Consider the following 115,343-nt stretch of genomic DNA (forward strand, 5'->3'; position numbering starts at 1 on the left):
GACGACTCAGGAGCCCTGGCGGTGATCGCGCCGACGGCGCTCATGGACTCCGTGGCGGATGCCGTCGCATCCCGTTTCGGCGCCGATGCGGGTCGCGGAGCATCCGGCCTGGTGAAACCGATCGTGGTGCTCACCGCACACGACGCGAAGGGCCTGGAGTTCGACGCGGTGGTGATCGCGGATCCGGACGCCGTCGTCGCGGAGTCGCCGCGCGGGGCATCCGCTCTCTACGTGGCCATGACCAGGCCGACGCAGCGGCTCACCCTGGTGCGCCCGGCCTCTCGTTGAGACCGTTCGCTCTGCCGCTGGCTTGCGGCGGTGTTCCCGACAACCAGGTCCGCGTCGCGTTCCGTCTTCAGGTGTACGGGTGTCTGGAGTGCGATATGCGCTCTGCCCGGCTCATCACCTGATGACGGAACACACGACAGAGAACGCGGCACAGGCCCCGATACGATTTCCGAGTGAAGACACCCCTGCATCCCGATGACCCCACCCAGCAGCCGTACGAAGTGCGATTCGACTGGGGTCGCGAGGGACTGCGCGGCATCGCGCACGGTGCGGGCGTCATCGTCGTCATCGACGCCATCTCGTTCACGACGACCGTCGAGATGGGTGTGGCTCTGGGTCTCGAGGTGCAGCCGTACGCCGGCCTCCGGCACGAGGCGGAGCAGGCGGATGTCGCGGGCGCGTTCGGCGACGCCCGCCTCGCCGGCCGACGTGGAGACCCTGGCGTATCGCTGTCGCCGTCCAGCATGACGGCGGACAACGTTGCGGCCTTCGGTGCAGCCCGTGCGGTCGTTCCATCGCTGAACGGATCCCGCCTCACGGCGCTCGCCGCGACCTACGGGGTGCCGGTCGTGGCCGCGACGCTGCGCAACCGCACCGCCGTCGCGCAGTGGATCTTCGACTACCAGCAGCGCATCGGCCGCCGCGCGATGGTGTCCGTCGTGGCGGCGGGTGAGACGCGCACCGATGAGACGGTCCGCTTCGCCGTTGAGGACATGCTCGCCGCCGGTGCCGTCATCGACGCGCTCGGCAAGCTCGGCATCGACGCCTGCTCGCCGGAGGCTGCTGCTGCGTGCGCTGCCTACACGGGGCTCGCGCGTGGCATCCGGCACATGTTCACCGCCTCGGTGAGCGGCGGCGAGCTGCTCAAGGACGACCAGCGCGAGGACATCGAGGTGGCCTTCCAGACGGATGTCTCGACCACCGTTCCCGTGCTCGTCGACGGCGTCTACGTGGATGCCGCCGCGGAGCGGATCGCCTCGATGCAGTGATCCGCCCCGCAGGGACCCCCTTCGTCACGTCTGGGGCGTGGATCCGCTCCCCGTGAGGTCGAGCTCCTGGTAGGTCGCCCCTTTGGCGTCGATCTGCGTGATATAGCCGGCCAGCACCACGGCGCCGTCCGAGATGGAGCCGTACGTCCCGCTTCGTCCATCGGGGAGCGTGATCGTGGACCGGAAGGCGACGGCGCCGGGAGACGTCGTCACGACCGGGAATCCGGTGCCGTCCCAGGGGCCGACCTCGAACGTTGGCGCCTTGTCGAGGGTCCAGGTCTGATTCGTGAGGGTGCCGCCGCTGGGGTGCAGATCCTGCTGCCCGTACACGCATCCGGTCGGCTTCGAGGATCCGGAGGCCAGGCAGGATGCCAGCCACGAGTTCACCGCGGACAGAGCCGTCGCGTTGGCCTGGTCCGTGAGCCACACGGTGAGCTTCGGCGTCTTCGCCGCCTTCATCCCCGGATAGTACTGACCGGTGAGCAGATCGGCCGCGTAGACCGGATCCGTCCCCGAGAGCCCGATCATGTACGTGCCGGGCAATGCCCTGAGATGCACCAGGCCGCGCGCGGTGATGTCCCGCGATCCGTCTGCATAGATGCTGGCATCCCTCGGACCGTTCAGCTGCACGGTCACCTCGCCGGGCGAGAAGGGCACGAGCCGCCATCGCGGGAAGAACAGGAAGTCGTTGCCGCTCGTGCGCAGCTGGAAGGTCTGGGTCGTCCTCTTCGACCCGAACGTCAGGTGCGCGACGACCGTGGCTGTGGATCCCTTGCGCTGCGGCGGCGAGATGGCGTAGTGCGTGAGCGTGTTCTTCGCGTCGTCGTAGGCGTTGAAGTCGAGGAGCACGTCGGTGCGCTTCGCGGTGTATCCGGATGCCTGCAGCGCGTCGTCGACGTTGCCCACCCGGAGCGCCTCGAGGTAGCTGCGCACGGGGATGCGCGCGTCGTGCTCGAAGGTCTGGCCGACGGTCCAGCTGACGCCGAGCGCGAAGGCGCCGATGATGGCGAGGGATCCGAGCGGGATCAGGGTCCAGCCGAGTATCCGCCAGCGGCGTCGTCGGCGTGCTGGGGCGGGCGAGGCGGATCCTGCGGCGGCGGACGTCGCGACGGCCGGTTCGGCGGAGTTGGTCTCGGTGGGGCCGGTTTCGGTGGGGCCGGTTTCGGTGGGCTCGGGTTCGGAGGGGGTCGTTCCAGCTGGGGCTGCCGTCGGGTCGGGTTCGCTGATGGTGCTGTCGGTGTCGGTGCTTTCGGTGGGGGCTGGTTCGGGTTCGAGCGATGCCGACGAGTCGGCGGGAGCGATGGTCAGGGGATCCTCCTCGTTGAGTTGCTGACCATGACTATGGCACCGGCGATCACCGCCGACAACGGGCCGTTCGGCCCTCCTTCAGGGGCCATTCTCCTGTGCGAAACACCACCCGTCCACTGCTCGGAGACGGACGCGACATCAGCTCACGCCGTGGGCAGAGTTTCCTTGCCCGACCAGTCGATCGAGACGAAGGTCGCGGTGCCGTTCGCGTCGAATCCGGTGATGTGGCCCGCCACCTGCACGGCGACGGGATCCTGCGACGTCAACGTGCCGTAGCGTCCGTCGGACGTCGAGGCGTCGGCGCTGAACGTCGCGGATCCGGCCGCTGTCGTCGTGACCGTCCAGCCGGTGCCATCCCAGTCGCCGATGTCGAAGGCGGGGGAGTCGACCAGGGTCCAGTGCTGGTTGGTGAGAGTGACGTCCGGATAGTCGTCGATGAGGCCGAAGCTGCATCCGTCCGGCTGGATGGACTGCTGCGCGATGCACGCGGCGACCCACGCCTTCACTGCGGCCGACGCGGACGCGACGCCGGCATCCGTGAGCGTCGCCGCGATGTTCGCCGTGCCGGCCGGCGTGCTGCTCGACTCATCGCCCAGCGTCGTCACCGGCAGCTGCTTCGACATCGCCTGGTACGCCGGGTTGTCGGCGAGCGTCACGGCATAGGTGCCCGGAAGCACGTCCAGATTTGTGGACCGTCCGCCGACCCCGGAGATCGCCGTGCCGTTCACGCGGAGGGCGGCCCCATCAGGTGCAGCCAGAGAGACGGCGATGTGCGGAAGCGTGATGGGCTTCAGCGTCCAGTGCGGGAAGAAGAGCAGGTCGGTGCCGCTCTTGGTGAGCAGCAGGGTATCCGTGTGCCGGTTGCCGTCCTGCGTGTAGGTCACCTCGACGCTCGCAGCCGAGTCCCCGGTGCTGCCCTTGGCGATCGTGTATCCGGTGATGCGGTCCTGCGTCTTCGCGTAGACGGCGTCGGTGACGAGCGGACTGTGCGTGTCGATGCTTCCCAGCGCGACCGCCTTCTTCACGTCGCCCTTGACGAGGGCGTCGAGGTAGGGGCGAGCCGCCGCCTGCGGGGTGTGCGATGCGGTCTCGGACGCGAACCACACGGCCCCGAGCACGATCACGGCGAGCAGCGCCACTCCACCGCCGATGAGTCCGACGAGGAGGCCGACGCGCCTGCGCCGCAGCTTCGATCCACCGGGAGACGCTGTGGGACCCGGATACGGCTGCAGCTGCGGATCCTGCCGGGTCCCGGGCTGCCGAGCCCCCGGATACGGTTGCGGCATCGGTTGCTGCGCGTCAACGTGCTGCGGGTCACCGGGCCGGTCATCGTCGATCATGTGTCCCCAGAGGATGAGAGCTTCAGGGAGCGTCATCCGCTCCACCCGACGTGCGCTGTGGAAGTGCGGGCGTGGACAGCCTAGGACACTGCGTGTCGGTCGCGAGACGCACCGCGGCCGGAGGGAATGGCATCCCCGCCCAGCGGGTTGGCGTCCTCAGTGGCAGCCTGAGCATGGAAGGGATGGCCCACTGTGAAAGCTGTAGTGAACGACACCGTGATCGCCGAGGCTCCGGTCGAGGACCTCATCAAGATCGAGGGCAACTGGTACTTTCCGCCGTCGAGCGTGAAGACCGAGCTGCTCGAGAAGAGCCCCACGCCGTACACGTGTCCGTGGAAGGGCGAATGCCAGTACTTCACCGTGAACGCCGGCGGACAGCGTCTTCAGGATCGGGCGTGGAGCTATCCGACGCCGTATCCGACCGCGTTCGACCGGGTGGGCAAGGACTTCAGCAACTACGTCGCCTTCTGGAAAGAGGTCGAGGTCGTCTGAGCTGCGCCGGGACTGGCGGCCGAGACAGCCGCCAGCGCTGGCGTCGCGGCGGAGGCCAGAAATGGCCTCCGCTTTCAGCTCCAGCGCGCCCCGCCCGGCGCACCGCTGTTGGCGCGATGCGTGGTGGCGTTGGTCGCGGCGTACACGCCGCCGCGACGTGGAGCGTCTTGCGTCCTTGAGGCGGTGCCGGTCACCGGTGAAGGCGCAACGGAGGCCCCGGCCGCAGGATGTGCATCCGCGCGGTGCACGCATCAGCCTGGCACGACGACGGCGCGGGTTCCCGCATCCGAAGCGGCGGTCCATGCCTCCTCGATCCGGCTGAGCGGATAGGCCGACGTCGGCACGCGAACGGTCCCGTTCGCGATCAGGTCGAGATAGACGGGCAGCTGCCGCATGAGCTCCGCCATCGATCCGCTGCCAGCACCGGATCCGCTCAGCCGGATGCGTGTGCTCCGCAGCAGGGCGGCGGGAACGGATGCCTCCGCCCCGGCCAGCGAGCCGATCTCGACGTAGGCGATGTCGCCATCGTCCTCGTCCAGGGTGTGCCGCAGCAGCGCGTCGAAGGTCGCCTCCGCCGGCTCGCCCCACACGAAGTCCAGCACGATGGACGGGCTGCCCTCGCCGAGAGCGGAACGGATGGCAGCGGCATCCGCCGCCCGGTCACCGCTGAGCCGCAGGGTCTCCGCACCGTGCCCGGCGGCAACGGCGAGGCGCTCCGGGTCGCGGCCCGCGCCGATGACCCTGGTCGCGCCGAGCGCGAACGCGTTCTGCACGGCGAGGATCCCTGCGGTGCCCGTCGCTCCGAGCACCAGCACGGTGCCGAGGGATCCGGTCTCGTCACGGCGGGCGTTCAGCGGCATCCAGGAGGACAGCCCCGGGTTCATGCCGGCGGCGACCTGCACAGGGTCGGCTTCGGCGGGCAGCGGCAGTCGGAGTGCGGCCGGGACCGCCATCTGCTCGGCGAGCGTGCCGTACGGCGCGGCGACGAAGCCCGTGTAGATGAGCGTGTCGTCCTTCGTGCGTGCCACCGCGTCGACGCCGGGGATGGCGGGCCAGAGACCGTGCGAGCCGTAGTGGCTCCCGGTGGCGAGCGCCCGCACGACGGGGTGGATGCCCGCCGCGACCAGAGAGACCAGCTCGCGTCCGTCGCTCGTCTCCGGCTCGGCGAAGTCGCCGTAGACCGGTGCGCTGCCCGCGGATTCGATGATTGCTGCCTTCACGATGTGCTCCTTAACGTTGTTAAAGACGATCGTGCCTTAACATTGTTAAAGTGTCAACGGCTCGTTCGTGGATGTCGTATCGATCCACGGGCCGTGACGTGACGTGCGAGGAGGGGCGGTTCCATGCCGAAGGGTCTGTCGAGGGATGCCATCGTGTCAGCGACGCTCGAGCTTCTCGACGAGGTCGGTCTGGAGGGTCTCACCGTTCGCGCGCTGGCCGCGAAGCTCGACGTGAAGGCTCCCGCGCTGTACTGGCACGTGCGCGACAAGGCCGCGCTGTTCGACGAGGTGGCGACCGAGGTGTGGCGAGGCGTCGGCGAGGAGCTCGCCGATGTCGCGGACGGAACCCCCTGGGACGCCGAGCTGCGACGCTTCTGCGACGTGCTGCGCTCCGCGCTGCTGCGGCACCGCGACGGCGCCAAGGCGTTCAGCGGCACCTACCTCACGGACCCGGGCATCCTCGGTGCGCAGGAATCCGGCCTGCAGCGGTGGCTGGCGCAGGGGTTCTCGGTGCGGGACACGGCGCGCGCCTTCGCCCTCGCGAACAGCTTCGTCGTCGGCTTCTGCATCGAGGAGCAGGCAGTGGCCCAGGCGGATGATCGCCAGCAGTACGACCTGCAGGCGCGAGCGGAGCGCGTTGGCGCTGAGGAGCATCCGCTCACGGTCGAAGTGGGCGCGGAGATCTTCGGCGACCGGGACGCGCAGTTCGCCGCGCTCGTCGACCTGGTGGTCGTTGCGGTCGGCGGCACGCGGGGAACGACCCCGGCGGACTGACGGGGTGCGGACCGACACGGGCCCCAGCCTGTCGAGGCGGATCATCCGACGCGTCGCCGCACCTCCCCGACCGCCGAGAAGTAGGCGGCCAGATCGGGCTCGTCGCCCGGCGGGAGCAGCACGACGTGGTCGACGCCGGCCTCCGCGAACCGGCGGACGCCCGCCGCGACCTCCTCGACGCTGCCGCCCAGGATGCGCTCGTCGGCGTCGCCGGGCACCTCCCCGGTCCATACCGACCGGGCGCGCTCGAGACCGTCGGATCCGAATGCGGCCACCACATAGGCGACGACGTCGTGCTCGCCCGCCCGACCGGCCTCCGCGCGTCCCGCGCTCACGGCAGCGACGCCGCGTCCCGCCTCCTCGACCGTGAGCAGGCTGTTCAACACCACGCCGTCGGCGACGGCGCCGCACGCCAGCAGCGTTTTGGGACCCTCCGCGGCCGCGTACACGAGCGGAACGTCGGCCGGCGGCCAGTCGAGACGCACCGCGTCCAGGGTCACGTAGCGTCCCGTGGTCGTCACGCTCTCGCCAGCGAGCAGAGCCCGCAGCGCGGGTGCGTACTCGCGCATCAGGGTGAGCGGCGACGCGGGGCGCGCATCCACCTGCGCCATCCACGACTGCACCCCGTGCCCGACGCCGGGGAGGAGGCGGCCGGGGAACATCCGCGCGATCGTCGCGATCTCCATCGCGGTGGCTGCCACGTTGCGCAGCGGCATCGGCGCGATGCCGATTCCGACCTTCAGCGTCGACGTGACGGCGAGAGCAGCGGATGCCGCAGCGAACGCCGCATGCCGGAAGCAGTCCTCCCACAGCCACAGCTCGTCCAGCCCGGCGCGTTCCGCGGCGATCGCGGCATCGCGCAGGGCCTCTGGCGGATGGGGATACGGACTGAAGATCGCGCCGACGCTCGTCATACCGGCAAGGATGCCATCGGCAGGTGACGCGGACGGCGACGCGTCGCTGGCGATTCGAGCCGTGAGGTCGCTATGCCTCGGCTGCGGCGCGCCGCGCGCGGTGCGCCCGCACCTTCGCGCGGTTGCCGCAGCGCTGCATCGAGCACCAGCGGCGGTTGCGGCTGCGTGAGACGTCGAGGTAGACGAGGGAGCAGTCGTCAGCGCCGCACTCGCGGAGGCGGTCGCGGGCATCCGACCCGAACACGGCGACCGCGTCGCGTGCGATGGCCGACAGTGCCTGCGTGGCCCGCGAGCGGGTGCGGCCGGCCTGACGGCTGCCTCCGGCGAGCGTTGGCGGGAGGTCGGGCGTCGAGGCGTAGAGGTTGACGATGTCCACGTCGCGTGCGATCGACGGATGCCCGTTCAACGCCGCGTAGGCCAGATTCGCGATCGCGTCGCGCAGCGTGAGCGCATCACGCAGCTCGTGCTCGGCGCAGCGGGAGTCGATCGCGGGGAAACGATCGTGCAGCCACGCCGAGAGGTCCGCCGGGGTGCGCAGCCGCTCCCACGGCTCGTTCGGGATGCGGTCGCCGTCGCCGGCGGGCGACATGCCGCCGGTGTAGGCGAAGTCGAGGCACAGGCATCCGGAATCGAACCACCAGCGCTGTCCCTCGGCCGAGTGGAACCACTGGCCGGTCTCTCCGAGGCGTTCGGGAGCGACCTCCTCGTGTGCCGTGCCGACGTGAAGAGCGTCGACGAGAACTGTCTCGACGTGAACCCTGTCCACGGGAACGGCGCCGTGCGGAGCGGTGCTCTCGGTGGTGTGCGTCGCGTGCGTGTCCATGCCCTGATCCCGCCTCGTGGTTCTGCCCGGGATCCGGGCGTGTGTGCGTGCCGCACGCTACTGTAACCGAGCGCGGCGGTTACCGTTCCACCTCGAGCGGTGCCGGCGAGATGCCGAACCTCCGTGCCGGCCCGTAGCGCTGAGGCGGCTGAGTTGAGGCGGCTGAGTTGAGGCGGCTGAGTTCAGGCGGCTGAGTTCAGGCAGCTGAGTTCGGTCGGTCGAGCTCAGTGGACGAGCCCGTTGCGGAGCGCATCGAAGGCGTGCCTGCGTATCCGGATGCGATTCCTCCTGATCTGAGGAACGTCGAGCCCGCGGTCGACGGCCTCGAACGGCCACCAGTCGACGAGGTGCACGGTCTCGGCGAGCAGCCACGCCGCCGTCGTCGCGTCGGCGGGGGAGACAGAAGCGGGCAGTGCCGACGCGATGGCATCCCGCAGCTCGACGTAGTGGGCGTGGAACCGCTGGGTGAGGGCGCGGCTGGACAGCACGATCCGTGCGAACCCGAGCCAGGCATCCGGGTGATCCTCCAGTGCCAGGGCTCTGGCGGTGCCGCCCTCCCGTTCGCGCCGCTCGCAGTAGCGCTCGACGGCATCCACGACGGCGGCGATGCTCTCGGCACCGGCACCGGCACCGGCACCGGCACCGGTACCGGCGATGGCGTCGCGGATCCGCTGCACCTCATCGTCGAACTCGTCGAAGATCAGGTCTTCCTTCAGCGCGAAGTGGTTCGTGACAGTCATCTTCGACACGCCGGAGGCCTCGGCGATGTCCGCGATCGAGACCGCGTCGAACCCGCGCTGCCGGAAGAGCAACGTTGCGGCGTCCGAGATGCGCGTGCGACGGCGCTGCTTCGCCGACGTCCCTGGCGTCGAGTCCGTCCCGGCGAGCGCTTCCGCTTCGGCGGTGGAGGGCGAGACGGCGGTCGGGATTGCGGATGTCTGTGCTGCGGATTCCCCGGAACTGGCACTTGACGGCATGCCCGGCAGTCTATCAAGATTGGGTCGAACCTAAAAATAGGGTGAACATAAATCAAGATCATCTCGAAACGAAGGCGGAACATCATGAACGACGTGATCATCGTGGGCGGCGGACCGGTCGGCCTCATGCTCGCCCTGGAACTCTCGCTCGCCGGTGTGCAGCCTCTCGTGCTGGAGCGCGCCACGGCAATCGACCCGACCATCAAGGCGGGCTCGCTCAACGGTCCGGCCGCCGACACGCTGCGGCGTCGCGGCTCCGACTTCGGCCCCGGCATGTTCGGCCCCGGCGGTGCGAAGGTCGCGGACCGCGTTGCGGGGGCGGCGCCCGCCGGTGCCCCTGCTGCACCACAGGGCAAGCCGTTCTTCATCGGACACGTCGCAGGCATGGTCATCCCGACCGATGCCGTGCACTTCGACCAGCTGACCCGGTCGACGGCACCCGCCATGATCAGCCAGCAGCAGGTGCAGGAGCGCATCGGAGCGCGGCTGGCCGAGCGCGGAGTCGAGGTGCGACGGGGTGTCGAGGTGCTCGGCGTCGTGCAGAGCGCCGACCGCGTGCGCGTCGTGACCGACGCGGGCGACGTCGACGCCGCATGGGTCGTCGGCACGGACGGCGGGCGCAGCATCGTACGCAAGAGCGCCGGCTTCGGCTTCGACGGACTGGACGGCATCATGACGGGTCACCAGATGCTTGTCACGGGTGAAGGGCTGGACGCCATCCCGGTCGGATGGCACATGACGCCCATCGGCGTCTTCCGCCGCATGCCGAACAACCTCATCCTGACCGCCGAGTTCGACGGTGCACCCGCCGATCGCTCGGCAGAGATCACTGCCGAGGACCTCACCGGCGCCATCCGCCGTGTGACCGGGGTGGAGGCGACGGTGACCGGTGTGATCAGCGCCACCCGGTTCACCGACAACACGCGCGTCGCAGACCACTACCGCAAGGGCCGCGTGCTGCTGGCGGGCGATGCCGCACACGTGCACCCGCCGTTCGGTGGCCAGGGTCTCTCCCTCGGAATGCTGGATGCCACAGCGCTCGGTTGGCGTCTGGCCGGCGTCGTCGCCGGCAGGCTTCCCGTCAGCGTGTTCGACGACTACGAGAGCGAGCGCCGGCCGGAGGCGGAGCGCATCATCGAGTGGAGCCGCGCCCAACTCGGGCTCATGCGCACGGATGAGCGCTCGCGGGCAGCCGCGCGCCTCGTGGAGCGGCTCATGGGCACGCCGGACGGCGCGACGGAGATGGCCCGCATCGTCGCGGGCGAGGTCGTCAGCTACGCGAAGGACGGCGGCCCGGTCGGAACGTACTCGAACGACTGGACGGGAGCGGATGCCGACGGCGGCACGCTCTTCGACGTCGAGTCGGACGGCGCCGTCGTTCTGGCTCATCGCCAGGGCGCGGCAGTGCCGGCGGGTCTCGCCGACCGCGGCATCCGCACCTTCGCGACGGATGCCACACCCGCCCCGTTCACGCTGGTGCGGCCGGACGGCGTGATCGCCTGGGCGGGCGACTCGGTGTCCGGAGAGGGATTCGCCTCCGCTCTCGCGGCGCTCGGGCTCGCCCCCGTCGCCGGTTGAGCTTAACCAGCGGTGACGGGCGTTACCGCACCGTGCGGCGCTCCCACACGATCAGGAACTCCCGCGAGAACCGGCGCGAACACTTGGCGCACGACAGTGTTCGCGTCGGTTTGCGGTATCGGTAGTGCAGGTGGCCGCGCGGGCAGGTGCCGACCCAGGGTGCGAGGTCCTCGGCGACGGGCTTGTCGAGCGTGCGGTTGCCGACGTATCCCAGGTCGCGGGCGATCGCCCGCCAGGTCGGCCCGTGCCCGGCAGCCGGGCCGGCCATCGCGTGCGCCACCTCGTGCAGCAGCACCTGATGGATCTCGTCGTCGTCGAAACGCACGGCCAGGTACTTCGACACGGTGATCCGTTTCGCCGAGTGATTGCACTGCCCGCCGCGGGTCTTGGCGTTGTCGAAGCCGAAGGTCCAGGCATCCGCGTCGAGATGCATCGCGATGAGCGCCTCCGCCCATCGGCGGACCCGTACCAGTTCGGCCACCCTTCGAGGTTAATCAACGCGGCTGACGGGCGCCTCGGCAACGCGGGATGACTGCGCATCGGCCGGCATGATCGCCCCCTGTGACCGCAGGGTGAGACCTCACGAAGCGGGACCGACGCGCACCTCGAGGATGCGGTCGTCACCGGAGGCGGGAGTGCCGCGGCCGTCCGTGTTGTTGGTCACCAGCCACAGCCGGTCACCGCCGGCGGCGAGCGCGAGTCGAAGGCGTCCGAACTTGCCGCTGTAGTAGGCCTTCGCCGTGACGGGCCGTCCGTCGCGTGCCGGATCGATGACCCACAGCCGTTCGCCCCGCAGCGACGCCATGAAGATCGTGTCGTCGATGATCGCGATCCCACTGGGACTCGCCTCGTCGGTGTGCCACTGGTACACGGGGTCGACGAAGCGCTTGTCGTGCGCGATGCCCTCGACGATGGGCCATCCGTAGTCGGATCCCGGCGTGATGATGTTCAGCTCGTCCCAAGTGTCCTGGCCGAACTCGCTGGCCCAGAGGCGGCCGGACGAGTCCCACGCGAGCCCCTGCGGGTTGCGGTGCCCGTACGAGTAGACGGGGGATCCGGGGAACGGGTTGTCCGCCGGGATGCCGCCGGTCGGCGTGATTCGCAGGATCTTGCCCCCCAGCGACCTCAGGTTCTGCGCATTGGACGTCTGCGTGCCGTCGCCCGTCGTGATGTACAGCATCCCGTCGGGTCCGAACGCGAGGCGTCCGCCGTTGTGGAACGTGCCCTTGGGGATGCCCGTCACGAGCGGCTGCGGGGCGCCCAGCGTGCGGTGACCCGCTCGGCCGGCCATCGGCATCCGCACCACGCGATTGTCGTTCGCCGTCGTGAGGTAGGCGTACAGGAACCGAGCGGATGCCCCCGCCTCCACAGCGAGGCCGAGCAGGCCGCCCTCGCCCGAGTGCACCACCCCGGGTACGGTGCCGACCGGATGGGTCGTGCCGTCGGTGGTGCGCTCGATGACCTTTCCCGAGTCTCGGTCGTCGATCAGCGCCGAGCCGTCGTGGAGCAGGACGACGGACCACGGGGCATGCAGGTCGTCGAGCAGCGTCCGCGGCGTCCCGATGGGCACGACGGGCTCCGCCGATCCCGACGGCGGCGCGGTGGCCGAGACGGGCGGCGAGGCCGGACCGGGCGCGTTGCGCGCTCCGGTGCATCCCGTCAACGCCCCGGAGAGCAGGACGCAGGCCAGTGTTCCGGAGACCAGCGCTCCAGATGTTCGCGCTCCCGAGAACCGTGCTCCGAAGTTCAGTGGGCCACGGGCCAGGACACTGCGCTCCGGGCGCTCGCGCGCCGAGCGGCTCTGCACCGGGCGCTCGCGCGCCGGTCCGCCGTGCGCGGACGGGTCGGATGTCGTCCCTCTCGGTTGTCGCCCGGTCTGCATGCTGCGCCTCCTCGGCGTCCTCGCCCGCTTGATCCACTGTGCGCGGAATCCTCGTGGCAGGGCAACCCGTCGCGCCGAATCCTCGCGGCATCACGTGACACCGCAACCCCCAGGCGTCCCTGCACACAACACGCCGGGCGACGCGCAGAATAAGAGGGATGCGCGCGATCGACCTCAACTGCGACCTCGGGGAATCATTCGGCGCCTGGTCCATGGGCGACGACACGGCCATGCTCGACGTGGTCTCCAGCGCGAACGTGGCGTGCGGATTCCACGCCGGTGATCCGGCCACCATGCTCGCGACGTGCCGTGCCGCCCGCGACCGCGGCGTCGTGATCGGCGCGCACGTGGCCTACCGTGACCTCGCCGGATTCGGCCGCCGTTTCATCGACGTGGCGCCCGCCGACCTGCACGCCGACGTGCTCTACCAGCTGAGTGCACTGGCCGGAGTGGCGTCATCCGTGGGCACCGAGGTGCGCTACGTCAAGCCGCACGGCGCTCTCTACAACCGCATCGTCGACGACGCGCAGCAGGCAGCCGCCGTTGCGGATGCCGTGGCATCCTTCCCCGCGAACCTCGCCGTGCTCGGCCTGCCGGGCAGCGCCATCGAGCAGGCCTGCTCGAACCGCGGCGTGCCGTTCGTACGCGAGGCATTCATCGACCGGGCGTACCTCGCTGACGGCACGCTCGTGCCGCGCGGACGTGCGGGCGCCGTCCTGTCCCTGGACGACGGGATCGCGGAGCGTGCGGTGCGGATGGCATCCGACGGCGTCGTGCAGACGATCGACGGGGAGGCCATCCCGATCGACGCCTCGTCGCTGTGCGTGCACGGGGACAGCCCGGATGCCGTCGCGATGGCCGTCGCGGTGCGGGAGGCGCTCGGCGAGGCGGGCATCCGGATCGGGGCGTTCGCGTGAGTCCCGGGCAGGATGCGGCTGCTAGAACGACCCGCGCGCTCGGAGACCGCGCGCTGATCGTCGACCTTCCGGATCTCGACTCCGTGCTCACCCTGCATGATGCGCTGCGGAAGACCCGTCCGCAGGGCGTGGACGACCTGGTGCCCGCCGCGCGCACCGTCGCTGTTCTCGTGGATACCTCGCGACTCTCGCTCGACGCAGCACGCACGTGGCTGGAGCACACGCGACGCGACCTCGTGCTCGGGGACGCGGATCCCGGTGATCGGGCGCAGGCAGCAGGCGGTTCCGACGAACAGCTCGTGCTCGACGTCGTCTACGACGGCGAGGACCTCGCCGACCTCGCAGCACTGCTGCACGTGAGCGTCGACGACCTGGTGCGCCGGCACACCGGCATCACGTGGCGGGTGGCCTTCGGCGGCTTCGCGCCCGGTTTCGGCTATCTCGTCGCGGACGACGACTGGTTCGAGGTGCCGCGCCGTGACAGCCCGCGCACGCGGGTTCCCGCCGGATCCGTCGCGCTCGCCGGAGAGTTCAGCGGCGCGTATCCGCGTGAAGGTCCGGGCGGATGGCAGCTCATCGGCCGCACGGACGCTCCGCTCTGGCGCCCCCGCGACTCCCGTCCCGCGCTCCTGGAGCACGGCACGCTGGTGCGGTTCCGCGCCGTGGACGCCTGCACGTCGGCCTCCGTGTCGACAGCGGATGACCCTGCCCCGGCTGACTCTGCCGTCGATGATCCTGGATCGGATGTCGCCGGGTCGGATGTCGCCGGGTCGGATGTCGCCGGGTCGGATGTCCCTGCAGCGGACGTCCCCGCGGCGGACGATTCAACAGAGAAGGCCTCCGCTGTGCTCGCGGGCGCCCCGAACCGCTCGGGAACACCCGCGTCAGTGACCGTCGTCGACCCCGGCATGCAGCTGCTCGTGCAGGATCTCGGACGGCCGGGATTCGCATCCGTCGGCGCCGGAAGGTCGGGCGCGCTCGATCGGGCCGCGCTGCGACTGGGCAACAGGCTCGTGGGCAACCTCGAGGGTGCTGCCGGACTCGAGGTGGTCGTCGGGGCCGGACTGCGGTTCGAGCAGCCGACGTGGTTCGCCGTGACGGGCGCGAGGGGTGCGCTTCGGTTGGGCGGACATCCGATCGAACCGGATGCCGCGGTGCACGCGGCCGCGGGCGACGAGCTGCGGCTCGGCCCGGCCGAGCACGGTCTGCGGTACTCGGTCGCCCTGCGCGGCGGGATCGCAGCCCTGCTGGAGCTCGGATCCGCGGCGACGGACATCGGAGCGGGCGTCGGCCCGGCTCCCTTGGCCGGGGGAGATGTGCTCACGCTCGGAGATGCTCTCGCCGGCGCGATCCCGGCCGTGGACGCGCTCACGGTGGCGTCGCCGCCCGACGACGAGGTGGACGTGCACGTGGTCGCCGGTCCGCGTGAGGACTGGTTCGCATCGGAATCCGTCGCGGACTTCTACGACGCCGAGTGGGAGGTGACACAGGCCTCGAACCGGGTCGGCATGCGACTGCGCTCGCCGGACGGCATCACGCTCGGGCGTTCGCCGGATCCGGCGCTGCCTGCCGAGCTTCCGAGCGAGGCGATGGTGCCCGGATGCATCCAGGTGCCACCGTCGGGCGAGCCGACCGTGCTGCTGGCCGACGGCCCGGTGACGGGTGGGTACCCGGTGATCGCGGTCGTGACGGATGCCGACCTCGACCTCTTCGCGCAGCTCCGCCCCGGCCAGCGAGTGCGGTTCCGCCACGCGCGCTGAGTGCGAAGAGTAAGGCCCCGCAACTGCGCCATGTGCGCACTCTTGCGCCGCTCTCGCTGGCGCAAGAGTGCGCACATGGCGCGATAGAGGTCACCCTCGAGCGAACTCACCCGCGCAGCTGGAACACGCTCCGCCCGGGGAGCGGCGACGCGACGGCCGTGTCGTCGGTGACGACGGCCGCTCCCGCTGCGAACTGCGACAGCTCCTCGCCCGCGACGGCCTTGGCCGGATGCGGGCCGCTCGCCAGCAGCCGAGGCAGCCAGTCGAGCGGGAGTGCGGCGTTCGATCCGACGAGCACGATGTTGCCGAACCGCTTGCCCTTCAGCACCTGGGTCTCCGCGAGGGCTGCGACGTGCTCGACAACGGAGGAGAGTGTCGCCGCCTGGCCGCGCGCGAAGGACAAAGGCGGGCCGTCGGCCACGTTCACGAGGACGACGCCGTCGGGCTTCAGCAGTGAGACGGCCTCTCGGTAGAACTCGACGCTCGTGACGTGCGCCGGGGTGCGGGCGCCGCTGAAGATGTCGACGATGAGCAGGTCGACCGTGCCGCGCAGCCCCGCCGGCAGCTTGCGGACCACCTCGCGGGCATCCCCGTGCCGCACCCGGATCTGCGCCGACTTCGGCAGCGGAAGCTCCGTCCGAACGAGGTCGACGAGCTCGCTCTCCAGCTCGATCACCTGCTGGCGGGATCCCGGACGCGTCGCCGCGATGTACCTGGGCAGCGTCATGGCCCCTGCGCCGAGATGAACGGCGGTGATCGGCTCGCCCGGATCCCCGAGCAGGTCGATCACGTTGCCCATGCGCTGCACGTACTCGAAGAACAGGCGGGTGGGATCGTCGACGTCCACGTGCGACTGCGGCGTGCCGTCCACCACGAGCTGGAACGAGCCGGGCACCCAGCGATCCGGCTCGATCACCGCGCGCAGGCCGCTGTGCTTCAGGATGACCGACGGATGTTCACGCACCCACCCAGCCTATGTGCGGGTCCCGGCTTCGCCCCTAACGGGGAGGGGGGTACCCTCCGCAATCCCCTCCACGGCGGCCGCAGAAACCCGGAGTCTTCCCCGATGCGCAGGCGATTCGCCGCTCGTACCGTGAAATCACAACGCAGGAACGTCGGGGCGTTCGCTCCGGGATTGGGTCATTCTCATGGTTCTCAACTTCGACGACTCGCTGAACTCGCGGGTTCGCGACTCGTACAACACCACGAACAACTCGACGGCGAACACCAACGCGATCGTCGGGATCACCGACTCGGGCAACCTCGACTCGGGCAACACCAGTGCCGATGCGTGGTTCTCCGGCAACACGGACAGCTCGACCGACAGCTCGCAGCATGACTCGAACAACTCGTCCGAATCCAACACGGCACTCGACTCGAACAACAACTACACCTTCAGCAGCACGGACAACCACGCGGTCGATGTCGGCGACCGCACGTACAACCTCGGCGGCGCCGGCGGTGAAGGCGGGTCCGGCGGCGGGTCGAGCACGGTGGTCGACCAGTCGATCAACGAGGACGTCCACTCGGGTGGCCTGTTCGGCGGCTCCTTCGTCTACTCGAGCCCGACGTCGGTGATCGGATCCGGCGCGAACTCGATCGCGGCGGGCGACGACGTGCACATCCACGAGGACGTCGACAACTCGGAGCACATCGGCTCGGTCTTCGGCGACGTGAACCTCGGCGACACGACAACGGTCGACACGAACGTCGGTTCGTTCAACCAGTACACCGATGACTCGCAGTACACGGATTCCTCGACTCACGTGCACCTCGACGACGTCGGCAACTCGTTGTCGAACACGGTCGACACCTCGGGGTCGTTCAACGAGGACCAGCACGACTCGACCACGACCGACGTCGACGCCAACGTCGATGTCGTGTCGGACAGCTTCCTCTCCGGAATCGCCGACATCCACTTCTGACCCGGTCGGTCCGCGCGCCACGACCTAGCGCGCGGGCCCTCTCCGCTTCGACAACGTCTCAGGAAAGGGATTGAGCATCATGGCTTTCGACTTCACGGACTCGCTCAACAACTCGACGAGGAACTCGCACAACACGACCAACAACACGACGGACACCACCAACCTGGCCCTGGGTCTCGACGACGACGGCAACATCGGATCGGGAAACACGAGCGCCACCACCGTCGGATCGAACAACGTCGACGATTCCACCGACAACTCGTCGCACGGGTCGGGCAACGAGTGGACCAGCAACCTGGCATGGGACTCGAACAACACCACCGACGTCAAACTGACCGACGACCACTCGGTCGACGTGGGCGACCGCACCTACAACCTCGGCGGTGGCGGATCGGGCTCCGGTGACGGCACGGTCGTCGACCAGTCGGTGAACGCGGACCTGCACTCGTTCGGTCCGTCGATGATCACCTCCGACGGGACCTCGGTCATCGCCTCGGGTGCAGGGGCGATCGCCGCCGGCGACGACGTCAGCATCGACGAGCACATCGACGGCTCGACGCACATCCTGGCCGGCGGTGACATCAACATCGACGACACCACCACGCTGAACTCGAACTGGAACTCGTTCAACACGACGACAGACGACTCGACGCACGACGACAGCTCGATCCACGTCGACGCGAGCGACTCGTTCAACTCGGCCGATTTCGCCACGACCACGGACGACTCGTTCAACTCCGAGGTGCACAACGTGGACACCAGCCACTGGGATGTCGACGCGAACGTGATCTGGGGCAGTGAGGGCGCCGGCATCATCGACGCGGGTTCCTGATCCGCAACCGGCGCACAGCCGCTGGCTTCCGACCCGATCCGGGTGCGGGAGCCAGCGGCCTGTTCGTCGTCATCGTCCCGCGTCGGGGGCGACATCCAGCGCTAGCCTGAGACACGGGGCACGGTCGTAGACCAAGGGGGAAGCGTGGGAGCGTCGGACGACATCCCGTCGGGGGCGACAGCGTCGGAAGAGACGCAGACCGCGCAGGCAGACGCTGCGCAGGATGACACCGCTCGGGCAGACACATCCGAGCCGCCGCGGGACGGGTCGACGCGCGCGCCCGATACCGAGCCGTCGGCGGTCGGCGGTGATGCAGGATCGGAGTTGGTGCTCAGCCACGACACCGGCGACGTCGTCGAGCTGCTCGCCAAGGCACGCAAGATCACCCAACTGCTGGGCCGCAACGACCTCGTGGAGTATCTCGACCAAGCTCGTTCACGCCTGCTCGATCCGCATGTGCGCGTGCTCGTGCTCGGCCAGTTCAAACAGGGCAAGAGCAAGCTGGTGAACGCGCTGGTGAACGCGCCGGTGTGTCCGATCGATGACGACGTCGCCACCAGCGTCCCTACCTCCGTCGGCTACGGCGAGACACCGTCGGCCGTGGTGATCAAGCGCCGAGAGGATGGCGAAGGCAACGGCGATCCCGACGAAGTCGAGCGCATCCCGATCTCGATCGACGAGCTCGCAGACTACGTCTCCGAGAAGGGCAACCCCAACAACGAGCGCAATCTCCTCGGCGCAGAGGTATTCCTTCCCCGCCAGATCCTTGCGGGTGGCCTCCGCATCGTCGACTCGCCAGGAGTGGGCGGCATCGAGTCCACACGCTCGCTCTCGACGCTCGCCGCGATTCCCTCGGCGCACGCGATCCTTCTCGTCTCGGATGCCTCGCAGGAATACACCGAGCCCGAGATGCAGTTCATCCGCAACGCGCTCCGCATCTCCCCGAACATGGCGGCCGTCATCTCGAAGACCGACATCTACCCGCAATGGCGGCGGATCGAAGACATCGACCGTGGACACCTGGCCGACGTCGGGAGCGTCCCGGTCTTCTCCGTCTCGAGCGATCTGCGCCTGCTGGCCGCAGCGCAGGATGACCTGACGCTGAACCGGGAGTCCGGCTTTCCCGGGCTCATCGGATACCTCAGGCGCGACGTGCTGAGCAAGGCGGAGGACCTCCACCGCGACGTGGCTATCCACGACCTCGAATCCTCGTTGGACCAGCTCGCCATGGCGGTGCGCACCGAGCTGACGACGCTCATGCATCCGGAACAGACACCGCGCATCATGGCGCAGCTCGAGGACGCCAGAGCCCGGCTCGACGAGTTCCGCGGTCGCTCCTCTCGGTGGCAGATCCTGCTCAGCGACGGGATCGGCGACCTCATGTCCGACACGGAGCACGACCTTCGCGACCGCCTGCGCAAGGTGCAGCGCGAAGCCGAGAATGCCATCGATGAGGGTGATCCCGGACCGATCTGGGAACAGATCGCGGAGTGGCTCAATGATCGTGTGTCCGAGGCGATCGCCGAGACGTTCGTCTGGACCAACGAGCGCTCGCAATGGCTCTCGCAGCAGGTCGCGGAGGAGTTCGTCGCCGAGAACCCCGCGCTCCCGATGTTCGACGTGTCGGACACTGCTGAGCTGCTCGACCCGGTCGACGAGATTCAAACCCTCGAGCCGGGGCAGATGGGCACCATCGAGAAGATCTACATCGGTCTGCGCGGCTCGTACGGCGGCGTGCTGATGACCGGCCTCGCGACGAGCCTGATCGGCTTGACGCTGATCAATCCGCTCTCGCTCATCGTCGGCGTGCTCGTCGGGCGCCGCGCATTCCGCGAGGACATGAACAACCGTCTCATGCGCAGACAGATGGAGGCGAAGAACATCGTCCGCCGGCACATCGACGAGGTCGTGTTCCAGGTGTCCAAGCCTCTGAAGGACCGTCTGCGGCTGGTTCAGCGAGTGGCCCGCGACCACTTCGGCGGTATCGCCGATCAGCTCAGCCGGTCGCTGAACGAATCGGTGATGGCTGCGCAGCGGGCCGCACAGACGTATTCCGGCAATCGCGAGGAGGGGATCCGCATCCTGCAGGCCCGCCAGCAGCAGATCGAGCTTCTGCGCCAGCAGGTGCGGGCACTGACGGAAACCGAAGAGCCCGTCGGGGCGTCCCGATGATGCGTGGCGGTCTCGAGTCGGTCGCCGACGTGATCGATCGCTCGAGGCGCGCATACGACGACGATCCAGCGGCACTCGAGGTTCTCGACACCTTCGACACGCGACTCAGGGAGCCGCTCCGCATCGCGGTGGCCGGCATCGTCAAAGCCGGCAAGTCCACTCTGCTCAACGCTTTGATCGGCGAGCGGATCGCGCCCACCGATGCTGGGGAGTGCACGCGCACGGTCATGTGGTATCGCTACGGACGCACCCCGCAGATCACGCTCCAGCTGATGAACGGCGAACGCGTTCCGATGCCGGTGAAGCGCGTGCAGGGCGATCTGCAGATCGAGCTCGGCGAGTACGCCGCCGAGGAGATCGACTGGATCGGCGTGGAATGGCCGTCGGAGCATCTGCGCCGGACCGTTCTCATCGACACTCCTGGCATCGCGTCTCTCTCCATCGACACGTCGGCGCAGGCGACCCGGCTCCTGACGCCGGCGTCGTCGCCGACCGAGGCGGATGCCATCATCTACATGCTCCGTCACCTGCACGCCGCAGACATCCACTTCCTGGAGGCGTTCAACGACACCGCTGCCGGACGCTCGCAGGCCGTCAACGCGCTCGCGATCCTCTCCCGTGCGGACGAACTCGGCTCCGGACGCATCGACTCGCTCATCTCGGCAGCCAAGATCGCCGACCGCTACCGCCGCGACGGGGAACTGCGGGCACTGACGCTGGACGTGGTCCCGGTCGCAGGCCTCCTCGCGGAGGCGGCGCGCACCATGAACGAGAGCGAGTTCACTGCACTTCGCGAGATCTCGCTCATGGATCGCGACGAGCGCGAACGACTGCTGCTGTCGGTCGATCGGTTCGTTCGACGCAGCGATTCCACCGCCCTCGGCGTAGCCGAGCGGCGTGGTCTGCTCGACCGATTCGGCATTTTCGGCATTCGGCTGGCGGCCGGTCAGTTGCGCGCCGGAGCGAAGAACTCCACCGATCTCTCCGAACGACTCGTGCAGCAGAGCGGGCTCGTCGAGCTGCAGCGATTCATCAATGACCAGTTCCGCAGCCGAGCTGTCGCCCTCAAGACCCGTGGGGTGCTGCAGGGGCTGGAGCTCTTGGTCCGGGAGAAGCCGATCCAGGATGCCGCCGGCATTCTCGGCGACATCGAGCAGATCATGCTCAACAACCACGAGCTGCGGGAACTGGGTCTGCTGGCGCGAGCACGCACATCCTCGCTTTCGCTGAATGAGGCAGATCGAGCGGATGCCGAGCGCATCGTCGGCGGATCGGGAACGTCGGCGGTTCAGCGGCTGGGGCTTCCCGAGACGGCCGGCGACGAGGAGATCCGAGCGCGTGCCGACGACATCCTGGCGCACTGGCACGGCATCGCGGAATCTCCGCTCGCAGACAGGGCGACGGCCGAACTCGGCCGAGTGGTCATCAGGAGTGTCGAAGGGGCGATGGCCGAACTGCTTCCGTCACGTGGACTGCCCGCGTCGGATGTCGTACTTACGGGCACTCCAGCGGAGGGCCTGCGGTAGCAGGCTCACACAGAGCGCGATGATCGCCAGCAGGTATTGCGCGCCCAGGATGACCTCCAGCGGTTTGCCCCTGTCGCCCATGGCGACGAGCTCGTGGGCGAAGATCAGGACGATCCCCTGCAGGAACAACGTGCCGAACTGCCACCATCGCACGTTGGAACGTCGGTTGCGGAATGACACGAAGAACACGATCTGGAGGAAGACCACCGCGATCATCCCGCCGAAGACGCACCAGAACACGATCTGGGCGGCCGACTCGTAGGTGGCAGCTGCACGGTGCGCTTCCACGCCCTTCACGAGCTTCTCGATCGCGGGCAGCTGGGCGATCCGGATGATGAATGCGTACACCACGCCGGCGGCGCCCGCGACGAGGCTCAGCATCCAGAAGACCTGTGTGATCCGCACCGAGACCGGTGGCTTCGCCTTCGTCAGCACCGGTGGAGGCGCCTTCTCTTTCAGCGGCGGCCGCGCTGGCGCGATATGCGGCTCGGGGGGAGGCGCCATCAGGGGCGGGACATACGATCCCGTCCGAGTCGAAGGCGGCCTCGCTGCACCGCCCACCGGCTGGCGCGCGAGATCAGAGGTCGTCGGCTGGGGCCGTGTCATCGATGATGGCCGCATCGTGCGAGTCGTAGAGCGTGTTGTCGTCGACGGTGGCGTGGGTGTCGTTGTAGTCGGCGGCAGACGAGTTGTGCGAGTCGTCGGTCGTCGTCGTGGCCGTTGTCGAGTTCAGCGTGTCGTCGGCATCGACGTTCGTGGAGTTGTCGGTCGTCGTCGAGTTGTCGGTGAGGTCGTTTCCGGAGTCCGTGTTGGTCGTCGCAGTCGTCGTGTTGCCGATGTTCACGTCGCCTCCGCCCGTGATGTGCGTCGAGTCGTCTTGCGTGCTCGTCAGGTCGATGTTTCCGCCGGCCACCGTCGATCCGTCACCGGAGCCGACCGTCGCGTGCTGGTCGAAGTTCTGCGTCACGTCGCCCGTCGCCCAGATGTTCTGGTTCGTGGATTGGTCGACGAGAGTGGACCGGTTGTCCACGTAGGTCAGGCTGTGGGTGATGGTCTGGATCTCCTGAACGGCTCTGCTCGGCGGATCGGCGCTCGGGTCGCCGATCGTGAAGTGCGGTGTCACTTGGAGAACCTGGACCCCTGGACGCTCCGCTATGACGGGTGCGACGGCGCAGACATCCGCTGCGGATATTCCGCTCAAACCGTTGGCCGCGAGCACCGTCTGGGGATCCGAGTTGAACTTCTCCGTCGCCGCCGGGTCTTGCAGGAGGCTCAGGATGAAATCGATCAACGAATCGGCGACCGTCGCGAGAGTGACGCTCATGCTTGCGCTCCTTGAATACGATGCTTTGCCTCGAACCTAGGTCGGATCGGGCGGGTTTCGCGTCGGGGAAGAACCCGTTCCCCGCGCGCATCCAGTAGGGGAATCGAGCCACCCGATGCGGGGTGATTAGGGGTCTGCTGGGTGGAAGGGTCGCCGCATCGGTCAGCCATGCGCGTTTTCCCCGACGTCGGCCGTCTCGAGAGCAAGACGGAGCTTGGTGAGCAGGTCGGAGCGCGATGTCGCTCCGAGCCGACTGCGAATGCGGGCGATGTGGTGTTCGGCGGTGCGCGGCGAGATGAAGATCGCTGCGCCGATCTCGGCATAGGTCTTGCCGTCCAGCACGAGCGCGGCCACCTCACGTTCCCTGGCGCTGAGGGTGGTCTCAACGGGAGCGATCGGAGAGACGAGCGTCTCGTCCTTGTCGGCGCTCGACGGGAGCGTCTCGTTCGAGTGCAGTCGGCGTGCGCAGGCGAGCAGCCGCGAGACGACGCGACGGTCTTCGGTCAGGCCTGCACCGTATCCGGCGAGGCGGGCACCATCCCAGGCGAGCCCGACATCCGCGAGGTCGGAGGCCGCGGCCTCCACGGCATCGGCGTCGACCTTGCCGGTCAGAACGGAGGTCCACACCCTGCCGGCGTGCGACATCGCGGCGGCGATCACACTCTCCGATGCCGCCGCCACCAACGCCTGGGCATGCGGGCGAAGGGCATCGGGACGGTTCAACAGGATGCCCTGCTGGATGCCGGCCCAGTGCAGGTGCGCAGCCCACAAGCTCGGGTTGCCGAGCCGCTCGACGCGGTCGATGGCCTGATCGAAATGGCGCCGCATCCGTGGCACATCGTCGAGTCGCGCAGCGGTCACCACGAACTCGGACAGCGGATGGATGCCGTACAGATCGAACTCCGCCCGGAGGATGGTCTCCCGAGCTCGGCGCCATGCCGTCATGGTCGCCGCCGTGTCGGAGTATCGACGTGCCAGCCCGATGCGCAGAGCATGCTCGAGGAGTTGATCGCGCGGAGTGAGCCGGTCGCCTGTGCCGCACGCGACGGCCAGCGCGGCCTCCACCTCGTGCGGTCGTTGTCGCTGCAGGGCGACCCAGCCGGTCCAGAGTGCGAGGCGAGCTTTGCCGCCCGTTCCACCTTGTCTCTCTCGCGCGGCGGACTCCAGGATCTCCGCCGCCACCTCCAGCTCGCCGAGGTGGAGAGCGACAACCGCCGCGAGGACGGCCGGAAGCTCTGGCACCGGATCCGGGACGCCGGCGATCGTGTATGCGTCACTGGCGCGCATGAGGTCGCTCAGTGACTCCTGCGCCGACGCACCGAGAGTGCCCCGCAGACCGTGGCTCAGGGAGTCCATCGCCACGACGACGGTCGAGGGGATGGAGGTTGCGGTTCCGGTCGGCGGCGCCTCCGCCTCTCGCGGATCTCCCACAGCGAGGGACGCGATCACGGCGCCGGCACGCACGAGCGGGGAGTCGACGTTCGCCGATCGATACACGGTGTCGGCGGTCTCCGGCATGCCTCGTCCGGCCCAGACGGCCGCGACCAGGTTCGTCGTGAAGGCGGCGTCGGGTTCGTCCGCATCGATGTCGAGTCCATCCACCGCGGCGGCAGCCTCGTCGTGCCGGCCGGAGGCCCAGAGCGCGCGTGCGCGTCGAACCGCGACGACAGCGGGGTCGGCGCCGCTGTTCGCCGCATGCTCGTACAGCTCCGCAGCGCGCTCTGGGGAGTTCTGAAGGGCATCGTCACCGAGCTGCAGCATCGTGCGCGCCACGTCGTGATCGCGCACGCCGTGCAGAAGCTCCGCGGACGGCTCGATGAGACCGGCGTCCGCGAGCGAGACGATCCTACCGATCGGTGTGACGGCACGCACAGCCGAGCGAACCACCGGGGCCGCCTGCCCGTTGCGGAGCAGCAGCCCCTGCGCGTGAGCCGCGACGACCATGTCGGTGCGATGATTCGCGGATCGGCTCGCCGGGTTCGGGGTGAGCGACTCGGTCTCCACTGCCGATCGCACGTCGGGTTCGAGCTGGTTCAACCGGTGGGCGACGACCTCGTGCAGCGAGGAGGCGATGGCATCGTGTGCGGATCCGGACGGGCATCCGCTCTCGTCGTGCAGCGAGAGCGCCTCCGACAGCAGCCAGGTCATGCCTCCGCACAATTCGACGAGGTCGTTGATGCATTCCTGCCGGATGGTGCCTTCGCCCACATACTCGACGACCTCGCCTGCGCTCACCTGGCCGAGCACGATGGCGGAGCCGGGCGTGTCCAGCGTTGTGAGGACGTCACTCAAGCCGTCGGGCGCCGGCCACGGCCGACACGCGACGACGGTCGCCGATGTCGAGTCGGCGACTCGGTCGGCGAGGGCGAGCAGAGTCTCCGGGTCGATGAGGTGCGCGTCATCCACCAGGAGAACGCCTTCCGGCGGTGTCGCTCGGATCCCATCGGCATCATGGGCGAAGAGGGCGGTCCTGCCGGCCTTGTCGAACTCGTCGCGCAGAAACCGCAGCGCGCTCGTCTTCCCGGAGCCTGCAGGGCCGACGACCAGCGACCGGGGTGGTTCCCTGCTGCTGAGCAGGTACTCGATGTGCAGACGCGCCAACCGCGGCCAGAGTCCGGGCGCGGCGTCGGCCCGAGCGGATGTCGGCCGCGAAGTCTTCGTGCGCGCGATCACCCGCTGACGCGGCGCAGGAGGCGTCGACATCGATTCGGTCACGGATGCGAGAGAGGTCACCATTGCCTTCGGGCTGCCGTTGTTCTCCGGCCTAGCTGCCGTCAGGGCCGGACGGGGCGGTCGGGGCCGGATCACTGGGGGTGTCCGTCGGCGAGTCGGTCGGTGTCGGGGTGTCGGTCGGTGTCGGGGAGTCGGTCGGTGTCGGGGTGTCGGTCGGAGTCGGATCACTGGGAGTGCCGGTAGGTGTCGGATCGCTGGGGGTGTCCGTCGACGTCGGGTCACTGGTCGGCGTGGACGTGTCCGTCGGAGTGGAGGTGTCGTTCGAGCCGGCCTCGCCCGAGGTGCCTGCCGAGCTGGAGGCGATGGAGTCCGCAGCAGTCGCCGACACGTTGGATGATGGGGAGGGCACGCTTGCCCTCGTGCTCGATGACGACCCACTCGAGCCCCCCGAACTCGCGTTGGACTTCGATGAGGACGTTCCTGAGTTCGTCGCCGCCTTCGAACCCGAACTCGAGTTCGAACTCGATCTCGGGCTGCCGCTCGCGGTGGTGACGGGTGGCGGCGCCGGCGCTGCCGTCTGCGGCACCGAAGGCAACGTGTCCGCGTGTGCCGGCGCGATCCCGAGCGCCTTCTCGAGCGCCGACGACGTGAGCGAGTCCTTGTCTCCGTCGCGGCTCGTCGCCGCGGGAATGGCGAGGCCGAGTGCCAGCACGACCGTTCCTGCGGCGGCGAACGCCAGGGTCTGCGCTCGGCGCTTCCTGCCGAAAATGCCGGCTCGCGGCTTGGCGCCGGCGACCGGGGTCGCCGGATCCGCAGCCGTGGGAACCGCGGCCGCAACGGGTTCTTCCTCCTCCGCCTCTCCCGCGACGGCAGGCGTCGGCGTCGCGATGACGAGTCCCGCCCGATCGGACAGGATGCGAACTGCACCGAGCGCGATGATCGCCTTCGGATCGGCGTCGATCGCGATTCGTCGATTGAACCGCTCGGACAGCAGCTGCGAGACCCGCGGAATGCGAGACGAGCCGCCGGTCAGAAGGATGGCGTCGACCGTCTTGAGCGCCACGCCGCTGGCGGAGATCGCTTCGGACAACACGTCGGCAGTGCGAGAGATCTGCTCTTCGATCATCTGCTCGAACTCGGCACGCGTGATGCGAACGGTGCTGTGGCTGCTGCCGACGAGCAGCGGAACGACCGTCTCGGAGTCGAACGACAGCGCCTCTTTGGCGTCGACGCACTCCCGGCGGAAGGCTGCGAGAGCGACCCGATCGTCACCGATATCGGTGAGGTCGTCGCCCGAGACGCCGCCGACTGCGACCACGTGCCGCAGTAGAGCGTCGTCGAAGTCTGCACCCCCGATGTCCTCGAGTCCGGTCGGGTTGCCGACGATGCGGATGTCGCCATTCGCCTCACGGCGGAGGACGATCGCGTCGAACGTTCCGCCTCCGAGGTCGTAGACGACGAGAGCGCGACCCGCAGGCAGTTCCGTCGTGGTGACGTAGTGGCGCGCTGCGGCCTCCGGCTCTGAGACCAGGGTGACGCTCGCCCAGCCCTGGTGGCCGAGAGCGTCCTGGATGAGCTGCCTCCGATATTCGCCCCACGCGGCGGGAACGGTGACGGCGATGGCGCTGGGCAGCCGAGCCTCGCGTGAACTCACCGAGTCGACCACCCAGCCGACCATCAGCGCGAAGACCTCTTCCGGCCGGAATCGCCGGTCTCCGGCGATCAGCGGCACGCCGTCCCCCACACGTCGCTTGAACTCGCGCACCAGTCGCTGCGGTTCCGTGATGCCTCTGCGCTCCGCCGCGTCGCCGAAGAGAAGGTCGCTGTCCGTCACGAACATCGACGTCGGCACATTGTCCGAGTTGCGCCCGAGCGGAACGGATGCTGTCACGAGACTTCCGTCCGGGGCCAGCCTCGAGGTCGCCGCAGCCGTGCGACTCGTGCCGATATCGATCGCAAGATAGTAGGACCCTGCCACCATCAAACCTCCCCCGAGGTGTTCTTGGTGTGCTTGAGCGAGTGCATCTCGACGTACGCGCTCAGATGCGGGCGACACGTCTGTGTGCTCCGGAATCCGGGGACCACGCTGTGACGGCGACCAGGTTACAAGCGGATGGCGCAGCCCGCGATGGTCCGTCGCGCGCGTTTGAGCAAATGTCATCTTTTGATCGCGCGTGGTCGTGGTCGGTGCTGCGGCTCTCGGTGAACGGGTGCAGTCGGCGAGTCGTCGAGCATCCGCGCAATAGCACGGAAACACGGCAAATCGGATGCAGCTCACCCCGCGTGTCGGCCGATCGAGCTGCGCTCGCAGGACGGGATGGCTGCCCCCTTTTCGGGGGTGATCGCCGACGGACCCCCAAAACGGGGGACCGCTGACGGCCGCGGTTTCGGACACCGCTTTCCGCCGGACTTCCACCCGTCATCCGCCCGATCTCCACCCCTGGGTGGTGGGCGCTGCAGACTCAGGACGCGAGAGTGGAGACACCGAACCAGCACAGACCAAGGAGCATCGTGTCCCTCTCCCTCCAGCTCGTCACCAACGCGGTCATCATCGTCGCGGTGCTCGTCTTCGTCGGATACCGCCAGCTGACCTGGCGCGCCGTCGACCCGGGTCGCATGTGGCGCATGCCGGTCATCCTCGGCATCGTCGGGCTCGCCACCCTCGGCGGCACGACCAAGCCGCAGGCCATCACGGGTGTCGACATCGCGGTGCTCCTCGTCGAACTGGTCGTCTCGCTCGGGCTCGGGGCCGTGATGGGCAAGATCGCGACGATCCGGCCGCTGACGGCCGACGGCATCCGTCTCTACCGGGATGCCCACGCGAACGACCGGCGTCCCAGCGCGTCGCTCGTCACCCTCGAAACGCGCACGGGTTGGCTGGGCATGGCCCTATGGGTGCTGCTGATCCTCGTGCGCATCGGCATGGACGTGCTCGCCGGCATGGCCGGGTCCACGCTCGCAGCGTCGACCGGGGTGATCCTCCTCATGGTCGCCGCCAACCGTCTGGCGCGGGTCGCGGTCATCCTGACCCGCGCGAGCCGCATCTCCGCGCCCGCACAGGTCTGACCTGCCGGCGACCTCCGGCTCGTCATCCTGCCTCGTGTCCGAGGCCATGGGGCAGGATGGAGCCCGCACGAGATTGAGCCGAACGGGGGTGGCGGGCGTGACGACGGATGCCACTGATCCGCGCACGACGGAGCACCCGATGCGGCGCACCGGCTTCGGCATCGCCCTCAACGCCACCGGCCTCGCGGTCGTGACGATCTACCTCATTCAGCAGTGGATCGTCGGCGTGATCCCGTTCTGGACCCTCCCTGTCTCCGCCGTCGCCGTGCTCGCCTGGCTCGTCGCCCTGGCGCTGCCGACGAAGTGGTGGGGCGCGATCCGCGTCTTCCTCTTCATCACCACGGCGTCCGCAGCGGTCGTGGCGTGGCCGACCAACGGCCTGCTCATCATCCCCGTGATCGTCGGCATCCTCGGGATCAGCAGTCCCACCACCGAAGCTCCGTGGCTCGGGTACGCGTTCGCGGCGGTCGCCGCGGTGCTCGTGGCGACAACGCCGATCGTGGCCGCGATCAACGGCGAGGCCGGAGTGACCATCCAGGGCGTGCTCTCCATCGAGTTCGCGGTGCTCATCGCGTTGCTCGGCGGTATCAACCGGCGACAGTCGCGGGCGCGTCAGGCCGCTGCGACAGCGCTGGCGGAGCGCACGGCGACGATGCGTGAGGAGCAGGCGAGGGCATCCGCTCTGGCGGCGCGGCAGTCGCTGGCGCGGGACATGCACGACGTGCTCGCGCACAGCCTGGGCGGGCTGGTGATCCAGCTCGACGCGGTGGAGGCGCAGCTCGAGGCGGGCGAGACCGCCGCCGCCCTCGTGCGGCTTCACGATGCCCGGTCGATGGCCGCCTCCGGTCTCGCCGAGGCGCGACGCGCCGTCGAGGCACTGCGTTCGGCGCCGGATGCTGCGCCCTCCGTCTCCTCCACCGACCTCGCTGCCTCGCTGATCGACCTCGTCGACGCCCACGAACGCCTCGGGGGACGCATCGACTTCGAGCAGCGCGGGACTCCGCACGACGTGCCAGACGTGCTCGCCACCGCACTGCGCCGTGCCCTGCAGGAGTCGCTGAGCAACGCGCGCAAGCACGCGCCGGACGAGCAGGTCACGGTGCGCATCGACTGGACCGCCACGCGGGTCGGACTCACGGTGTCCAACGCCGTGCCGGCGACGATCCCGACGAATCCTCTGGCCACCTCGGGCGGCGGCCGCGGGCTCGCCGGCATGGCGGAGCGGTTCGACGAGCTCCCCGACGGACGGGTGGAGGCGGCACGTGACGGTGACACGTTCGTGGTGAGGGCGACGGCGTCGCTGGGCGCGGAGCCGCGTGCGGGAGCCGCATCCGCGGTGGGTGCCGAGCCCGGGGCGGCAGCCGGATCCGCGGTGGGCGCCGAGAGGGGGGAGAGATGACCGAGTCCGCTCCCGAAGCATCGGAGACCATCCGCGTGCTCGTGGCCGACGATCAGGCCATCGTGCGCGACGGGCTCGTCACGGTGCTCGATCTGCTTCCCGACATCGACGTGGTGGGCGAGGCCGCGGATGGCGAGGAAGCGTGCCGGATGGTCGCCGAGACAGCGCCGGACGTCGTCCTCATGGACCTGCGGATGCCCGTGCTCGACGGATCCGCGGCGACCGCTCGCATCGTGGCGGAGCACCCGGACACCGCAGTGCTCGTCCTCACCACCTACGCCGACGACGCGTCGGTGATGGGTGCGCTGCGCGCCGGTGCCCGCGGATACCTCACGAAGGATGCGTCGCGCGCCGAAGTGGCGGCCGCCGTCCGTTCGGTCGCGCGCGGCCAGACGACGCTGGCCGGTGACGTGGGCGCGCGGCTCATCGGAGGGCTGACCGGAGGGGACCAGGCGGGCCCGCGCGGCGACGGGACGAGCGGAACGGATGCGGCGCAGCCCGCGACGGGGGCCGGCTTCGTGCCGCCGTCCGCTGCCGAGCTGCGCGCCAGACATCCGCAGCTCACCGCACGGGAGGCCGAGGTGCTGGCGCTCGTCGCGGACGGACGCAGCAACGCGGAGATCGCGGCATCCCTCTACGTGAGCGTGGCGACGGTGAAGACGCACATCAACGCGGTGTTCGCGAAGCTTCAGGTGCGCGATCGCGCGCAGGCGATCGCGCTGGCGAGGTCGTAGCCACGGTGAGGACGCGGCCAACACCGGCACCCTCAGCCACGGCGCCCTGATCGCCCTCTCGGTTGCGAACGCGGCCCGGCCCAGCCCGTTCCGTCTCCACCCGCTCGGCCGGTTCCGTCCTCACAGGCTCACCCCGGTGTCGTCTTCACCGGTTCAGCCCGGTTTCGTCTTCACTGGCTCGGCCCGTCTCATCTTCACCGGTTCACCCCGGTTCCGTCTTCACCGGCTCGGCCGGTTTCGTCTTCACCGGCTCGGCCGGTTTCGTCTTCACCGGTTCAGCCCGGTTTCGTCTTCACCGGCTCACCCCGGTCCGTCTTGTCTCCACCTGCTCGGCCCGTCTCGTCTTCACGGGTTCAGCCCGGTCTCGTCTTCACCGGTTCAGCCCGTTCCGTCTTCAGGAGGAGAGCGATGCGGGCCGCTATATGCACTCCGCGGTTCTCAGTGCCTGAACGCGCAACACAACAGGCGACCGGCGACCCTGCGTCCACAGGAGTGTCGTCGCCTGGATCATCCCCAGATCCACGCGTCCAGGGCGTCGCGCGGCGGCACCACTCCACCCTGGAGTGATGCCGCGCCCAGAATCGACGAGAGCATTCCAGTCGCAGACGACCGCCCAGCTGCGGAGAACAGGCCACACGATGAGGGAGATCAGTGGGCTCGTGAACTCGGGCGACCTGCAGAGAGTGCGGCGTGGCTGGTACATGTCAGCGGACGCACACCCCGATGCGGCGGAAGCGGTGTACATCGGCGGTCGGCTCACGGGACCATCGGCTGCTCCACACCATGGCTTCTGGACTCCCGACGACGACCGATTGCACGTGCTGGTCTCGCGGAACGCCTCACGCTTGCGTGTTGCTTTCGATTCCTCCGGATTGCGGGACAGAAGCGGTCGGCTTGTCTGCGTACATTGGGCTCTCGGAACGCCATCGCCGTCGGAGTCGCGTGCGTTCGTCGCGATCTCGGATGCCCGTTCCACTCTCGCGGAGACCGCTCGGTGTCGCCCGCGAGAGTTCGTTGTCACCATGGCGGACTCAGCGCTGCATGAGCGGATCTTGACGAGATCCCAGGTGGCTGCGGCGATCCCCGGCATCGCCGGATGGTGCGATGCGCGCAGCGAATCCGGAACGGAGTCGATGGTTCGGGTGAGGTTGCGATCCCGTGGAATCGCCGTTCGATCCCAAGTGCGGGTGACACGCGATGACCGGGTCGACCTCGTGATCGGGGATCGGCTGATCATCGAGTGCGACAGTGCCGGCTACCACGACGGCTACAACTCGGAGCGCGATTATGATCGCGACCTGCGACTGCTCGAGCGCGGGTTCCTCGTCGTGCGGCTGAAGTATCGACACATCATGTACGACTGGGCCCGAGTCGAACAGATCATCCTGGCGCTTGTGCGCAGCGGCCAGCACTTGTGGTCTCGAGGCGTACGCCGGGGTCGACTGGTCGCTCTTTGATCCACTGTTCGCAGGTGTGTTTCCGCACCGTTGAGCCCCGTCACGCCTGTGTTCCTGCTGTCTCACCCGAGGTGCGGCATCGTCATGTTCCGTCTGTATCGCCCGAGGTACGGCATCGTCATGTTCCGTCTTCAGGAGGAGCGGCCACCGGCACTCATATGGCGCTCGGACCTCCGTTCCTCCTGAAGACGGAACGGGTGACAGGGAACTCGCGCGACCAGGGGGAGAAGGCCACCGGAGAGTGGCGGAGGCTGGCCAGGGGAGAAAGCCACCGGAGAGTGACGGAGGCTGCCCGGGGGGAGAAAGCCACCGGGGAGGGGCGGACGCTGCCCAGGGGGAGAGGCCACCGGAGAGTGGCGGAGGCTGGCGAGGGATGGGCGAGCAGGGCTGACGGGCCGGAACGCTGGCGACGAGGGAATAGATCCCGTCGAACCTGCGCTTATACCCCTAGATGTGGCTCAGGTCAAGAATCCAGTAGACACGACAGCGGATTTGCGCATATACTCGTACTTTGCGCTCCCACACTCATGCCTTCATATTGCGGTCGGCTCTGCGTGTCTCCCGGTGTGTGCATGGGCTAGGTACTTCGGCGCTCTACCAGCTACAGCAGCGAGCTGTGGTGAGTAGGGCCGGGGACCGGTCAGATAGAGCACAACGGCAAGGCACCACTGTAGCGGGAGTCCTCGTCCACATCACAACCTGACCGACAGTCACCCGTGGTCCCCGCCCAGGGACCCCATGGAGGTTATTTCCTTGGCTGCTGCGCGCAACGCATCTTCCACTCCCACTCCCAAGAACGGACGAAACCACTCTCGTCTTTCGTTCGCCAAGATCACCGACACCCTCACAGTTCCAGACCTCCTCGCACTGCAGACGGAGAGTTTCGACTGGCTGGTCGGCAACGACGCGTGGAAGACACGCGTCGCCGAGGCCGAGGCCCAGGGTCGCCAGGATCTGCCGTCTCACAGCGGTCTGGAGGAGATCTTCGAAGAGATCTCTCCGATCGAGGACCTGAGCGAGACCATGCAGCTCTCCTTCACGAACCCCTTCCTGGAGGAGAAGAAGTACTCCATCGACGAGTGCAAGGAGAAGGGCAAGACCTACTCCGCTCCGCTCTACGTCGAAGCGGAGTTCATGAACCACATCACGGGTGAGATCAAGACCCAGACGGTGTTCATGGGCGACTTCCCGCTGATGACGGAGAAGGGCACGTTCATCATCAACGGCACCGAGCGTGTCGTGGTGTCGCAGCTCGTCCGCAGCCCCGGCGTGTACTTCGAGCGCACCCCGGAGAAGACGTCCGACAAGGACATCTACTCGGCTCGCGTCATTCCGAGCCGTGGTGCATGGCTCGAGTTCGAGATCGACAAGCGTGACCAGGTCGGCGTGCGCATCGACCGCAAGCGCAAGCAGTCCGTCACCGTCTTCCTCAAGGCGCTCGGCCTGACCACCGAGGAGATCCTCGAGGAGTTCAAGGGGTTCACGTCCATCGAGCTCACGCTCGAGAAGGACACCATCCTCACGAAGGAAGAGGCCCTCAAGGACATCTACCGCAAGCTGCGTCCGGGCGAGCAGGTCGCCGCGGAGGCCGCACGCGCGCTCCTCGACAACTTCTACTTCAACTCGAAGCGCTACGACCTCGCCAAGGTGGGTCGCTACAAGATCAACCGCAAGCTCGGTCTTGACGCTCCGCTGTCCGACTCGGTGCTCACGAACGCCGACATCATCAAGACGATCAAGTACCTGGTCGCTCTGCACGACCCGACAGCTCCCGGTGTGAAGCAGCTCGGCGAGAACACGTACGCGATCGACGGCACCCGTGGTGGCAAGGCCGCTGACATCCGCCTGGATGTCGACGACATCGACCACTTCGGCAACCGCCGCATCCGCGCGGTCGGCGAGCTCATCCAGAACCAGGTGCGCACCGGCCTCAGCCGCATGGAGCGCGTGGTGCGCGAGCGCATGACCACGCAGGACATCGAGGCGATCACGCCGCAGACCCTGATCAACGTGCGTCCCGTCGTCGCCGCGATCAAGGAGTTCTTCGGAACGAGCCAGCTGTCGCAGTTCATGGACCAGAACAACCCGCTCGCGGGTCTGACGCACAAGCGTCGTCTGTCCGCGCTCGGCCCCGGTGGTCTCTCCCGCGACCGCGCAGGCGTCGAGGTCCGCGACGTCCACCCGTCGCACTACGGCCGCATGTGCCCGATCGAGACGCCTGAAGGCCCGAACATCGGTCTGATCGGCTCGCTCGCATCCTTCGCGCGCATCAACTCGTTCGGCTTCATCGAGACGCCGTACCGTCGCGTGGTGAACGGCAAGGTGACCGAGCAGATCGACTACCTGACGGCATCCGAGGAGGACGACTTCATCGTCGCCCAGGCCAACGCGCCGCTCAAGGCAGACGGTCACTTCTCCGAGGACCGCGTGCTCGCCCGCCAGAAGGGCGGCGAGGTGGACCTCGTTCCCGCCGACCAGATCGGGTACATGGACGTCTCCCCGCGCCAGATGGTGTCGGTGGGTACCTCCCTCATCCCGTTCCTCGAGCACGACGATGCGAACCGCGCTCTCATGGGTGCGAACATGCAGCGTCAGGCGGTTCCGCTGGTGCGCAGCGAGTCCCCGAACGTCGGTACCGGCATGGAGGGCTACGCGGCCATCGACGCCGGCGACGTGCTCACCGCCGAGAAGGCCGGTGTGGTCGCCGAGGTGTCGGCTGATGCCGTCACCATCCAGCTCGACGAGGGCGGAACCCAGACCTACTACCTGCGCAAGTTCGACCGCTCCAACCAAGGCACGAGCTACAACCACCGCGTGGTCGTCAACGCCGGTGAGCGCATCGAGGCCGGCGAGGTCATCGCGGATGGCCCGGCCACCGAGAACGGTGAGCTCGCGCTCGGCAAGAACCTGCTCGTGGCGTTCATGCCGTGGGAGGGCTACAACTACGAGGACGCGATCATCCTCAGCCAGAACCTGGTGAAGGACGACACCCTCTCCTCGATCCACATCGAGGAGTACGAGGTGGACGCCCGCGACACCAAGCTCGGCAAGGAGGAGATCACCCGCGACCTGCCGAACGTCAGCCAGGACCTGCTGGCCGACCTCGACGAGCGCGGCATCATCCGCATCGGTGCCGAGGTTCGCCCCGGCGACATCCTGGTCGGCAAGGTCACGCCGAAGGGCGAGACCGAGCTGTCGGCCGAGGAGCGTCTGCTGCGCGCCATCTTCAACGAGAAGAGCCGCGAGGTGCGCGACACCTCGCTGAAGGTTCCGCACGGCGAGCAGGGCACGGTCATCGGCGTCAAGGTGTTCGACGCGGTCGACGGTGACGACGAGCTCGGCAGTGGCGTGAACCAGCGTGTCGTGGTGTTCATCGCGCAGAAGCGCAAGATCACCGCCGGTGACAAGCTCGCCGGCCGCCACGGCAACAAGGGCGTCATCTCGCGCATCCTGCCGGTGGAAGACATGCCGTTCCTCGCGGACGGCACGCCGGTCGACGTCATCCTGAACCCGCTCGGCGTTCCCGGCCGTATGAACTTCGGCCAGGTGCTGGAGATCCACCTCGGATGGGCGGCCAAGCAGGGCTGGAAGGTCGACGGCAACCCGGCGTGGGCGAAGCGCCTGCCGGATGTCGCACGTGAGGCCGCTCCCGACACCAAGGTGGCGACGCCGGTGTTCGACGGTGCTCTGGAAGAGGAGATCGCAGGTCTGCTCGACTCCACGCTGCCGACCCGCGACGGCGACCGTCTGATCGACCGCTCCGGCAAGACGCAGCTCTTCGACGGCCGCTCCGGCGAGCCGTTCCCGGAGCCCATCTCGGTCGGCTACATGTACATCCTCAAGCTGCACCACCTGGTCGACGACAAGATCCACGCGCGTTCGACCGGTCCGTACTCGATGATCACCCAGCAGCCGCTCGGTGGTAAGGCGCAGTTCGGTGGACAGCGTTTCGGTGAGATGGAGGTGTGGGCCCTCGAGGCGTACGGCGCTGCCTACGCGCTGCAGGAACTGCTCACCATCAAGTCGGACGACATCCTGGGCCGCGTGAAGGTGTACGAGGCCATCGTCAAGGGCGAGAACATCCAGGAGCCGGGCATCCCGGAGTCCTTCAAGGTTCTCATCAAGGAGATGCAGTCCCTCTGCCTGAACGTCGAGGTTCTCGGCGCAGACGGCCAGGCTGTGAGCCTGCGCGACACGGATGACGAGGCTTACCGTGCCGCAGAAGAGCTCGGCATCAACCTGTCCAGCCACTTCGAGTCGTCGTCGATCGACGAGATCTGAAGCCAGCCAGTCCTACTGACGAACTTTCTTACGAGGAGAGAAATTGCTCGACGCAACAACTTTTGACGAGCTGCGTATCGGCCTGGCCACGGCAGACGACATCCGTCGTTGGTCGCACGGTGAGGTCAAGAAGCCCGAGACCATCAACTACCGCACCCTGAAGCCCGAGAAGGACGGTCTGTTCGGTGAGCAGATCTTCGGCCCGTCCCGTGACTGGGAGTGTGCCTGCGGCAAGTACAAGCGCGTGCGCTTCAAGGGCATCGTGTGCGAGCGCTGTGGCGTGGAGGTCACCAAGTCCTCCGTGCGCCGTGAGCGCATGGGCCACATCGAGCTCGCCGCTCCTGTGACGCACATCTGGTACTTCAAGGGTGTGCCGTCGCGTCTCGGTTACCTGCTCGACATGGCGCCGAAGGACCTGGAGAAGGTCATCTACTTCGCCGCCTACATGGTGATCGACGTGGACGACGCCGGTCGTCACGACGACCTTCCTGGCCTGGAGAACGAGCTGCGCCTGGAGATCAAGGCTCTGAGCGACCAGCGCGACTCCCGTGTCGCCGACCGTCTCGCCAAGCTCGAGGGCGACCTCGCTGCTCTGGAAGAGGAGGGCGCGAAGGCGGACCAGAAGCGCCGCACGCGCGACGGTGCCGAGAAGGAGATGTCGCAGATCCGCAAGGGCTTCGACGAGGACATCGCTCGCCTCGAGCGCGTGTGGGAGTCGTTCCGCACCCTCAAGGTGGGCGACCTCAAGCCCGAGGATGCCGACTTCAACGAGCTCGTCGACCGTTACGGCCTCTACTTCACGGCCTTCATGGGTGCCGAGGCGATCAAGAAGCGCCTCGAGGCCTTCGACCTGGTCGCCGAGGCCGAGCTGCTTCGCGAGCAGATCGCAACGGGCAAGGGTCAGAAGAAGATCCGTGCCATCAAGCGACTGCGTGTCGTGAGCTCCTTCCTGGCCACCGGCAACTCGCCGGCCGCGATGGTGCTCGATGTCGTTCCGGTCATCCCGCCGGAGCTGCGCCCGATGGTGCAGCTCGACGGTGGCCGCTTCGCAACGAGCGACCTGAACGACCTGTACCGTCGCGTGATCAACCGCAACAACCGTCTTCGTCGTCTGCTCGACCTCGGTGCTCCCGAGATCATCGTGAACAACGAGAAGCGCATGCTGCAGGAGGCCGTCGACGCGCTGTTCGACAACGGCCGCCGCGGTCGCCCCGTCACGGGCACCGGCAACCGCGCCCTGAAGTCCCTGAGCGACATGCTCAAGGGAAAGCAGGGTCGCTTCCGCCAGAACCTGCTCGGCAAGCGCGTGGACTACTCGGGCCGTTCGGTCATCATCGTCGGACCGCAGCTCAAGCTGCACCAGTGTGGTCTGCCGAAGGACATGGCGCTCGAGCTGTTCAAGCCGTTCGTCATCAAGCGACTGATCGACCTGCAGCACGCGCAGAACATCAAGGCCGCCAAGCGCATGGTGGAGCGCGCGAACCCGCAGGTGTGGGATGTGCTCGAGGACATCATCCGCGAGCGCCCCGTTCTGCTGAACCGTGCGCCGACGCTGCACCGTCTGGGCATCCAGGCGTTCGAGCCGCAGCTCGTGGAGGGCAAGGCCATCCAGCTGCACCCGCTCGTGTGTGCCGCGTTCAACGCGGACTTCGACGGTGACCAGATGGCCGTGCACCTGCCGCTGTCGGTGGAGGCTCAGGCCGAGGCGCGCATCCTGATGCTCGCGTCGAACAACATCCTGAAGCCCTCAGACGGCCGCCCGGTCACCCTGCCCGCGCAGGACATGATCATCGGTCTGCACCACCTGACAACGGTCAAGGAGGGTGCGACGGGTGAGGGACGCGCGTTCTCGTCGGTCTCCGAGGCGATCCTCGCCAAGGACCAGGGCTCGCTCGACCTCAACGCCAAGGTGCGCATCCGTCTGACGGGTCTCTACCTCGCTGAGGAGGATGCCCCAGAGGGCTTCGTGCAGGGCGGCACCGCTCTGCGCGAGACCACGCTCGGTCGCGCCATCTTCAACGAGACCCTGCCGGAGGACTACCCCTTCGTGGAGGATGTCGCCGACAAGGGCAAGCTCTCCTCGATCGTGAACGACCTGGCGGAGCGGTACCCGAAGGTGGAGGTCGCAGCAACGCTCGACCGCATCAAGGACGCCGGTTTCTACTGGGCCGCACGTTCCGGTGTGACCGTCGCGCTCAGCGACATCGTGACCCCGCCCTCGAAGAAGGACATCATCGCCTCCTACGAGAAGAAGGCCGCGAAGGTCCAGAGCGAGTACGAGAAGGGTCTGACCACCGAGGCCGAGCGCCGTCAGGAGCTCATCAAGATCTGGACGGACGCCACCGACGAGGTCGCCAAGGCCATGCGCGAGAACTTCCCGGAGCACAACACCATCAACCGCATGGTGTCCTCCGGTGCTCGCGGTAACTGGCTGCAGGTGCGCAACATCGCAGGTATGCGCGGTCTGGTGAACAACCCGAAGGGTGAGATCATCCCGCGTCCGATCATCTCGAGCTACTCAGAGGGTCTCTCGGTGGCCGAGTACTTCATCGCGACGCACGGTGCACGCAAGGGTCTGGCCGACACCGCCCTGCGTACCGCCGACTCGGGTTACCTGACCCGTCGTCTGGTGGACGTCTCGCAGGATGTCATCATCCGCGAGGCCGACTGCGGCACGACAAAGGGCCTGGACCTCTCGATCGGCGACCGCAACTCCGAGGGCGTGCTGATCCGCGACGAGAACGTGGAGAACTCCGTGTTCGCCCGCACCCTCGCCGCGGACGCCGTTGACGAGAAGGGCACCGTCGTGGCGGAGGCCGGTGAGGACGTCGGCGACGTGCTCATCGACAGGCTGATCGCTGCCGGCATCGAGACGATCCGCGTGCGCTCCGTGCTCACGTGCGAGTCCGCCGTCGGCGTCTGTGCGCAGTGCTACGGCCGTTCGCTCGCCACGGGCAAGCTCGTGGACATCGGCGAGGCCGTCGGCATCATCGCCGCGCAGTCCATCGGCGAGCCGGGAACCCAGCTGACGATGCGCACGTTCCACACCGGTGGTTCGGCATCCGCCGACGACATCACGCAGGGTCTTCCCCGCGTGCAGGAGTTGTTCGAGGCGCGTACCCCGAAGGGCGCGTCCCCGATCGCCGAGGCCGCAGGCCGCGTGCACATCGAGGACACCGACAAGGCTCGCTACGTCGTGCTCACCCCCGATGACGGCGAGGAGGAGCACCGCTACCAGGTGCTCAAGCGCTCCACGCTGCTCGTGGAGGACGGCGACCACGTCGAGCTCGGCCAGCAGTTCATCGTCGGAACGGTGGACCCGAAGGAGGTGCTGCGCGTTCGCGGCATCCGTGCGGTGCAGGAGCACCTCGTGGGCGGCGTGCAGGGCGTGTACCGCTCGCAGGGTGTGCCGATCCACGACAAGCACATCGAGGTCATCGTCCGTCAGATGCTGCGCAAGGTCACCGTGGTCGACCACGGCGAGACCGACCTGTTGCCCGGTGAGTTCGTGGACCGTTCGAAGTACAACGAGATCAACCGAGCCGCGCTTGCGGACGGCAAGAAGACGGCATCCGCTCGCCAGGAGGTCATGGGTATCACCAAGGCCTCGCTCGCAACGGAGTCGTGGCTGTCCGCAGCGTCGTTCCAGGAGACCACGCGTGTTCTCACGCAGGCCGCCATGGAGGGCAAGCGCGATTCGCTGATCGGTCTCAAGGAGAACGTGATCATCGGAAAGCTGATCCCGGCCGGTACGGGTCTGACCCGCTACCGCAACGTGTCGGTGGAGGCCACGGAGGAGGCGAAGGCGGAGCGTTACCCGAACCGCATCTTCACCGACGACACCGTGTTCAACGAGAACGACCTGAGCTTCGTCGACTTCGACAGCTTCAGCTCGGACGACTACACCCCGGGTACCTACAACTGATTGAGGGAGGGGAGGACGAGCTTGCTCGCTCTCCCCTCCACGTGAAGTCTGTGGGCGGCTGAGCCGCGACAGTCGAAGCCCCGCGCCCAACCGGCGCGGGGCTTCGCTGCGTCTGGCCGCCACACAGCAGATCTCGAGCCGTGGCAGATCTCGTGCGGACCGCGACCGGCCTCTAGCCGATGCCTGCTGCGGCACCACTGTTCGGGCCGCGCGACCGCACCGAGCATCACCACTGTCGTGGATCCCATCGCCCGCGAACAGCGATCGGATCGAGATCCTCCCAGAGCAGCGCGGTCCGTCGACCCGCAATCCTTCTCGCGAATGCTCGCCAGACGTGGAGCCGTCGCCCGAACGTTCGTCGCCGGTGCGCCTCGTGCGGCCCCGCCGCGTCGCCTGTTAGCGTGACGAGAGCTGTCTGGGCACCGCCGATCGCAGGGAGCACCGTGAGCAACGAAACGCCGAATTCCCCGCTGGGGAACGAAGAGCCGCTGTCGTCCGACGTCGATCGAGGCGACGACGAGACCGCGGATGCCGCATCCCCCGATCTCGAGCACCTCGCGGACGAGCACGCCGATATCGCAGACGATGAGCACATCGACGGATCCGAACGGTCCGAATCCGTCGGGCATCCCGACGACTACGACGACCGCCAGGACCTCGGCGACGAGGATACGGCCGCTCACGAGCCCGTCAGCGCGAGCGATCACGTCAACGCGACGGCAGCGGAGCAGAGCCCCGCGTTCGACGAGGGCGAGGCATCCAGCGAAACTGCAGCGTCGCCGGAAGCGACCGCAGCGGCGCCCGTCGACAACGGGGCCGACGCCGCTGCGGCCACGGGATCCGACGGCGTGGATGCGCCCGATGCGGTCGTCGGCGACGAGCCGCATCGGATCGACGAGATCCCGACCGACATCGGGGAACCCGAGCCCGCGCTCGAGGCGCCGGAGTCATCATCGGATGCGATCACGGAGACCGAGGGAGATCGGGAGCAGATCCTGCCGCCAGAGCCGTCCGGCCCTGTTCCCGCCGAGGCGGAGGCAGCGACGGTCGCCGCCGGGGGAGCAGTCGCTGGTCAGGCGGTGGCACCCGGGCCGGTGTACGTCACGTCACCGACACCGCCCAAGGCCAAGGGCAACCGGCTGATGGGCATCCTCATCGCCGTGGTGGCCGCCATCGCCTACGCCGTTGTGTTCGCGGCGGTCTCGCTCGGCGTGTTCGCGCTGCGGGGTACGAACGTCGCGATGTCGCTCTGGGAGCGCTACCTGCAGACCGCGGGATTCTGGACGCCCGTCGTCGTCTTCTTCCTCGCCTTCGTGCTGCTCATCGTGATCGTGAACCGCGGCCGCTGGTGGGCGTACATTCTCGGATCGTTCTTCGTCGGGGTCATCGTGTACTTCGGCTACCTCGGCGGCGCGTTGCTCACGGTGCAGGCGTGGAAGCTGACGCCGGAAGGCGCGAGCCAGTTCATCGGCACCCTGTGGATCAACCCGCTGACATTCGCGTCTGCGGTGGTGGCCCGCGAGGCCGCGCTGTGGTTCGGCGGCTGGGTCTCGATCAGGGGGCGTCGCGTCCGCGAAGCTAATCTGGAGGCGCGGCGCCAGCACGAGGAACGGCTCGCGGCGGGCCCGACGGTCGGCTCGTCGGCCTGAGCCGAGGCACGCGAACGTCGAGGTTCGAGATCCCCGCGGCCGGCGCGTGACGCGCCGCAGCACCCATGGACTTCCGCCGCTACGCATCCGCTCTCGCCGCCTTCGCCACGATCTTGTACGTGGCCCTGCTGATCGGCGCGCTCGGCGTGCTCAGCCTGGTGCTGGAACGGGACGTGATCGCGGATCCGGATGCCGGCATCCTCGCCGGTCCGATCGCGTGCGCAGTCGCAGCCGCCGTCGTGCTCACCGGGCTGCTCGTGCGGGCGCTGCGCGTTCCGCAGCACGAGCACGACATCGCGCTCGGCGTCGCGTTGCTGCTCGGGGCCGGATCGTACGTGGGATATGGGCTCGGCGGCGCGGTCGTCGTGGGGCTCACGGACCCCTACCGCTTCCTGCCGTTCCTCCTCGAGGAGCTCATCGGTCCGTTCGCGGCCGCGGCGGGCATCCTGTCGCTGATCGTCGTGCTGCTCGACATGATCGTGCTGTCGTCCAGGATCGACGAGCGCGGGCGCCCGCGGTGGCCGTGGGAGAAGCGGGACTAGGAGCCTCGGGCGTCGGTCCACGTGCTCGAACCTGCGTTGCCCGTCTGGTGCGGGCTCTTTGGCTGATCAAGGGCCGACTCGTCGTGCGTTCGGACTCCGAGGGAATCGTCGATCACACATACTTGACAGCATGAGTACTTGATCTGATACAGTACTAGACATGACATCGAACACCGGACCCGCCGGCGCCCCAGGCGCGCCCGATTCCGGGTCGTCCGCATTCGCGGCGGACCTGCTGCGCGGTCACACCGACACGATCGTGCTCGGCGTGCTGCGCAGCGGCGACAGCTACGGCTACGAGATCCACAAGGCCATCCGGGATGCCGCGGGCGGCGAGTACGAGATCAAGGAGGCCACGCTGTACGCGGCCTACCGTCGGCTCACCAAGGACGGCCTCATCGAGCCGTACTGGGGAGACGAGACACAGGGCGGCCGCCGCAAGTACTACCGCATCACCGATGCGGGCCGCGCCGTGTACACCACCAACGTCGCGGCCTGGATCGCCACCCGCCGCATCATCGACTCCCTCCTCGACGCGAAGGAACGCTGACATGAACACCGACATCCACCGTCTGCTCGACGAGGCGTTCGCCGGCGTCGAGATGACCCCCGAAGCGCAAGACCTGAAAGAAGAGGTCCGCGCCAACCTGGTCGCCAGGGTCGATGACCTCGAGGCGTCCGGCGTCGCATCCGGGGAGGCCGCGCGCCGCGCCATCGCCGAGCTGGGCGACGTGCGCGACCTGCTCGACGAAGCGGAAGCCGCGCCACAGGGCGGCACATCCAGCACGCCGTCGGGACGGCCCGCTCTGTACGGCTACGCGGCGCTTGCCACGCGGAACCGGGTGCGTCCGAAACCCGGATTCGTGGTGCGCACCGTCGTGTGGTCCGTCATGATCGTCGTCGGCGTGACGCTCTGCACCCTCGGCGCGACGGGTGTGCTGCCCCTGTCTGCGGGTCCGGTCATCGCGCTGCTGGGTCTCGCGTCCACCGGGCTCGGGTTGCTCGTCGGCGACTCGCTGGCCCAGGAGACGACGACGAATCACCCGATGCCGCAGTATCGCGCCGGTGGTTACGGACTCGCCACCTTCCTCGCCCTGTACGGGCTCGGGTGGGTCGGACTCGTCGCTCTACAGGCGGTGCCCATCTGGTGCATCGTCTTCGCCGCGCTCGGCGTGATCGCCTCGATCATCCTCTACGCGTTCCTCGGCGCAACTCAGACCAACAGGCACAAGGCCTGGACCAGGGTCGCGCACGACACGATGCCGCCGAACCGGTTCGACGAGCATCCCGAGGTCGCGGCCCGCTTCGGCATCTACACCGCCGTCATCTGGATCCTCACCTTCGTCCTCATCGCCGTGCTGGTCTTCACGGTCGGCTGGTGGTGGGCTCCCGTCGCCTTCGTCGGCGGACTGGCGGTCATGCTGCTGCTGCTCGCGCGCATGCTCTTCGGCCACGGCGACGACACCCACAGCGACGACTCGGGGCGCTGACCCGGGGCGCCGACCAGGGTGCTCCCCGGGGCGGACCCACCGTCTGCACAACAAGAACCCGGGGCGGACGCACCGTCTGCACAACAAGAACCCTGAACGAAAGGGATGTTCGTCATGCCTGAAAACACCCTCGCGGTCGAGGTCGCCGACCTCGCCAAGACCTATCGCGGTCCGCACCGCACGCCGGTGCGCGCCCTGCGCGGCCTCACCTTCCAGGTGCCGGCCGGCATCGTGTTCGCGATGCTCGGACCCAACGGCGCCGGCAAGTCCACCACGACCAAGATCCTCACGACGCTGAGCCGTCCGAGCGGCGGATCCGCGCACATCGACGGCATCGACGTCGTTCGGCGTCCGGCCGAGGTGCGCCAGCACATCGGCTACGTGTCCCAGGGCGCGAGCACGGACCCGCTGCTCACCGGAACGGAGAACCTGATGCTCGCCGGTCGCCTGCGCGGCATGGCGGCGACGGATGCCAGGGCACGGGCATCCGCTCTGCTGAACGAGTTCGGGCTCGGCGACACCGCAGATCGCCCGGTCGGCAAATTCTCCGGCGGCATGCGGAGGCGGCTGGATGTCGCTGCCGCACTCGTGCACGCCCCTCGCGTGCTCTTCCTCGACGAGCCGACCACCGGTCTCGACCCCGAAGCGCGGGCGGCGATGTGGAGCGAGATCCGCAGGCTGTCGGCCGAGCGCGCGATCACCGTGATCCTCACAACCCACTACCTGGAGGAGGCGGACCGCCTCGCCGACGACGTGATGATCATCGACCACGGAACAAAGGTCGTCGGCGGAAGCCCCGACGAGCTCAAGTCGTCCCTCAACGGCGACACGTTGCGCGTCACGCTCGTGGAGCCCGACGTCGAGCGCGTGCGGCGTGCCGCGGCATCCGTGTTCGGGCTCCGCGACGTGGTCGTCGAGTCCGAAGGGACGAGCGGGCAGCTCGTCGCACGTACGGACGACGCCTCATCAGCTGTCGCCCCGACGATCGCCGCGCTCGAGTCCGCCGGTGTCGTGTTCGGGGCGGTGTCGGCATCCAGGCCGAGCCTCGACGACGTGTACCTGCACTACGCCGGCCGGTCGTTCGACCGCGCCGACTCCGGAACGGATGCGTCGGGTCGAGCAGGCGCAGCGGCATCCACTTCCGCAGAATCCGGCCCAGCAGCATCGACTGCCCAGCACGCCTCCTCGAAGGGAGAAGCAGCATGACCACCGCACTCGCACAGACCGTTCCCGCCCACCCGGTGCGCTCCGGATGGCTCACCCAGACCGCACAGATCACCGGACGCTGGCTCATCAACGTGCGCCGCCAGGTGTGGGGTGCCGCATTCTCACTCGTGCAGCCGATCGTCTGGATCCTGCTGTTCGGCCAGGTGTTCTCGTCGCTGGGCAAGCTGCCCGGCTTCGCCGGCACCGACTACGTCACGTTCCTCGTGCCCGGCGTGCTCATGATGACCGTGCTGTACAGCGGCGCGTGGGCCGGGACCGGATACATCGACGACATGAAGTCCGGCGTGATGGACCAACTGCTCACCGCTCCGGTCGCCCGCACGGCAATCATCACCGGACAGCTTGTGCAGCAGCTCATCATCTGCCTCGCGCAGTCGATCGTCGTGCTGCTCATCGGCTGGCTGGGCGGCGCGAGCTACCCGGGAGGCGTTGGCGGTATGGCACTCGCCCTGCTCGCGGCGCTGCTGCTGGCGACCATCTTCTGCTCGCTGTCCACGGCCGCCGCGCTCACCGCCCGCAACCAGGTGGCGCTCATCGGCATCTCGCAGATCGTGGTGCTGCCGGTGACCTTCCTCTCCACCACGATGATGCCGGCATCCCTCATGCCCGACTGGGTGCAGAACGTGTCGAAGTACAACCCCATGACGTGGTCGGTCGACCTGGCGCGCAACACGCTCGCCGGAACGACGGATACCGCGGCCTGGTGGCACGTCGGCGGCCTCGTGCTCCTCGCGGTGCTGGCCTACGTCTGGTCGGTGCGCGCCCTGCGCGGATACCAGCGGAGCCTGTAGGGGCGCTGCGGCGCCCTACGCCGCGGTGCCGCTTCGCTGCGGCGCCGACGGCGGAGCGTCCCGACATTAGAACGCCGCGGGCACGCGGCCCCTGGACCCCTGGACCCCTGGACCCCTGGACCCCTGGACCCCTGTGTGTTCGGCTGTCCCTTGATGCCGCGTGCGAACTTTGAACCCGACACGAAGGGACAGCGGAGCGGCGGGTCAGCGACTCGCACTGCGCTCGGACGTCCCTTGATGCCGCGTGCGAACCTTGGACCCGACACGAAGGGACAGCGGAGCGGGCGGCGACGGAGCGGGAGCGGTCTGCGCCACGGCTGAGGTGGATAACGGACGACACGACGACTCGAAGCACGCCATTCTGTCCGGCATGCGCCCAGGTCCACTGCCGCCCCACCTCGGATCCTCCTTCTCCGTCGTCGACGCGATCGCATCGGGCGCGACGGCGCGGCGGATGCGAGCATCCGACCTCGAGATCCCCTTCCGCGGGGTGCGACGTCGCCTCGTGATCAACGGCCTCGCGGATGCCGGCCCCGCCCGCTCCGTCGCTGGCCGTTCCGACGCAGGCCTCTCCGACACCGGCCGCTCCGACGCTGCGAGTCGGCCGGCAATAGGCGCCGCGCGCGCCGCGGAGGCCCGCATCCTGGCGAACGCTCGGGCTTATGCCCACTGCATGACGGAGCACGAGTTCTTCAGCCACGTCACCGCCGCAGTCATCTGGGGGATCCCGCTGGCGTACGCGGCGATCCGCGACTCACGGGTGCACGTGAGCGTCATGGCGCCGCACCGTGCCTCCAAACGACTCGACGTCGTCGGGCATCAGGCCCGAGCGGGACTCGTGACGGTGTGCACTCATCCCGTGACGGGACTGCGGGTCTCGAGCCCGGCATCGACGTGGGCGAGTCTCGCAACGGTGCTGACGCATCCGTACGACCTTGTGGCGGCAGCGGATGCCGTCGTGCACGTACCGCGGATGCCCGGCGGGTTCGCCTTTTCGGCAGGGGAGCGCACCGAGCCGCTCGCCACCATCGATGACCTCGGATCCTGCGTCACGGCTGGGCGCCGAGTCGGGATCCGCGCGCTGCGCGTAGCCCTGCCCAGGGTGCGGACGGGCGCAGCCTCGCGTCCCGAAACCTGGACCCGCCTCACCATTCTCGATGCCGGTCTGCCGGAGCCGGTCCTCGATCACGATGTCTTCGACGAGCACGGAACGTTCGTGGCGTGCGTCGACCTGGCATATCCCGAACTGCGGATCGCCATCGAATACGACGGAGGCCAGCACCGCACCGATGCCCAGCAGTGGGCGAGGGACATCGACCGGCTCGAAGCGCTCGCCGCGCTCGGCTGGCACGTCATCCGGGTGGACCGCCGTCTCCTCTTCGAGAGGCCCCGTGAGCTGGCGCGTCGTGTCGCTGCGGCTCGCGCCCGTCGAGGTGCGTAGCCCGCACCGTCTCGCGTTCCCGTCTCGCATTCCGCTCCCCTCGTTCCGCGCCGTCCCCTCCCGGCCCGGCCCGTCCTGTCCCGTCTTCGCGCGGCCTGAATGCGCGGCGTTCCGCTGTCCCTTCGTGTCGCATACCTGTGCCGCATCCGACACGAAGGGACAGCGGAAGACCGCGGGACGGATGGGGCGGCGTGCGGGGTTGCGACGCACGTCGCTACGATGCGCGATGCTCCGCTGTCCCTTGGTGCCGCTTCCAGACGTGGCACCCGACACGAAGGGACAGCGGAACGCGTGGGGTGCGGGGACTGGATGGGAGGGGACGGGATGGGACGGGACGGGATGCGATGGGAGGGGACGAGATGCGATCGGACGGGATACGAGGGGGTGGGGTCGTGGCGGAGCGGCGCGACGGCGCCACGTGAGCCGGCGGCGGTGAACCGCGCTGTCTGACCTCGTCCGCGTCACCGGTAGGGTGGACGGGTCGCGGCGGACGCTTCCCGCGACATCGGTCACGCGAATCTCGCGGCACCGCCCCGGTCCTCCTGGAGTCCCCGCCATGCGCCTCAAGCTGACGCTCAACCGGCCGTCCGGCCAGCCCGCAGACATCGTCGTGACCTCGGATGCCGCTGCCAGCATCTCCGAGATCGCCGCGGCGATCGCCCGCCTCGACCCCACCGCCGCGAACAGTGCAGGAATGGGACAGGCATCCGCTTCCGCTGCGCTCACGCTGCACGCCGCGCTCCCCGGTCAGACGGAGTGGGTGCTTCTGCCCCCGGATGCTCCCGTCGGCGAGGCCTGGATCGCGAGCGGCGCGGTGGTGCAGCTCGCCGACGCCGGCCTGCACTACACGCCCAAGAGCCTGGGCAGGGGCGCACAGGTGGCGACGCTGCGCGTCGTGCGCGGTCCGGATGCCGGCAGCGAGTTCCCCGTCACGCTCGGCACCACGGTGCTCGGCCGCGACCCCGGGTGCGACATCGTGCTGCACGACGACCTCGTCTCCAAGCGGCACGTGCGCTTCGAGGGATCGGACGCCGTCGAGGTGATCGACCTCGGCAGCGCGAACGGCATCGTGGTCGACGGCGGCATCGTGCCGCGTCTGCGCGTGACCCGTGAGGAGACGATGCTCATCGGCGACTCCGAGGTGGTGCTGACGATCACGGATCGGCAGGCGCTCGCCGGAGTCGCGCCGAAGGCGGGTCCGGTGTTCTTCAACAGGTCGCCGAAGGTCGAAGCGCGGTACGCGGGCGTTGACTTCGCGGCGCCCGAGGTTCCTGCGCCGTCCGAGCCGGGTCCGTTCCCGCTGCTCGCGATGATCGCGCCCCTGCTGATGGGCGGCGCGATGTTCATCTTCACGAAGAACCCGACCTCGCTGCTCTTCGTCTTCATGTCGCCGATCATGATGATCGGCAACTTCATGACCACGAAGACGCGCGACAAGCGACGGCTCAAGAAGTCGATCGCCCAGTTCGACGAGAGGCTCTCCAGTCTCACGGACGAGCTCGCCTCCGAGCACGAGAAGGAGCACAGCACCCGGCTGCTGGAGTCGCCGTCGACGCAGGACGCCTTCGATCAGGCCGTCCGCAGGGGACCGCTGCTGTGGACCAGGCGTCCCGAGCACTGGTCGTTCCTCAACGTCCGACTCGGCATCGGCTCGATGAAGAGCCGCAACACCGTCAAGACGGGTGGCAGGGGAGAGATCCTCCGCGAGTATCAGGAGCGCCTCGACGAGGTCGTCGACAACCACAAGACCATCGCCGATGTGCCGATCATCGACAACCTGTACGACTCGGGAGCGCTCGGCATCGCCGGTTCGCCGGAGCAGGCCATCGGCAGCCTGAACTCGATCCTGGTGCAGCTCACGTCACTGCATTCGCCGGCGGAGCTGGCCGTCGCCGCCATCGTGTCTCCGCGCTGGTCGCGGGAGCTGGAGTGGCTGAAGTGGATGCCGCACACCTCCAGCCCGCAGTCCCCGATCGAGACCGTGCACCTGGCGGACAGCGCGTCCAGCGGCGCGAACCTGCTGTCCGCACTCGAGGGTGTGATCGAGCAGCGTCTCGCCGCTGACCGGTCCGGCAGCCGACGTCGCGGTGCCATGGTGACGGATTCCGCGGCGCTCGAGCGCGGCGCGGAGGTCGGCAAGGACTCCGCATCGCAGGGCACCCAGTCGCCGATCCCCGCCGTCGTCGTGCTGATCTCCGACGACGCAGCGGTGGATCGCGCTCGGCTGGTGCAGCTGGCCGAGCGCGCGGCGGATGCGGGCGTGTATCCGGTCTGGATCGCGAACGACGTGCCGGCGCTGCCGGCCGTGTGCCGCACGTACCTGGAGCTCGGCGATCAGCAGGGGCGTGGCCGAGTCGGATTCGTGCGTCTGGGCGAGACCATCGACGATGTCGTCACCGAGGTGGTGGACGGAAGGCAGGCCATCGAGTTCGCCCGGCGCATGGCATCCGTCATCGATGCGGGCGCACTGGTGGCCGACTCGAGCGACCTGCCGCGCAGCGTCTCGCTCGTCACCCTGCTGGGACACGAGCTCGTGGAGAGCAGCGACGCCGTCGTCGACAGGTGGCGCCAGAACAACTCGATCCATGACCGCAGCGGTGAGGCGCCCACTCCGCGCCGCGCAGGAACCCTGCGGGCCACGATCGGATCAGGCGGTGTGGATGTCATGCACCTCGACCTGCGCACGCAGGGCCCGCACGCGCTGGTCGGCGGCACGACGGGTGCCGGCAAGTCGGAGTTCCTGCAGGCCTGGGTGCTCGGCATGGCCGCCGAGTACAGCCCCGATCGCGTCACGTTCCTCTTCGTCGACTACAAGGGCGGATCCGCGTTCGCGGACTGCGTCACGCTCCCGCACTGCGTCGGCCTTGTCACAGACCTGAGCCCGCACCTCGTGCGCCGCGCGCTGACGAGCCTTCGGGCCGAGCTGCACTACCGGGAGCACCTGCTCAACCGCAAGAAGGCCAAGGACCTGCTCGAGCTGGAGAAGCGCGGTGACCCCGACAGCCCGCCGGCGCTGGTGCTCGTCATCGACGAGTTCGCGGCGCTCGTGGGCGAGGTGCCCGAGTTCGTCGACGGCGTCGTCGACATCGCCCAGCGTGGACGCTCGCTCGGCATCCATCTGATCATGGCGACGCAGCGCCCTGCCGGCGTGATCAAGGACAACCTGCGCGCGAACACGAACCTCCGTGTGGCGTTGCGGATGGCCGACGAGTCCGACTCCGAAGACGTCGTGGGCATCAAGGAGGCTGCACATTTCGATCCCGGGATCCCCGGACGCGGTGTGGCGAAGACCGGACCAGGGCGACTCGCGCAGTTCCAGTCCGGATACGCGGGCGGATGGACCACCCGCGAGCCCGAGCGTGCAGGCATCGAGGTGGCGGAGCTCCGCTTCGGGTCCGAGCTCAAATGGGAAGAGGCGAAGACGGCGGATGTCGTCGAGCAGCGCGACCTCGGACCCACCGACCAGCAGCGTCTGGTGGCTTCCATGATCGGGGCGCAGCAGCTCGCGCGCATCCCTTCTCCGCGCCGACCCTGGCTCGATGAGCTCGCAGCCGTCTACGACCTCGGCCTGCTCCGTCAGCGCACGGACTCCGAGCTGCTGCTCGGCGTCTCCGACGTGCCGCAGCAGCAGGAGCAGATCCCGGTGTACTACCAGCCAGACGTCGACGGGCACCTGGCGATCGTCGGCACCGGCGGCTCCGGCAAGTCGGCCGTGCTGCGCACGCTCGCGGATGCCGCGGCCATCACCCCGCGCGGCGGCCCCGTGCACGTGTACGCGCTCGACTTCGGCGCCGGCAGTCTGCGGATGCTCGACCAGCTCCCGCACGTCGGATCCGTCATCACGGGCGACGACGTCGAGCGGATCATCCGCCTGTTCCGCATGCTGCAGGGCGAGCTGGAGCGGCGCGGTCCGGCGTACGCCGAGGCCAACGCGTCGAACATCACGGAGTACCGGCAGCTCGCGGCGCGACCGGATGAGCCGCGCATCCTGCTCCTCATCGACGGCTTCCCGAACTTCCGCGAGGACTTCGAGATCCCTGCGGGACGCTCGCAGTGGTACGACGTCTTCAAGGACATCCTGTCCGACGGCCGCCAGCTCGGCATGCACGTGGCGCTCACCGTGGATCGGCCGGGCGCGCTGCCGTCGTCGGTCGCAGCGGCCATTCAGCGCAAGGTGGTGCTGCGGCTCGCCGACGACAGCTACGGCATGCTCGAGGTGCCCAGCGACATCCTGTCGCCTGCGTCGGCTCCCGGGCGGGCGATCGTGGACGGTCTCGAGACGCAGATCGCGATCCTGGGCGGCAGCACGTCGGTCTCGGACCAGTCGAACGCGACCCGCAAACTGGCCGAGGCCATGCGGCGGGCGGGCATGGGCGACGCGCCGGCGATCGGCTCGCTGCCGAAGGAGTACGCGGCCGGCGCGCTGCCGTCCGCGATCGAGGGCATGCCGGTCATCGGACTCGGCGACGTGGACCTCGGACCGTACCCGTTCGAGCCCAGCGGCACCCTGCTGCTTGCCGGACCGCCGGCAAGCGGTCGCACGAACGCCCTCGCCTGGCTGGCGAGGAGTGTCAACGCCTTCGATCCCGAAACCCGGTGCTACTACCTCGGGAACCGGCGCTCGCCGGTCGGATCCCTGCCGTTCTTCGTGGATGTCGCGACGACGCCGGACGAGATCGCCGCCCTTGGCCGCAGCCTCGCCGCCGCCATGGCGGATGAGGACACGGAGGGCCGTATCGCCGTCTTCGTCGAAGCTCTCGGGGACTTCCTGCAGACGCCGGCGGACGGCGCGATCGTCGAGCTCGCCAAGGCGGCCAAGCGCAGTGACCACCTCGTCGTCGCTGAGGCGGAGGGATCCGCCTGGGGCTCGTCGTGGCCGTTGATGGGCGAGTTCAAGAACGGCAGGCGCGGACTCCTGCTGCAGCCGGATTCGATGGAGGGCGACCTTCTGCTGAAGACGGCGCTGCCGCGGATGGCGCGCGCGGAGTTCCCGCCCGGTCGAGGCGTCTACATCGCCAAGGGCAAGTTCGCCAGAGTGCAGTTGCCGCTCGTCGAGTCGTGATCGCGGATGGGGAGTGGTCCCCATCGTGTCGGCATCGCCCGATCCGTACCGTGGTCATCAGTGGGGGGCATCCGCTCGGGTGGACCGCTGCCCCGACCAGATGAAGGAGTGGGATGTCCGGGCCTGACCTGAAGATCGACCTGCAGCGCCTCGAACAGTTGCACGAAGACCTCGCCGCCGTCGTCAAGGAGTTCCAGGACGCGGACGACTTCAGCGACGCCGTCGCCGAGGCGACCGGCCACGATTCGCTCGCCGGCCACGTGCGCGACTTCGCGCACAAGTGGAACGAGAAGCGCAAGAGCATGACCACGAATGTCGACAACGTGGACAAGGCGGTCGGCGCCATCACCGACGGATTCACGCAGGTCGACGACGGCCTGGCCAAAGCGCTCGAGGATGCCGCGAACTCCGGCAAGGACGCCTATCCGCCCGCACACAAGAACGGCGCGAAGTAGCGCATGGGAGACACGGAATACCAGCCGCTCACCGGCGACCCGACCCTTCTCGAGACCAAGGCCGCGCACTACGCGGAGATCGCAGACGCCATCCGTCGTTCGGTGACCACTCTGCACAAGATCCACGATGTCGACGACATGAAGAGCGAGGCCGTCGATGCGCTGACGAAGTCGGGCGACAGCGTCGCCGATGACATCGACAAGGCTCACGACAGGTACAGCAAGACCGCAGCGGCACTGAAGACGTATGCGGTCGGCCTCCGCGAGGCGCAGTCCGATGCCGAGACGGCCATCACGCACATCAACGCCAAGCAGACAGCTGCCGACACGGCGCACAGGCACGCGACGAACACGCAGCAGACGGCGGACTCCGCCACCGACGACACGAAGAGCGACGCCCAGACGGCCGCGGGCAAGGCGAAGGATGCCGCCCAGCACGCCGACGCCGAGCTCCGGGCCGCGCACCAGGAGTGGCACAACGCCCTGGACAAGAAGAACGCGGCGGCGCAGGTGGCGATCAAGGCGATCGTCGACGTGGTGGACCACCACAACAACGGGCTGAAGAACCCCAGCTGGTGGGACAAGCTCGTCAAGGTCATCGAGAAGATCGGCGACATCGCCGGCGTTCTGGCCATCTTCCTGTCGTGGGTGCCCATCCTGGGGCAGGTGCTCATCGTCATCGCCGCGGTGGCGTCGATCGTGAAGCTCGTCGACAGCATCGTGAAGTTCGCGAACGGCGAGGGCACGTTCCTCGACATCCTTGGCGCCAGCGTGAGCTGCGTGCTCACGCTCTTCGGCGGCCGCATCTTCACGTTCCTCGGCAAGGCTGCGCGCATCCGCAGTCTGACCCGCGCCCCGCGCCTGCTCGCCGGCATGCGTACCGAGGCCGCAGCCGCGCAGCGCATGCGTCTGGGCAACACGATGATGAAGAACGCGGTGAAGGACCTCTTCAAGGTGCCCAGGTATGCGACGCGCGCCGATTTCGTGGACGCCGTCAAGCTGTCCTTCACGCACAGCGGCGAGGCGGAGCGTGCGGCCTACCAGGCACTGTTCACGGGAAGCTCCTCCCGGCTCAAGGCGTTGGGCGAGATCGCCGGTGTGAAGAACAGCGTGGTGCACGCGATCCGCGACGACATCACGCACGGCTACAAGGATCCGCTCGCTGCGGTCGCCGCGTTCCAGCAGGTGACCAGCCTGTACAACAAGGCGGCGGGAATCGTGAACGTGCCATCGAACGTGCGGAACATCTTCACCGACGGCACAGGCACGACAGCACCGTCGATCAGCCTGCACGATGGTGCCGTGAGCCTCGGCGACAAGGCGATCCCCACCTATAAGAGCTACAACTGATGTGACTGCCGCGACGCCGCAACATCGACGTCGCCTCCACCGTGAGGAACTCCATGAGCCACTCCGAGCTCGCCTCGAAGGACATCGTCGACTTCACCGTCGCGTACCCGGATGGCTGGCATCAGCTGCCGTTCGTCGGAACGACGGCGTTCGCCGGATGGCCGGAGCGCCTGGGCGCCGAGTTCGCGAACGCCCAAGCGGCGAGCACCGAATCCGCGCCCTCTGATTCAGAGGCGTCCGGCGCTGTGCCGGCCGTCTCCTCCGCGATCCTCGATGGTGAGGCGATCTCGGCACCGGTCCCTGCTGACGCCCTGCTGCGGCAGCTGAGGCGTGTGCAGAAGGAGGCCGCAGAGACGGATCCCGATGGCACGAGCCAGTGGTCCGCATACGTGCCGTTCCCGCTCACCGGCCTCGTCGCGGCGACCCTGCAGTGCTCGTTCCTCTGGCTGCAACCGGACGACTCTCCGGAGAGCTATCGTGCCGAGGTCGCCGCGCACGCAGGCGACCGTGCCGTCGGGTATGAGATCCGCGGGCTTCAGACCTGGCGTTCGGCACATCACGACGGCGACAGCGTCGGCTTCACCCACGTGACGGTCATCTCCGAGTACGAGGGCGGCGAGGCCTTCCTCGAACAGCGGGTCGTCTTCGTCGTGTTCCCGGTCGGCGCGGCCCAGGCCGTGCAGTTCGTGTTCCGGTCGGCATACGTCGGGGCGTTCGCCGACATGGTCACCGAGACGCAGGCGATCGTGGACTCGCTCAGGGTGAGGCTGGCGTCATGACGAGACGGCAGGTCCTCGGCGGCGGCGAGCTCGCCGTGATCCTCCCCGGCACCTGGGCCGTGATTCCGATGGACGACGACGAGGCGGCCGCCAAGGCGATCACCGCGCTGGTGAAGAGCAGGGTCGGACGCGCCGACCGACTCGCTCAGGCGCGTCGCGACGTGCGCAGCCAGCTCGAAGGCCTGGTGAAGCAGGCCAAACAGGCGGATGCCTTCACCTTCGCCCTCTCCATGGAGATCCTTCCTGGCGTGCCGTTCCCCGCCTCGCTCCTGATCACCCACGAGGCCTGGCCGGCCGGATCCGCGCCCGCAGCCGCGGTTCGGCCGACAGACGCAGCGGAGGCAGGGGCCTTGGAACCAGTTGGGCGGGCAACACCCGGCACCGAGCCGACGGAAGACGCCGCCGGGGCGACCGACGGTACGGATGGCGAACGGCTCACGTCTGCGTTCCCAGACGCGGAGCCCCTCGACCTCTCGTTCGGACGCGTGGTGCGCACGAGCGTGTTGAAGCAGACCAGCTACGACGAGGAGTCGGCGCCCGAGTTGGTGCTCGACTACAGGCTGACCGCTCCCGACGACGACCGTCTGCTTCGTGTGCACATCAACGCGCCGATGGCATACCAGCCGGATCTGTTCCTGGAGCTGTTCGACGCCATCGTCGATTCGATCACGTTCCGTCAGCCTGTGACGGTCGACGACGCAGGTGCCGCAGACGCCGACGTGTAGCGCCGCCGGCCCTCGCGCACGAGGAGCACGATCGTCCCTGCCGCGAACGCGAGGGTGATGATCCACCAGACGACGAGCAGCGCCGCCGAGTGCACGGGCCAGAGTGCCCAGCCGATCGTGAGGAAGTAGCCGATGCCGAAGACGGCGCCCACGCGCAGCATCCGCAGTCCGGGGCTCCAGCCGAGAAGCGCCGTGAGCGTCCAGAAGCGCGTCCAGTCGGTCTGACGCTGCGGGATGAGCGACATCGCGACGGGGAAGAGCGTGATCGGGCCCAGCGCCTCGCGCGACCATCCGGTGGCAGACAGGCGCTCACCGCGATAAGACGGCCGGATGCTCCGCACCACGTACGTCGCGGCGAGCACGGCGAGCGAGCCGGTCGCCAGCAGGAGTGCCAAAAAGACCGTTCCGAGCAGCGGTGCGAGCACGATCGCGGAGAAGACGAGGAAGAGCACCATCACGGCGACGTCGGAGTCGGCGAAGAATCCGGCGGTCGTCCAGTCGGCGTTCTCGGCGCGAAGTCCGATCGGAAGCAGTGCAGGCAGCAGGAGGCACGCGCAGAACAGGGCGAGCCAGATCGCCGTTGCCAGCAGGTATCCGAAGGGGCGGCCTGCGAGCGCTCGCTCGCTCGGCGGCGTGCTCTGACGGGGCGGAGCAGCGGATGCTCCGTGCGCGGTGGCCGACACGGGCTGCGCTGGTTGGTTCCGGCCGGCATCCGACGAGGGGTTCGGTCGCATCGGCTGATAGGACGGCACGGACTCTTGCCTCTTTCCTTCGCCGGAGAGCGCCGGCGATCGACATCGAGTATGTCAGGGGAGGGGAGTACTCCCCATTCTGCTGCAGGCAGCGTCGTGCTCGGAGTCACGCTCGCGGCGATCGCCTCCGCCGTGAAGCGCGTCGCGTACGATCACGCCCAACGCTCCGGTCGTGAGGCGAAGGAATCCGGCAGGGCGTTCTGGCGCTGGTTCGGATTCCGCTGGCGCTTCGATCTGTGGCTCGCCGGTGCAGGTGGATTCCTCATCGGAGCCTCCCCGCTCGGGTTCGTCTTCGACTTCGATCGGTATGCACCCTTCGACAACCCGGATGGCGTCGCGTGGGCGATCGGCACGATCTCGATCGGCGTCGTCCTCATCATCGCCGGCATCGTCACGGCCACGCAGTTCTGGCGGGCCGGCGAATCGCTGGGCGCCGGCGAATCCCTCGCCTGAGCCGGGCCACCTCGCCTGCTCGACGCGGTATCCGCATGGGGAGTGGTCCCCATTCCCTTGTGCGCACCGCCTTCGGTAACGTCTTTGGTGGTTGTCCGGCCCGGTGGGGCGGGCCGAGTTTTATTCGTGTGAGAGAGAGGGGTTCGTTATGGCGAACTTGAATGTCACGTATGGCGAGATGACGGATGCTGCGAACCGTTTGAACAGTGGCAAGGATGACATCATCGCGAAGCTGCACGAGTTGCAGTCTCTGGTGAACAATCTGGTTCAGGGTGGGTTTGTGACGGATTCTGCTTCGGGTGCTTTCCATTCGTCGTATGAGCAGTTCACGAAGGGCACGACGGATGCTGTGAACGGTCTTGATGGGATGTCGCAGTTCCTGACGAAGGCTGCTGACGCTCTGCAGAACGTGGACCAGCAGCTGGCCAAGGGCATCGGCGGCTGAGCCGACCGAACATCGCCAGCGGGTGCGTGCCGAGTACGGTGCGCACCCGCCTGGTGTTCGCGCGACCCGCCGGGGCCCGCGCGCAACACGTTTCATGTCATGAGAGCAAGCGAAAGGAACGGCGATGGCCGATCTGAAGATCAGCGACGATGTGCTCGACCAGCTCAAGTCCGGGCTGAAGTCCATCGCCGATCAGCTGCACAGCTCGTCATCCTTCGCGGATGAGATCGGCGAGCTCGTCGGCGACTCCGACCTGGCGGGCAAGGTGCACTCCTTCTCCAGCAAGTGGTCCACCCACCGCACCAAGATGATCGACGGCGTGACTCAGATCCACGACGAGACGGCGACCATCGATGACAAGTTCGGCGAACTCGACGGTCAGCTCACCCAGGCGCTGACCACGAAGCACGACGGGAAGAAGTAGAGCGCACCATGCAGGAGATGACACCGCTTCCCGGGGATCCGTCGGCGCTGCTCAGCCGGGCCAACGACCTCGCGAGCTCCGCCGAGCAGATCCAGCACGCGATCAACAACCTGAAGCGACTGGCCGATACGGACGAGACCATCAGCCAGGCCGTGGATGCTGTGCGCGGCAAGGCGAAAGACGTCGCCGACAACATCACGAAGGCGCACACCAGGTACAGCGGCACCGCGGCGGCGCTCCAGGACTACGCACCGAAGCTGGATGCTGCACAGCAGCGCGCGAACAAGGCCATCACCGCGTACGAGTCGGCCGGCAACGAGGTTCAGCACGCGCAGCACGGCCTGAACACGGCGCAACAGAACTTCCAGCCGTCGGATCCGACCGCCCCCACGAACGAGTGGGCGCTCCAGCAGCAGTTCGCGCAGTCGCCGGAGGGCGTGCGTGCGCAGCAAGCGGTGCACGACGCCCAGGCGGCGGTCTCCGCAGCGCAGAAGGAGTGGTGGGCGGCCTTCCACGAGATGACGGATGCCGCCAAGCACGCCGCATCCCTCATCAACGAGGCGATGGACGACAGCCATCTCAACGACGGCTTCTGGGACAAGGTCGGCGCTGCGTGGAGCAGCTTCGCCGACTGGGCCAAGAAACATCTCGGACCTGTGCTCGACATCCTGCAGAAGATCGCGGCCGAGGTCGGGAACATCGCCGGCGTCCTGGCCATGGTCTTCGGCGTGCTCGGCGTCTTCTTCCCCGCCTTCGAGGTCGTCGCGGCCTTCTTCGAGACGGTCGCCCTGGTGGCCTCCATCGTGTCGTTCGCGTTGACGGCTGTGCTGGCACTGATGGGAGACCGCACCTGGGGTGATGTGCTGGCGACGGGCGTCGTTGCCGCGCTGTCCGTTCTCGGGGCGAGCAAGCTGGGCGGCAAGCTCGGCGACCTGGTCGGAAGCAAGGTGGGCAGGGTGCTCGGCGAGGGCGCAGGCGTCAGAGCGGCCGGCCGCGCCGCGATCGAGGCGGAAGGCCAGGGCGCGACCTTCGCCCAGCAGGCCGTCGTCGCCGATCTGATCCACGGTGATGTCGTCCGTACCATCTCCACGAACATCGGACATGTCGGCGAGAAGATCTTCGCCGAGGGCACCGACGTGGTGATCGACAACGTGATGACCAACGCCGGTGGCGCGCTCGACCACGCCACGGGACAGAAGCGCCCGGAGGGGCTGTGGACGGCGCCGCCGTACCTCACGCCTGAGGTGAACTTCTTCCCGGCCGAAGGGGACGGCCCGGAGATCAAGCTGGGCATCCTCGATCCCGTCCAGTTCGCGCATGACTCGGCAGCATCCGCTGCGAGCATGCAGCAGATCGTGTCGGGAACGGTCGAGACGAGCGCAGGAGGCGAGAAGTGAAGGGCCCCCAGCCGATGCGCTATTCGCTGACCCGTCCGCAAGGGTGGGTGGCCTGTCTTCCCTCCAGCGATCTCGCCAGTCCCGCCGCGCTCGCGGAGTTCGTCGACCAGTTCGACTTCAGGGATGTCGCACGAGAGCGTTTCGAGCTCGACCTCGCCCGTCTGGCGGAGTTCGCCTCCCACGACACCACTCCGAACCGCCTCAGGTGGCTGTACGTCCCCGAACCTGCCACGGGAACGATCGTCGCGACGATGACGGTCGACCTGGTGCAGGACCGCGGAGCCAGCCCTGAGGAACTCGCCGAATCGCTCAGCCGGGCGGACTCGCCGGAGGGAACGGACGTCTGGAACCGGGGCTACGAGGTGAAGAGGCTGGCCGGTCGCAAAGCGGTCAGCGGGCACGAGCTCATCCAGGTGAGCCCGCCAGACGGCGAGGCCAGCCAGCTCAACGAGCGGTACCTCGCCGTGGTGTTCACGCCGGTGATCGGCGTCGTCCTCGAGCTCTCGATCAGCACGTACGATCTTGCGAGGTTCGATGACATCGTCGCGTATGGTGATCGGGTGACCGACAGCATCCAGTTCCTCGGTGCAGAGGCAGCCGCGTGACCGAACCTCGCAGCGAGGTCCCCGAGATGGATCTCGTGCTCCCCGGCTCGTGGTGGTCGATCGACCTCGCGAACGACGACGCATCCCGTCGTTCCGTGCGCGCGCTCGTCGAGAAGGTGCTGGGAACCGACGACAGACTCGCGCGGCAGCGTGCAGAGCTGCGGACGAGCACGGAGAACCTCGCAGCGAAGGCCCGCGAAGGCAAGGCCACCGATCTCTACATCGCGCTGGAGCTCGTCCCGGGTCTGAATCTGCCCATGTCGCTCACCGTGTTCTGGCCGGAGCAACCCGTGCTCGGGTCGAAGCCCTCGACTCCGCGATCGGTCATCGACCTGGTTCGCGAGGGGCTGTCCGCGCAGCCGGGCGCGAACGAGTACACCGACGAGATCGTCGAGGACCTCGGTGAGACGAGCACCTGGCGTCGTTGCACGCTCTTCGCCAACCCGGCGCACGACGATGTCCCAGCATTCGACAACCTCATCGTCGACTACTGGATCGCCGTGCCGGGCACGCAGCGCGTCGTGCTGTTGACCTTCTCCACGCCCTTCGTGCAAGAGAAGGAGAAGATGCTGGAGCTGTTCAGGGCCATGGTGGCCTTGACCAAGTGGCGGGATCGCACACCGTCGCCGGAACGTGCGGCGGTCGCGTCGCCCTCGTGACGTTCGACTACCGAGCCCGGCCGACCCGCACGACGAGCCGAGGTCTGATCGTGCTCGTCGTAGCGGGCATCGCGCTGCTCATCGCGTGCGGGATCTGGGTCTTCACCCCGATCATCGCGGACACCGGCAGGGCCACTGCGACGGGCACGATCGTCTCCTACCGGCTCGAGGTCGTCCCCACGCCAGGAACGGCGCCCCAGTTCCGGCCGACGATCAGGTATTCCGTGAACGGGCGCGAGTACACGCTGACGGCTTCGCAGACCGTCACGGCCCCCGACCGACGGCAGCTGCCCGTGGGATCGGAGACCTCGGTACGCTACGATCCATCCGACCCCGCATCCGCATCCTGGATGCCGGGCGGAAACGTCGTCGCCGTGAACGTGCTGGGAATCGCCGGCTTTGTCGCAGGCTTCGGCATGCTGGTCGGCGCCGTCGTGCTCCGACGATGGAACAGGCGCGGAGAACAGAATCCGGCCGAGAGCGGAGAAACCTGACGTGTTGAGTTCGATCATCACGCTGATCCTGGTCGTGGCCTTCGTGGCAGCCGTCATCATCGTCTTCGTCGTGCAGTCGCGGCGCATCCGCACGCAGCGCGTCGTGCTGGCCGATGGGACGCTGTCCACGGCGGACCCCGTCACGGGGCAGCTGAAAGGTCTTCCGCTCGACAGCATCGGCACGGTGGTCTACCTGCCGGAGCGCCACACGCGATTGGGCGAGGGCGCCAACGGCATCTGGACGTGGGGTGGGATCCTCATCCTCGACACCAACGGCAAGGTGGTCAGGCACATCGTGCACATCCCCGGCTCCGAACTGCCCCTGTCGACGATCTACGAGCAGATCCCGGCACCCCAGCACGTGGAGTTCGAAGCTGCGGGAACGATGCCCTACCGCCGAAGCGCCTTCCTCCGCAGGTTCCCGCACTCGCTCGGGGGCTTCCAGCTCAGGGGCGCGATGTGGACGTCGTCCGTCGTCGTGATCACGCTCCTGATCGGCGTGCCGATCATCGTCGTCATCGGTGCCCTCATCGGCGCGATCCTCACTGCCCTGACCGAGTAGAAGACGGTGTGCACTGACGGCTGCAACCGGCGTGCTTCCGGCGACCTTCGAGCGCGTTCGGGCACCCACCCCGGGTTCCGGTCGCCGCGGTATCCGCATGGGGAGTGGTCCCCATTCCCTTGTGCGCACCGCCTTCGGTAACGTCTTTGGTGGTTGTCCGGCCCGGTGGGGCGGGCCGAGTTTTATTCGTGTGAGAGAGAGGGGTTCGTTATGGCGAACTTGAATGTCACGTATGGCGAGATGACGGATGCCGCGAACCGGCTCAATAGTGGCAAGGATGACATCATCGCGAAGCTGCACGAGTTGCAGTCTCTGGTGAACAATCTGGTTCAGGGTGGGTTTGTGACGGATTCTGCTTCGGGTGCTTTCCATTCGTCGTATGAGCAGTTCACGAAGGGCACGACGGATGCTGTGAACGGTCTTGATGGGATGTCGCAGTTCCTGACGAAGGCTGCTGACGCTCTGCAGAACGTTGACCAGCAGCTGGCCAAGGGCATCGGCGGCTGAGCCGAGCCGTACAGTTCTCTGGGGCGCACCGGATCACCGGTGCGCCCCAGCTGTCGTCAGCGGGTGTCTTCCGCACCGCGCGACGAAGGAACGCCTCGAGGCACGAAGGGAGAGACATGTGTCGAATGCGCTGTCGGGTCTGATCGCCACCGTGATCGTGGTCGTGCCCCTCGTCGCCGTCTTCGTCGTACCGATCTGGATCGGGGTGGCGTCCTCCCGCCGCGCTCGTCGGCAATCCGTCTCCATCTCGAACGGCACGGTGTTCGTGACCGACAGTGCGTACGGCCGGCCGAAGGCGGTGCCATCCGGCACCATCGGCACCGTCGTGTACCTTCCGGAACGCGGAGACCGCTCGCCGAAGCGGCCTGCTCCGACGCGAGCACAGGCATCCGCAGCAGCACAAGTGTCCGCAGGAGCGCAGGCACCGGCGGGCGGATCGATCGGACGGGCATCGCACGGGGTGGAGGCGAAGGATCAGGAGCCGAGGGTCGGCAACGGCACCGACATGTTCCGCAACGGCGGACTCATCATCCTGGATACCGGGGGCCGCATGGTCGGCCATGTGGCGTACGAGATCGACTCCCACGCACCGCTCGGAACGGTGTGGCGTCAGATCCCGGCGCTCGACCATGTGCAGGCTCCGCTGAATGGCGCCGGTACCGGCTACTCGCGCTCCGCGTTCAAGCGGGCGTTCCCGAAAGCACTGCGTTTCGGTCAACTGTGGACATCGGCACAGCGAACCTGGACGGTGCTCGGGTTGATCTTCATCGGCATCCCCGTGCTGGCCTTCGTCGCCCTCTTCGCATCGGCGTTCGTGGCGACGTGGAACGAAATGCATGGCTGACAGGTCCGCGTCGGAGCTGGTTCCGGGAGCCGGGGCACGGTCGACGCGACACAGCGAGAGAGGCGCGGCATGACCGATCCGCAGAATGAGGGCGGACCGCAACTGAACCCGGTGAGTCCGGACGTGCAGCGGCAGCTCGGGCGGTCGGCGGACTCGTCCGCTCCCGGCCTGTCATCCGCCGACCGATCAACGGGCGGCCCCTTCCAGAACCCCGGCTACTCGCAGCAGGACTACGCCGATGGCGCGGCCGGCGAGCGGAAGCAGACGGAGGAGACTGCGGCGAAGCGGCGCAAAGCGGCCAAACCCGGGAAACCGGGCTATGGGTATCCCACCTCGATCTTCTGGTTCCTCGTGGGAGTCGCAGTCTTCGTCGTCGGCGCGGTCCTCACCGTGAATCAGGTCACCTTCGCGGTCGACTCCGCCGAGGCGACAGCGACCGTTGTCGGCTACCACGCATACCGCTCGACCGGCAAAGGCGGTTGCGGTGGGTACGCCTACGATCCCGAGGTCGCCTTCACGGTCGCGGGCGGCGGGCGGGCGACCGCCACGCTGACCAACGTCCAGATCTGCACGGCGCCGTCGAACGGCGCGACGTTCCACATCAGGTACCGCACGGCCGATCCGTCCGATGCACAGATCGTCACGGGCTCGAACTGGGGGACCCCGCTGGCGGTCCTCGGTGTCGGGCTCTTGTTGGGCCTGGCGGGCTTCGGGATGATCCGCGGCACCGCGAAAGCGCGGGCCAAGGCCGCGGCCGGTGGGGCGTCGGCGCCACCGGCGAGCGACCGCGTCGCGTCGGAACCGACGCAGGAGAGCAACAACCAGCGGAAGAAGCGGCTGCGTCGAGAGGCGGCGGAGCCGGCGGCGAACGATCCCCGAGCGAGGGAGCTGGTTCGTCGGCTGGCCGACGAGGACGAGCGCACGCGTCAGGAGCGGTCGTCCGACGGAGCGCAGCGGGCAGAGGAGGGCGGCCGGCGTACCGATCCGCGCTCGGATGGGCCCCACCGATGACAGGGGATCGGCAGGCTCGCGGTGCGGATGGGGCGCGGACTCGCGCTTTCGTCGGCGCGACCCCGCCGATGCCGGAAGGCGTCAACCTCCTGGGCACACCGATCACGCCCGGCAGGAGGCGCTCGCGCGAGCCCCGGCATCCCGAGGATGTCGTTCGCCGGCGCCGCCCGTTCGGCCTGTTCGGCCTCACCTTCGTGTGGTCGCTCAGCGCGTTGCTCCTGCTCACCGCCCTGTACACGCACATCGCGGCACCCATCATGACCGCCGCGCTGCCGACGGCCGAGGGCACGGTACAGAGCTGGATCACGAACCTCGGCCGGCACCTCACGTACTCGCCGCGGATCGCGTACACGGTCGGCGGTCACACGTACCGCTTCACGTCGACGGACAGCCTGGACACGCTCACCGGCGCACCGAAGACAGTCACGGTCAGCTACCTGCCCACGAGTCCGTCACAGGCTCTGTGGAACGCTGCGGACCGGTCGTCGACGTACGGAATCACCCCATATCTGGTGATCGTCGACCTGGTCGCGCTGATCCTGCTCGCCGTCGCGATCTACCAGCTGTGCATTATCCGGAACCGCGTGCCGCGTTCGTCCGTCGTGGTCCGCAGCTGGTCGCGGCAGCGTGTCGGCTGGGGTGTGCTGTTCCTGGCCGGCGGCGGCATCTGGCTGGCGACCGGATATCTGTCGCCCGTCTCCTGGTATCTGCCGCCGGCCCCGAACCTGGCAGCCGTGCTCCTGGTGGCGTTCGGCGTCGCCCTCATCGTCGCCGGCGTCCACGACCTGCTGCGGAAGGCGGCGGACGCCCCTAGGCCAACGCCGGAATGACCTCGCGCTCGAACAGCTCCCACCCTGAGGTGTCGTACGCGAGCTCCGGGAAGTAGTGGATGCTGTACCCCAGCCCGTGCTCAGCTCGCGTCCGCAGACGCTCCACGAGCTGCTCGGGCGTGCCGAAGCCATCCGAGCCGAGGTATTCCTGCTCGATGCGGTCGGCTCGTTCGTCTCCGACGTGCGGACGAAGGCGTGCGACGACGGCGTCCAGCCGGTCACGAGCCTCGGCCTCGGTCGGCGCGACGATCGTGTTGAAGTTCGAGGACTGAGTGATCTCCTGCGGATCCCGCCCGAGCCGTTCGCAGTGCGCGTGCAGCACAGAGACCTTGTGGTCGAACTCCTCGAGGGATCCGGTGAAGTTCGTGTAGTCCGCTGACCGCGCGGCGATCTTGAGCGTGACCTTCTCGCCGCCGCCCGCGACCCAGATCGGGATGCCGCCGTCCTGCAGCGGGAGCGGCCGCACAATGGCGCCGTCCACGTCGTAGTGGCGTCCGTGCAGGGTCGCGGTGCCTGTGGTCCACGCCTGGCGCATGATGTCGACACCCTCGCCCAGCATCCGCAGGCGGTCGGGCACCTCGGGGAATCCGTATCCGTACGCGCGCCATTCGTGCTCGTACCAGCCACCGCCGATGCCCATCTCGATGCGACCGCCGGAGACGTGGTCCACCGTGGCGGCGACCTTCGCGAGGTACGCCGGGTTGCGGTATCCCATGCACGTGCACATCTGACCGAGACGGATGCGCGACGTCGACGCGCCGAACGCCGACATCAGCGTCCACGCCTCGTGCGTCGCCTCTTCGCTCGGCACGGGGGTGGTGTGGAAGTGGTCGTAGACCCACAGGGATTCCCATGGGCCGGCATCCGCTTGCTGGGCGAGACGCCGCATGGTTGGCCACTGGTCGGCCGAGTCGATGCCGACGAGATCGAATCGCCAGCCTTGGGGGAGAAAGGTTCCGAAGCGCATGGTCATCACGCTACCGGCCGGCCGTGCCGGCCGTGTCTCACCAGCGCTGTCGCGACTTACCAGGTTTTTCGCGACTTACCGCCTCAACGTCAGTCCCGTCGCATTTGGTAAGTCGCCGTGGCGGGGCGCAGGGAGCGGGGGTTGTGCACCAGGGTGGCGAGGGCGACCGCGTTCGGCGCCGTCACGGGTCTGAGCCCGCCGGCTCTCAGCTTCCCCTCGAGCGCCGTCACCCGAAGCGCGTCGGACATGTCCCATCGGATGAACCCCTTCTCGTACCGCCGCAGCCTGTCCTCGCGCTTCTTCTCCTCGACGAACCGCGCCTTGGAGGACTCCGCGTCGGTGTCGTCGTACTTTCCGTAGCCGTCGGATTCGCCGATCACTCGTTCGTCACGCCAGTAGAAGTCGGGGCGATCCGTTGCCCCCTCATAGTGAAAGGTCTGCTGCAGTTCCGGACGTGGATAGCCGAGCCACGCGATGACCGCGCGGCTCACAGACTCGCCTGCCGACTCAGGCGCCGGGTCTGCTTCGCCGAGAACCCAGTCGACGCGTCGCATCCGATATCTCCATTTCTGCCCGTGCGCCGATCGGAGGAGGTCGGATGCCAGCGGTCCGCCGACCTTGTGCAGCGCGGCATCTGCGACGGCGAGCCCGAACGCTGGCGGAAGAAGGCGCGCAAGGTCGAGGACGGTATCCGATATTCCGACTGCCGATCCGAGTGCGGTGCCGATGATCTCTCGAACGTCGCTCAGCTGATGGACGGCCACGAGACCCCGTCTTGTGGAGTGGGTGCCTGCGGTGCCGCCGCCGAGCACGTGGACGTACTTCGGCTCGCCGAAGAGCGGCAGACCGTGAAGCGCGGCGGCCGATTCGAAACAGAAGACCGGTCTGCTCCACGTCGCGCGGACGGCGTGCACACGAACCACGTACCTCTCCCACGGCCGTAGAGCGGACCACGCGGAGCGGGGAGTGTAGACACCTGGGTGAACGCGATGCAGTGCAGGATCGCGGTGCAGGGGAATGTCCATGGAGTGCCGTGACAGGAACAGCGGTACGGGGCACGGGACGAACTGGGCCATCTGCCGAGTGTGGATGCCTTCGAGCGCCGCTCACAGGCATCCGCAGGCAACCGTGTGCAACCCGACTTCGTAATCCGTGGGGAGGACGACTGCGTTCCGGCCCGACCAAGCCCCGCGCGACTTATCGTTTTCGTCGCGGCTTACGTCCTGGTGGTAAGTCGCGTCTCGAACGGTAAGTCGCGTCCCGAACGGTAGGTCGTGCTACGGGCGGCGGGGGCGATTCAGAGCGGTGCGCGGATCACGCATACAGCACGGGGCCGCGGCTCGTTTGTTGCGACACGCTGCATCGGGTAAGCTAGGTCGGGTGTGCGCTCTGTGCGCGCTTGAACCGTGCCCGTCGGCGGCGTCAGCCGCGGCGGATCGGAACCGGCTCAAACCGAAACCACACTGTTTACGGGAACCCTGCTCATGCGGGTCACCCCCACGGCATACCCACCACATGTCAAGAGGCCGCCTCCGGGCGGCGTCACGAACTCGGCCGCTCGTCTGCGGCTTCCGGTGGGTCGTGATGTGAAAACACCATCAACGCTGTCACCGTGCAGCACAAAGAGGAGAAACAGTGCCAACCATTCAGCAGTTGGTCCGAAAGGGCCGCACGCCGAAGGTCTCGAAGACCAAGGCGCCGGCGCTCAAGGCCAACCCGCAGCAGCGCGGCGTGTGCACCCGCGTCTACACCACCACGCCCAAGAAGCCGAACTCGGCGCTCCGCAAGGTCGCCCGCGTGAAGCTCTCCAACGGCACCGAGGTCACCGCCTACATCCCCGGTGAGGGCCACAACCTGCAGGAGCACTCGATGGTGCTCGTCCGCGGCGGTCGTGTGAAGGACCTCCCGGGTGTTCGCTACAAGATCATCCGCGGTGCGCTCGACACCCAGGCCGTGAAGAACCGCAAGCAGGCTCGTAGCCGCTACGGCGCGAAGATGGAGAAGAAGTAATGCCTCGCAAGGGTCCCGCTCCCAAGCGTCCCGTCGTCGCCGATCCGGTCTACGGCGCGCCCGTCGTCAGCCAGCTGGTGAACAAGATCCTGAAGGACGGCAAGAAGTCCCTCGCCGAGAGCATCGTCTACGACGCGCTCGAGGGCGTCGCCGCCAAGAATGGCCAGGATGCCGTCGCCACCCTCAAGAAGGCGCTCGACAACGTGCGCCCCACCATCGAGGTCAAGAGCCGCCGCGTCGGTGGTTCGACCTACCAGGTCCCGGTCGAGGTCAAGCCGCACCGTGCGAACACGCTCGCGCTGCGCTGGCTCACGAGCTACGCGAAGGCCCGTCGTGAGCGCACGATGACCGAGCGCCTCATGAACGAGATCCTGGATGCCTCGAACGGCCTCGGCGCCGCTGTGAAGCGTCGCGAGGACACGCACAAGATGGCTGAGTCGAACCGTGCGTTCGCTCACTACCGCTGGTAACCGTCAGTTCACCTGACGGAACAAATACAGCCGGATTTCCGTTGTAGATGTCGACGCGTGGGGCGGCAGGAGCACTGACCCCCGCCCCCCGCGCCGGCCACAACGGTCGGCCGTTCCCCATCAACTTTCCTCCGGAGGATTCCCCGTGGCACAAGACGTGCTCACCGACCTGAAGAAGGTCCGCAACATCGGCATCATGGCGCACATCGATGCCGGTAAGACCACTACGACCGAGCGCATCCTGTTCTACACGGGCGTCAACCACAAGATCGGCGAGACGCACGACGGTGCCTCGACCACCGACTGGATGGAGCAGGAGAAGGAGCGCGGCATCACCATCACGTCCGCCGCGGTCACCTGTTTCTGGAACAAGAACCAGATCAACATCATCGACACGCCCGGTCACGTGGACTTCACCGTCGAGGTGGAGCGCAGCCTGCGCATCCTCGACGGCGCCGTCGCCGTGTTCGACGGCAAGGAGGGCGTCGAGCCCCAGTCCGAGACCGTGTGGCGTCAGGCCGACAAGTACAACGTGCCGCGCATCTGCTTCGTCAACAAGATGGACAAGCTCGGCGCCGACTTCTACTTCACGGTCGACACCATCGTCAACCGCCTGGGCGCCAAGCCGCTCGTGCTGCAGCTCCCGATCGGATCCGAGAACGACTTCGTCGGTGTCGTCGACCTGATCGAGATGCGTGCGCTGGTGTGGCCGGGCGACGCCAAGGGCGATGTCACCATGGGCGCCCACTACGAGATCGAGGAGATCCCGGCCGACCTCAAGGAGAAGGCCGAGGAATACCGCCACGCGCTTCTCGAGACTGTCGCCGAGACGAGCGACGAGCTGCTGGAGAAGTACTTCGGCGGCGAAGAGCTCACGATCGACGAGATCAAGGGCGCCATCCGCAAGCTCACGGTCAACAACGAGATCTACCCGGTCCTCTGCGGTTCGGCGTTCAAGAACCGCGGTGTGCAGCCGATGCTCGACGCCGTCGTGGACTTCCTGCCGAGCCCGCTCGACGTCCCCGCCGTTCAGGGCCACGACGTCCGCGACCCCGAGAAGGTCCTTGAGCGTCACGCGGATGCCACCGAGCCGTTCTCCGCGCTGGTCTCGAAGATCGCCGTGCACCCCTTCTTCGGTCGTCTGACCTACATTCGCGTCTACTCGGGTCACCTCGACTCCGGCGCCCAGGTCATCAACTCGACCAAGCAGAAGAAGGAGCGCATCGGGAAGATCTTCCAGATGCACGCCAACAAGGAGATCCCGGTCAGCTCCGTCACCGCCGGCCACATCTACGCGGTGATCGGGCTCAAGGACACCACCACCGGTGACACGCTGTGCGACCCGCACGACCAGATCGTGCTCGAGTCCATGACGTTCCCGGAGCCGGTGCTGAAGGTCGCGATCGAGCCGAAGACCAAGCAGGACCAGGAGAAGCTGGGTACTGCCATCCAGAAGCTCGCCGAAGAGGACCCGACGTTCCGCGTCGAGCTCGACCAGGAGACCGGCCAGACCGTCATCGGCGGAATGGGCGAACTTCACCTGGACATCCTCGTCGACCGCATGAAGCGCGAGTTCAAGGTCGAGGCCAACGTCGGCAAGCCGCAGGTGGCCTACCGCGAGACCCTCAAAAAGGTCGTCGAGAAGCACGACTACACCCACAAGAAGCAGACCGGTGGATCCGGTCAGTTCGCCAAGGTGCAGATCGCGCTGGCTCCGCTCGAGGTCACGGCCGAGACGACGTACGAGTTCGAGAACAAGGTCACCGGTGGCCGCGTTCCGCGCGAGTACATCCCTTCGGTCGATGCGGGCATCCAGGATGCCATGCAGGTCGGCGTGCTCGCCGGCTACCCGACCGTCGGTGTGAAGGCCACGCTGCTCGATGGCGCCTACCACGAGGTGGACTCCTCCGAGATGGCGTTCAAGATCGCCGGTTCGATGGCGTACAAGGAGGCCGCTCGCAAGGCCAACCCTGTGCTGCTCGAGCCGCTGATGGCCGTCGAGGTCCGTACTCCGGAGGAGTACATGGGCGACGTCATCGGCGACCTGAACTCCCGTCGTGGCCAGATCCAGGCCATGGAGGATGCGCAGGGCGTCAAGGTGATCCGCGCTCACGTCCCGCTGTCGGAGATGTTCGGCTACATCGGCGACCTTCGTTCGAAGACGTCCGGTCGCGCCGTGTACTCCATGTCGTTCGAGAGCTACGCGGAGGTCCCGAAGGCTGTGTCCGACGAGATCATCCAGAAGGCCAAGGGCGAGTAATCGCCTGGCAGCGGGATGTCCGCTCCGGCTGGCATCCCGCTCCGGCTTGACCCGCCGGAACGTACCGTAATATAGAGAAGATCCCCGTAGAATGTCCGGTCGGTCGACGCCGCCCGCAGCTTCTACACGAGAGTCCTGAGGAGGACCCACAGTGGCTAAGGCCAAGTTCGAGCGGACCAAGCCGCACGTCAACATCGGAACGATCGGTCACGTCGACCACGGCAAGACGACGCTCACCGCGGCGATCTCCAAGGTGCTCGCCGACAAGTACCCGTCGAACGTGAACGTCCCCCGTGACTTCGCTTCGATCGACTCCGCTCCCGAGGAGCGCCAGCGCGGTATCACGATCAACATCTCGCACGTCGAGTACGAGACTCCGAAGCGCCACTATGCGCACGTCGACGCCCCGGGTCACGCGGACTACATCAAGAACATGATCACCGGTGCCGCTCAGATGGACGGCGCGATCCTCGTGGTCGCGGCGACCGACGGCCCGATGGCTCAGACGCGTGAGCACGTGCTGCTCGCCAAGCAGGTCGGCGTTCCCTACCTGCTGGTTGCGCTGAACAAGTCCGACATGGTCGACGATGAGGAGATCCTGGAGCTCGTCGAGCTCGAGGTTCGCGACCTCCTGTCGAGCCAGGACTTCGACGGCGACAACGCCCCGGTCATCCGCGTCTCGGGCCTCAAGGCTCTCGAGGGCGACGAGCAGTGGACCCAGTCCATCCTCGACCTCATGGACGCCGTCGACGAGTCCATCCCGGACCCGGTGCGCGACAAGGACAAGCCGTTCCTGATGCCGATCGAGGACGTCTTCACGATCACCGGTCGTGGAACCGTCGTCACGGGCCGCGCCGAGCGTGGAACGCTGAAGATCAACTCCGAGGTCGAGATCGTCGGCATCCGCCCGACGCAGAAGACCACGGTCACGGGTATCGAGATGTTCCACAAGCAGCTCGACGAGGCGTGGGCCGGTGAGAACTGTGGTCTGCTCCTGCGCGGCACCAAGCGCGAGGACGTGGAGCGCGGCCAGGTCGTCGTGAAGCCGGGTTCGGTCACGCCGCACACCCAGTTCGAGGGCACCGCCTACATCCTGTCCAAGGACGAGGGTGGACGTCACAACCCGTTCTTCTCGAACTACCGTCCGCAGTTCTACTTCCGCACCACCGACGTCACCGGCGTCATCACGCTGCCCGAGGGCACTGAGATGGTCATGCCCGGCGACACCACCGACATGACGGTCGAGCTGATCCAGCCCATCGCCATGGAGGAGGGCCTCGGTTTCGCCATCCGTGAGGGTGGACGCACCGTTGGCGCCGGCACGGTGACCAAGATCATCAAGTAACCACTCGGTTACAGCGATCTCGAAAGGGGTCGGGCCTTCGGGTCCGGCCCTTTTTTCGTCTGTGGTCACGGACTCACACCGGCCGCCCAGCGCAGGTCTGGTTGACTCTTCCTCATGTCTGAGACGGGCGTCGCGGAGCAGCGGCCGAAGCGTACCCGGCGGCGCATCATCTGGTGGTCGGTAGCGGGAGTCGTCGTGCTGCTCGTCGCGTGTGCGGTATGGGTGACGGTGCGTGCCCTGAACGCGAAGAGCGAGCTCGAGGCATCGCTTCCCCTGGTGCAGACCGTGCAGTCGCAGATCGCCTCCGGCGACGCCAAGGCGGCGAAGGCGACAGCGCAGAACCTGGCGGCGCACCTCGACACGGCGCGCGACGACACGAACGACCCCATCTGGCGTGCGGCAGAGATCATTCCGGGGATCGGGGCGAATCTGAGCGCGGTGCGCCAGCTCGCCTCAGCGGCATCCGACGTCACGGACCACGCGATCGTGCCCGTCGCAGGCCTCGCCGGAACGGTGGACTTTTCCAGCTTCAGACCCGTCGACGGGAAGGTCCCCCTGCAGCCGCTGACGGACGCGGCACCCACGATGACACGAGCGGACTCCGCCGTGCAGTCCGGCCTGAAGACCGTGCGGTCCATCGACACCTCGGCCACCATCGGCCCGGTCACGAAGGCGACCGGCACGCTCAAGGACGCGCTTGAAAAGGCCGGAGGCGAGGTGGATGCCGCGGCGCGCGCCACCCGTCTGCTCCCCGCGATGCTGGGAGCGGACGGTCCGCGTGACTATCTGCTGATCATGCAGAACAACGCAGAGGCACGTTCGACGGGCGGGATCGTCGGGGCCGTCGCGCAACTGCACGTCGACGATGGCTCGATCACACTCGTCCGGCAGGCGTCGGCCGGAGACTTCCCGGCTCCGAGCGAGCCCGTCCTGCCGCTCACGGCGGCGACGAAGGCGCTGTACGGCGACATCACGGGCGAATACCTCCAGGACGTCACGTTGACGCCCGACTTCCCCGTCTCCGCCGAGCTCGTGCGTGCCATGTGGCAGAAGCGGTTCGGAACGCAGGTGGACGGGGTCTTCTCGATCGATCCCGTCGCGCTCGGTGACGTACTCGCCGCCACCGGTCCTGTCGACGTCGGCGACGGAACGCAGCTGACGAGCGACAACGCCGTACAGGTGCTGCTCAGCGAGGCGTATGCGCGTTACGCGGATCCGCAGGAACAGGATGCCTTCTTCGCCGCCGCCACGAGCGCGGTCTTCACGAAGGTGGCGAACGGGCAATTCGACCCGACGGCGATGCTCACGGGACTGTCCACGGCGGCCGGAGAGCGCAGGATCTTGCTCTGGAGCGCGAACGCGAAGGAACAGTCACTTCTCGCTCAGACGACACTGGCCGGCGGCCTGCCATCGGGCACGGACGCAGATCGACTCTTCGGCGTCTACCTCAATGACGCGACCGGCGCCAAGATGGACTACTACCTCCACACGAAGGTGCAGGTCGCGCAGGCGCAGTGTCGTTCGGACGGGCGCGCCGATTACGTGGTGCGCGTCACACTCGCAAGCTCGGCGCCCGCCGATGCCGGTACCGCACTTCCCTGGTACGTAACGGGCGGCGGCTTGTCTGGCGTCGCGCCCGGCGACATCCATACCACTGTCGCGGTCTATGCACCGAAAGGCAGCATCGTGGTCGGGGCGTCGACGGGCGGAGCCGATGTGCCAGTGCAAAGGATCACGGATGACGGACACTCCGTCGCGCATTTGCAGATCGCCCTGAGCCCTGGCCAAAGGTCGACCTACGAGTTCCATTTCGTCGGTGCTCCTGCCGACAAGAAGTCCGGTGTATCGGCAGGTGTCCGACCCACCGCGGTGGTCACACCGGGTGTCTGGCCGTCAACAGTGGGGCCCGCGGAGCTGAGCTGCTCGCAGATTGGCCACTAGACCACCGCATCAGGAGGTGGTCTCCTCCTCCAGGCGCTTCTCTGCTCCTTCGCGTTGGTCGTGCGGGAATGCCGCAGCGCCTGTCGGTGCCGGTGGTCATGGCCCCCTAACTCGGTACAGGGTTACCCCCTAACTCGGGACATGAGCAAGTTTCACTAACAAGTAGGCTCAACTACTGAGGGCCACTCATTAACCGAGCGCACAGCCCCCACGAACCGAACAGGCGATCCGAACGCCGTTGCACCGTCATGTGCAACTCCTTGTCCACGTCACTGAATCCCGAAAAGCACTGACCAGAGGTCCGACGGTACGCAGCCCCGAACTGCGTACCGTCGATGGGTCGCGCCTCGCGGGGTTCCCCAGTACCTGAGTGTGTCGAATGACCGAATTCCGAGACCCGCGGTCTGCAGCCATCGGTCCGTCATCCTTCGGCGCGCTGTCCTCCGCTCGGGCGCGCACCGGTGCGACGTCGGACGAGCGGCGGTGGAGCCGGCGCTACCGCGTGCGTCTCGTTGCGAGTGACACGGTCATCGTCGTCGCGACTGTGGGTGCCGCGTATCTCGCGCGTTTCGGATTCACGCACGACGACCTGGGCGGCATCGGCAGGTTCTACTGGATGATTGCCCTTGCGGTTGTCGGCGCGTGGTCGTTGCTGCTGGCACTGTTCCACACCCGGGATCCGCGGATCATCGGGGTCGGTGTTGCGGAGTATCGCCGAGTAGCCAACGCGAGCGTGATCACCTTCGGTGCCCTCGCCATCCTGTTCCTGGTCGCCAAGGTGGACATCGCGCGCGGGTTCTTCGTACTGACGCTGCCGATCGGACTCGTGAGCCTGACGTTCAGTAGATGGCTGTGGCGTCAATGGCTGAACCGTCAGCGCGCGGTCGGCCGGTACCTCTCCCGCGCCATAGTCGGTGGGTCTCCGGCCGATGTCGCTTACGTCATCGATCAGATTCGGCGCAACTCGGGCGCGGCCTACCACATCGTCGGTGTCGCGACTGATCAGCCGACCGCCGACGATGCACTGGATGTGAGCGTGGTCGCGAACCTCGACAACATCGCGACGGCAGCCGCCAACCTGCAGGTCGACACCGTCATCCTCGCCAGTCAGCCGAGCGATGCCGGCGACTTCGTCCGCGATCTCAGCTGGCGTTTGGAGGGTACGGCGACCGATCTGGTGCTGGCGGCGCGGCTCACGGATGTGGCAGGCCCGCGCATCCACTTCCGTCAGATCGACGGTCTTCCGCTGATCCACGTTGAGATTCCGCAGTTCGAGGGCGCGAAGCACGCGATGAAGCGGGCTCTGGACGTCATCCTTTCCGGGCTCGGACTGTTGGTCCTCTCGCCGGTGCTCCTCGTTCTCGCTGTTCTGGTACGTTTGGACAGCCCTGGCAACGCGATCTTCAAGCAGGAGCGCATCGGACGGAACAACCGCCCGTTCACCATGTACAAGTTCCGCAGCATGGTGCGGACCGCCGAACAAGACCAGAAGACCCTTGCCGGCGGCAACGAAGGCGCCGGCCTGCTCTTCAAGCTCAAGAACGATCCACGCATCACCCGACTGGGCCGCGTGCTGCGCAGGTACTCGTTGGACGAGCTGCCGCAGTTGTGGAACGTCTTCATCGGAGACATGAGCCTCGTCGGGCCGCGGCCGCCGCTGCCGTGCGAGGTGGACGCCTATGAGGGTGCCGTGCATCGGCGGCTCTTCATCAAGCCCGGACTTACAGGGATGTGGCAGATCGGTGGACGCAGCGATCTGACCTGGGATGAAAGCGTTCGGCTGGACCTCTACTACGTGGAGAACTGGTCGCTCACCGGTGATCTCATCATCCTGTGGCGGACGGCGAAAGTGCTCATTCGTCCTGCGGGAGCCTACTGACCGATGCATGACGCAGCTGCGCCGCCGCCCACAAAGTGCCGGGCTGACGCCAGTTCGGGGGGATGAGCATCCCTCAGCTCCCCACTACAATTGTTCTACCCGATGCATCGCGAAAGTTGGCCTGATCATGAAACGTCGTCTTGTGGCATGCCTTTGCGGCATCGGCTTTGTGGCAGCCCTTGCGCTCGCCGCACCGTTGTCCGCCTCCGCCGATGGTTACGTGCCGTCGAACCCGTGTGCGACTTCCACCCCGGAACCCACGGGATCTACGCCCGGGTCGACGCCTGGATCCACCCCGGCATCCTGTAATACTCCCGCGACACTGTCGGGCTCGGTCGTCACCGGCAAGTGCATCGCCAACGCTCCATGGATCTTCTTCGACATCGTGGTGGACAATCCTGACCACGTGACCTTGAGCGGTCACGACGTCACCATCACGATGGACGACGGCAAGGGAGACACCTGGTCGCGGACGCTCGGCACCATCTCGACTGCAACTGAGGGTGCAGGGGCCACACAGAACTCGTTGACGCTGAGCGGCAAGACACTGTGGCCGGGTGCATCGGTGGCGGCGGACGGCGTGACTCCAACCGGGTGGCCGGGATGGACCCAGAACTCCACGGGTGACTGGGTTGAGACGACGGGCAACTTCGCGTGGACGAGGACCATCACCAGCGCCACTATCGCGGTCAACCCTGAGCTGTCCGTCGCTGTGAGCTACCCGCCTGCGACGCCGAGTTGCAACGCGGGTCCGCCGACGGACGCGAATCCGGCCGCCGACGGGAGCTGGCTCGCCGGCACCGGGTCGAACGTGACCATCGGAGTCGTTGTCGGGGTGGTCGTTCTCGCTCTCGGAGGAGCTGCGCTCGCCTTCGGGATGATCCGACGCCGCCGGGCAGCTCACGAGGCCTAGCAGCGCCGACCAGGTAGGTCCGTCGGTGCCGGTTCCAACGGGGGCAGGTTCGAGGGAACCCCTTCCTGCTGGTCTGGCCCCGACACGGTTGCGCTGCAGCGCTCGTCAGCTCGACGGGGGATCAGGGACACTCGCAATCCATCCGGTTCTCGCGGCGTCGCACGTTCGTGGAACAGGCGGCGGGAGTGTGGTGACCGGATCCGGATACCGAACATAGCCGTCCGGCAGGATGGGCACATGCACGCGAATGGCGCTCCCTTCCGCCTGCCGGCGGTGGTCGCGCCGCTGCGCGCATTCACTTTCGTCGCAGGGTTCGTGGTCACCTATGTCGTGCTCGTCGTCTATCCCGTCGGACAACAAGTCGATGCCGCTTCCTTCGCCGACTTCGGCCTGGTGAACGGGACGATCGGCTCGGCCACAGGGCTGTATCGGCTGGTCGTGCCGATCTTGCTGGCACTGGTCGCTCTCGTCTACGGTGTGATCGCGCTCGCCGGCCATCGGTTCTTCGATGTCGGACGAGCAGTGGTACTCGTCCTCCTGTCCGTTGCGCTGTGCGAAGGCCTCAAGGTGCTTCTGCCTCGGCCGGAGGTCGGTGACTTCGGCTATGCGCAGAACACATTTCCCAGCGGGCACGTGGCCTTCGCGATGGGGACGGCGCTCGCCATTGCTACGTTGGTGCCGCGAAACGCGCACCGGATCGTCGTTGTCACCGTGGTGATGCTCGCCGCCGTCGGCGTCGCCTGGTGCTCCGTTGCATCCTTCGCACACCGACCGAGCGATGTCGTCGGAGCCGCACTCATCGTCGGGGCGACGGGGAGCCTGGTTCTGTGGCGAACGCCGACCATCTACGATGCGATGCCCGTCCTCGCACTGCTCCTGCTCTGCTGCACAGCGGCGGCGGTGGTGTTGGTGATCGTCCCGCCGATCATTCCGACCGGAGCACGCGTGCTGTTCTCGCCAGGCCCGGGCTCACCGGCCGCCTTCCTTGGATGGTCGGCGCTCTGCACGATCTCGGTCTTCTTCGTGGCCGGGTTGATCCCGCTGCAGGGTGCGTCGCTTGCGCTACGCCGTTGATCCGAAGAGGCTCAGTCCCCGGTCGTGCGGCGTCTCACGTGCCGAGGTACGCGTCCGCCTGCAGAGTGAACAACTCCGCATACAAGCCGCCTAACTCCATCAGTTCGTTGTGACTGCCATGCTCGACGACCTTGCCGGCGTCGAGCACGTAGATCCGGTCCGCCGACCGGACCGTCGAGAACCGATGCGAGATGAAAAGGGCGGTACGGCCCTCCAGCGTCGAGCGGAGGGACGAGAAGAGGTCGTGCTCCGCGCGAGGGTCCAGTCCGGAGGACGGCTCGTCGAGGATCACCAGCTGAGCCCTGCGGTAGTACGCGCGGGCGATGGCTACGCGCTGCCACTGGCCGCCGGAGAGCTCGTGGCCACCATCGAACAGCCGGGACAGCGGGGTTGCATAGCCGTCAGGCAGTGAGGAGAGGAAGCCATCGGCGTCCAGGGTGCGCGCGGCATTCCTCACCTCTCCGAGGTTCGAGGGGTCGTCGGGCCTGCCGACGCTGATGTTCTCCTCGGCAGACAAGGCGTAGCGGACGAAGTCCTGGAAGATGACGGCGGTCTGCTTTCGCAAGGCGGCCGGATCGAACTCCGATGTCTCCACCCCGTCCCATCGAACGCTGCCCGACACCGGCGGATAAAGACCGGCGACGATCTTCGCGAGAGTGGTCTTGCCAGATCCGTTCTCGCCGACGAGAGCGATCACCTCCCCGGCACCGATGTGCAGGTCGACACCGTCTAGTGCGGGTTCGGGGCGACCCGGATACGTGAACCGCACGTTCTCGAGGTCGATCGAGGTGAAGGCGTGGGGAGGGCGCCGATGCTCCGACCCGTCGCTCTCGCGAGCCTCGACCGCGATGAACTGGTGCACGTCGTCGATGAACAGCCCCGACTCGAAGATGGTCTGCACGCCGCCTGCGATGGACTGCACCTGGGTGGCGAGCAGTCGGATGGCGATCAAAGCCGCACCGGCCCCGGCGATATCGATGGCACCCGTGGTGATGAGCCACATCAACGCGAGAAGCGTCAGGGCCAGGACCAGTGCCGCGCCGAGGTTGCCGATGACGTTCAGCGTTGCCCGGCGACGAACGTGACCAGCGAGGTCCTTGCGGTACTGGTTGTAGAGGGCGTTGAAGCGGTCCTTGAAGCGACGCTGGAGTCCGAATGCGCGGATCTCTTTGGCCTCATCGCGGCCGGTGAGCAGAACCGAGATGTACGTGCGCAGCCGGATACGTTGGGTCTGCGCGACGTTGAATCGGTACTCGAGTCTGCTCTCCTGTCTGGAGGTGAAGAGCACAGGGACCCCGCCGAGAATCAACAGCGGGAGTAGCAGCGGATTGAGCGCGACAATCGTCGCGCCGAGGCCGATGCTGGCGGCGATCGCACCGATCACGCCGAGCACACCGTTCGTGACCTGGAACGGCCGACTCAGGGCGTTCATACGCATGCGATCGAGCCGATCGTAGAAGTCGGTCGACTCGAAACGTCGAAGGCCGACACCCGTCGCGACCTCGAGTATCTGCTGCCACATCGACTGGCCGACGCTCTCGCCGACATACCGGCTCAGCGACCCCTGGAGCGAGCCGGCGATCGCAGTGATCGCAGTCAGGATGGCGAGCATCAGGATGGGGGGCACGAGGGGTCCGAGGCCCTCCTCTCCGTTCGTCGCGGAGAGAATCGCGGACAGGGTGAGCTGCACGGCGAGGACCTGGCCCGCCAAGGCCGCCGCGGAGACGAGCTGCAGTGAGACCAGGCCGACGAACGGCATCCGGGCGGCAGACCAAACAAGGCCGATGCTGTAGCGGATGAGTGAGGTGAGCCGGCCGAACGACTTGCGTTCCGCCGGCTTCGACTCCGTTGAGCCGCTCATGATTGCACCGCCTCACGAACTCGCATCACGATCGATCCCGGACGGAGTGCCCGACCATACGGAAATAGTCCCGGCGGGCCGCGGCATCCGGCACATCGTGATGAAGTGTCCTGTCTTCGGGACCGTGACGATTCACACGGCGTTCGAGAGAGCGGATCTCGATGGCTGCTCGCGCGGTCGCAGCCATGGAGCCGATGTCCGTTGGGCGCATGCCCGCGATGGGGATGCTTCCGGAGCGGCCGTCGCGCGGGAGGTTGGGAAAGGTTGCACGGCGCTCCAGCGCCCTGACAGCACGACCCCATGGGCCGGTCGATGCCCTCACACGATGCAACTCGGGGTTGCCACGCTCGCCCGTGATGGATTGGACTCGGTTCACCACCGCCGAGACCGGTCGATCGATGCGCATGACCTGCGCCCTGCCGACGAACTCGTCGGCATCGAATCCCGGGGAGAGCGATGCGTAGTGGATGTCCCCGGCCCACATGAGCTTCGACGCGCCTGCCTGGGCCGAGTGGAACGCGAGGTGCAGAGCAGTATCGACCTCATCGAACGTGGCGACTTTCCGCCCGTTGCCGAGCGTGACGGTGCGTGTGCGCGAGAACATCTCGGCCATGTCGATGCGGAAGGTTCTGCGAAGGTCACGTGGAACTGCCATGTGCCAGTGGAGGTCGATCGGTGTTCCGTAGCGTCCGACCAGTGCGATCTCCGCACGCATGGTTCGTGCGAGCTCTGGCCAGTTGCGGTCGACCAGCGTGCACCCGTCTTCGAGGAGGATGCCGAGTGCGCGCTCGAAGTCGGCGGCGTTCACGAAGAGGTCGAGGTCGTGGTATTCGCGCATGTCGGGATGCGGCCAGATGACGTCCGCCGCGACTGGCCCCTTCGCGACGAGCCACTCGATGCCGGCATCGGACAGCGTTGTACCGATCGTGGCGAGCTCGGCGTGCGTGCGCATGTGGCGGAAGAGCTGCTGATGCCTTTCCGCGTCGAAAGCCTCCTCCCATTCGGGAATCGCCGTGCCGGCACGGAGCCGCCGAGACACGGCGGGAGCGATACGGTGGTCACTCGCCGCAGTGAGCACGTCGGCGAGGGGCAGAGTGGACAGGTCTGCCGGCAACGGGTCATCTATACCCAGGGTGCTTTCGATGAGGAGTCGCGCGAGGGGACGCTCGGTGGCGACATGAGACGCGATCAAGGTCACGGCATCGCCGCCGTCAGGTCCAGTCGACGCGATACGTGCTCGGCGTCGAGGTCCGCCACGATTTCGTCCGCGATGTCGGCAGGGAACGGAGGGCCCCAGGGAACGTATGCGACGCTCAACGGCGTCTTGGCGAGGAGGTGTGAGGAGAGCGCGAACTGCCTGGTACGCACATCCGGATCGGCCCAGCCGAGCAGGCGGGGAAAGCGGAGGAGCGCGAACAGTGCGTCGGATGCCGAAATGCGGTCGACCCGCGTGATCGCGGTGTCCCGCTCCGGAACCGGGACGTAGATCGCTGCCAGCGGCACGCGATCGTCGGCGTCGTCGATCGGGCGGAGGATCTGTCGGTCGTCGGCGCTTGAGCGACGCCCAGGCGCGGCATCCTGGTCGAATCTCGCCGCAAGCGTGTCGGCGCCTTTGCGCAGGCGGAGCTCGGACGAACCGAGGCGGGTCACGGGCTTGCCATCGAAGAAGTCGATGCGCAGCAGGTCGTCGGTGATGATCCGCGCTCCCGCGGCGCACATCAGTGTCGCCATGGTCGACTTCCCGCGACCGGAGCCTCCGACGAAGGCGATCGCTCGTTCACCGACTTGGACGGCACTGGCGTGTAAGACGAGCGATCCGCGCATGTACAACTGCCAGGCGAGCAGCGCACCGGACGCGAGGACATCCTCGATGCCGAGGTCGGCCCCTCGGTGCCGGATCACCGTTACAGCGCGAAGATCCGCCGAGATCCTGAACTCGCACGCCTCGGCGAAGACGAGCGCGTACGTGCCGTCCGCACATCGTTCGCAGAAGTAGCGCGCTTCCCCGTTCGCATATCGGAGCAGTGCATCGTCGCTTTCGAGCTCGCGCGACTCGATCTCGTACTCCGCATGCCGGATGACGATGTCAGGATCGCCTCCGGCACATGGTGCGGCCGACCGGGGGTGGAACAGCGGCCGATCGCTGTCGACAGTCAGACCGTAGACGAAGGTTCGCGAGTTCGTCATGGCCGCACCGCCGGTTGCAACATCGCATACTCCCGTTCGGCCATCGGATCGATGGCGAATCCCTCGATCTCCACCCAGGCGTGGGCGACGACTTCGCCGGATGCCTTGGACACGCCCACCCGCAACTTCGGCGAGCGGTCGCGCAGAATGTCGGCCATGACGAGCGCACGGCGCAAGCACGTGCCGTTGAACGCTCGACGACGCAGAACTGCGAGGGCGAGGCCGACCTCACGGCTCTCTTCCTCGTTCAGCGGCCACCGGGTCTCCAAGCCCTGCGGGGGCTCGAATGACAACTCTGCACCGAAACGCTGTGCCGTTCTGTCGAGCGTCTCGCGACGAAGCGATCGCTCGATGCGTTCAGCGACGATGGCTGTTCTCATCAGGCGGAGCCACGCGCGCGGTCCGAGCCGGAACATGCGGCGCAACTTTACGAACGCGGCTCCGTTGCCCCGGCTCACGCGGCTTCTCCCTCGACTGTCAGGCCTTGTGAATGCAGCCACGCGGCGTGGAGCAGGGGGACGGATGCGCCCGCTGGGCGCTCTGACAACCACTCGCTGCGTAGAGCTTCGACGTCGACCAAGTCATCGGGTACCCCGCCGCCGTCCCAGGAGCGGGCGAATTCTCGCTCGGGCGTGCCCCAGCGAACTGCCCCGAAGTGCGCCTTGGTCGATCGAGACAGGAGAGCATCTGGCAAGAGGTCCGAGAAGAGGTGGCGCATCAAGTCGGTACGTCCGGCATAGCCCCATCGCCCGCCTTCGCGAGCAAGTGCAAACATGAACGCCGGAGATTGAAGTGGGTGCGCTACCCGCACGTTGTACTCGTCCGCGAGTAACTGCAGGTTGTGCGCAAGTGTGAGCGCGACACGGCCGGACGCCATTGCTCGCGTTTCACGTCCCCAGTGCAGGGGAGCCCGCTCTTCGGCCGCCAGGTCATTCGCCAGCATTCGGCGGGCCTTCTGCGTGATCCAGGGCAACTGCTCGGCGTAGTCCCTCGCCGTTCGTCGCGCTCGACCGCGAGGTGTCGCGCCAGCAGCCCAAGCCCAACTGAGAAGCGCCTTCGACGGGCGGCGGCGATAGCGAAGCAGTAGAGCGAATGGCGTGACCCGTCTTGTTCCGAGAACCTCGTCTCCACCTTCGCCGGTCAGAAGACCATTGCCTGACGCGGACAGAAGAATGTGGTTCTTCAGGTGTAACGCGGCGGGGAAGAGCAGGCCGTGTCGTCGGAGGCTCGCCCGCACGTCGGCGTCCAGATAGGTGGAGCGTTCGGTCACGTCGAGGACGACCGGATCGTCGATGTCGAGGTGGTCGAGAACCAGGGCCTGCCATGCGGTCTCGTCCGAGTCGGTATCGCCTGGATATCGCAAAATGACAGGTCGCGGCGCAACCAAGCCCCTGGCATGTGCGACGTGGCACGCGACAGCCAGTACGGCCGATGAGTCACGTCCGCCAGAGAAGCTGACGAACGATGTTCCGACTGCCAGGAACTGAGCGATCTCCTCCTCCAGCGCTTGCCTTGCGGTCGAGTCGCTTCGTGCAACACGTGTGGGCAGCAACGTTCGTCCTCGAACGCCGATCGCCAGTTCTGTCTCGCTCGGGCGTTTCAGTGTGTCGGTCATCGTCGCATAAGAAGGCCCCCGGGCGGAATTCTCATCACGCCCGGGGGATGTTTCAAGGCTCAGGAAACCTTGGAGTCCGAGCCGTAGGGGATGCCCAGGAAGTGGTCGTCCTGGCCGAATCCGCTCTGCGCGAGAGTGACGTCGGCGACCGAGCCGATCGCCTTGATCGAAGGTGCTTCGTATGCCATTGCTGCCTCCCGGTAGCGTGAAGTGAGAGTTACTCATGAGGAATCTATCAGGCCGAAAGCACGGAGCCATGGCCCAATACGGGGGTCGCCGACCGCGGTGGCACGGCATAGTGCGGCCCCCGAAAGCGGGCACGTCGACCTGCTCGAGGGCATGTCGTCTGATACTCGATCGATGTACCGTCGGGGTAGCGACTCGTCTGAGGGAGACTCATGTCCACCGACACCACAGCGGTCGCGCCGCACTGTCGCCTGTGCGGTGCGATCCTCGACCGCACCTTCGTCGACCTCGGCATGTCGCCGCCGTGCGAAGACTTCCTCACCGCAGACCGCCTCGACACGGTCGAGCGGTTCTATCCGCTCAACGTGCGGATCTGCTCGCGGTGCCTCCTGGTGCAGTTGCCGGCGTACGTCGACCCGGAGGATGTGTTCGTCGAGTACGCGTACTTCTCCAGCTTCTCCGACTCGTGGGTCGAGCACGCTAGGCGCTACGCCGACATGATGACGGAAAAGCTAGCGCTCGGGCCAGACAGCCTGGTGGTCGAGGCGGCCAGCAACGACGGTTATCTGCTGCAGCACTTCGTCGCGGCCGGCATTCCGGCTGTGGGCATCGAACCAGCGGAGAACATCGCCGTCGCCGCACGCGAGAAGGGGGTGCCGACAGAGGCGTTCTTCCTTGCGGAGAATTCCGGTGCAGTGTTCGCCGCACGTCGCGGACGGGCGGACCTGGTCGCCGCGAACAACGTGTACGCGCACGTTCCCGACCTCGTCGGCTTCACCAAGGGACTGCGAGAACTGGTCGCCGACGACGGATGGGTCACCATAGAGGTCCAGTACCTGCGCCGGCTGATCGAGCGCAACCAATACGACACGATCTACCACGAGCACTTCCAGTACTACACGGTGCTGACTATCGCGCGCGCTCTTCGATCGGGTGGACTCGAACTGGTCGACGTCGAGGAGCTTCCGACGCACGGCGGTTCGATTCGCGCGTACGCGCGTCCAACCGCCGTCGCCGGCGATCCGAGCCCGGATGTCGTTCGGCTTCTCGCTGAGGAAGCGGCGCTAGGCCTTGACAGCGTCGACGGGCACATGGGGTTCGCTGCCGATGTCGCTCGCATTCGCAACGACGTCCTGGACTTCCTGATCACCGCGTCGCGAGAGGGCAAGACAGTTGCGGGCTACGGAGCTCCCGGCAAGGGCAACACGCTGCTCAACCACTGCGGCGTCCGATCCGACCTTCTCCCGTACACGGTCGACCGAAATCCCTACAAGCACGGGCGTTTTCTACCGGGAACACATATCCCGATACACAGTCCAGACAAGCTCGCAGAGACGAAGCCGGACTACGTGTTCGTCCTGCCCTGGAATCTGCGGACCGAGATCACCGAGCAGCTGGAGTATGTGCGGGAGTGGGGGGCCAAGCTGGTCTTCCCCATTCCCTCGCTCGAGGTCGTGTGACCGGCGAGCGGAGCTGACCCCGACCGATGATCGATCTACCGAAGGAGTAGGCCATGCGCGTTCTGGTCACAGGCAACGAGGGATACCTCGGGACGGTCATGACCCGGACCCTCACCGCGGCCGGTCATGAGGTGACCGGTCTGGACACTGGATTCTTCGCGGCGTGCGTGCTGGGCGATGCTCCGGTCGACCCGCCCACCATCCATGCCGACATCCGCGACGTCACCGCGGATCAGCTTGCAGGTTTCGATGCCGTCGTGCATCTGGCGGCGCTCTCGAACGATCCGCTCGGCAACCTTGCACCGGAGCTCACCTACGACATCAACCACCACGCCAGCGTCTCGCTGGCACGTGCCGCCAAGGACGCCGGCGTTGGTCGATTCCTCTATGCCTCGACCTGCAGCGTCTACGGCACCTCCGGCGGAGACGCCCTCGTCGGAGAGGATGCGTCGCTCAGCCCGGTGACGCCGTATGCGGAGAGCAAGGTGCGCGTCGAGGCCGACCTGCACGAGCTCGCGGACCACGGATTCGATCCCGTATACCTGCGAAACGCGACGGCGTTCGGATTCTCTCCGCGGCTTCGCGGGGACATCGTGCTGAACGACCTTGTGGCGTCGGCCTTCTTCACCGGGAAGGTCCGAGTGCTCTCCGACGGCACGCCGTGGCGCCCTCTCGTGCACGCACAGGACATCGCCTCGGCCTTCCTCGCCTGCCTGACCGCACCCAGTGCGAACGTGCACGACGCGGCATTCAATGTGGGAAGCGACGCAGCCAATCTCCGAGTAAGCGACATCGCGGAGATCGTCGCGGAGGTCGCCGGCGGCGCCGCCGTCGAGATCACCGGCGAGAACGGGAACGACCCTCGCTCGTACCGTGTGGACTTCTCAAAAATCAACAGTCTCGTGCCGGAGTTCACTGCGGAATGGACGGTTGGGCGTGGCGCCGAAGAGCTGCTGTCGAAGTACCGGGAATTCAATCTCGACGAGAAGACCTACCGGTCGACATTCAAGAGACTGACCTGGCTGGCGGGGCTCCAGAGCAGCGGGAAGCTCGACGAGAGAATGCGGTGGGTTTCGTCGAGGCTTCCGCGATGACGATGAGAGCGAGGGAACGAAGGCCAGCCGAGGGAGTTCTCGGAGACCGCGCCGATTCTGGAGGCTTCGTCATCTACAGCGTGAAGCCCTCGGGGTGATCTCGTGACTGGGCGCGCTGCTGAGTGGGATTCGTTCGTCGGATGTCGGTGGTGCAGGTCAACGGACTACCGCCGGATCCTCGACCTCGGGATGCAGTATTCGGCATCGACCCTGCCGGCTCTCAACGACCCCGGACCGGACCCGGCTGCACCACTGCGACTCGTCGTGTGCTTCTCCTGTGGGCTCGTTCAACTCGATCGCACCATGCTCGATCCAGAGGGTCCGATGGGCGTCGAACCGCGCGCGATGCGTTCGCAGGCGGAACAGGTCGTAGCCGACCTGAGTGATGCCGGATTCCTCGTGCCGGGGATGACAGTGGCCGAGTACTCCAGCCCGCACAGCGGTGACTGGGCGGACTCGTTGCACTCCAACGACTTGAGATCGGCCGAAGGCGAGCGCGCCGACGTCGTGCTCGATGTGTTCGGACTCATGCACGAACCGGACCAACGTGCTGCGTTCGAAGGCCGCGTCGCGCGTCTACACGAGGACGGCACACTGGTCGTCCAGATCCATTCGCTCGAGGGAGACATTCGACGAGCGGCATGGCCGGTCGTGCGCCACGGCCATTACGCGTACTACACCGTGACCTCGCTCGTCTCCCTGTTCGCCGCCGTGGGATTCGTCGCTCTCGACATCTTCGAGTACGACTTGCAAGGCGGAACCGCCGTCGTTGTCTTTCGTCGGCGGGGCGAGCCGTCGTCGATCGTCCAGGACGTCTTGAATCGCGAGCGGGAACTGGGTCTTAGCCGAGCAGACACGCTGATCGATGTGACAGCCGTCCTGCGGGAAGCTGCCGATACCTCGAGTAGGGCGTTGCGCGCGTACGTCGACGACTGCCTTCGGATCGGGGCCACGGTCGGTGCCTATCCGGCTTCAACCGGGAGCGTGGCGCTTCTGTCGTTGGCCGATCTTGGGCCGGATGATGTGATCGCGGTTGGTGACATGTCCGTTGAGAAGCAAGGGCGGTTGCTTCCAGGCAGCAGGATTCCGATTGTGACTCCGGACCAGCTCATGGACCGTGCGCCGACGAGGATCCTTCTTTTCGTACCTGATCTACTGGAAGAACTCCGCGAGGGCTATCCGACATTCGAAGATCGAGGTGGACATTGGGTCGTTGTGGCGCCTTATCCGAGTGAAGTCGCGCAGAATTCAACCGGATGACGACGGCGCTCGAATGATTGCCACTCGCGGAGCTTCGCCACGCGATCGCGGTCGAAACAAGGTGCAGGGACGACGTAGGTCGAGGGGGATGACATGGTAGATCCGGCAGTCTCGGTAATCCTTGCGACGAATCGAGCCGGTTCCGCCCCGTACCTGAGCAAGGCGATCGCGACGGTACTGGCACAACGCGAGGCTTCATTCGAGTTGATCATCGTCGACGACGGCAGCCCAGACGAGACTACGGCCGCCGGGATTGCCCTAGGAGATGCCCGCGTGCTTCACGTCCGGCTCAATGGTGTCGGCGTTGCTCGCGCGAGGAATATCGGCGTCAGCCTCACTCGTGGACCGTTGCTCGCCTTCATCGACGATGATGACGCTTGGGACCCCGAGCGGCTTTCCCATCATGTGGCGGTGATGGAGGCAGACTCCGAGATCGCCGTGTCGTACTGTCGGATGCGGAGCATAGATGCTGCCGACAATGAAATAGCCCCTGGTGACCAAACGCCAGTGCATGACATTCACGACGTTTATCGTCATTCGACAGGGATTCTGCTCGGCAATATGGTGATTCGTCGAGACGCTTTCGTCGAAGTCGGAGGGTTCGACCCTGTATTTCGAATTGCCGAAGATCTGGACTTCCTGCTGCGTGTCGCCCGGCTTGGGCGAGTTGCTTTTGTCGATGGTCCGGTCCTCGTCGACTACCGCGCACACGAGAGCAATACGACTCGGCAGCACAGGAAGACTGCGGAAGGCGTGCGAGCCGTGGTCCGCCTTCATCGCTGGGCCGCGCTCCAGCGAGGCGATGCGGATCTCGCCGCGGATCTGAAGCGCAGTCTGGCAGCGAACGGTCGATATGCCGCGTGGAGCGCGACACGTGCTGCGAAGCGGGAGATGAGTTCCGGGCACCCACTCGACGCCGCGGCGGAGTTGTTCTGGGCGTTGCGGTTTGCCCCCGGAGCTCCGATCAGCTGGTTGTCACGTCGGCTGAGGGCCGTAAAGCAGGGCATGCCGACCTGACGACCGCGTATTTGGACCGCCGAAACACTTGCGGCGCGGTAGGACAGCGACGGCGGAAGCAGTTTGCGGACGGTCCCGAAAGCCCCCGTATTGGTGCCCCTGCGCTGCCAGGCAAGACGCCACTCGGACCGAGTGTTGATGGACAATACTTGTGTGAGTTTATTGATGAGGGCCGGCGCGTGACGGAATCCGTCATGTTTCCGAGGTTCATCGCACCATTCCCAAGCCTTGCGGACGGAGCACGTCAATGGCGTGAGCGCCTGAGGAGAATCGAGGACCTGGGCTTCGATGAGGCCGCGATTTCCGAACACTATTCACAGGGCTGGGCCATGGAGCCTCTCGCAGCCCTGGCGTTCGCAGCCGCAGAGACTTCTCGGCTCCGCTTGCTCACACTGGTGCTGAATAACGATGTACGCAACCCAGCTGTTCTCGCCAAGGCGATCGCAACGGTCGATGTCTTGAGCGAAGGCCGTGTGACATTAGGCATCGGCGCAGGCTGGCTTCCCGCAGACTATGAGGCGCTGGGATTACCGTTTGACAGACCCGGGACACGACTTGATCGACTTGCCGAAGGGGTCACCGTCATCCGCTCCTTCTTCGCCGGCGGATCGGTGGATGAGCGCGGAAAGTTCTACAAGATTAGCGGGCTCGAGGCGATTCCGGCAACGATCCAACAGTCCGGTCCGCCCATTCTCATCGGTGCGGGTGGTCCGCGGATGCTCGACCTCGCGGGCGGTCTCGCGGACATAGTCGGCGTCCATGTGACGATGGGCGCAAACGGATTCGACGAGAACGCGGCCCGCGAGATGTCAGGATCGGCCATCCGAGCGAAGATCGATCGTGTTCGAGCTTCCGCCGCTGGCGCGGGGAGGCCGGTTCCCGCAATTCAGTTCACCCCTGTAGTCGTCGTGATCGATGGAATCCGTTCAACGGCGGTCAGGCCAAGGTTCACTGACTACTTCGAGGAGAACGCCACAGAGTTCGAGGATTCCCCCGCAGTGCTGATCGGCTCCGCGAACACGATCGCGGAGTCGATCACGCGCTGGACCGATGAACTCGGCATCACGTTGTGGCATCTTGGCCACAACGTCGAGTCGGTCGCGAGCATCGTTGCGGCAGCACGTCGATGAACGGGACGGGCACGAATATGCACCGAGCTGCGAGCGGGTTGCACACCCGACGTGATGCGCTGTCCGCGGCAACCACCATGAGTCTTGAGCAAGCCGAACTGTAATCGAGAAACTGGAGCACCAATGTCGGATGCAGTTGTAGCCGTACTCGGAACGGGAATGGCCGGATTGGGTGCAGGACACATTCTTGAGTCCGAGGGAATCCCGTTCACGTGCTTCGATAAGAACGAAGTTCTTGGCGGCCACACTAGATCATTGCGCTATCCGGGTGGATTCGTATTCGATGAGGGCGGCCATATCTCGTTCACCAAGTACGACCATGTGAAGGAAATCCTCGCCAAGAACGTACAGGGCGCGTTCGAAGAACGGGTCTTGAAGATCGACAACTACTGGCACGGGCTACGGATTCCCCATCCAGTCCAGATCAGCCTTGCGGGGTTGCCGAGCGATCTGATTGTGCGAGTAATCACCGATTTCGTCGAGGTTTCGTCTCAGCCGATCCCGGATCCGTCGGCGCAGACATACGAGCAGTGGTTGTACTCGACGTACGGAAAGACATTCGCCGAGACATTCCCCATCGTCTATGGCACGAAGTATCACACGACCACGATGGACAACCTCGTCACGGACTGGATCGGCCCGCGGATGTACCGGCCGAATCTGGAAGAAGTCCTTTCCGGTGCCCTTGCAAAACCGATCGATCACAGCACGCACTACGTTGATTCGTACCGGTATCCGTCACGAGGTGGATTCCTCAGTTATCTGGAGCCTTTCGCGGATGCGTTCGACATCCGACTTGATCATCGGGTGATCGGAATCGATCCGTCTGCGCAGACACTTCGATTCGCCAATGGTGCAGAGGTTGTCTATTCTGCCGTGATCAGCTCTCTTCCATTGCCTGAATTGATCCCTCTCATCAAGAATGCTCCAGTCGATGTGCTCGAAGCCGCGGAGCGACTTGCGTTCACGACTGCTGTCCTCTTCAACGTCGCCATTGATCGTGAAGATCTCTCCGAGACTGCGATCACATATTTCTACGATGAAGACATCGCGATGTCGCGCGTCAACCTTCCGCACATGTTCTCTCCGCACAACGCACCTCCCGGGTGCGGTGTCATCCAGGGTGAGATCTACTTCTCGGATAAGTACAGGCCTCTCACGGTGGCGCCGGAGACGTATTTCCCGCAGGTGATCGCTGACCTGCGACGTTGCGGGTTCATTCGCGAGGACGACAACATCCTGTTGCAGGAAACGTATGTCAACCGTTTCGCCAATGTCATATACGACCAGGACCGGGCTGAGGCAGTGGCAGCGATTCACGGTTTCCTCGACGATTGCGGCATTGAGTACTGCGGTCGTTACGGCGACTGGAACCACTCCTGGACCGACCAGTCATTCGTGAGCGGCGAAGAGGCGGCTCGACGGGTGCTGGGAGCTAGCGCGAGTCGGATCACGTCATGAGTCAGGTCGACCCTGTGGCCGGGCAGAGCCCTCTGGTGACGGTCGGTGTCCCCGTTTACAACGGGGCGAGGTACCTGGAAGAGACACTTCGCGCCCTGCAAAACCAGGAATTGCGGAATATCGAGATCCTCGTTGCCGACAACGGGTCGACTGATGCAACACTCGAGATCGCAGAGCGCGTCGCGGCAGAGGACGAACGTTTTCGAATTCTGTACAGTGACGTCAATCGCGGCTCGACGTGGAACTACAACCGTCTGCTTGACGCAGCGCGAGCCCCGCTCTTCATGTGGAACGCGGCCGACGATGTGATCCTGCCGCGGCACCTCCTGAAGTGTCGTCAGCTGCTTGTGGATAACCCGGAAGCAGTCGTTGCTTTCGGGCGTTCGATTCGTGTGGATTCGAGCGGTCGATATATCGGCGACTACGACGATAAGGGCCTTGATTTCCTGACTCCGGGACCGGTCGGACGACTTAACATGTTCTTCGAACACGGCCTGTGGTACGCGGCATTTGCAGGCCTTTACCAGACAGCGGCGTTGCGTGCGGTCGGTGGCTATGACGCCTTCTACGGGCAGGACATCGCACTCGCAGTGAAGATGGCGCTGCGCGCACCATGGGTTCAGATGCAGGAGCAGTCGTATCGACAGCGCGTCCACGAGGCGCAGATGACCAATCTCCAAGGTGCCGATCCGGTCGAACAAACCCGGATCTTCACTCCTGGGCATCGCCGTCCGTTTGCTTTCCCTGCGTGGTACCTCAACTATCGCCTGTGCGTAGAGGTAATTCGCGCCCCCGTGGCTCTCGGGCAGCGCCTACGCGCAATCGGGGTGGTCTTCGTGCACTGGACATTGCCGAATTGGCGCTCCTTGCCATATGACCTGAAGCGGAATCTGGTTCGGCTCATCAAAGGACGCTACGTCGGGGCATTCGACGCGACGTAGGCGGTGCCATTGGGGTCGAAGCCCGAAGACGCGTCGTCGGCCTGGTTTCACGGCGTGGGTTCGGCGCATCTAGAAATGCCGCGGAAATCAATCAGCTGATCGGACGTAGTCGCGATCCAACGCGGAAAGGGTCGAAGCTCCGCACGATGCCATGGTGTTGCGAAGCTCCTCGACCAGTTCCGTGAGGACGTGCTCGACCCCGGAACGGCCGTTGACTGAGAGTCCCCAGAGCACGGCCCGTCCTACACCGACAAGGGAGGCTCCGAGGGAGATGGCTCGAACCGCGTCTGCGCCGCTCCTGATGCCACCGTCGACCAATACTGGAGCCCGTCCTCCAACCGCATCAACCACGTCAGCGAGGACGTTGGCAGTCGAGACGACTCCTGGAACCTGGCGTCGTCCGTGATTCGAGACTATGACTCCGGCCGCGCCCTCATCCACCGCAAGGGCGGCGTTGCTGGGCCGCAGGATCCCTTTGACATGCACAGGAAGTCCAGACCAATCGGCGAGCAGCGCGATGTGCTCAGTCGAGAGCGCGGGGTCCATCTCGTCTGCCATTCCCGACCAGTCCAGTGACGGATAGTTGGCGGGCCGAACGCCCATCTGCGAGCGAGTGGCGGACCGGAACGCAGGGCTGGCGATGGCGCCTGGGTAATCCAACGTGAGCACGAGGGCACCAGCACCCGCGGCTACAGCACGGTCGACGTAGTCTCGACTGAGCCCGCGATCCTTCATGAGGTAGACCTGAGCCCACCATGGCGACGCGATGTTGTGCCCGAACACGGTGACCTCGGTCGTCGCAGAACTCGAATAGATCATCAGACTTCCCACGGATTCGGCTGCTGTCCCCGTGGCGATCTCGGCATCGGCGTGAGCAAGCCGTTGTGCGGCCGTGGGCGCGATGAAGAACGGGGAACGAAGTTCGGCTCCTCCGCGATGAACACTTGATGGGAGTGCCACAGACGCGTCGACCCGGCATAGTCCGGCAAACATGTTCGGCACTATTCGAAGACGCTGCCATGCGAAGTGGTCAGTGTCGGGGTCATCACCGGCCGTGCTTGAGAAGAACTGCCAGCTGATCGGAGAAAGCACATTCTGGGCAGCGACGCGCAACCCTTCGTAGTCCACGACGTCATCCTCTCAATCAATCGGCCTGACCTACCCGTGTGGAGTTCTAGCATGCAATCGTCGGTTGATCCCTAAGCTCCGTGCCCCTTGAAGGAGGCATTCACTTGGATGGAACGGCCGTTCGCACGAGCGCGTAAGCGCGGAGTGCAGTGCCGAGGCCAACGACTGGGGCAAACGCCCGCACTGATCGTGGGGCATTCTGGGGTGCCCTGCGCAGATGAAGCATCGCGATCTGACGGAGCAGATCGTCAGAGAGTGCACTGTTCCTGGTGCGGGCGAACTGATACGTCAACATGTACCTCTCAGCCAGTGCCGAACGTGTTCGAGCTGGGAGCCGGTTCCCGAGTAACCGATGCAGGTGGGCTTCAGCTGTCACCTCGGTGTCATTCTTGGCGCGAAGGGCACCGACGTCGCTACTCGCGCGTCGCCAAAGAGAGCCGGAGGTCTGCCTGTAGTAAAAGAGCGGGTCGGATGCCGATGCTCGCAGGAAACCCCATCCCGCTTCCGCCAATCGGAGCATGAGGTCGAGATCTTCGCCGAGAGACTTCGTCTCGTCGAGGCCATCGACCGACTCGAGTGCCTCACGCCGTATGAGGCACGGACCCAGATATCCGAACCACATGTCTTCGACGATTCCCTGAACTGGCTCGTCGAACAAAGGATCCTCGACGGGGCCGGAAGGCAACCAGGACGTGCCGTCGAGAACCATGCGCTGCCACGCCGAGTAGACGACTGCACATCGGCTGTCCGCTGCCTCAATCACGGCAAGCTGCGTGGCGAGCTTGTCCTTGGCTAATTCGTCGTCGACGTCCAGGAACTGGATCCACCGGCCACGCGCCGCATTCCAACCCGTGTTTCGAGCAGAACTAACGCCGCGGTTCGGTTGCCTAATGACGATTCCCGCCAGTTGGAAATCGATCAAGCCCTGCTCGGCGGCGACCCACGTGTCATCGGTCGATCCGTCATCGACGATGACCACCTCGATGGCCCCCGCATTGATCTTCTGGTCCGCCACTGACGCGAGTGCCGAATGGATCCAGGGCGCGCCCTGGAACGCAGGAATCACGACGCTGACTGTGACTTCCGTGGGGTCTGCCATCGCCTCCACCTCTGCGGAGCGGTCTCGGGTAGTCGCTCGGATCGGAGCATAACTTGTGAGGATCGCTCATGTCGCGTGGTTGCTGCTCGTTGATTCTGAAAGAGTTCACAGGTGAGGACGCGTCCGTGCTGTGTTTGCAACCCGAATGGGTGGGCGAAATTGAGGTGACCTCAGGACTAGCCTGCTTTGCAGCACGATTCGCGCGGATGACCCACGGAACGACTGCGTGGCCGGCAGCGGAACGACAAGACCCGTCCTGACGGAGCTTGCGGATGTCTGGAGGTACACATGAAGGTCGTCTTGTTCTGCGGCGGCATGGGGATGCGCATTCGGGCAGACAACCAGTCGGCGCCCAAGCCCATGACGACGATCGGTGATCGACCGATCCTCTGGCACATCATGCGGTGGTATGCCTACCACGGCCACACCGACTTCATCCTCTGCCTCGGCTACGGCGCCAACGCGGTGAAGAGCTATTTCCTGGATTACAGCGAGACTGCATCCAACGATTTCGTGCTCAGCGACGGCGGGCGGGGAGTCCAGATGCTGAGCACCGACATCTCCGACTGGAGCATCACTTTCGTCGATACCGGTCTGCAGACGGCTATCGGCGAGCGCCTGCGGAGGGTGCGGCCGTACCTCGATGGCGACGACATGTTCCTGGCGAATTACGGCGACGTGCTCACCACCGCTCCGATCAACGACATGATCGATTCGCTTCCCGCTGACCAGGTGGGGAGTCTCGTCGCCGTTCCGCCGCAGGATTCGTTTCATGTGATCGGGTTCGACGAGGACGGCGTTATGCGTGGTATGGCGCCCGTCGCCGGCATGAACATGTGGATCAACGGGGGCTTTTTCGTTCTCCGGCAGGGCATCTTCGACTATCTGGAGCCAGGTGACGACCTGGTCATGGACGGATGCGTGAGGGCGGCCGCTGACGGGCGATTCACCGCGAACAAGTACACCGGGTTTTGGGCGTGCATGGACACGCTCAAGGAACGCGCGTACCTCGAGGAACTGCACGCGAGCGGCATGGCGCCCTGGGAGTTGTGGCACCCCGATTCCGTGATGGCGATCGCCCCGTGACGGAAGTCGCTCTCGGACTGCCATCCGGACCGCTCACCGTCTTCGCGATCGGCGCACATCCGGACGACATCGAGATCGGATGCGGGGGCACACTGCTGGCGCTCGCCGAACGTGATGATGTGGACATCAGAACTCTCGTTTTGACCGGAACGGCTGAGCGGCAAGCGGAGGCCATCGCCGCGGCAAGGCGGTTCGGTGTCTCCCGTCCTCCGGTGTTCGGAGGACTGCCGGACGCGCGCCTCCCGGAGCACTGGGGTGAGACGAAGGATGCCCTGCATTCGTTCCGGGAGATGGGGCCGGCACCTGACCTGGTCCTGGCGCCGCGCGCCGACGACGCGCACCAAGATCACGCGCTGATCGGACGGCTGGTCTCGACGGTGTGGCGAGGACCCCTGATTCTCCACTACGAAATCCCGAAGTGGGACGGAGATCTCGGCCGTCCGTCCGTCTACGTCCGGCTCACACGCGAGCTGGCGGCCAGCAAGGTGCGGCGGCTGCACGACTCGTTTCCCAGCCAGCGTCATCGGGATTGGTGGGACGAGGATTTCTTCTTCGGCATCATGCGGCTGCGCGGCGCGGAGACGCAGAGTCGCTACGCCGAAGCCTTCTCCGTCGACAAGCTCACCCTCTCGCTGCGCTGAGTCGCAGTGTCGGCACAGCCGAACCGTCAGAAGATCTTGCGGAGTGCGCGCTCCATCCGGCTGTTCGGGGCAGGAGCCGCAGGAGACACGCAGAGTTCCGCGATCTCGTCGTCGGCGGGGAGGTCGAGATGGGCATCGTCGAGGTTCGCGTCGATTTCGGCACCGAGAGTCAGCTGTGGGAAGAGCGCAATCGGGCCCGCAGGCAGTGGCGCAGGAGGTGCAGGAGGATGCAGACCCAGCGAATCCGCAATCGAATGAAAGAGCGGATGCCGATGGCCCGGCGGCCGGAGGTGCGCGGTTGGTGTGGCGCGCGGATTCAGCTCGATGAGCGATGCGGCTGAGCTGTCCTGGGACAGGATGAAGTCGAGTCCGAAGAATCCCGAAAGGCCCAACTCTCGGGCCATGACCTCTGCTGCGTAAGTCATCCTCTCATCCTTGATCGGCTCGACGATCATCGCCGGGCCGTTCTCCGATCTGGCGCGAAGAACTCGGACGGCCACGTGGTCGAGGACCTCGCCCTGCAGAGCCACGGCCGTCAGGGTCGCGGGGACTCCCTCCACGAAACGTTGCCCACTCACGATCGGTCGAGTTCGGCGTAGGGCCGGCTCGAGGTACGACGAGTCGTGGTCCAGGGCGAGGCGTCCTACCGCTTCCAGGAGGGGCTGAGGTCTTGAGAGCACACGGTATGCCGAGCGTGCGGAGTCGAGATCGTCCACGATGCTCACCTGCTGTCCGCCGAATCCGCCGTCCACCTTGAGCACGGCGGGGAAGCCGAGCATTTCGATGACGTCGGCAAGAGTCTGCGCTGTGACCTGGCATGTGAGCGGCGCGGCAATTCCAGATCGGTGGGCGATCCGTGCGATCTCGACCCGGGCGTGCCGGATTCCGTAACTACGCGGATCCCCCAGCGAGAGTCGTACCACGTGCGACGCCTGGTCGTCGAGATCGCCGTGCAGATACAGGTCGAACAGGGTCGCGGCGCCGAAATCGTCAGCGGGGACCACGAGGTCGAACGGCGTCGAGTTCAGTACGTGTGCGACCGAGGCGCGCGAGCTGAGCGGGACAAGCGTTCCTGCGTGCGTGATCCAAGAGACCTGGAACAGCGGATGACCCCTCGGCGCCAGAAGGTGTACGGAGAAGCCTGCGTCGCGGGCGGCGAGGGCAAGCCGGGACGTGTCACGCCATCGGTGACCCGTGATGAGCAGCAGCCGGGGTTCGGGTTGGGGACCGCGGTCGTCGCTCACGACCGCCTCGCGACAGCCACGTGGGATCGTCGGCCGAGGTGTGCGGCGATACGTGGCGAGGCGAATTCGGTACCCACCACGAAGCGCAATAGGGGACCGAAGGTTCCGGCGGCGGCAGCGCCCGCGAAGTACAACCCCGGCACCGACGATTCGAAATGGTGGGACAGCATGGGCATGGCTCCGACTCGTCTGATGGATCCCGCCATTGCGGGATCCAGGAAGGTGAGTTTGTCGAGGTTCGCGGCGTACCCGGTGGCGCAGATCACGTGATCGACGTCTAGTGCGGATTCACCGTCATCCGACGATGCCACGGTGAGGATCACGTGCCCATCCTCGACGCGCGCACCGGTGGGTGTCGTTCGGGTGCGAACGTCCGCGTTGCCCATCACCGTGTCTCGCAACCACCATGGCGAAACGGGTCCGAGATGCTTGCGCAGAACCTCGAGACGGAAGTCGCGGGGAAGGTGGCGGTAGGCATCCGGGAGCTCCTCACAGAGCTTGGAGCGCAACCCTGGGCCGAGCCCAGAGGAGGGGTTCCGTACGCGCGTCCACAGGCTCGGGTGCAGGTCTTCCTCGCGCGGAGGGCTCCAGAACGGAATCTCGGCACGCCGAGCGATGAGATGCACGTGAGCGCCGGCCTCGACGAGCGCGGCCGAGACCTCCACGGCCGAGGAACCGGCCCCGATCACGGCGACGCGTTTGCCGTCGAACTCGTCGAACGTGCGATGCGCGCCGCTGTGGGTGACGTGGTCGCCCAGCTCCGAGAACAGGTCGGGCGTATAGGCGAAGTGACTGATGCCGACGGCGACCACCACCCGTCGCGCCGTCACCGTCTCTCCGTCGCCGAGGTCGAGCGTGTAGCCGCGATCTCCTGCGGTGAGGCGAGAGACGAGCCGCGTGTCCAGGTGGGGCACGAAATGGCGTTGGAAGTCCAGGGCGTAGTCGGCGAACTGGTCGAGCGTCACACGCGGCTCGCGGTCTCCGTAGACGACTCCCGTCCGCGCGGAATGCTCGCCGAGGGTCCAACCATCGATCGGTGCGGCAAGGCTGGAGGCGAAGCCGTCCGACTTGAGGAGCATGCCTGCCGGCATGTTGTTCTTCCACGTGGCCATGGGCACACCGAAGGTCTGCGTGGCCACTCCCTTGTGGATCAAATGGGCCGAGATCGAGAGGCCGTACGGGCCGGCGCCCACCACCGCAACGTCAGTATCCATGTCGCACCCCCTTCCGCCCGCACCGGCGGCGACCGTCAGTGTCGGGCTCGCTTCCCCTCAGAACCGCTCGCTCCGGCGCCCAGCGTGCCACCCGACAGAGCCCGGTCGGGTCCATGGACGTGTCGATGGCATGCTGAATCTTACTCAGCTACAGTCGTGCTGCTCCTCCCGTACGTCGCCGGTGCGAGAGGCTGGACTCCGTCGGTGTAGAGGTGCTCGTATGCGTCGACCACCCGGTCGAGGCTGAACTGGCGAGCACGTTTAGTGCTGCGCTGCTCGAGCACGGCCCGAGCCTCGGAGTCGGCGAGAAGATCGCGGAGCGCGGTGCCGATCGCATCGAGCGGGGCGAGGAGTCCGGCCGCGCCGTTGTCCGTCACGTACTTCGCCCCGATGTTCGGCGTGGCCACCACGGGCAACCCGCACGCCATGGCCTCCGCGTAGGGGATTCCGAATCCCTCGTAGTCGGACGGCAGGCAGAAAACCCATGCTCTTTGATACGCCTCGATGAGCTGCGTGTCGGTCAGCTCGCCGAGGACCGCGACGCCGGGTCCGGGATCCGCTGGTGCATCCCTGCACACCATCTCAAGCCGGGCGGTCGGGCTCGACGGCAGAACATCGCGTTGGAAGACCCGGGCCAGGTCGGCTCCTCGCTTGCGATTGGTCCATGTACCGACGAACAGCACGGTCGGAGTTTCTGATCGCCGCTGGCCATCAGGTCGGAATCGCGTCGCATCGACTCCGTTCGGGATCACTGTCTTCACCCACGGAGTCCAGCGACGCGTCCGCGGAGAGACGACGGATGTGCGGTCGGCCACGATGCTCGCAAGGATCTCGCTGACGCCGAGTGCCACCATCCTCAGCTTCTCGGCGAATCCTTTGATGTGGACGGCTTCTTCGAAGCACGAACCGTGGATGGTCCTCACGTGACGAGCAACTCGACGGCGCCATAGCCAGTAGTCGTCGCCGTGAGCGTGCAGCACGTCGTAGGAGCTGAAGTCCACGCGTCTAAGGTGCAGCGCGAACCGGAAGGTGCGCATCCGGCCGGAGAGTTCGATCCGGCGATGGCCGTACAGGGCACCCTCCACGGGAGGGCACTCGCTGAATACATCGACGTGATGTCCGCGGCGAACGAGCTCGGTCGCGAGCTCGTGGACCTGATAGCCCACCCCGATCTTGCTGCCGCTCGGCAGGTAGTAGGAGATCATCGCGATGCGCAGGGGCCGCGCCGCCACGCTGCTCATCCGCGGAGTCCGTTCGCCAGCGCCTCGAGCCAGGCCCGGCCGTACTCCAGGTCGGGCTCGAGGTAGTTGCCCTCAGCCCACTCGTTCCATGACTTGACCCAGAGAAGGCGCTCTTGCTCCGGTCGATCGCGCAGAGTGGAGAGGGCGTGATCTAGGTTCTGCCCGAACGCGTCGGGATTCGCCCCGGTCAGGACCAGCCCGCGAGCTCCTGACCGTGGCGTGTTGTCCCAGTTGGGATACACGCTCGGTTGTAGGCGGGCATCGGACCATACAGGCTCCCACGGCCCGGCATCTGTCGAGTACGGATACGCCTCAGGGCCGCCGGACTTCCGCCGCAGACGCATGCGCAGCACGTCGGCTTTATCCCGCCGTGCAGGCAGCCGGACGTAGACGCCGGCGTCGAATCCGTCGGCGCTCGTTGCTCGGTAGCGCGGCCCTTGGCCGAGCAGATCGCTGATCTCAGCAACGAGATAAAGGCTGTCGAGGCCGGCCTTGGCGGCCATCCGCTGCCACCGGTCGACGAAGGCGGCGGCGTCGGGAAGCTCCTCCGGGCGGAAGACGTAGAAGACGGGTCTGCCGTTCACGCGCAGATAGCGGTCGTCGCGCAAGGCCGGCAGGATCGCGTCGAAGTGAGCCTGATCGTCTTCTGGCCCCGGGTAGGTCTGCTGGCGGAGCACACGATTCTCCGCGCCATGCCAGATGCCGGTCCAGGTCTGATTCGCCCACCCCAGGCAGAACCGGATCGACGGATGGCCCGATTGCAGGACTTCTGTGAACGGGCGCTCGAGGATCCGCGAGCCTGCACCAAACCAGTAGTGCCAGTAGCAGAAGGCCTCGACCCCATATGCCAGCGCCAGGTCGCTCTGCGCTTGTCTGGCCTCCGCCAAGCGGAGGTCGTAGAAGCCCAAGTCCGCCGGCAGGTGCGGTTGTATGTGCCCGCGGAAGAGCGGCCGGGCCCGCGCGGCATTGGTCCATTCCGTGAATCCCGGCCCCCACCACTCGCTGTTCTCGGGTATGGGGTGGAACTGCGGAAGGTAGAACGCGATCGCTCGGGCCGCGAGCTCGTTCATGATGGGGCGAGAAGCTTCTTCTCGACCAACTGATCGATGAACGCCGCTGTGTCCGCCTGGGCGACGGAGGCGCCGATCTCGTATTCGGCGGCCAGCGCGTCTTCGAGTTCGGCCGTGGTGCGCTCTTCGGTCAGCAGCTTCGCGAGGAACGCCCCCGATCCGTTGGTCGTGAGGTACGTCGACGACGTCAGGTCGAGGATGACCAACTCTCCGTCGATCTCCTGCCAGGTGATTCCGTCGCTACGAAGTTTCACGGTTCCCTCGGGTGGATGGCTCGATGTTGGTCAACGATAGAGAACCCGGGCTGCTATCGGGAGCCCCCAAAGCGCGGGCCCACATGTCCGTCGTGACCGTTGCTCCCTTGCGTGCGTCGAATCGTTCGATCGCACCGGCGCGAGCAGCCCGCGCCATGACCTCGCGCTCGGCCGGGTGATCCGCCATCCAGCGCATCGCGGCGGCGAGAGCGCTGTGATCTCCCGGTCTGGCAAGCAGCCCCCAGCTCGTCCGTGTGACACCATCACCGACCGATTCGAGTGGATGATCGGCATCGAGGATCTCGCGAATACCACCCGCGTCCGTGCCGATGACCGGCACACCGGCGAGCATCGCCTCGACGACCACTTGGCCGAAGGGCTCGGGCACGGGAGATGCGTGTACGAGCGCTGTCAGCTCCGCCACTTCCACGCTCGGATCCGAAACCCAGCCCGTGAACACCACGCGACTCGAGAGACCGAGGGCGTCCGGCAGCTTCCGCACGTCGTGGGCGAACTCGCCGTCGTTGAACAGCGCATCCCCGATGACGCGGAACCGGGCATCGGGAAGCCTTTCACCGAGAAGTGCCGCAGCGTGCAGGAATTCGACCTGGCCCTTGGTCGGTGCGATGCGGCCCACTAGGCCGAAAGTCGTTGCCACCCCATCGGTTCGCGGTACGTCCTCGAGCGATTCGATGTCGACGCCCGGGTAAGCGACGGCGATCCGGTTCGACGGCACGCCGGGTACAGTTTCGCGCGTCGCGACCGAGTTCACCACGATGGCCCGCGGCCCGAATCGCGCCAGCATTCGCATGGCGAGAATGAGCACTCGCGGAAGGTAGTCGGGCGCGATGCGGTCATGGAGGTGCCACACCCAGCGCCGTCCGGCCAGCGGAGCGGCGAGCGCGGTCAGCACTGCCGCCTTGAGCGTGTTGGCCACCACGAGATCCGTCTTCGCGCCGCGGATGGCGGACGCGAGACGTGGCACGATCACGATGGTGCGAAGAGCGTTGCGCGCGGCCCTGATCGGCGAGGAGACCACCTCGGAGCGTCCCGTCCCCGTGAGTTCGCTCGAGACAGGAAGGACGGCGACGCGGACACCCTCGTCGCGGAGCCGCTGCACAAGCGGGCCGTCGGTCATGAGCAGCACCATCGGCTCGAAGCGGGAACGGTCGACGGCGTTAAGGAGCCGCATCATCGCGACCTCCCCGCCGGCGAGGGCCGCCGTGTGATCGATGAGCAGGACGCGAGTCGTCATGGCGTCATCGTCCGCGCTCGCTCGCCGCAGCACGTCGACGCGATCATTGAGTGCGCTGGCCCGCTCATCCGGCCTCCTCGGGTGGCGCGTTCTCTCCTCGCCGACGTGGCTGGGAACGCGCGGCCGAGCAGGTTCGGGATCCACTAGGGATGATGATCTGATGAAACCTCAGATTCCTAACGAGAGTAACCGGAACGGCCAGCCTCCGGCACCGACCCATTCAAGGGACGGCGGGACCGGGGTGCGATCCGGTTCCACCCACTTCTGGGGCGAGGGGCTCCCGCGCTCCCGCGATACCCTGAGCGGATGACGGTCGCGGCGGTGGTGTACTCGCGCAACGAGGCCGACCTCCTGGCCCCGTGCCTCGCCGCGGTGACGGGATTCGACGAGGTGGTCGTGTGCGACATGCAGTCGTCAGATGACACCGTCAGTGTGGCTCGCCGCGCGGGAGCGCGGGTGGTCGAGGTTCCGGATGCGCGCGTCATTGAGGAGGTGCGTCAAAGGGGCCTCGATGCAGTCGGAACCTCCTGGGTGCTGTTCGTCGATGCCGATGAGATCCTTCCGCCCGGCTTCAGTGAGCACGTGCGACGGATGATCGCATCCGCCGCATCGGATGGGACTGTCGCCTATCGTCTTCCGTACGCGAACGTCGCGTTCGGGCGGCAGCTTCACTCGACGCTGGTCGGAAGCGCGAAGTATTCGCTCCTGTCACGTTCAGGAACGCACTACCCTGCACTCGGCCGGGCACACGTGCCGCCAGACTTCGATGGTCCGATCAAGGATGCCCCCGCGAGCGTGCCTCAGATCCTGCACCTGAATTTCCGGGGCGCCGAGCAGACGGTCGAGAAGACCTTGAGGTATTCGCCCGATGTCGCTGGAGAGCCTTCGCTGCTCACCCCGACCGGTCTCATCAGGGCCTTGCTCCGTGCAACGGTCTTCTCACCGGTGTGGGCCGACGGCTACGCCGGCGTCGCGGTGGCGACCGCCACCGTCTTCGGGCGCTGGTATGCGGCATTTCTGAAAGCGGAACGGTCCGGCATCCTGGCGGACGACCTGCCGGCACGGGAACTGCGACGAGTCGCAACTGTGAGTCGATGGCAGAAGGCCGCCATCCGGTCTCGGGACTTGGCCCGGTCCTGGCCCCGGCGGTCTAGCCGCGCATCGCATGGTCCGGAATAGCGCGGGACGATGACGCGCATCGTGCACGTGACGCGGTTGCCTCCCAGCCCGTCCGGAGTGGCGCTCTTTGCGCAGGACATGAATGCCGCGTACGCGCTTCTGGGCGAGGTCGAGAACCATCGAATGCCGCCCGACCCTCACGACTCGCAGTCTTTCCCGCTCGCATGGCGAACCTGGCGTGCGCTTCGGCGCAACGTGCGAAGGCACGCCGACGCGATCGTGGTCGTGGAAATCGCCGGTCGCGGTGTGGCAGAGACCTGGGCTGCCTGGCTCCTCGCGTTCACCGGTCGCCGTGTCTGGATCACGGTGCACGACGTCCCTGCCGTGAGCGGCGGAGCCTTCCTGTCGCGGAGTCTTGATCGAAAGCGGCGGAGGTGGCTAGGCGTGCGCCTATCACGCACACTGGGTCGTCGTGTCGAACGAGGACTGCTGCGGCGGGCTGACAGGGTCATGGCGCTGTCCGTGGCTGGTGCGCGCGCACTCGCTGAGACATACCGGCTCGACCGTCCCGTCCTCGCGGTTCCGCACATCATCGAGCCTTCGGCTTCCGCTGTCGCCGAACCCCGGATCCTTGTTCCCGGCTATGTCGGGGACGCGCGCGCTGTGTTCCCGCTTCTGCGCGGGCTCGTCGATCTTCCCCGCCCATGGCGCCTTGTCGTCGGCGCGGCCGCGGACAGTGTTCTCGCCGCGATCCGCGACGAGGCTAGGCTCGTCGGCGTCGAGGACCGGGTCGACTTGCTTGGTCTGGTCGAGGAGGACGTCCTCGACAGAGAATTCTGTCGAGCGGCGATCGTCGTGCGATGGAGACCAGACGGATGGTCGTCGGGCCCTGCAGCCTTCGCGGTCTCCGGGCCAGTCATCCGAGCACTCGGACGCGGGTGTGCGGTCGTCTCGAACGACCGGAGAGGGGCCGCCGAGTGTCTGGCGGCCGCAGGCGCCGTCGTGGTCGGTGATGGCAAAGAGGGAGCGATCGACATGATGACAGCTGTCGCGCGACTCGTCTCAGACGACAAGCTTCGAGCTTCGTGCGCCGAGCGAGGACTCGCACACATCACCGACAGACACACTCCGGCGGTGGTGGCGGCACTTCTTCGAGGTGACCCGAAATGAGTGTGCGGCACGCACTCGGAAGGCTAATGCCATCCGGACGACGGCTGTTGGAGGGATTCCTCAATCGTGTGGTCATGAACGTCGCACCCAACGAGTTGCGCATCGCCATGATGCGAATGCTCGGCGCCGAGATCGGCCCGCATGCCTATCTCAACTCGGGTACTGAGGTGCTCGCACCCGAGAACCTCCGCATCGCCGGCGGTTTGCACATCGGCAGGTTCTGCCAGGTCGACGCCAGGGGGGAGATCAAGATCGGACACGACGTCGTGATTGCCGGACACGTGCTGCTCATCACGGCCGACCATGACATCGCGGACCCGGGCTTTGGCGGCCGACTCGGCCGCATCGTCATCGGCGACAGAGTCTGGATCGGCAGTCGTGCTGTTGTCCTGAAAGGCGTCGTCATCGGCGAGGGCGCGGTCGTCTCGGCCGGGTCGGTGGTGTCGAGGAACGTGCCGCCGTGGACCGTGGTGCGAGGTGTTCCGGCGCAACCCATCGGCGAACGGCCGAAGAATCAGACTTACCGCATCGACTACGGATCGCGATGGCACTGAGTCGCCGCGGAACCCGGTCCCAACGTCATTGACCGGGCGTGCGGCTCCCCGCCTCAGATGACATCGGCGAAGCCACGTTCATAGCGCTGGAAGACGAGCACCCCTGCGAACAGGACCACGACCGCGGTCACTGGCAGCGCGATGAGTTCCCAGGCGGCCGGCATCGGTTGCCCGATCAGGGTCCAGCGCACGGTCTCCATCAGCCACGTCAGCGGGTTGAGTTCGAAGAGCCAGCGCAGATTCGAAGGTACGGCGGACAGGGAGTACGCGATGGGCGTCGCATAGAGCAGGATCTGCAGCACCCACGGCAGGATGTATGCCACATCTCGATAGGTGACCGTGATCGCGGATGCCGCCACGCCGAGCCCGCAGGCCAGCATCAGAGTGATGAGCAGCCAAACCGGGGTCAGCACGATCGGCCACCCCGGGTTCACTCCGTAGATGAAGAGCAGCACCACGAGCATGATAAACGCCACGGCGAAGTCGATCAGCACAGAAATGACGCTCGACAACGGTACGAGCAGACGCGGGAAGAACACCTTCGACACCAGCGCCTGATTTGAGACAAGCGACCCTGATGAGCGGCTCACGACACTGTTGAAAGCGGTCCACGCAAGCATCCCAGCGAAGCTGAACAGGAAGTACGGAACACCCCCGGACGGAAGTTTCGCAACCTGCCCGAAGATCACCGCGAAGATGCCGGCCGAGGCGATCGGCTGGAGGACGACCCAAGCCACTCCGATCGCGGTCTGCCGGTAGCGCAGCACGAGGTCCCGGATGCCGAAGCGGTAGAGGACCTCGCGTGCCTCCCAGAATTCGCGCCACGGCGGAAGGTTGAAACGGCCGGGCGGCCTGATGATCGTGCGGGTCATGAGTCGATCTCATAGTCGAAGTCGGCCAGGACGGCTCCGTGCTGCATCGCCTCGTCAGAGGTGAGTTCCGGATATGGAGATGCCGGCAGCACGTCGAACGAATCCGCGGCCTCCCAGGAGTCCAGCACGCCCGCCTGGCACACGAAGAGATCGACGGTGTATCGCCCGGGTCTGAACCACAGCGACTTGATCCGGAGGGCGCCACGTTGCGGTTCGGCCGGATCGAACCAGGCGCCGGTGAGGCGGGAGTCGCACTGGACGACGATGTTGCCGTTCGCGTCGTTGATGTGGCACGACACGAAGTACTTGCCGATCAGCTCGGGGTTGGTGCCCACCTCGAACTCGATCACAGTGTCATCGGTCGGATCCTGCGACTGATCGACGACGGCCGCCCGGGTGAAGCGAAGGGCGCCCGTGCCCGGTCGCCGTGCAGCGTCGCGCTGCTCGGTTTGGAACGACTCGAATGTGCTGCGGTAGTGCTCGAGCGCGCCGTCCACACTTCCGTAGAACGAAAGGCGTCCTCGTTCCAGGAACATGGCCGAAGTGCAGAGCGAGGTGACAGTTTGCGCCTGGTGGCTCACGTAGAGCACCGTGCGACCACTTCGCGCCACGTCGCGCATCATTGCGAGCGACTTCGCCTGGAACTCCGCGTCACCCACCGCGAGAACTTCGTCGATGGCGAGGATCTCGGTCTCGAGGTGAGCCGCGACCGAGAAGGCCAGCCTCACGTACATGCCGGACGAGTACCGCTTGACCTGAGTGTCGAGGAACTTCTCGACGCCCGAGAACTCCACGATGTCGTCGAACCGCCGCTTGATCTCCTTGCGGCTCATGCCGAGCAGGGAGCCGTTGAGGTAGATGTTCTCCCTACCGGTGAGCTCAGGGTGGAAGCCGGTTCCGACCTCGAGCAGGCTGCCGACCCTGCCGCCCAGGTCGATGAGGCCGCTGGTCGGTGCCGCCACGCGCGTCAGCAGCTTGAGCAGAGTGCTCTTTCCCGCACCATTCCGACCGACGATGCCGACGGCTTCTCCCCAGGGGATGTCGAATGTCACGTCGTCGACCGCGGAGAAGTCGGTATAGGTGGCGCGGTGCAGCGGATGCCGAATCCGCTCGATCATGGCGTCGGTAATCCGGTTAGAGCGCGCCGACCCGTCGACGATCCGGTACGTCTTCGTCAGGTTCTCGACAGTGATCGCGGTGTCGCGCATATTCGGCATCGCCCCCGCTTGTGTGGTGCAAGACGGCCGGTCAGAGGCCGCCTCGATGCTACCAGCAGCCTTCCTGCCCGCTTCGGGCCTGTGTACCCCCAGATCGGGCGTCCGTAAGGTCTGCGAACCACCGAGCATGAGACGATCTCATCATTGCCCCGCCAGCGTCAGAGATCGCGTGGAGGATGGATGGAACGCCGACACCTGCATGTCATCACGCCTGGTGATCATTTCTCGCCTCGCACCGGCAGCGCGATTCCCACCGTGGTCGATGGGCTGGCCGGGGCGACCCCGGTGGGAGGCATTCGACCCGCTGTGCTCGTTGCGAGTGGGACCTACGCCGATCGCTACAGTACGGCGGACATCATCGAGTATCAGGCAGTTCGTCACCACAGGACAGACCGCTACCTGGACGCAGCCGCCTCAAGGATCGGCCTGCCCCGGTTCATGGCCCGCCGCGAATACGCGGCTGCAGTAGACGAGCAGCGAGCCTGGGACCCTGCGGTCATCGTCGCGCACAATGCGGTACAACTAGTCCCCGACATCGACGCCGATAGGCATCTTCCCGTTCTGTACGCCCACAACGATCTGCTGAAGACGTACTCGCGTCGCGAGGCATTCCGAGCTCTCGGCCGTGTCGGAGCGATCGTGTGCGTGAGTAAGTCCCTCGCGGGACAGATAGCGGACTCGCTGCCCCCGGAGCTGTGGGACCGGCTTGCCGTCGTGCACAACGGGATCGATGTCGGCCTGTTCCATCCTCGTGACGACCTTGAGCGCGGCGAAACGCTCCAGGTGGCCTTCGTAGGTCGCGTCATCCCAGAGAAGGGACCGGATGTTCTCATCAACGCCCTGCGCATCTTGGACAGACCCGACGTCCACGCGACGATCGTTGGTACCTCGGGGTTCTCGGCGGACGCACCGCTCAGCCCGTACGAACGATCGCTACGACGTCTCGCGGAGCCTCTCGGTGACCGCGTGACCATGAAGCCGTTCTCCCCCCGCCGCGAGACCGCGGGAATCCTTCGTGGAGCCGATGTCGTGGTGATTCCGTCGCGGTGGCTTGATCCTTTCCCTCTTACAGTTCTCGAGGGGATGGCGTCAGGGACTGCGGTGATCGCCAGCAACATCGGAGGCATTCCAGAGGCCGCCGGATCCGCCGGACTACTCGTTCCGCCGGACGATCCTCGTGCGCTGGCGGAGGCTATCGCCTCCCTCGCGGGCGACGAGCACCTGCGTCGATGCGTGGTCTCCTCTGGGCTCGAACGGGCGAGGGCGAGCACCTGGTCCGCCAGACGAGACGAGTTCAATGAGATTGTCCGGCGTGCGATAGCCGTCCGCGGTTAACTGCAGCTCCGAGCGGCTGCGCGCCAGACCCGTGGAACACCGAGAAGCACCGCTGTCCCACCCTTCTGCGTCAAGGTCGAGCGTCGTCTGCTCACCTAGCATGTGTCCATGGAGTGGGCGAGGGTGAGGGCCGGCGGAGTGACGCCGATCGTCGTCGCCGTCGTGACTCTGGCGGTGGTGGTGGGCGTGAGCCTCGGCGTGCTGAGCGTGAACAGCAGCCTTATCGCGCTCGTCGTCGGTGTCGTGGTCCTCTTGGCCGGCGTCATGGTCCGCGATCCGACCATCGTTCCTGTGCTCGCGGTGCCGGCGACCCTCGTGCTCACGAGGGTGGGCGGGGCGCTCAGCGTCTCCGATGTGGTGCTCGCACTGGCGTCCGTCGTGTCGCTGTTGATGCTTCGCGGACGCGGTGCAGTGGTGCTCATGCCTCTGGTCTGGGCGGGAATCGTCTACCTCGCGATGGCCATCCCCACGCAAATCGTGAATCCGTACACCGCGAACGTCACGGAGTGGGTGCACGAGGTATTCCTCATTCTTGGCAGCCTCATCATCGGCTTCGTGATCGGGCGGGAGAATCGGGCGCAGACCGCACTTACCATCTACCTGCTCGCCTGCAGCGGCATCGGGATCGCCGTGATCTACGTGTCGCTGAGCACATTCGCGCAGACCGGCGAGTTCGCTCCGGTGTTCCTCGGCGACCTGAACAAGAACACGACGGGAGGCATGCTCGCCATCGCCGCGGTCGTCGCCTTCGCCCGCCCCATCTGGCTGAGGTGGACCCCGGGATGGTCGTGGGCGGCAGTCATCGTGTGTTCACTGGGCGTCGTGGCCGCGCAGTCCAGGCAGGGCCTCATCGGAGCGATCGTCGGCATCCTGATCGTGAGTATCAGGGCGCGACCCCAGACGGGCCGCCGGGTGCGCATCGTCTGGCTGGCGGCCATTCCCGGCATCGTGTGGGTGCTGAGCGCACTGACTGCTCAGTTGCAGTCCGACAATCAGTTCAACTCGGCGCACCAACGCGTGGACTGGTACACGCAGTCGGTGCAGATCTGGCTCACGTCGCCCATCTTCGGAGTGGGCATGCGGTGGTGGTACACCGACCGGTTCGCAGGCCAGTACCAGTCGTTCCAGCCGCCCAACGCTGAACTCGAGGTCCTCACGACAGTGGGCGTGTTCGGCCTGATCGGCTTCTTCGTCATGTTCGCTGTGGCCGGCTGGTACCTGTGGAAGATGGATCCGGTGTACGGCACCGTGGGCTTCGCCGTCGTGGCCACTCGATTCACTCAGGCGCAGTTCGACCTGTACTGGGTCGCGGGCCAGGCATCGCTGCTCTGGATCGTGGCAGGTATCTGTTACGGCGTGAAGGCGATGGACGACGCCCGCCGTGCGCGCGGGGAGCCGCTCTCCTGGGAGTTGCCGCCTCAGCAGCAGAAGGGACGTTGGCCTCGTCCCGTCGGGCCACGTTCGCGGCGCGCACGATCCGGCACGGCCGTCTAGCCGAGATCCCGCTTCCGTGTCCCGTTCTGGGGACTGACCGGGCGTCACAGACGTGGTTATCGTGAGACGAATCGTCGCCGAAACCGTGAAGTGGACTCTCGATGCAGGTTCTGAGGATCGCCCACCACGCCGTCGTGTCTGCCTGGCGGGAGCGGGAGCGGGAGCTCCGCCGCCAGGGCGTCGATGTCGAGCTCGTTTCGTCCGAGGTCTGGAACGAGGGCGGCCGCGACGTGCGGCTCGACGTCGAGGGCGACGACTTCGTGTCCGGCGCCGCCACAGTTGGAAGACACCCGAGCGTGTTCGCGTTCGACCCGCGTCCGATCTGGCGTGCGATGGCACGGCGACCCGACCTGATCGACCTCCACGAGGAGCCGAACGCCCTCGCCACTGCCGAAGTGCTGCTCATCCGCCGTTTGCGTGGCAGCAAGGCGCCGTACGTTCTGTACTCGGCGCAGAACATCCGCAAGCGTTACCCGATCCCGTTCCGGTGGATCGAGCGTCACGCGCTGAAAGGCGCGGCAGCGGCCTATGTCTGTAATACCGAGGCGGGCGAGATCCTCACGGAGAAGGGCCTTGCGGGCCCCGCCGTGGACATCCCGCTCGGCGTGGACCTTCGCGTCTTCGAGCCGGCGGACCGTTGCCCTCCCAGTGATGGCCCGAAGACGATCGGCTACATCGGCCGCCTCGAGGCCCATAAGGGAGTCGACGTTCTGCTGCGCGCTGCCGTGGGACACGACGACTGGCACCTCCGCCTCACAGGGGACGGCCCACACCGGGCGGAGCTGGAGTCGTTGGCAAGGAGCATCGGCATCGCCGAGCGCGTCGAGTTCCTCGGATTCGCGGACGGACAGCAGTTGGCGGATCGCTACCGGCAGCTCGATGTGGTCGTGGTTCCCTCGCTGCCGCGACCGAACTGGCTCGAGCAGTTCTGTCGCGTCGCAGTCGAGGCGATGGCATCCGGCGTCCCGGTGGTGGCGAGTGCTTCCGGCGCGATTCCCGATGTCGTCGGCGATGCCGGTGTGCTCGTGCCTCCTGGCGACCCGGTCGCGCTTGCTGCGGCGATCGACGACGTACTCGTGCCGGACGCCTGGTGCGAGCATCGTCGCAGAGGCCTCGATCGCTCGACCCGGTTCACGTGGGAAAACGTCTCGCGCATGCAGCGGCAGATGTACGAGTCCATCCTCGGCGCCGGGGCCACCATCAGTCGTAACGACCATGGCAGCCATGACGTCCCGCAGGTGCTGATCGTTGCATTCGGGGCGCCCGATCCGTTGGAGGGATGCCTCGCCGATCTTGGCGGCGCACTGCCTGTCATGATCGTCGACAATTCGTCGTCGTCGGCGACACGAGCTGTCGCGGAGCGGCATGGCGCGCAGTACATCGACGCGGGACGCAACCGCGGATTCGCCGGCGGGGTCAACCTGGGACTCGAGGAGATCGAGCGCTCGGCGAGCAGCAGACGCGATGTCCTGCTCCTGAATCCGGACGCGAGGATCGGGCCCGCCGGCGTCGCGCGCATGCACGAACTGCTTCGATCCTCGTCGCGCATGGCGGCGGTCGGGGCGACGCAGACGGATCCGGTCACAGGCGCTCCCGTTCGAGTCTGGTGGCCGTTCCCGACGCCTGCAGGGGCATGGATCGAGGCGATCGGGCTCGGCGGCCTGCGCAGAGCCCGCGGCTTCGCGATCGGTTCGGCGCTGATGCTGAGCAGGGCCGCCCTGGATGACGTCGGACGTCTCGACGAGCGCTTTTTCCTCTACGCCGAGGAGACGGACTGGCAGTACAGGGCGCGGGCTCGTGGCTGGGATATCGCGGTCGCCGAGGTGGAGGCGACGCACGAGGGCGGCGGCACGGGCGGCGATCCGCGTGTCAGGGAGCGTCATTTCTTCGGAAGCGCGGAGAAATACCTCCGCAAGCACCACGGGACCCTCGGATGGCAGGTCTATCGCACCGGGACGATCCTCGGTGCGGCGGTTCGGGGCGCGCTGCTCCCGGGGGATCGTGGTGCCGCAGCGAGGAGACGTGCCGCCATATTCCGCCTGGGGCCGGTGGCTATCGAGACTGGTACCGTCGGCCCGCGGCGTTCGTCGACACCGGGCGAGAGCGGGCTCCATGTCGTGCACGTGGTCTGCTCCGAAGCGTTCGCCGGAGTGGAACGTTACGTGCTGCAGTCGGCGCTAGCGCTGCGCGAGGCGGGATGCCGGGTCACTGTGATCGGGGGCGGTCCGTCGACCATGCGTCCTGAGTTGGAGCGCGCCGGGATCGCCTGGCACCCGGGTCGAACCGTACGATCCGCGGTCGCGGCGATCAAGCGGGTTCATGACGTCGACGTCATCGACACGCACATGACGCTTGCGGACTTCGCTGGTGCTGTCGCCTCCGGCCGCCGTGTTCCCGTTGTGAGCACGCGCCATTTCGCAGCTCGCCGAGGCGCGAGCGCTTTGCATCGATTCGCGGCGACGGTTGTAGCGAGGAAAGTCTCTGCGCAGATAGCGATCTCGCAGTTCGTCGCCGACGATATCGAAGGGGACAGCCTCGTGGTCTACACCGGTGTCCCCGATGTCCCAGATGTGAACGAGGAAGCCCGCGAGCCGATCGTGCTCGTGCTGCAGCGCCTCGAGGCCGAGAAGTCCACTGAGGTCGCCATCCGCGCATGGGCATCGATGCCGACCCGCGACGGATGGCGTCTGGTGATCGCGGGGGAGGGGTCGGAGGAGTCACGGCTGCGTGACCTCGCTGCAACGCTCAGCGTCACCGATTCGATCGACTTCGTCGGGTTTCAGAGCGAAGTGGGCGCCTGGATGTCACGCGCATCGATGCTCATCGCCCCGACGCCACGCGAGGGGCTCGGACTCACGGTGCTCGAGGCGATGTCTTACGGTGTCCCCGTTGTCGCGGCATCCGGGGGCGGCCATCTGGAGACGGTCGGCGGCGTGAGCCATGCTGCACTGTTCCCGGCCGGCGATGCCGAGGCTGCGGGGACTCTGATGGCGTCGCTGATCGGCGATCCTGCTCGGCGTCTCACCTACGGACGCACGCTGCGCGACCGGCAGCGTGCGGAGTTCACTGTGGCGGCACAGACCGCTGCCACATTATCCGAGCTTCGTCGCGTGTCCGGATCGACCGTCCCCTTGTTGGGGACTGTCAGTCCTGACACCGATCAGTACCGTTGATTGCGACGTCGTGCGATCCGAGCACGACGGACGGGACACAGCATGAACGGCTCACGCAGGACTGCTCTGATCACGGGGATCACGGGTCAGGACGGCGGTCATCTCGCCTCGTTGTTGCACGACAAGGGATACCGCGTGTTCGGCCTGATCCGCGGGCAGCACAATCCACGCAGGGACGATGTGGAGCGCGACCTGCCGTTCGTCGAGTTGCTCGAGGGGGACGTGACCGATCCAACGTCCCTGGTGCGGGCGGTCGAGACCTCCTCACCCGATGAGCTCTACAACTTCGCTGCGATCAGCCACGTCGGCTATTCGTTCAATCACCCGACCCTGACGATGGAGGTGACAGGCAAAGGCGTGCTGAACGTCCTCGAGGCCGTTCGGCTCTCCGGTCGCGCCGCGCACACCAAGATCTATCAGGCGTCGACGTCGGAGATGTTCGGCGGCATGGACTACTCCATGCCGGGCTCCGGTTACAACGAGACGTCTCAGTTCCATCCGCGCAGTCCTTACGGTGTCGCCAAGCTGTACGGCCACTGGATCGCCAAGAACTACCGCGAGAGCTACGGAATGTTCGTCGTGTGCGGCGTGCTGTTCAACCACGAGGGCGAACGTCGCGGCACCGAGTTCGTGACCCGCAAGATCACGAGGGCTGTCGCGCGCATCCACCTCGGCCTCCAGGACACGATCAACCTCGGTGTCCTGTGGCCGAAACGCGATTGGGGTTATGCAGGCGACTATGTGCGCGGCATCTGGATGATGATGCAGCACCACGAGCCGGACGATTTCGTGCTGGCCACCGGTGAAGCACACTCGATCGAAGACTTCCTCGCCACCGCGTTCGGGAAGATCGGCGTGGGAGACTGGCGTCCCTATGTCACCTTCGATCCGGCGCTGACTCGAGCGGCCGAAGTCGACAACCTGCTCGGCGATGCGTCCAAGGCGGAGCACGTGCTCAGCTGGAGGCGCGAGGTGGGATTCGATGACCTCGTCACGCGCATGGTCGCTCACGATCTCGCCGATCAGCGACTGCGGAATGGGATCTCGCCGTTGACACCGCCGGTGGTTCCGGCCGATATCACGGCACCCACCGTCGAAACGGCCCCGGAGTTGCCATGAACCACCTCACGACCGGCGCCGACTCACGGGTCGGGCGCCAAGCAGTGCCGCGCATCCGCGAGGATCCAAGTGGGCGAAGGGCTGGCGCAGTGAAGCGCCGGATCGTAGTCATCTCGCTCGAGACGTGGGACGGCGTGTGGCGCCGCAATCAGTATCTGGTCGACGGGTTGCTCTCATCTGACGACGACACGGAAGTGCTGTTCGTCGAACCCCCGTCAGACCCGTTGTACGACGTGATCAGCGCACGTCGCCCTCATCGGGGACGAGGCCTCCGTGTCGGTGGTTACCACGGACGACTCATGCTGTATCAGCCGACGAAGGCACTACCTCGTCTTGCGGGCCCGGCCGCCGATTCATTGCTGCTGCGCAGTGTGCGGCACGCGGTGACGAAGCTCGGCTGGACCTCTGGTGTGCTCTGGGTCAACGATCCGAGGGCGGCCGCACTCCTCGAAGTGTTCGACTGGCCGGTGCTCTACGACGTCACAGACGACTGGGCGCTCGCCGACCGAGGTAATCGTGAACATGCCCGCATCGTCGCGGGAGACGGCCTCCTGCTGGAACGCAGTGACGAGGTGGTGGTCTGCTCACCCGCGCTCGCCGCGACGAAGGGATCGGTCAGGGCGGTGCACCTCATCCAGAATGCCGTCGATGTCGCTCGCTACCGTGTCGATCATCCGCGACCGGCAGATCTTCCGAGCGGACCGGTCGCGCTGTACGTCGGCACACTGCATGAGGACCGCCTCGATGTCGACTTGGTCGTGCGAACCGCAGAGGCAGCCCGTGCGGTCGGAGGCACGGTGGTTCTGCTTGGACCGAACGCGCTGTCTGTCCGGAACCGAGAGCGCCTCGCGGCTCAGCAGGGACTCGTGGTACTCGGACCGCGGCACAGGGACGACGTGCCAGGTTTCCTGCGCCAC

Annotated in this window: 98 protein-coding genes and 1 pseudogene (2 of these 99 only partly in view); 67 read left to right on the forward strand and 32 right to left on the reverse strand. The window is 66.7% G+C overall.

Annotated elements, in window-relative coordinates:
• A protein-coding gene (locus ACX9R5_RS06360; protein ID WP_459408157.1) for a HelD family protein crosses the window boundary here: on the forward strand, positions 1-288 show its 3' end. The gene continues 2,028 nt to the left of window position 1, outside the view; the window shows 288 of its 2,316 coding nt (coding positions 2,029-2,316); its start codon lies off the left edge, out of view; the stop codon is at positions 286-288.
• A 173-nt stretch (positions 289-461) separates the two neighbouring features.
• On the forward strand, positions 462-1,277 hold the full coding sequence (locus tag ACX9R5_RS06365; RefSeq protein ID WP_459408158.1) for a 2-phosphosulfolactate phosphatase: 816 nt from the start codon (positions 462-464) through the stop codon (positions 1,275-1,277).
• A gap of 24 nt (positions 1,278-1,301) precedes the next feature.
• On the opposite strand, the gene ACX9R5_RS06370 is transcribed toward ACX9R5_RS06365, so the two are convergent.
• Both ACX9R5_RS06370 and ACX9R5_RS06375 read right to left on the reverse strand, forming a co-directional pair.
• On the reverse strand, positions 1,302-2,210 hold the full coding sequence (locus tag ACX9R5_RS06370; protein ID WP_459408159.1) for a hypothetical protein: 909 nt from the start codon (positions 2,208-2,210) through the stop codon (positions 1,302-1,304).
• 518 nt (positions 2,211-2,728) lie between these two features.
• Positions 2,729-3,961 (reverse strand): hypothetical protein, encoded by a 1,233-nt coding sequence (locus tag ACX9R5_RS06375; RefSeq protein ID WP_459408160.1) that lies wholly within the window; start codon positions 3,959-3,961, stop codon positions 2,729-2,731.
• 156 nt (positions 3,962-4,117) lie between these two features.
• Between ACX9R5_RS06375 and ACX9R5_RS06380 the strand changes: the two genes are divergently transcribed.
• Complete coding sequence (locus ACX9R5_RS06380) at positions 4,118-4,417, forward strand: DUF427 domain-containing protein (protein WP_459408161.1); 300 nt, start codon at positions 4,118-4,120, stop codon at positions 4,415-4,417.
• A gap of 251 nt (positions 4,418-4,668) precedes the next feature.
• Here ACX9R5_RS06380 and ACX9R5_RS06385 read toward each other — a convergent pair whose 3' ends face one another.
• The gene (locus ACX9R5_RS06385) at positions 4,669-5,637 is read right to left on the reverse strand and encodes a zinc-binding dehydrogenase (protein ID WP_459408162.1); all 969 of its coding nucleotides are present in this window, start codon (positions 5,635-5,637) and stop codon (positions 4,669-4,671) included.
• A 123-nt stretch (positions 5,638-5,760) separates the two neighbouring features.
• Between ACX9R5_RS06385 and ACX9R5_RS06390 the strand changes: the two genes are divergently transcribed.
• Entirely contained in the window at positions 5,761-6,411 is a 651-nt protein-coding gene (locus ACX9R5_RS06390; RefSeq protein WP_459408163.1) for a TetR/AcrR family transcriptional regulator C-terminal domain-containing protein, read from the forward strand.
• A gap of 41 nt (positions 6,412-6,452) precedes the next feature.
• On the opposite strand, the gene ACX9R5_RS06395 is transcribed toward ACX9R5_RS06390, so the two are convergent.
• The 3 genes from ACX9R5_RS06395 to ACX9R5_RS06405 form a co-directional block, all read right to left on the reverse strand.
• Positions 6,453-7,325 carry an LLM class flavin-dependent oxidoreductase gene (locus ACX9R5_RS06395; RefSeq protein WP_459408164.1) on the reverse strand — a complete coding sequence of 291 codons (873 nt, stop codon included), beginning with the start codon at positions 7,323-7,325 and terminating at the stop codon, positions 6,453-6,455.
• Positions 7,326-7,395: 70 nt separating this feature from the next.
• The gene (locus ACX9R5_RS06400) at positions 7,396-8,148 is read right to left on the reverse strand and encodes a CGNR zinc finger domain-containing protein (RefSeq protein WP_459408165.1); all 753 of its coding nucleotides are present in this window, start codon (positions 8,146-8,148) and stop codon (positions 7,396-7,398) included.
• Positions 8,149-8,372: 224 nt separating this feature from the next.
• Positions 8,373-9,125, reverse strand: a complete 753-nt coding sequence (locus tag ACX9R5_RS06405) for a TetR/AcrR family transcriptional regulator (protein ID WP_459408166.1) — start codon at positions 9,123-9,125, stop codon at positions 8,373-8,375.
• A gap of 84 nt (positions 9,126-9,209) precedes the next feature.
• Between ACX9R5_RS06405 and ACX9R5_RS06410 the strand changes: the two genes are divergently transcribed.
• The gene (locus tag ACX9R5_RS06410) at positions 9,210-10,703 is read left to right on the forward strand and encodes an FAD-dependent monooxygenase (RefSeq protein ID WP_459408167.1); all 1,494 of its coding nucleotides are present in this window, start codon (positions 9,210-9,212) and stop codon (positions 10,701-10,703) included.
• Between the two features lie 22 nt (positions 10,704-10,725).
• On the opposite strand, the gene ACX9R5_RS06415 is transcribed toward ACX9R5_RS06410, so the two are convergent.
• Together ACX9R5_RS06415 and ACX9R5_RS06420 are read right to left on the reverse strand one after the other, a co-directional pair.
• Positions 10,726-11,184, reverse strand: a complete 459-nt coding sequence (locus tag ACX9R5_RS06415) for a SprT-like domain-containing protein (RefSeq protein WP_459408168.1) — start codon at positions 11,182-11,184, stop codon at positions 10,726-10,728.
• Positions 11,185-11,283: 99 nt separating this feature from the next.
• Positions 11,284-12,273: a PQQ-dependent sugar dehydrogenase gene (locus tag ACX9R5_RS06420; RefSeq protein ID WP_459408169.1), complete on the reverse strand. Its 990-nt coding sequence runs from the start codon at positions 12,271-12,273 to the stop codon at positions 11,284-11,286.
• A 470-nt stretch (positions 12,274-12,743) separates the two neighbouring features.
• Between ACX9R5_RS06420 and ACX9R5_RS06425 the strand changes: the two genes are divergently transcribed.
• Together ACX9R5_RS06425 and ACX9R5_RS06430 are read left to right on the forward strand one after the other, a co-directional pair.
• On the forward strand, positions 12,744-13,502 hold the full coding sequence (locus ACX9R5_RS06425; protein ID WP_459408170.1) for a LamB/YcsF family protein: 759 nt from the start codon (positions 12,744-12,746) through the stop codon (positions 13,500-13,502).
• Complete coding sequence (locus ACX9R5_RS06430; protein ID WP_459408171.1) at positions 13,499-15,262, forward strand: 5-oxoprolinase subunit B/C family protein; 1,764 nt, start codon at positions 13,499-13,501, stop codon at positions 15,260-15,262. Before ACX9R5_RS06425 ends, ACX9R5_RS06430 begins: the two co-directional genes overlap by 4 nt.
• Positions 15,263-15,368: 106 nt before the next feature.
• Here ACX9R5_RS06430 and ACX9R5_RS06435 read toward each other — a convergent pair whose 3' ends face one another.
• Complete coding sequence (locus tag ACX9R5_RS06435; protein WP_459408172.1) at positions 15,369-16,226, reverse strand: spermidine synthase; 858 nt, start codon at positions 16,224-16,226, stop codon at positions 15,369-15,371.
• A 184-nt stretch (positions 16,227-16,410) separates the two neighbouring features.
• Between ACX9R5_RS06435 and ACX9R5_RS06440 the strand changes: the two genes are divergently transcribed.
• The 4 genes from ACX9R5_RS06440 (at position 16,411) to ACX9R5_RS06455 (ending at position 21,717) form a co-directional block, all read left to right on the forward strand.
• Complete coding sequence (locus ACX9R5_RS06440) at positions 16,411-17,187, forward strand: hypothetical protein (RefSeq protein WP_459408173.1); 777 nt, start codon at positions 16,411-16,413, stop codon at positions 17,185-17,187.
• A 79-nt stretch (positions 17,188-17,266) separates the two neighbouring features.
• Positions 17,267-18,019, forward strand: coding sequence for a hypothetical protein (locus ACX9R5_RS06445; RefSeq protein WP_459408174.1), 753 nt, complete (start codon positions 17,267-17,269; stop codon positions 18,017-18,019).
• Between the two features lie 144 nt (positions 18,020-18,163).
• Positions 18,164-20,191, forward strand: a complete 2,028-nt coding sequence (locus ACX9R5_RS06450; RefSeq protein ID WP_459408175.1) for a dynamin family protein — start codon at positions 18,164-18,166, stop codon at positions 20,189-20,191.
• A complete protein-coding gene (locus tag ACX9R5_RS06455) occupies positions 20,188-21,717 on the forward strand; it encodes a dynamin family protein (RefSeq protein WP_459408176.1) in 1,530 nt (509 codons plus the stop codon). The genes ACX9R5_RS06450 and ACX9R5_RS06455 overlap by 4 nt, the downstream gene beginning before the upstream one ends.
• On the opposite strand, the gene ACX9R5_RS06460 is transcribed toward ACX9R5_RS06455, so the two are convergent.
• The 4 genes from ACX9R5_RS06460 to ACX9R5_RS06475 all read right to left on the reverse strand — a co-directional run bounded on the left by ACX9R5_RS06460 (position 21,655) and on the right by ACX9R5_RS06475 (position 27,695).
• Complete coding sequence (locus tag ACX9R5_RS06460) at positions 21,655-22,152, reverse strand: hypothetical protein (protein ID WP_459408177.1); 498 nt, start codon at positions 22,150-22,152, stop codon at positions 21,655-21,657. The genes ACX9R5_RS06455 and ACX9R5_RS06460 overlap by 63 nt on opposite strands.
• A gap of 142 nt (positions 22,153-22,294) precedes the next feature.
• Positions 22,295-23,041, reverse strand: coding sequence for an IniB N-terminal domain-containing protein (locus ACX9R5_RS06465; protein WP_459408178.1), 747 nt, complete (start codon positions 23,039-23,041; stop codon positions 22,295-22,297).
• Between the two features lie 162 nt (positions 23,042-23,203).
• Positions 23,204-25,777, reverse strand: a complete 2,574-nt coding sequence (locus tag ACX9R5_RS06470) for a helix-turn-helix transcriptional regulator (protein ID WP_459408179.1) — start codon at positions 25,775-25,777, stop codon at positions 23,204-23,206.
• A gap of 28 nt (positions 25,778-25,805) precedes the next feature.
• Positions 25,806-27,695, reverse strand: a complete 1,890-nt coding sequence (locus ACX9R5_RS06475; RefSeq protein WP_459408180.1) for an Hsp70 family protein — start codon at positions 27,693-27,695, stop codon at positions 25,806-25,808.
• A gap of 530 nt (positions 27,696-28,225) precedes the next feature.
• Between ACX9R5_RS06475 and ACX9R5_RS06480 the strand changes: the two genes are divergently transcribed.
• The 18 genes from ACX9R5_RS06480 to ACX9R5_RS06565 all read left to right on the forward strand — a co-directional run bounded on the left by ACX9R5_RS06480 (position 28,226) and on the right by ACX9R5_RS06565 (position 56,087).
• On the forward strand, positions 28,226-28,780 hold the full coding sequence (locus ACX9R5_RS06480) for a hypothetical protein (RefSeq protein WP_459408181.1): 555 nt from the start codon (positions 28,226-28,228) through the stop codon (positions 28,778-28,780).
• 73 nt (positions 28,781-28,853) lie between these two features.
• Positions 28,854-30,179 (forward strand): sensor histidine kinase, encoded by a 1,326-nt coding sequence (locus ACX9R5_RS06485; protein ID WP_459408182.1) that lies wholly within the window; start codon positions 28,854-28,856, stop codon positions 30,177-30,179.
• Positions 30,176-30,913 (forward strand): response regulator, encoded by a 738-nt coding sequence (locus ACX9R5_RS06490; RefSeq protein WP_459408183.1) that lies wholly within the window; start codon positions 30,176-30,178, stop codon positions 30,911-30,913. Before ACX9R5_RS06485 ends, ACX9R5_RS06490 begins: the two co-directional genes overlap by 4 nt.
• Positions 30,914-32,100: 1,187 nt before the next feature.
• A complete protein-coding gene (locus tag ACX9R5_RS06495; protein WP_459408184.1) occupies positions 32,101-32,370 on the forward strand; it encodes a DUF559 domain-containing protein in 270 nt (89 codons plus the stop codon).
• 753 nt (positions 32,371-33,123) lie between these two features.
• Complete coding sequence (gene rpoB, locus ACX9R5_RS06500; RefSeq protein WP_459408185.1) at positions 33,124-36,651, forward strand: DNA-directed RNA polymerase subunit beta; 3,528 nt, start codon at positions 33,124-33,126, stop codon at positions 36,649-36,651.
• Between the two features lie 43 nt (positions 36,652-36,694).
• Positions 36,695-40,576 carry a DNA-directed RNA polymerase subunit beta' gene (gene rpoC / locus ACX9R5_RS06505; protein WP_459408186.1) on the forward strand — a complete coding sequence of 1,294 codons (3,882 nt, stop codon included), beginning with the start codon at positions 36,695-36,697 and terminating at the stop codon, positions 40,574-40,576.
• 443 nt (positions 40,577-41,019) lie between these two features.
• Complete coding sequence (locus tag ACX9R5_RS06510) at positions 41,020-42,225, forward strand: hypothetical protein (RefSeq protein ID WP_459408187.1); 1,206 nt, start codon at positions 41,020-41,022, stop codon at positions 42,223-42,225.
• Between the two features lie 65 nt (positions 42,226-42,290).
• Positions 42,291-42,767 (forward strand): DUF6121 family protein, encoded by a 477-nt coding sequence (locus ACX9R5_RS06515; RefSeq protein ID WP_459408188.1) that lies wholly within the window; start codon positions 42,291-42,293, stop codon positions 42,765-42,767.
• A 160-nt stretch (positions 42,768-42,927) separates the two neighbouring features.
• Complete coding sequence (locus tag ACX9R5_RS06520) at positions 42,928-43,317, forward strand: PadR family transcriptional regulator (protein ID WP_459408189.1); 390 nt, start codon at positions 42,928-42,930, stop codon at positions 43,315-43,317.
• Between the two features lies 1 nt (position 43,318).
• On the forward strand, positions 43,319-44,257 hold the full coding sequence (locus tag ACX9R5_RS06525; RefSeq protein ID WP_459408190.1) for a permease prefix domain 1-containing protein: 939 nt from the start codon (positions 43,319-43,321) through the stop codon (positions 44,255-44,257).
• Positions 44,258-44,371: 114 nt separating this feature from the next.
• Positions 44,372-45,463: an ABC transporter ATP-binding protein gene (locus ACX9R5_RS06530; protein WP_459408191.1), complete on the forward strand. Its 1,092-nt coding sequence runs from the start codon at positions 44,372-44,374 to the stop codon at positions 45,461-45,463.
• Complete coding sequence (locus ACX9R5_RS06535) at positions 45,460-46,275, forward strand: ABC transporter permease (protein ID WP_459408192.1); 816 nt, start codon at positions 45,460-45,462, stop codon at positions 46,273-46,275. Before ACX9R5_RS06530 ends, ACX9R5_RS06535 begins: the two co-directional genes overlap by 4 nt.
• A gap of 370 nt (positions 46,276-46,645) precedes the next feature.
• Positions 46,646-47,716 carry an endonuclease domain-containing protein gene (locus tag ACX9R5_RS06540; protein WP_459408193.1) on the forward strand — a complete coding sequence of 357 codons (1,071 nt, stop codon included), beginning with the start codon at positions 46,646-46,648 and terminating at the stop codon, positions 47,714-47,716.
• Between the two features lie 556 nt (positions 47,717-48,272).
• The gene (locus ACX9R5_RS06545; RefSeq protein ID WP_459408194.1) at positions 48,273-52,778 is read left to right on the forward strand and encodes an FtsK/SpoIIIE domain-containing protein; all 4,506 of its coding nucleotides are present in this window, start codon (positions 48,273-48,275) and stop codon (positions 52,776-52,778) included.
• Positions 52,779-52,891: 113 nt separating this feature from the next.
• Entirely contained in the window at positions 52,892-53,233 is a 342-nt protein-coding gene (locus tag ACX9R5_RS06550; protein WP_459408195.1) for a hypothetical protein, read from the forward strand.
• Between the two features lie 3 nt (positions 53,234-53,236).
• Entirely contained in the window at positions 53,237-54,583 is a 1,347-nt protein-coding gene (locus ACX9R5_RS06555) for a putative T7SS-secreted protein (RefSeq protein WP_459408196.1), read from the forward strand.
• 53 nt (positions 54,584-54,636) lie between these two features.
• Positions 54,637-55,362, forward strand: a complete 726-nt coding sequence (locus tag ACX9R5_RS06560; protein ID WP_459408197.1) for a hypothetical protein — start codon at positions 54,637-54,639, stop codon at positions 55,360-55,362.
• Complete coding sequence (locus ACX9R5_RS06565; protein WP_459408198.1) at positions 55,359-56,087, forward strand: hypothetical protein; 729 nt, start codon at positions 55,359-55,361, stop codon at positions 56,085-56,087. The genes ACX9R5_RS06560 and ACX9R5_RS06565 overlap by 4 nt, the downstream gene beginning before the upstream one ends.
• Here the strand turns inward: ACX9R5_RS06565 and ACX9R5_RS06570 are convergent.
• Complete coding sequence (locus tag ACX9R5_RS06570) at positions 56,039-56,821, reverse strand: hypothetical protein (RefSeq protein ID WP_459408199.1); 783 nt, start codon at positions 56,819-56,821, stop codon at positions 56,039-56,041. The genes ACX9R5_RS06565 and ACX9R5_RS06570 overlap by 49 nt on opposite strands.
• Positions 56,822-56,935: 114 nt before the next feature.
• Between ACX9R5_RS06570 and ACX9R5_RS06575 the strand changes: the two genes are divergently transcribed.
• The 12 genes from ACX9R5_RS06575 (at position 56,936) to ACX9R5_RS06630 (ending at position 65,070) form a co-directional block, all read left to right on the forward strand.
• On the forward strand, positions 56,936-57,292 hold the full coding sequence (locus ACX9R5_RS06575) for a hypothetical protein (RefSeq protein WP_459408200.1): 357 nt from the start codon (positions 56,936-56,938) through the stop codon (positions 57,290-57,292).
• Between the two features lie 148 nt (positions 57,293-57,440).
• Positions 57,441-57,737: a WXG100 family type VII secretion target gene (locus tag ACX9R5_RS06580; RefSeq protein ID WP_459408201.1), complete on the forward strand. Its 297-nt coding sequence runs from the start codon at positions 57,441-57,443 to the stop codon at positions 57,735-57,737.
• 124 nt (positions 57,738-57,861) lie between these two features.
• Positions 57,862-58,161 (forward strand): hypothetical protein, encoded by a 300-nt coding sequence (locus ACX9R5_RS06585; RefSeq protein ID WP_459408202.1) that lies wholly within the window; start codon positions 57,862-57,864, stop codon positions 58,159-58,161.
• An 8-nt stretch (positions 58,162-58,169) separates the two neighbouring features.
• Positions 58,170-59,558 (forward strand): hypothetical protein, encoded by a 1,389-nt coding sequence (locus ACX9R5_RS06590; protein ID WP_459408203.1) that lies wholly within the window; start codon positions 58,170-58,172, stop codon positions 59,556-59,558.
• Entirely contained in the window at positions 59,555-60,163 is a 609-nt protein-coding gene (locus ACX9R5_RS06595; RefSeq protein WP_459408204.1) for a hypothetical protein, read from the forward strand. Before ACX9R5_RS06590 ends, ACX9R5_RS06595 begins: the two co-directional genes overlap by 4 nt.
• Positions 60,160-60,822 carry a hypothetical protein gene (locus ACX9R5_RS06600; RefSeq protein WP_459408205.1) on the forward strand — a complete coding sequence of 221 codons (663 nt, stop codon included), beginning with the start codon at positions 60,160-60,162 and terminating at the stop codon, positions 60,820-60,822. Before ACX9R5_RS06595 ends, ACX9R5_RS06600 begins: the two co-directional genes overlap by 4 nt.
• Entirely contained in the window at positions 60,819-61,316 is a 498-nt protein-coding gene (locus tag ACX9R5_RS06605) for a DUF3592 domain-containing protein (RefSeq protein ID WP_459408206.1), read from the forward strand. Before ACX9R5_RS06600 ends, ACX9R5_RS06605 begins: the two co-directional genes overlap by 4 nt.
• Position 61,317: 1 nt before the next feature.
• Positions 61,318-61,878, forward strand: a complete 561-nt coding sequence (locus ACX9R5_RS06610; protein WP_459408207.1) for a hypothetical protein — start codon at positions 61,318-61,320, stop codon at positions 61,876-61,878.
• A 210-nt stretch (positions 61,879-62,088) separates the two neighbouring features.
• Positions 62,089-62,385, forward strand: a complete 297-nt coding sequence (locus tag ACX9R5_RS06615; protein ID WP_459408201.1) for a WXG100 family type VII secretion target — start codon at positions 62,089-62,091, stop codon at positions 62,383-62,385.
• A 118-nt stretch (positions 62,386-62,503) separates the two neighbouring features.
• Entirely contained in the window at positions 62,504-63,229 is a 726-nt protein-coding gene (locus tag ACX9R5_RS06620) for a hypothetical protein (RefSeq protein ID WP_459408208.1), read from the forward strand.
• 69 nt (positions 63,230-63,298) lie between these two features.
• The gene (locus ACX9R5_RS06625; RefSeq protein WP_459408209.1) at positions 63,299-64,240 is read left to right on the forward strand and encodes a hypothetical protein; all 942 of its coding nucleotides are present in this window, start codon (positions 63,299-63,301) and stop codon (positions 64,238-64,240) included.
• A complete protein-coding gene (locus tag ACX9R5_RS06630; RefSeq protein WP_459408210.1) occupies positions 64,237-65,070 on the forward strand; it encodes a hypothetical protein in 834 nt (277 codons plus the stop codon). The genes ACX9R5_RS06625 and ACX9R5_RS06630 overlap by 4 nt, the downstream gene beginning before the upstream one ends.
• On the opposite strand, the gene ACX9R5_RS06635 is transcribed toward ACX9R5_RS06630, so the two are convergent.
• Both ACX9R5_RS06635 and ACX9R5_RS06640 read right to left on the reverse strand, forming a co-directional pair.
• Positions 65,051-66,037, reverse strand: a complete 987-nt coding sequence (locus tag ACX9R5_RS06635) for an LLM class F420-dependent oxidoreductase (RefSeq protein ID WP_459408211.1) — start codon at positions 66,035-66,037, stop codon at positions 65,051-65,053. The two genes, ACX9R5_RS06630 and ACX9R5_RS06635, sit on opposite strands and share 20 nt — an antisense overlap.
• 89 nt (positions 66,038-66,126) lie before the next feature.
• Complete coding sequence (locus ACX9R5_RS06640; RefSeq protein WP_459408212.1) at positions 66,127-66,960, reverse strand: hypothetical protein; 834 nt, start codon at positions 66,958-66,960, stop codon at positions 66,127-66,129.
• A 712-nt stretch (positions 66,961-67,672) separates the two neighbouring features.
• Here ACX9R5_RS06640 and rpsL point away from each other — a divergent pair.
• From rpsL to ACX9R5_RS06680, 8 genes are all read left to right on the forward strand, one after another.
• On the forward strand, positions 67,673-68,047 hold the full coding sequence (gene rpsL, locus ACX9R5_RS06645; RefSeq protein ID WP_170024989.1) for a 30S ribosomal protein S12: 375 nt from the start codon (positions 67,673-67,675) through the stop codon (positions 68,045-68,047).
• Positions 68,047-68,517, forward strand: coding sequence for a 30S ribosomal protein S7 (gene rpsG, locus ACX9R5_RS06650; RefSeq protein WP_022900966.1), 471 nt, complete (start codon positions 68,047-68,049; stop codon positions 68,515-68,517). Before rpsL ends, rpsG begins: the two co-directional genes overlap by 1 nt.
• 145 nt (positions 68,518-68,662) lie before the next feature.
• A complete protein-coding gene (gene fusA / locus ACX9R5_RS06655) occupies positions 68,663-70,777 on the forward strand; it encodes an elongation factor G (RefSeq protein WP_459408213.1) in 2,115 nt (704 codons plus the stop codon).
• 151 nt (positions 70,778-70,928) lie between these two features.
• Complete coding sequence (gene tuf, locus ACX9R5_RS06660) at positions 70,929-72,122, forward strand: elongation factor Tu (RefSeq protein WP_459408214.1); 1,194 nt, start codon at positions 70,929-70,931, stop codon at positions 72,120-72,122.
• Positions 72,123-72,236: 114 nt separating this feature from the next.
• Positions 72,237-74,063: a DUF4012 domain-containing protein gene (locus ACX9R5_RS06665; protein ID WP_459408215.1), complete on the forward strand. Its 1,827-nt coding sequence runs from the start codon at positions 72,237-72,239 to the stop codon at positions 74,061-74,063.
• Positions 74,064-74,442: 379 nt separating this feature from the next.
• A complete protein-coding gene (locus ACX9R5_RS06670) occupies positions 74,443-75,942 on the forward strand; it encodes a sugar transferase (protein WP_459408216.1) in 1,500 nt (499 codons plus the stop codon).
• Between the two features lie 127 nt (positions 75,943-76,069).
• Positions 76,070-76,855, forward strand: a complete 786-nt coding sequence (locus ACX9R5_RS06675) for a hypothetical protein (RefSeq protein ID WP_459408217.1) — start codon at positions 76,070-76,072, stop codon at positions 76,853-76,855.
• Between the two features lie 237 nt (positions 76,856-77,092).
• Positions 77,093-77,929 (forward strand): phosphatase PAP2 family protein, encoded by an 837-nt coding sequence (locus ACX9R5_RS06680; RefSeq protein ID WP_459408218.1) that lies wholly within the window; start codon positions 77,093-77,095, stop codon positions 77,927-77,929.
• Positions 77,930-77,963: 34 nt separating this feature from the next.
• Here the strand turns inward: ACX9R5_RS06680 and ACX9R5_RS06685 are convergent, their stop codons facing one another.
• The 6 genes from ACX9R5_RS06685 to ACX9R5_RS06710 all read right to left on the reverse strand — a co-directional run bounded on the left by ACX9R5_RS06685 (position 77,964) and on the right by ACX9R5_RS06710 (position 83,780).
• A complete protein-coding gene (locus tag ACX9R5_RS06685; protein ID WP_459408219.1) occupies positions 77,964-79,790 on the reverse strand; it encodes an ABC transporter ATP-binding protein in 1,827 nt (608 codons plus the stop codon).
• Between the two features lie 25 nt (positions 79,791-79,815).
• Entirely contained in the window at positions 79,816-80,904 is a 1,089-nt protein-coding gene (locus tag ACX9R5_RS06690) for a nucleotidyltransferase family protein (protein ID WP_459408220.1), read from the reverse strand.
• Between the two features lie 80 nt (positions 80,905-80,984).
• Complete coding sequence (locus ACX9R5_RS06695) at positions 80,985-81,977, reverse strand: hypothetical protein (protein ID WP_459408221.1); 993 nt, start codon at positions 81,975-81,977, stop codon at positions 80,985-80,987.
• Complete coding sequence (locus tag ACX9R5_RS06700) at positions 81,974-82,357, reverse strand: lasso peptide biosynthesis B2 protein (RefSeq protein ID WP_459408222.1); 384 nt, start codon at positions 82,355-82,357, stop codon at positions 81,974-81,976. The genes ACX9R5_RS06695 and ACX9R5_RS06700 overlap by 4 nt, the downstream gene beginning before the upstream one ends.
• Before the next feature lie 74 nt (positions 82,358-82,431).
• Positions 82,432-83,592 (reverse strand): asparagine synthase-related protein, encoded by a 1,161-nt coding sequence (locus tag ACX9R5_RS06705; protein ID WP_459408223.1) that lies wholly within the window; start codon positions 83,590-83,592, stop codon positions 82,432-82,434.
• A 59-nt stretch (positions 83,593-83,651) separates the two neighbouring features.
• Complete coding sequence (locus tag ACX9R5_RS06710) at positions 83,652-83,780, reverse strand: lasso RiPP family leader peptide-containing protein (RefSeq protein ID WP_459408224.1); 129 nt, start codon at positions 83,778-83,780, stop codon at positions 83,652-83,654.
• Positions 83,781-83,990: 210 nt separating this feature from the next.
• Between ACX9R5_RS06710 and ACX9R5_RS06715 the strand changes: the two genes are divergently transcribed.
• From ACX9R5_RS06715 to ACX9R5_RS06750, 8 genes and pseudogenes are all read left to right on the forward strand, one after another.
• Positions 83,991-85,238 carry a class I SAM-dependent methyltransferase gene (locus tag ACX9R5_RS06715; RefSeq protein WP_459408225.1) on the forward strand — a complete coding sequence of 416 codons (1,248 nt, stop codon included), beginning with the start codon at positions 83,991-83,993 and terminating at the stop codon, positions 85,236-85,238.
• A gap of 53 nt (positions 85,239-85,291) precedes the next feature.
• Positions 85,292-86,332, forward strand: a complete 1,041-nt coding sequence (locus tag ACX9R5_RS06720; RefSeq protein ID WP_459408226.1) for an NAD-dependent epimerase/dehydratase family protein — start codon at positions 85,292-85,294, stop codon at positions 86,330-86,332.
• Positions 86,333-86,434: 102 nt separating this feature from the next.
• Positions 86,435-86,623, forward strand: a pseudogene (locus ACX9R5_RS06725) (hypothetical protein); the annotation flags it as partial.
• A 12-nt stretch (positions 86,624-86,635) separates the two neighbouring features.
• Positions 86,636-87,592, forward strand: a complete 957-nt coding sequence (locus ACX9R5_RS06730) for an NAD(P)-binding class I SAM-dependent methyltransferase (RefSeq protein WP_459409043.1) — start codon at positions 86,636-86,638, stop codon at positions 87,590-87,592.
• 93 nt (positions 87,593-87,685) lie between these two features.
• Positions 87,686-88,609 (forward strand): glycosyltransferase family 2 protein, encoded by a 924-nt coding sequence (locus ACX9R5_RS06735; protein ID WP_459408227.1) that lies wholly within the window; start codon positions 87,686-87,688, stop codon positions 88,607-88,609.
• Positions 88,610-88,788: 179 nt separating this feature from the next.
• A complete protein-coding gene (locus tag ACX9R5_RS06740; RefSeq protein WP_459408228.1) occupies positions 88,789-89,739 on the forward strand; it encodes an LLM class flavin-dependent oxidoreductase in 951 nt (316 codons plus the stop codon).
• 123 nt (positions 89,740-89,862) lie between these two features.
• On the forward strand, positions 89,863-91,200 hold the full coding sequence (locus ACX9R5_RS06745; protein WP_459408229.1) for a protoporphyrinogen/coproporphyrinogen oxidase: 1,338 nt from the start codon (positions 89,863-89,865) through the stop codon (positions 91,198-91,200).
• The gene (locus ACX9R5_RS06750; protein ID WP_459408230.1) at positions 91,197-92,141 is read left to right on the forward strand and encodes a glycosyltransferase family 2 protein; all 945 of its coding nucleotides are present in this window, start codon (positions 91,197-91,199) and stop codon (positions 92,139-92,141) included. The genes ACX9R5_RS06745 and ACX9R5_RS06750 overlap by 4 nt, the downstream gene beginning before the upstream one ends.
• An 87-nt stretch (positions 92,142-92,228) precedes the next feature.
• Here the strand turns inward: ACX9R5_RS06750 and ACX9R5_RS06755 are convergent, their stop codons facing one another.
• Both ACX9R5_RS06755 and ACX9R5_RS06760 read right to left on the reverse strand, forming a co-directional pair.
• Complete coding sequence (locus tag ACX9R5_RS06755) at positions 92,229-93,269, reverse strand: alpha-hydroxy acid oxidase (RefSeq protein ID WP_459408231.1); 1,041 nt, start codon at positions 93,267-93,269, stop codon at positions 92,229-92,231.
• 100 nt (positions 93,270-93,369) lie between these two features.
• On the reverse strand, positions 93,370-94,368 hold the full coding sequence (locus tag ACX9R5_RS06760) for a glycosyltransferase family 2 protein (protein ID WP_459408232.1): 999 nt from the start codon (positions 94,366-94,368) through the stop codon (positions 93,370-93,372).
• 288 nt (positions 94,369-94,656) lie between these two features.
• Between ACX9R5_RS06760 and ACX9R5_RS06765 the strand changes: the two genes are divergently transcribed.
• Positions 94,657-95,454 (forward strand): glycosyltransferase family protein, encoded by a 798-nt coding sequence (locus ACX9R5_RS06765; RefSeq protein ID WP_459408233.1) that lies wholly within the window; start codon positions 94,657-94,659, stop codon positions 95,452-95,454.
• Positions 95,451-96,095: a PIG-L deacetylase family protein gene (locus ACX9R5_RS06770; protein ID WP_459408234.1), complete on the forward strand. Its 645-nt coding sequence runs from the start codon at positions 95,451-95,453 to the stop codon at positions 96,093-96,095. Before ACX9R5_RS06765 ends, ACX9R5_RS06770 begins: the two co-directional genes overlap by 4 nt.
• A 26-nt stretch (positions 96,096-96,121) precedes the next feature.
• Here the strand turns inward: ACX9R5_RS06770 and ACX9R5_RS06775 are convergent, their stop codons facing one another.
• The 6 genes from ACX9R5_RS06775 to ACX9R5_RS06800 form a co-directional block, all read right to left on the reverse strand.
• Positions 96,122-97,339, reverse strand: a complete 1,218-nt coding sequence (locus ACX9R5_RS06775) for an ATP-grasp domain-containing protein (RefSeq protein WP_459408235.1) — start codon at positions 97,337-97,339, stop codon at positions 96,122-96,124.
• On the reverse strand, positions 97,336-98,553 hold the full coding sequence (locus ACX9R5_RS06780) for an NAD(P)-binding domain-containing protein (RefSeq protein ID WP_459408236.1): 1,218 nt from the start codon (positions 98,551-98,553) through the stop codon (positions 97,336-97,338). Before ACX9R5_RS06780 ends, ACX9R5_RS06775 begins: the two co-directional genes overlap by 4 nt.
• 140 nt (positions 98,554-98,693) lie before the next feature.
• Positions 98,694-99,794, reverse strand: coding sequence for a glycosyltransferase family 4 protein (locus ACX9R5_RS06785; protein WP_459408237.1), 1,101 nt, complete (start codon positions 99,792-99,794; stop codon positions 98,694-98,696).
• Positions 99,791-100,864: a glycosyltransferase WbsX family protein gene (locus tag ACX9R5_RS06790; protein ID WP_459408238.1), complete on the reverse strand. Its 1,074-nt coding sequence runs from the start codon at positions 100,862-100,864 to the stop codon at positions 99,791-99,793. Before ACX9R5_RS06790 ends, ACX9R5_RS06785 begins: the two co-directional genes overlap by 4 nt.
• Positions 100,861-101,118, reverse strand: coding sequence for a PqqD family protein (locus ACX9R5_RS06795; RefSeq protein WP_459408239.1), 258 nt, complete (start codon positions 101,116-101,118; stop codon positions 100,861-100,863). The genes ACX9R5_RS06790 and ACX9R5_RS06795 overlap by 4 nt, the downstream gene beginning before the upstream one ends.
• Positions 101,105-102,373 carry a glycosyltransferase gene (locus ACX9R5_RS06800; protein WP_459408240.1) on the reverse strand — a complete coding sequence of 423 codons (1,269 nt, stop codon included), beginning with the start codon at positions 102,371-102,373 and terminating at the stop codon, positions 101,105-101,107. Before ACX9R5_RS06800 ends, ACX9R5_RS06795 begins: the two co-directional genes overlap by 14 nt.
• A gap of 306 nt (positions 102,374-102,679) precedes the next feature.
• On the opposite strand from ACX9R5_RS06800, the gene ACX9R5_RS06805 reads away from it, so the two are divergent.
• From ACX9R5_RS06805 to ACX9R5_RS06815, 3 genes are all read left to right on the forward strand, one after another.
• On the forward strand, positions 102,680-103,552 hold the full coding sequence (locus ACX9R5_RS06805; protein ID WP_459408241.1) for a glycosyltransferase: 873 nt from the start codon (positions 102,680-102,682) through the stop codon (positions 103,550-103,552).
• Positions 103,553-103,675: 123 nt separating this feature from the next.
• Positions 103,676-104,662 (forward strand): glycosyltransferase, encoded by a 987-nt coding sequence (locus tag ACX9R5_RS06810; RefSeq protein WP_459409044.1) that lies wholly within the window; start codon positions 103,676-103,678, stop codon positions 104,660-104,662.
• Positions 104,663-104,736: 74 nt separating this feature from the next.
• Complete coding sequence (locus ACX9R5_RS06815; protein WP_459408242.1) at positions 104,737-105,216, forward strand: acyltransferase; 480 nt, start codon at positions 104,737-104,739, stop codon at positions 105,214-105,216.
• Positions 105,217-105,269: 53 nt separating this feature from the next.
• Here ACX9R5_RS06815 and ACX9R5_RS06820 read toward each other — a convergent pair whose 3' ends face one another.
• Together ACX9R5_RS06820 and ACX9R5_RS06825 are read right to left on the reverse strand one after the other, a co-directional pair.
• A complete protein-coding gene (locus ACX9R5_RS06820; RefSeq protein ID WP_459408243.1) occupies positions 105,270-106,088 on the reverse strand; it encodes an ABC transporter permease in 819 nt (272 codons plus the stop codon).
• The gene (locus ACX9R5_RS06825) at positions 106,085-107,305 is read right to left on the reverse strand and encodes an ABC transporter ATP-binding protein (protein WP_459408244.1); all 1,221 of its coding nucleotides are present in this window, start codon (positions 107,303-107,305) and stop codon (positions 106,085-106,087) included. The genes ACX9R5_RS06820 and ACX9R5_RS06825 overlap by 4 nt, the downstream gene beginning before the upstream one ends.
• Before the next feature lie 180 nt (positions 107,306-107,485).
• Between ACX9R5_RS06825 and ACX9R5_RS06830 the strand changes: the two genes are divergently transcribed.
• The 5 genes from ACX9R5_RS06830 to ACX9R5_RS06850 form a co-directional block, all read left to right on the forward strand.
• Complete coding sequence (locus ACX9R5_RS06830; protein WP_459408245.1) at positions 107,486-108,640, forward strand: glycosyltransferase family 4 protein; 1,155 nt, start codon at positions 107,486-107,488, stop codon at positions 108,638-108,640.
• Positions 108,641-108,748: 108 nt separating this feature from the next.
• On the forward strand, positions 108,749-110,134 hold the full coding sequence (locus ACX9R5_RS06835; RefSeq protein ID WP_459408246.1) for an O-antigen ligase family protein: 1,386 nt from the start codon (positions 108,749-108,751) through the stop codon (positions 110,132-110,134).
• Between the two features lie 101 nt (positions 110,135-110,235).
• Positions 110,236-113,307, forward strand: a complete 3,072-nt coding sequence (locus tag ACX9R5_RS06840) for a glycosyltransferase (protein WP_459408247.1) — start codon at positions 110,236-110,238, stop codon at positions 113,305-113,307.
• A gap of 42 nt (positions 113,308-113,349) precedes the next feature.
• On the forward strand, positions 113,350-114,426 hold the full coding sequence (locus ACX9R5_RS06845) for a GDP-mannose 4,6-dehydratase (RefSeq protein ID WP_459408248.1): 1,077 nt from the start codon (positions 113,350-113,352) through the stop codon (positions 114,424-114,426).
• A gap of 89 nt (positions 114,427-114,515) precedes the next feature.
• Positions 114,516-115,343: the 5' portion of a glycosyltransferase gene (locus tag ACX9R5_RS06850; protein WP_459408249.1), read on the forward strand. The gene runs 309 nt beyond the window's last position; 828 of the gene's 1,137 nt are visible here — the first part of the coding sequence; it begins with the start codon at positions 114,516-114,518; the stop codon falls past the right edge of the window.

It is taken from the genome of Rathayibacter sp. CAU 1779, assembly GCF_054551755.1.

Excerpts from the sequence above, each read along its gene's own strand:
- ACX9R5_RS06685 (WP_459408219.1), bottom strand. The coding sequence starts at position 79,790 with ATGAGCGGCTCAACGGAGTCGAAGCCGGCGGAACGCAAGTCGTTCGGC.
- ACX9R5_RS06590 (WP_459408203.1), top strand. The coding sequence starts at position 58,170 with ATGCAGGAGATGACACCGCTTCCCGGGGATCCGTCGGCGCTGCTCAGC.
- ACX9R5_RS06835 (WP_459408246.1), top strand. The coding sequence starts at position 108,749 with ATGGAGTGGGCGAGGGTGAGGGCCGGCGGAGTGACGCCGATCGTCGTC.
- ACX9R5_RS06490 (WP_459408183.1), top strand. The coding sequence starts at position 30,176 with ATGACCGAGTCCGCTCCCGAAGCATCGGAGACCATCCGCGTGCTCGTG.
- ACX9R5_RS06825 (WP_459408244.1), bottom strand. The coding sequence starts at position 107,305 with ATGCCGAATATGCGCGACACCGCGATCACTGTCGAGAACCTGACGAAG.
- ACX9R5_RS06785 (WP_459408237.1), bottom strand. The coding sequence starts at position 99,794 with ATGAGCAGCGTGGCGGCGCGGCCCCTGCGCATCGCGATGATCTCCTAC.
- ACX9R5_RS06390 (WP_459408163.1), top strand. The coding sequence starts at position 5,761 with ATGCCGAAGGGTCTGTCGAGGGATGCCATCGTGTCAGCGACGCTCGAG.
- ACX9R5_RS06535 (WP_459408192.1), top strand. The coding sequence starts at position 45,460 with ATGACCACCGCACTCGCACAGACCGTTCCCGCCCACCCGGTGCGCTCC.
- ACX9R5_RS06765 (WP_459408233.1), top strand. The coding sequence starts at position 94,657 with ATGAAGGTCGTCTTGTTCTGCGGCGGCATGGGGATGCGCATTCGGGCA.
- ACX9R5_RS06635 (WP_459408211.1), bottom strand. The coding sequence starts at position 66,037 with ATGCGCTTCGGAACCTTTCTCCCCCAAGGCTGGCGATTCGATCTCGTC.
- ACX9R5_RS06815 (WP_459408242.1), top strand. The coding sequence starts at position 104,737 with ATGAACGTCGCACCCAACGAGTTGCGCATCGCCATGATGCGAATGCTC.
- ACX9R5_RS06515 (WP_459408188.1), top strand. The coding sequence starts at position 42,291 with ATGGACTTCCGCCGCTACGCATCCGCTCTCGCCGCCTTCGCCACGATC.
- ACX9R5_RS06555 (WP_459408196.1), top strand. The coding sequence starts at position 53,237 with ATGGGAGACACGGAATACCAGCCGCTCACCGGCGACCCGACCCTTCTC.
- ACX9R5_RS06440 (WP_459408173.1), top strand. The coding sequence starts at position 16,411 with ATGGTTCTCAACTTCGACGACTCGCTGAACTCGCGGGTTCGCGACTCG.
- ACX9R5_RS06810 (WP_459409044.1), top strand. The coding sequence starts at position 103,676 with ATGCCGCCCGACCCTCACGACTCGCAGTCTTTCCCGCTCGCATGGCGA.
- ACX9R5_RS06675 (WP_459408217.1), top strand. The coding sequence starts at position 76,070 with ATGAAACGTCGTCTTGTGGCATGCCTTTGCGGCATCGGCTTTGTGGCA.
- ACX9R5_RS06780 (WP_459408236.1), bottom strand. The coding sequence starts at position 98,553 with ATGGATACTGACGTTGCGGTGGTGGGCGCCGGCCCGTACGGCCTCTCG.
- ACX9R5_RS06405 (WP_459408166.1), bottom strand. The coding sequence starts at position 9,125 with ATGCCGTCAAGTGCCAGTTCCGGGGAATCCGCAGCACAGACATCCGCA.
- ACX9R5_RS06625 (WP_459408209.1), top strand. The coding sequence starts at position 63,299 with ATGACCGATCCGCAGAATGAGGGCGGACCGCAACTGAACCCGGTGAGT.
- ACX9R5_RS06445 (WP_459408174.1), top strand. The coding sequence starts at position 17,267 with ATGGCTTTCGACTTCACGGACTCGCTCAACAACTCGACGAGGAACTCG.
- ACX9R5_RS06730 (WP_459409043.1), top strand. The coding sequence starts at position 86,636 with ATGCTCGATCCAGAGGGTCCGATGGGCGTCGAACCGCGCGCGATGCGT.
- ACX9R5_RS06700 (WP_459408222.1), bottom strand. The coding sequence starts at position 82,357 with ATGAGAACAGCCATCGTCGCTGAACGCATCGAGCGATCGCTTCGTCGC.
- ACX9R5_RS06705 (WP_459408223.1), bottom strand. The coding sequence starts at position 83,592 with ATGACCGACACACTGAAACGCCCGAGCGAGACAGAACTGGCGATCGGC.
- ACX9R5_RS06565 (WP_459408198.1), top strand. The coding sequence starts at position 55,359 with ATGACGAGACGGCAGGTCCTCGGCGGCGGCGAGCTCGCCGTGATCCTC.
- ACX9R5_RS06520 (WP_459408189.1), top strand. The coding sequence starts at position 42,928 with ATGACATCGAACACCGGACCCGCCGGCGCCCCAGGCGCGCCCGATTCC.
- ACX9R5_RS06630 (WP_459408210.1), top strand. The coding sequence starts at position 64,237 with ATGACAGGGGATCGGCAGGCTCGCGGTGCGGATGGGGCGCGGACTCGC.
- ACX9R5_RS06615 (WP_459408201.1), top strand. The coding sequence starts at position 62,089 with ATGGCGAACTTGAATGTCACGTATGGCGAGATGACGGATGCCGCGAAC.
- ACX9R5_RS06695 (WP_459408221.1), bottom strand. The coding sequence starts at position 81,977 with ATGACGAACTCGCGAACCTTCGTCTACGGTCTGACTGTCGACAGCGAT.
- ACX9R5_RS06820 (WP_459408243.1), bottom strand. The coding sequence starts at position 106,088 with ATGACCCGCACGATCATCAGGCCGCCCGGCCGTTTCAACCTTCCGCCG.
- ACX9R5_RS06570 (WP_459408199.1), bottom strand. The coding sequence starts at position 56,821 with ATGCGACCGAACCCCTCGTCGGATGCCGGCCGGAACCAACCAGCGCAG.
- ACX9R5_RS06580 (WP_459408201.1), top strand. The coding sequence starts at position 57,441 with ATGGCGAACTTGAATGTCACGTATGGCGAGATGACGGATGCTGCGAAC.
- ACX9R5_RS06790 (WP_459408238.1), bottom strand. The coding sequence starts at position 100,864 with ATGAACGAGCTCGCGGCCCGAGCGATCGCGTTCTACCTTCCGCAGTTC.
- ACX9R5_RS06550 (WP_459408195.1), top strand. The coding sequence starts at position 52,892 with ATGTCCGGGCCTGACCTGAAGATCGACCTGCAGCGCCTCGAACAGTTG.
- ACX9R5_RS06395 (WP_459408164.1), bottom strand. The coding sequence starts at position 7,325 with ATGACGAGCGTCGGCGCGATCTTCAGTCCGTATCCCCATCCGCCAGAG.
- ACX9R5_RS06680 (WP_459408218.1), top strand. The coding sequence starts at position 77,093 with ATGCACGCGAATGGCGCTCCCTTCCGCCTGCCGGCGGTGGTCGCGCCG.
- ACX9R5_RS06400 (WP_459408165.1), bottom strand. The coding sequence starts at position 8,148 with ATGGACACGCACGCGACGCACACCACCGAGAGCACCGCTCCGCACGGC.
- ACX9R5_RS06665 (WP_459408215.1), top strand. The coding sequence starts at position 72,237 with ATGTCTGAGACGGGCGTCGCGGAGCAGCGGCCGAAGCGTACCCGGCGG.
- ACX9R5_RS06545 (WP_459408194.1), top strand. The coding sequence starts at position 48,273 with ATGCGCCTCAAGCTGACGCTCAACCGGCCGTCCGGCCAGCCCGCAGAC.
- ACX9R5_RS06475 (WP_459408180.1), bottom strand. The coding sequence starts at position 27,695 with ATGGTGGCAGGGTCCTACTATCTTGCGATCGATATCGGCACGAGTCGC.
- ACX9R5_RS06845 (WP_459408248.1), top strand. The coding sequence starts at position 113,350 with ATGAACGGCTCACGCAGGACTGCTCTGATCACGGGGATCACGGGTCAG.
- ACX9R5_RS06525 (WP_459408190.1), top strand. The coding sequence starts at position 43,319 with ATGAACACCGACATCCACCGTCTGCTCGACGAGGCGTTCGCCGGCGTC.
- ACX9R5_RS06455 (WP_459408176.1), top strand. The coding sequence starts at position 20,188 with ATGATGCGTGGCGGTCTCGAGTCGGTCGCCGACGTGATCGATCGCTCG.
- ACX9R5_RS06670 (WP_459408216.1), top strand. The coding sequence starts at position 74,443 with ATGACCGAATTCCGAGACCCGCGGTCTGCAGCCATCGGTCCGTCATCC.
- ACX9R5_RS06830 (WP_459408245.1), top strand. The coding sequence starts at position 107,486 with ATGGAACGCCGACACCTGCATGTCATCACGCCTGGTGATCATTTCTCG.
- rpsG (WP_022900966.1), top strand. The coding sequence starts at position 68,047 with ATGCCTCGCAAGGGTCCCGCTCCCAAGCGTCCCGTCGTCGCCGATCCG.
- ACX9R5_RS06800 (WP_459408240.1), bottom strand. The coding sequence starts at position 102,373 with ATGACGACTCGCGTCCTGCTCATCGATCACACGGCGGCCCTCGCCGGC.
- ACX9R5_RS06375 (WP_459408160.1), bottom strand. The coding sequence starts at position 3,961 with ATGACGCTCCCTGAAGCTCTCATCCTCTGGGGACACATGATCGACGAT.
- ACX9R5_RS06540 (WP_459408193.1), top strand. The coding sequence starts at position 46,646 with ATGCGCCCAGGTCCACTGCCGCCCCACCTCGGATCCTCCTTCTCCGTC.
- ACX9R5_RS06735 (WP_459408227.1), top strand. The coding sequence starts at position 87,686 with ATGGTAGATCCGGCAGTCTCGGTAATCCTTGCGACGAATCGAGCCGGT.
- ACX9R5_RS06560 (WP_459408197.1), top strand. The coding sequence starts at position 54,637 with ATGAGCCACTCCGAGCTCGCCTCGAAGGACATCGTCGACTTCACCGTC.
- ACX9R5_RS06760 (WP_459408232.1), bottom strand. The coding sequence starts at position 94,368 with ATGGCAGACCCCACGGAAGTCACAGTCAGCGTCGTGATTCCTGCGTTC.
- ACX9R5_RS06745 (WP_459408229.1), top strand. The coding sequence starts at position 89,863 with ATGTCGGATGCAGTTGTAGCCGTACTCGGAACGGGAATGGCCGGATTG.
- ACX9R5_RS06720 (WP_459408226.1), top strand. The coding sequence starts at position 85,292 with ATGCGCGTTCTGGTCACAGGCAACGAGGGATACCTCGGGACGGTCATG.
- ACX9R5_RS06425 (WP_459408170.1), top strand. The coding sequence starts at position 12,744 with ATGCGCGCGATCGACCTCAACTGCGACCTCGGGGAATCATTCGGCGCC.
- ACX9R5_RS06805 (WP_459408241.1), top strand. The coding sequence starts at position 102,680 with ATGACGGTCGCGGCGGTGGTGTACTCGCGCAACGAGGCCGACCTCCTG.
- ACX9R5_RS06715 (WP_459408225.1), top strand. The coding sequence starts at position 83,991 with ATGTCCACCGACACCACAGCGGTCGCGCCGCACTGTCGCCTGTGCGGT.
- ACX9R5_RS06465 (WP_459408178.1), bottom strand. The coding sequence starts at position 23,041 with ATGAGCGTCACTCTCGCGACGGTCGCCGATTCGTTGATCGATTTCATC.
- ACX9R5_RS06410 (WP_459408167.1), top strand. The coding sequence starts at position 9,210 with ATGAACGACGTGATCATCGTGGGCGGCGGACCGGTCGGCCTCATGCTC.
- ACX9R5_RS06710 (WP_459408224.1), bottom strand. The coding sequence starts at position 83,780 with ATGGCATACGAAGCACCTTCGATCAAGGCGATCGGCTCGGTCGCCGAC.
- ACX9R5_RS06585 (WP_459408202.1), top strand. The coding sequence starts at position 57,862 with ATGGCCGATCTGAAGATCAGCGACGATGTGCTCGACCAGCTCAAGTCC.
- ACX9R5_RS06470 (WP_459408179.1), bottom strand. The coding sequence starts at position 25,777 with ATGGTGACCTCTCTCGCATCCGTGACCGAATCGATGTCGACGCCTCCT.
- ACX9R5_RS06750 (WP_459408230.1), top strand. The coding sequence starts at position 91,197 with ATGAGTCAGGTCGACCCTGTGGCCGGGCAGAGCCCTCTGGTGACGGTC.
- ACX9R5_RS06840 (WP_459408247.1), top strand. The coding sequence starts at position 110,236 with ATGCAGGTTCTGAGGATCGCCCACCACGCCGTCGTGTCTGCCTGGCGG.
- ACX9R5_RS06530 (WP_459408191.1), top strand. The coding sequence starts at position 44,372 with ATGCCTGAAAACACCCTCGCGGTCGAGGTCGCCGACCTCGCCAAGACC.